This is a genomic window from Mesorhizobium sp. C264A (assembly GCF_040324515.1).
Lineage (GTDB): Bacteria > Pseudomonadota > Alphaproteobacteria > Rhizobiales > Rhizobiaceae > Mesorhizobium.
Genome location: NZ_JAMYVY010000001.1, coordinates 676262 through 790574, shown reverse-complemented (window position 1 = coordinate 790574; position 114313 = coordinate 676262). Strand labels below are relative to the sequence as shown.

At 63.4% G+C, this 114313-nt stretch carries 103 protein-coding genes and 1 pseudogene (1 of these 104 only partly in view); 47 read left to right on the top strand and 57 right to left on the bottom strand.

Annotated features, from left to right (window positions below; genetic code table 11):
* Positions 1-74: 74 nt before the first annotated feature.
* A complete protein-coding gene (locus NKL04_RS03810) occupies positions 75-806 on the top strand; it encodes an SDR family oxidoreductase (RefSeq protein ID WP_023682154.1) in 732 nt (243 codons plus the stop codon).
* Here the strand turns inward: NKL04_RS03810 and NKL04_RS03805 are convergent.
* Positions 803-2023, bottom strand: coding sequence for an alanine racemase (locus NKL04_RS03805; protein WP_023668250.1), 1221 nt, complete (start codon positions 2021-2023; stop codon positions 803-805). The genes NKL04_RS03810 and NKL04_RS03805 overlap by 4 nt on opposite strands.
* Before the next feature lie 210 nt (positions 2024-2233).
* Here NKL04_RS03805 and NKL04_RS03800 point away from each other — a divergent pair, with 210 nt between their 5' ends.
* The gene (locus tag NKL04_RS03800) at positions 2234-3151 is read left to right on the top strand and encodes a DMT family transporter (RefSeq protein ID WP_023699616.1); all 918 of its coding nucleotides are present in this window, start codon (positions 2234-2236) and stop codon (positions 3149-3151) included.
* 449 nt (positions 3152-3600) lie between these two features.
* Here NKL04_RS03800 and metF read toward each other — a convergent pair whose 3' ends face one another.
* Positions 3601-4518, bottom strand: coding sequence for a methylenetetrahydrofolate reductase [NAD(P)H] (gene metF, locus NKL04_RS03795; protein ID WP_023690856.1), 918 nt, complete (start codon positions 4516-4518; stop codon positions 3601-3603).
* Positions 4518-5540 (bottom strand): ArsR/SmtB family transcription factor, encoded by a 1023-nt coding sequence (locus tag NKL04_RS03790; protein WP_023699617.1) that lies wholly within the window; start codon positions 5538-5540, stop codon positions 4518-4520. The genes metF and NKL04_RS03790 overlap by 1 nt, the downstream gene beginning before the upstream one ends.
* A gap of 167 nt (positions 5541-5707) precedes the next feature.
* On the opposite strand from NKL04_RS03790, the gene tsaA reads away from it, so the two are divergent.
* Both tsaA and NKL04_RS03780 read left to right on the top strand, forming a co-directional pair.
* A complete protein-coding gene (gene tsaA / locus NKL04_RS03785) occupies positions 5708-6214 on the top strand; it encodes a tRNA (N6-threonylcarbamoyladenosine(37)-N6)-methyltransferase TrmO (protein ID WP_023699618.1) in 507 nt (168 codons plus the stop codon).
* Entirely contained in the window at positions 6211-6525 is a 315-nt protein-coding gene (locus NKL04_RS03780) for a DUF2293 domain-containing protein (protein ID WP_023668245.1), read from the top strand. Before tsaA ends, NKL04_RS03780 begins: the two co-directional genes overlap by 4 nt.
* A 6-nt stretch (positions 6526-6531) precedes the next feature.
* Here NKL04_RS03780 and NKL04_RS03775 read toward each other — a convergent pair whose 3' ends face one another.
* Positions 6532-7038 (bottom strand): hypothetical protein, encoded by a 507-nt coding sequence (locus tag NKL04_RS03775; RefSeq protein WP_023699619.1) that lies wholly within the window; start codon positions 7036-7038, stop codon positions 6532-6534.
* 151 nt (positions 7039-7189) lie between these two features.
* Between NKL04_RS03775 and NKL04_RS03770 the strand changes: the two genes are divergently transcribed.
* Positions 7190-8152: a D-amino acid aminotransferase gene (locus tag NKL04_RS03770; RefSeq protein WP_023699620.1), complete on the top strand. Its 963-nt coding sequence runs from the start codon at positions 7190-7192 to the stop codon at positions 8150-8152.
* A gap of 145 nt (positions 8153-8297) precedes the next feature.
* Positions 8298-9140: an SDR family oxidoreductase gene (locus NKL04_RS03765; RefSeq protein ID WP_023699621.1), complete on the top strand. Its 843-nt coding sequence runs from the start codon at positions 8298-8300 to the stop codon at positions 9138-9140.
* 59 nt (positions 9141-9199) lie between these two features.
* Here NKL04_RS03765 and NKL04_RS03760 read toward each other — a convergent pair whose 3' ends face one another.
* Complete coding sequence (locus NKL04_RS03760; RefSeq protein WP_023699622.1) at positions 9200-9817, bottom strand: MOSC domain-containing protein; 618 nt, start codon at positions 9815-9817, stop codon at positions 9200-9202.
* A gap of 68 nt (positions 9818-9885) precedes the next feature.
* On the opposite strand from NKL04_RS03760, the gene NKL04_RS03755 reads away from it, so the two are divergent.
* Entirely contained in the window at positions 9886-10035 is a 150-nt protein-coding gene (locus NKL04_RS03755) for a hypothetical protein (protein ID WP_245260485.1), read from the top strand.
* Here NKL04_RS03755 and NKL04_RS03750 read toward each other — a convergent pair whose 3' ends face one another.
* The 3 genes from NKL04_RS03750 to ettA all read right to left on the bottom strand — a co-directional run bounded on the left by NKL04_RS03750 (position 10036) and on the right by ettA (position 13758).
* Complete coding sequence (locus tag NKL04_RS03750) at positions 10036-11157, bottom strand: beta-ketoacyl-ACP synthase III (RefSeq protein WP_023668239.1); 1122 nt, start codon at positions 11155-11157, stop codon at positions 10036-10038.
* Positions 11158-11288: 131 nt separating this feature from the next.
* A complete protein-coding gene (gene tam, locus NKL04_RS03745; RefSeq protein WP_023682165.1) occupies positions 11289-12059 on the bottom strand; it encodes a trans-aconitate 2-methyltransferase in 771 nt (256 codons plus the stop codon).
* A 49-nt stretch (positions 12060-12108) separates the two neighbouring features.
* Positions 12109-13758: an energy-dependent translational throttle protein EttA gene (gene ettA / locus NKL04_RS03740; protein ID WP_023682166.1), complete on the bottom strand. Its 1650-nt coding sequence runs from the start codon at positions 13756-13758 to the stop codon at positions 12109-12111.
* Between the two features lie 234 nt (positions 13759-13992).
* On the opposite strand from ettA, the gene NKL04_RS03735 reads away from it, so the two are divergent.
* Positions 13993-15279, top strand: coding sequence for a GGDEF domain-containing protein (locus tag NKL04_RS03735; RefSeq protein WP_023699623.1), 1287 nt, complete (start codon positions 13993-13995; stop codon positions 15277-15279).
* A 5-nt stretch (positions 15280-15284) separates the two neighbouring features.
* Here the strand turns inward: NKL04_RS03735 and NKL04_RS03730 are convergent, their stop codons facing one another.
* From NKL04_RS03730 to NKL04_RS03715, 4 genes are all read right to left on the bottom strand, one after another.
* Positions 15285-15845: a hypothetical protein gene (locus NKL04_RS03730; protein ID WP_023699624.1), complete on the bottom strand. Its 561-nt coding sequence runs from the start codon at positions 15843-15845 to the stop codon at positions 15285-15287.
* 124 nt (positions 15846-15969) lie between these two features.
* Positions 15970-16977, bottom strand: a complete 1008-nt coding sequence (locus tag NKL04_RS03725; protein ID WP_023699625.1) for a ribonuclease T2 family protein — start codon at positions 16975-16977, stop codon at positions 15970-15972.
* Between the two features lie 98 nt (positions 16978-17075).
* Entirely contained in the window at positions 17076-17525 is a 450-nt protein-coding gene (locus NKL04_RS03720) for a MarR family winged helix-turn-helix transcriptional regulator (RefSeq protein ID WP_023697043.1), read from the bottom strand.
* Complete coding sequence (locus NKL04_RS03715; RefSeq protein WP_023699626.1) at positions 17522-18409, bottom strand: alpha/beta fold hydrolase; 888 nt, start codon at positions 18407-18409, stop codon at positions 17522-17524. Before NKL04_RS03715 ends, NKL04_RS03720 begins: the two co-directional genes overlap by 4 nt.
* 132 nt (positions 18410-18541) lie before the next feature.
* Here NKL04_RS03715 and NKL04_RS03710 point away from each other — a divergent pair, with 132 nt between their 5' ends.
* From NKL04_RS03710 to NKL04_RS03700, 3 genes are all read left to right on the top strand, one after another.
* Positions 18542-19474 (top strand): alpha/beta fold hydrolase, encoded by a 933-nt coding sequence (locus NKL04_RS03710; protein ID WP_023699627.1) that lies wholly within the window; start codon positions 18542-18544, stop codon positions 19472-19474.
* An 82-nt stretch (positions 19475-19556) separates the two neighbouring features.
* The gene (locus tag NKL04_RS03705) at positions 19557-20732 is read left to right on the top strand and encodes a CaiB/BaiF CoA transferase family protein (RefSeq protein WP_023699628.1); all 1176 of its coding nucleotides are present in this window, start codon (positions 19557-19559) and stop codon (positions 20730-20732) included.
* Complete coding sequence (locus tag NKL04_RS03700) at positions 20729-22378, top strand: thiamine pyrophosphate-binding protein (protein WP_023699629.1); 1650 nt, start codon at positions 20729-20731, stop codon at positions 22376-22378. The genes NKL04_RS03705 and NKL04_RS03700 overlap by 4 nt, the downstream gene beginning before the upstream one ends.
* 246 nt (positions 22379-22624) lie before the next feature.
* On the opposite strand, the gene NKL04_RS03695 is transcribed toward NKL04_RS03700, so the two are convergent.
* Positions 22625-23908 (bottom strand): cystathionine gamma-synthase family protein, encoded by a 1284-nt coding sequence (locus tag NKL04_RS03695; RefSeq protein ID WP_023668225.1) that lies wholly within the window; start codon positions 23906-23908, stop codon positions 22625-22627.
* Between the two features lie 122 nt (positions 23909-24030).
* On the opposite strand from NKL04_RS03695, the gene NKL04_RS03690 reads away from it, so the two are divergent.
* A complete protein-coding gene (locus tag NKL04_RS03690; protein WP_023690839.1) occupies positions 24031-24489 on the top strand; it encodes an Lrp/AsnC family transcriptional regulator in 459 nt (152 codons plus the stop codon).
* Positions 24490-24537: 48 nt separating this feature from the next.
* On the opposite strand, the gene NKL04_RS03685 is transcribed toward NKL04_RS03690, so the two are convergent.
* The 4 genes from NKL04_RS03685 to NKL04_RS03670 form a co-directional block, all read right to left on the bottom strand.
* Complete coding sequence (locus NKL04_RS03685; protein WP_023699630.1) at positions 24538-25509, bottom strand: ABC transporter substrate-binding protein; 972 nt, start codon at positions 25507-25509, stop codon at positions 24538-24540.
* Between the two features lie 38 nt (positions 25510-25547).
* Positions 25548-26702 (bottom strand): ABC transporter permease, encoded by a 1155-nt coding sequence (locus NKL04_RS03680; protein WP_023699631.1) that lies wholly within the window; start codon positions 26700-26702, stop codon positions 25548-25550.
* Positions 26699-27577, bottom strand: a complete 879-nt coding sequence (locus tag NKL04_RS03675) for an ABC transporter permease (RefSeq protein WP_023699632.1) — start codon at positions 27575-27577, stop codon at positions 26699-26701. Before NKL04_RS03675 ends, NKL04_RS03680 begins: the two co-directional genes overlap by 4 nt.
* Before the next feature lie 330 nt (positions 27578-27907).
* Positions 27908-28699 carry an ABC transporter ATP-binding protein gene (locus NKL04_RS03670; protein ID WP_023687997.1) on the bottom strand — a complete coding sequence of 264 codons (792 nt, stop codon included), beginning with the start codon at positions 28697-28699 and terminating at the stop codon, positions 27908-27910.
* A gap of 110 nt (positions 28700-28809) precedes the next feature.
* Between NKL04_RS03670 and NKL04_RS03665 the strand changes: the two genes are divergently transcribed.
* Complete coding sequence (locus NKL04_RS03665) at positions 28810-29214, top strand: cupin domain-containing protein (RefSeq protein ID WP_031193071.1); 405 nt, start codon at positions 28810-28812, stop codon at positions 29212-29214.
* Between the two features lie 17 nt (positions 29215-29231).
* On the opposite strand, the gene NKL04_RS03660 is transcribed toward NKL04_RS03665, so the two are convergent.
* The 5 genes from NKL04_RS03660 to aptA all read right to left on the bottom strand — a co-directional run bounded on the left by NKL04_RS03660 (position 29232) and on the right by aptA (position 34168).
* Positions 29232-29615 (bottom strand): hypothetical protein, encoded by a 384-nt coding sequence (locus tag NKL04_RS03660; RefSeq protein ID WP_031208955.1) that lies wholly within the window; start codon positions 29613-29615, stop codon positions 29232-29234.
* Positions 29616-29631: 16 nt separating this feature from the next.
* Complete coding sequence (locus NKL04_RS03655; RefSeq protein WP_245260000.1) at positions 29632-29925, bottom strand: hypothetical protein; 294 nt, start codon at positions 29923-29925, stop codon at positions 29632-29634.
* An 80-nt stretch (positions 29926-30005) separates the two neighbouring features.
* Positions 30006-31457 (bottom strand): dihydropyrimidinase, encoded by a 1452-nt coding sequence (gene hydA / locus NKL04_RS03650; protein WP_023699634.1) that lies wholly within the window; start codon positions 31455-31457, stop codon positions 30006-30008.
* A 62-nt stretch (positions 31458-31519) separates the two neighbouring features.
* Positions 31520-32770 (bottom strand): Zn-dependent hydrolase, encoded by a 1251-nt coding sequence (locus tag NKL04_RS03645; protein ID WP_023690832.1) that lies wholly within the window; start codon positions 32768-32770, stop codon positions 31520-31522.
* 69 nt (positions 32771-32839) lie between these two features.
* Positions 32840-34168, bottom strand: a complete 1329-nt coding sequence (aptA, locus tag NKL04_RS03640; protein WP_023687994.1) for an omega-aminotransferase AptA — start codon at positions 34166-34168, stop codon at positions 32840-32842.
* A gap of 255 nt (positions 34169-34423) precedes the next feature.
* Between aptA and NKL04_RS03635 the strand changes: the two genes are divergently transcribed.
* On the top strand, positions 34424-35053 hold the full coding sequence (locus tag NKL04_RS03635; protein ID WP_023697053.1) for a TetR family transcriptional regulator C-terminal domain-containing protein: 630 nt from the start codon (positions 34424-34426) through the stop codon (positions 35051-35053).
* A 9-nt stretch (positions 35054-35062) separates the two neighbouring features.
* On the opposite strand, the gene NKL04_RS03630 is transcribed toward NKL04_RS03635, so the two are convergent.
* The gene (locus NKL04_RS03630; RefSeq protein ID WP_023699636.1) at positions 35063-35935 is read right to left on the bottom strand and encodes a helix-turn-helix transcriptional regulator; all 873 of its coding nucleotides are present in this window, start codon (positions 35933-35935) and stop codon (positions 35063-35065) included.
* A gap of 99 nt (positions 35936-36034) precedes the next feature.
* Between NKL04_RS03630 and NKL04_RS03625 the strand changes: the two genes are divergently transcribed.
* Together NKL04_RS03625 and NKL04_RS03620 are read left to right on the top strand one after the other, a co-directional pair.
* Positions 36035-36874: an SDR family oxidoreductase gene (locus NKL04_RS03625; RefSeq protein WP_023699637.1), complete on the top strand. Its 840-nt coding sequence runs from the start codon at positions 36035-36037 to the stop codon at positions 36872-36874.
* Positions 36871-37593: an SDR family oxidoreductase gene (locus NKL04_RS03620; RefSeq protein WP_023699638.1), complete on the top strand. Its 723-nt coding sequence runs from the start codon at positions 36871-36873 to the stop codon at positions 37591-37593. The genes NKL04_RS03625 and NKL04_RS03620 overlap by 4 nt, the downstream gene beginning before the upstream one ends.
* 3 nt (positions 37594-37596) lie before the next feature.
* On the opposite strand, the gene NKL04_RS03615 is transcribed toward NKL04_RS03620, so the two are convergent.
* From NKL04_RS03615 to NKL04_RS03590, 7 genes are all read right to left on the bottom strand, one after another.
* On the bottom strand, positions 37597-37974 hold the full coding sequence (locus NKL04_RS03615) for a DoxX family protein (protein ID WP_023699639.1): 378 nt from the start codon (positions 37972-37974) through the stop codon (positions 37597-37599).
* An 83-nt stretch (positions 37975-38057) separates the two neighbouring features.
* Positions 38058-38516: a carboxymuconolactone decarboxylase family protein gene (locus NKL04_RS03610; RefSeq protein ID WP_023690827.1), complete on the bottom strand. Its 459-nt coding sequence runs from the start codon at positions 38514-38516 to the stop codon at positions 38058-38060.
* A 26-nt stretch (positions 38517-38542) separates the two neighbouring features.
* Positions 38543-39061, bottom strand: coding sequence for an RrF2 family transcriptional regulator (locus NKL04_RS03605; RefSeq protein ID WP_023690826.1), 519 nt, complete (start codon positions 39059-39061; stop codon positions 38543-38545).
* 108 nt (positions 39062-39169) lie between these two features.
* A complete protein-coding gene (gene preA, locus NKL04_RS03600) occupies positions 39170-40483 on the bottom strand; it encodes an NAD-dependent dihydropyrimidine dehydrogenase subunit PreA (protein WP_023690825.1) in 1314 nt (437 codons plus the stop codon).
* A 57-nt stretch (positions 40484-40540) separates the two neighbouring features.
* On the bottom strand, positions 40541-40894 hold the full coding sequence (locus tag NKL04_RS03595) for a hypothetical protein (protein ID WP_023699640.1): 354 nt from the start codon (positions 40892-40894) through the stop codon (positions 40541-40543).
* Between the two features lie 108 nt (positions 40895-41002).
* Positions 41003-41326 carry a hypothetical protein gene (locus tag NKL04_RS32040; protein ID WP_023729384.1) on the bottom strand — a complete coding sequence of 108 codons (324 nt, stop codon included), beginning with the start codon at positions 41324-41326 and terminating at the stop codon, positions 41003-41005.
* Positions 41319-42686: an NAD(P)-dependent oxidoreductase gene (locus NKL04_RS03590; protein WP_023699641.1), complete on the bottom strand. Its 1368-nt coding sequence runs from the start codon at positions 42684-42686 to the stop codon at positions 41319-41321. The genes NKL04_RS32040 and NKL04_RS03590 overlap by 8 nt, the downstream gene beginning before the upstream one ends.
* Before the next feature lie 212 nt (positions 42687-42898).
* On the opposite strand from NKL04_RS03590, the gene NKL04_RS03585 reads away from it, so the two are divergent.
* The gene (locus NKL04_RS03585; protein ID WP_156935986.1) at positions 42899-43342 is read left to right on the top strand and encodes a hypothetical protein; all 444 of its coding nucleotides are present in this window, start codon (positions 42899-42901) and stop codon (positions 43340-43342) included.
* Positions 43343-43410: 68 nt separating this feature from the next.
* Here the strand turns inward: NKL04_RS03585 and NKL04_RS03580 are convergent, their stop codons facing one another.
* A complete protein-coding gene (locus NKL04_RS03580) occupies positions 43411-44130 on the bottom strand; it encodes a gamma-glutamylcyclotransferase (RefSeq protein WP_023699643.1) in 720 nt (239 codons plus the stop codon).
* Between the two features lie 194 nt (positions 44131-44324).
* Between NKL04_RS03580 and NKL04_RS03575 the strand changes: the two genes are divergently transcribed.
* Positions 44325-45101 carry a VOC family protein gene (locus NKL04_RS03575; RefSeq protein ID WP_023699644.1) on the top strand — a complete coding sequence of 259 codons (777 nt, stop codon included), beginning with the start codon at positions 44325-44327 and terminating at the stop codon, positions 45099-45101.
* A gap of 75 nt (positions 45102-45176) precedes the next feature.
* Here NKL04_RS03575 and NKL04_RS03570 read toward each other — a convergent pair whose 3' ends face one another.
* The gene (locus tag NKL04_RS03570; protein ID WP_348529175.1) at positions 45177-45851 is read right to left on the bottom strand and encodes a hypothetical protein; all 675 of its coding nucleotides are present in this window, start codon (positions 45849-45851) and stop codon (positions 45177-45179) included.
* Positions 45852-45872: 21 nt separating this feature from the next.
* Here NKL04_RS03570 and NKL04_RS03565 point away from each other — a divergent pair, with 21 nt between their 5' ends.
* Positions 45873-46265, top strand: coding sequence for a DoxX family protein (locus NKL04_RS03565; RefSeq protein WP_023699646.1), 393 nt, complete (start codon positions 45873-45875; stop codon positions 46263-46265).
* Between the two features lie 113 nt (positions 46266-46378).
* Here NKL04_RS03565 and NKL04_RS03560 read toward each other — a convergent pair whose 3' ends face one another.
* Both NKL04_RS03560 and NKL04_RS03555 read right to left on the bottom strand, forming a co-directional pair.
* The gene (locus NKL04_RS03560; protein ID WP_023699647.1) at positions 46379-48820 is read right to left on the bottom strand and encodes a GcvT family protein; all 2442 of its coding nucleotides are present in this window, start codon (positions 48818-48820) and stop codon (positions 46379-46381) included.
* Between the two features lie 78 nt (positions 48821-48898).
* On the bottom strand, positions 48899-50437 hold the full coding sequence (locus NKL04_RS03555) for a trimethylamine methyltransferase family protein (protein WP_023699648.1): 1539 nt from the start codon (positions 50435-50437) through the stop codon (positions 48899-48901).
* A gap of 217 nt (positions 50438-50654) precedes the next feature.
* Here NKL04_RS03555 and NKL04_RS03550 point away from each other — a divergent pair, with 217 nt between their 5' ends.
* A complete protein-coding gene (locus NKL04_RS03550) occupies positions 50655-51245 on the top strand; it encodes a transglycosylase SLT domain-containing protein (RefSeq protein WP_023682203.1) in 591 nt (196 codons plus the stop codon).
* Between the two features lie 56 nt (positions 51246-51301).
* On the opposite strand, the gene NKL04_RS03545 is transcribed toward NKL04_RS03550, so the two are convergent.
* The 8 genes from NKL04_RS03545 to NKL04_RS03510 all read right to left on the bottom strand — a co-directional run bounded on the left by NKL04_RS03545 (position 51302) and on the right by NKL04_RS03510 (position 66682).
* Positions 51302-51739, bottom strand: coding sequence for a TA system VapC family ribonuclease toxin (locus NKL04_RS03545; RefSeq protein WP_023699649.1), 438 nt, complete (start codon positions 51737-51739; stop codon positions 51302-51304).
* Positions 51736-51963 carry a hypothetical protein gene (locus NKL04_RS03540; RefSeq protein ID WP_023668191.1) on the bottom strand — a complete coding sequence of 76 codons (228 nt, stop codon included), beginning with the start codon at positions 51961-51963 and terminating at the stop codon, positions 51736-51738. Before NKL04_RS03540 ends, NKL04_RS03545 begins: the two co-directional genes overlap by 4 nt.
* A 142-nt stretch (positions 51964-52105) precedes the next feature.
* Positions 52106-54322: a dipeptide ABC transporter ATP-binding protein gene (locus NKL04_RS03535; RefSeq protein WP_023668190.1), complete on the bottom strand. Its 2217-nt coding sequence runs from the start codon at positions 54320-54322 to the stop codon at positions 52106-52108.
* Between the two features lie 48 nt (positions 54323-54370).
* Positions 54371-55528, bottom strand: coding sequence for an ABC transporter permease (locus NKL04_RS03530; protein ID WP_023690814.1), 1158 nt, complete (start codon positions 55526-55528; stop codon positions 54371-54373).
* Positions 55529-55541: 13 nt separating this feature from the next.
* Positions 55542-56576, bottom strand: a complete 1035-nt coding sequence (locus NKL04_RS03525) for an ABC transporter permease (protein ID WP_023668188.1) — start codon at positions 56574-56576, stop codon at positions 55542-55544.
* 223 nt (positions 56577-56799) lie between these two features.
* A complete protein-coding gene (locus NKL04_RS03520; RefSeq protein WP_023668187.1) occupies positions 56800-58452 on the bottom strand; it encodes an ABC transporter substrate-binding protein in 1653 nt (550 codons plus the stop codon).
* A gap of 251 nt (positions 58453-58703) precedes the next feature.
* Positions 58704-64751, bottom strand: a complete 6048-nt coding sequence (locus NKL04_RS03515; RefSeq protein WP_023699650.1) for a translocation/assembly module TamB domain-containing protein — start codon at positions 64749-64751, stop codon at positions 58704-58706.
* A gap of 2 nt (positions 64752-64753) precedes the next feature.
* A complete protein-coding gene (locus NKL04_RS03510) occupies positions 64754-66682 on the bottom strand; it encodes an autotransporter assembly complex protein TamA (protein WP_023699651.1) in 1929 nt (642 codons plus the stop codon).
* 277 nt (positions 66683-66959) lie between these two features.
* On the opposite strand from NKL04_RS03510, the gene NKL04_RS03505 reads away from it, so the two are divergent.
* The 7 genes and pseudogenes from NKL04_RS03505 (at position 66960) to NKL04_RS03475 (ending at position 79654) form a co-directional block, all read left to right on the top strand.
* Positions 66960-72446, top strand: a complete 5487-nt coding sequence (locus NKL04_RS03505; protein WP_027050659.1) for an alpha-2-macroglobulin family protein — start codon at positions 66960-66962, stop codon at positions 72444-72446.
* Between the two features lie 173 nt (positions 72447-72619).
* Complete coding sequence (gene pbpC / locus NKL04_RS03500; protein ID WP_023699652.1) at positions 72620-74710, top strand: penicillin-binding protein 1C; 2091 nt, start codon at positions 72620-72622, stop codon at positions 74708-74710.
* Between the two features lie 145 nt (positions 74711-74855).
* Positions 74856-75539, top strand: coding sequence for a M15 family metallopeptidase (locus NKL04_RS03495; RefSeq protein ID WP_023699653.1), 684 nt, complete (start codon positions 74856-74858; stop codon positions 75537-75539).
* Between the two features lie 230 nt (positions 75540-75769).
* On the top strand, positions 75770-76798 hold the full coding sequence (locus NKL04_RS03490; RefSeq protein WP_023699654.1) for a sulfate ABC transporter substrate-binding protein: 1029 nt from the start codon (positions 75770-75772) through the stop codon (positions 76796-76798).
* 18 nt (positions 76799-76816) lie between these two features.
* Positions 76817-77668: a sulfate ABC transporter permease subunit CysT gene (gene cysT / locus NKL04_RS03485; protein WP_023687973.1), complete on the top strand. Its 852-nt coding sequence runs from the start codon at positions 76817-76819 to the stop codon at positions 77666-77668.
* A pseudogene (gene cysW / locus NKL04_RS03480) lies at positions 77661-78544 on the top strand (sulfate ABC transporter permease subunit CysW). Before cysT ends, cysW begins: the two are co-directional and overlap by 8 nt.
* A gap of 69 nt (positions 78545-78613) precedes the next feature.
* Positions 78614-79654: a sulfate/molybdate ABC transporter ATP-binding protein gene (locus tag NKL04_RS03475; RefSeq protein WP_023699655.1), complete on the top strand. Its 1041-nt coding sequence runs from the start codon at positions 78614-78616 to the stop codon at positions 79652-79654.
* Positions 79655-79668: 14 nt separating this feature from the next.
* On the opposite strand, the gene NKL04_RS03470 is transcribed toward NKL04_RS03475, so the two are convergent.
* A complete protein-coding gene (locus NKL04_RS03470; protein WP_023699656.1) occupies positions 79669-80067 on the bottom strand; it encodes a type II toxin-antitoxin system VapC family toxin in 399 nt (132 codons plus the stop codon).
* Positions 80067-80339 carry an AbrB/MazE/SpoVT family DNA-binding domain-containing protein gene (locus tag NKL04_RS03465; RefSeq protein WP_023699657.1) on the bottom strand — a complete coding sequence of 91 codons (273 nt, stop codon included), beginning with the start codon at positions 80337-80339 and terminating at the stop codon, positions 80067-80069. The genes NKL04_RS03470 and NKL04_RS03465 overlap by 1 nt, the downstream gene beginning before the upstream one ends.
* Positions 80340-80579: 240 nt before the next feature.
* Between NKL04_RS03465 and NKL04_RS03460 the strand changes: the two genes are divergently transcribed.
* Both NKL04_RS03460 and NKL04_RS03455 read left to right on the top strand, forming a co-directional pair.
* Positions 80580-81566, top strand: a complete 987-nt coding sequence (locus tag NKL04_RS03460) for a sulfate ABC transporter substrate-binding protein (protein ID WP_023699658.1) — start codon at positions 80580-80582, stop codon at positions 81564-81566.
* A 258-nt stretch (positions 81567-81824) separates the two neighbouring features.
* On the top strand, positions 81825-82274 hold the full coding sequence (locus tag NKL04_RS03455; RefSeq protein WP_023673075.1) for an RrF2 family transcriptional regulator: 450 nt from the start codon (positions 81825-81827) through the stop codon (positions 82272-82274).
* Between the two features lie 65 nt (positions 82275-82339).
* Here the strand turns inward: NKL04_RS03455 and NKL04_RS03450 are convergent, their stop codons facing one another.
* Positions 82340-83881, bottom strand: coding sequence for an acyl--CoA ligase (locus NKL04_RS03450; protein WP_050587033.1), 1542 nt, complete (start codon positions 83879-83881; stop codon positions 82340-82342).
* A gap of 128 nt (positions 83882-84009) precedes the next feature.
* On the opposite strand from NKL04_RS03450, the gene NKL04_RS03445 reads away from it, so the two are divergent.
* Positions 84010-85140 carry a hypothetical protein gene (locus NKL04_RS03445; RefSeq protein WP_348529176.1) on the top strand — a complete coding sequence of 377 codons (1131 nt, stop codon included), beginning with the start codon at positions 84010-84012 and terminating at the stop codon, positions 85138-85140.
* Here the strand turns inward: NKL04_RS03445 and NKL04_RS03440 are convergent.
* From NKL04_RS03440 to NKL04_RS03410, 7 genes are all read right to left on the bottom strand, one after another.
* The gene (locus tag NKL04_RS03440; RefSeq protein ID WP_023673072.1) at positions 85135-85689 is read right to left on the bottom strand and encodes a gluconokinase; all 555 of its coding nucleotides are present in this window, start codon (positions 85687-85689) and stop codon (positions 85135-85137) included. The genes NKL04_RS03445 and NKL04_RS03440 overlap by 6 nt on opposite strands.
* A 2-nt stretch (positions 85690-85691) precedes the next feature.
* Entirely contained in the window at positions 85692-86678 is a 987-nt protein-coding gene (locus NKL04_RS03435) for an ABC transporter permease (protein ID WP_023673071.1), read from the bottom strand.
* A complete protein-coding gene (locus tag NKL04_RS03430; protein ID WP_023699661.1) occupies positions 86675-87655 on the bottom strand; it encodes an ABC transporter permease in 981 nt (326 codons plus the stop codon). Before NKL04_RS03430 ends, NKL04_RS03435 begins: the two co-directional genes overlap by 4 nt.
* Entirely contained in the window at positions 87652-89217 is a 1566-nt protein-coding gene (locus NKL04_RS03425; RefSeq protein ID WP_023687963.1) for a sugar ABC transporter ATP-binding protein, read from the bottom strand. The genes NKL04_RS03430 and NKL04_RS03425 overlap by 4 nt, the downstream gene beginning before the upstream one ends.
* Positions 89218-89311: 94 nt before the next feature.
* The gene (locus tag NKL04_RS03420) at positions 89312-90436 is read right to left on the bottom strand and encodes a sugar ABC transporter substrate-binding protein (RefSeq protein WP_023682221.1); all 1125 of its coding nucleotides are present in this window, start codon (positions 90434-90436) and stop codon (positions 89312-89314) included.
* Positions 90437-90761: 325 nt separating this feature from the next.
* Positions 90762-91790, bottom strand: coding sequence for an HTH-type transcriptional regulator GntR (gntR, locus tag NKL04_RS03415; protein WP_023682222.1), 1029 nt, complete (start codon positions 91788-91790; stop codon positions 90762-90764).
* Positions 91791-91949: 159 nt separating this feature from the next.
* Positions 91950-93122, bottom strand: coding sequence for an MFS transporter (locus tag NKL04_RS03410; protein WP_050591957.1), 1173 nt, complete (start codon positions 93120-93122; stop codon positions 91950-91952).
* Between the two features lie 231 nt (positions 93123-93353).
* Here NKL04_RS03410 and NKL04_RS03405 point away from each other — a divergent pair, with 231 nt between their 5' ends.
* The 4 genes from NKL04_RS03405 to mocR all read left to right on the top strand — a co-directional run bounded on the left by NKL04_RS03405 (position 93354) and on the right by mocR (position 96649).
* The gene (locus NKL04_RS03405) at positions 93354-93641 is read left to right on the top strand and encodes a DUF3175 domain-containing protein (protein WP_023673065.1); all 288 of its coding nucleotides are present in this window, start codon (positions 93354-93356) and stop codon (positions 93639-93641) included.
* Positions 93642-93849: 208 nt separating this feature from the next.
* Positions 93850-94761 (top strand): myo-inosose-2 dehydratase, encoded by a 912-nt coding sequence (iolE, locus tag NKL04_RS03400; RefSeq protein ID WP_023699662.1) that lies wholly within the window; start codon positions 93850-93852, stop codon positions 94759-94761.
* 213 nt (positions 94762-94974) lie between these two features.
* Positions 94975-95181 carry a LacI family DNA-binding transcriptional regulator gene (locus NKL04_RS03395; RefSeq protein WP_023673063.1) on the top strand — a complete coding sequence of 69 codons (207 nt, stop codon included), beginning with the start codon at positions 94975-94977 and terminating at the stop codon, positions 95179-95181.
* A 1-nt stretch (position 95182) separates the two neighbouring features.
* Positions 95183-96649 carry a rhizopine catabolism transcriptional regulator MocR gene (gene mocR / locus NKL04_RS03390; RefSeq protein WP_023673062.1) on the top strand — a complete coding sequence of 489 codons (1467 nt, stop codon included), beginning with the start codon at positions 95183-95185 and terminating at the stop codon, positions 96647-96649.
* 19 nt (positions 96650-96668) lie between these two features.
* Here the strand turns inward: mocR and NKL04_RS03385 are convergent, their stop codons facing one another.
* Positions 96669-97913, bottom strand: coding sequence for a DegT/DnrJ/EryC1/StrS family aminotransferase (locus NKL04_RS03385; protein WP_023673061.1), 1245 nt, complete (start codon positions 97911-97913; stop codon positions 96669-96671).
* Positions 97914-98272: 359 nt separating this feature from the next.
* Between NKL04_RS03385 and NKL04_RS03380 the strand changes: the two genes are divergently transcribed.
* From NKL04_RS03380 to NKL04_RS03360, 5 genes are all read left to right on the top strand, one after another.
* Positions 98273-99184, top strand: a complete 912-nt coding sequence (locus NKL04_RS03380) for a polysaccharide deacetylase family protein (RefSeq protein ID WP_023673060.1) — start codon at positions 98273-98275, stop codon at positions 99182-99184.
* A gap of 63 nt (positions 99185-99247) precedes the next feature.
* On the top strand, positions 99248-100216 hold the full coding sequence (locus NKL04_RS03375) for a rhizopine catabolism ABC transporter substrate-binding protein (RefSeq protein ID WP_023687959.1): 969 nt from the start codon (positions 99248-99250) through the stop codon (positions 100214-100216).
* Positions 100217-100373: 157 nt separating this feature from the next.
* A complete protein-coding gene (locus NKL04_RS03370) occupies positions 100374-101489 on the top strand; it encodes an ABC transporter permease (RefSeq protein WP_031197030.1) in 1116 nt (371 codons plus the stop codon).
* Complete coding sequence (locus NKL04_RS03365; protein WP_023712088.1) at positions 101486-102322, top strand: ATP-binding cassette domain-containing protein; 837 nt, start codon at positions 101486-101488, stop codon at positions 102320-102322. The genes NKL04_RS03370 and NKL04_RS03365 overlap by 4 nt, the downstream gene beginning before the upstream one ends.
* A gap of 32 nt (positions 102323-102354) precedes the next feature.
* The gene (locus NKL04_RS03360) at positions 102355-103461 is read left to right on the top strand and encodes a Gfo/Idh/MocA family protein (protein ID WP_023687957.1); all 1107 of its coding nucleotides are present in this window, start codon (positions 102355-102357) and stop codon (positions 103459-103461) included.
* Positions 103462-103609: 148 nt separating this feature from the next.
* Here NKL04_RS03360 and NKL04_RS03355 read toward each other — a convergent pair whose 3' ends face one another.
* Entirely contained in the window at positions 103610-104386 is a 777-nt protein-coding gene (locus tag NKL04_RS03355) for a FadR/GntR family transcriptional regulator (RefSeq protein WP_023687956.1), read from the bottom strand.
* Positions 104387-104493: 107 nt separating this feature from the next.
* Positions 104494-105384 (bottom strand): NAD-dependent epimerase/dehydratase family protein, encoded by an 891-nt coding sequence (locus NKL04_RS03350; RefSeq protein WP_023699664.1) that lies wholly within the window; start codon positions 105382-105384, stop codon positions 104494-104496.
* Positions 105385-105501: 117 nt separating this feature from the next.
* On the opposite strand from NKL04_RS03350, the gene NKL04_RS03345 reads away from it, so the two are divergent.
* The gene (locus NKL04_RS03345; RefSeq protein WP_023699665.1) at positions 105502-106440 is read left to right on the top strand and encodes an NAD(P)-dependent oxidoreductase; all 939 of its coding nucleotides are present in this window, start codon (positions 105502-105504) and stop codon (positions 106438-106440) included.
* Between the two features lie 18 nt (positions 106441-106458).
* Here the strand turns inward: NKL04_RS03345 and NKL04_RS03340 are convergent, their stop codons facing one another.
* Both NKL04_RS03340 and NKL04_RS03335 read right to left on the bottom strand, forming a co-directional pair.
* Entirely contained in the window at positions 106459-107241 is a 783-nt protein-coding gene (locus tag NKL04_RS03340; protein WP_023699666.1) for a FadR/GntR family transcriptional regulator, read from the bottom strand.
* A gap of 179 nt (positions 107242-107420) precedes the next feature.
* Entirely contained in the window at positions 107421-108410 is a 990-nt protein-coding gene (locus tag NKL04_RS03335; RefSeq protein WP_023673050.1) for a sugar-binding protein, read from the bottom strand.
* Positions 108411-108876: 466 nt separating this feature from the next.
* Between NKL04_RS03335 and NKL04_RS03330 the strand changes: the two genes are divergently transcribed.
* The 7 genes from NKL04_RS03330 to NKL04_RS03300 all read left to right on the top strand — a co-directional run.
* The gene (locus NKL04_RS03330) at positions 108877-109617 is read left to right on the top strand and encodes an ATP-binding cassette domain-containing protein (RefSeq protein WP_023699667.1); all 741 of its coding nucleotides are present in this window, start codon (positions 108877-108879) and stop codon (positions 109615-109617) included.
* Between the two features lie 41 nt (positions 109618-109658).
* Positions 109659-110657: an ABC transporter permease gene (locus tag NKL04_RS03325; RefSeq protein ID WP_023673048.1), complete on the top strand. Its 999-nt coding sequence runs from the start codon at positions 109659-109661 to the stop codon at positions 110655-110657.
* A 38-nt stretch (positions 110658-110695) separates the two neighbouring features.
* Complete coding sequence (locus NKL04_RS03320; RefSeq protein ID WP_031208960.1) at positions 110696-111466, top strand: SDR family oxidoreductase; 771 nt, start codon at positions 110696-110698, stop codon at positions 111464-111466.
* Positions 111467-111616: 150 nt separating this feature from the next.
* Positions 111617-112444 (top strand): AraC family transcriptional regulator, encoded by an 828-nt coding sequence (locus NKL04_RS03315; RefSeq protein WP_023673046.1) that lies wholly within the window; start codon positions 111617-111619, stop codon positions 112442-112444.
* 113 nt (positions 112445-112557) lie between these two features.
* Positions 112558-113001, top strand: coding sequence for an SRPBCC family protein (locus NKL04_RS03310; protein WP_023699669.1), 444 nt, complete (start codon positions 112558-112560; stop codon positions 112999-113001).
* A 16-nt stretch (positions 113002-113017) separates the two neighbouring features.
* Positions 113018-113812: an FAD binding domain-containing protein gene (locus NKL04_RS03305; RefSeq protein WP_023699670.1), complete on the top strand. Its 795-nt coding sequence runs from the start codon at positions 113018-113020 to the stop codon at positions 113810-113812.
* A gap of 60 nt (positions 113813-113872) precedes the next feature.
* Positions 113873-114313: the 5' portion of a (2Fe-2S)-binding protein gene (locus NKL04_RS03300; RefSeq protein ID WP_023699671.1), read on the top strand. 42 nt of this gene lie beyond the right edge of the window; the window shows 441 of its 483 coding nt (coding positions 1-441); it begins with the start codon at positions 113873-113875; its stop codon lies beyond the right edge, outside the window.

Genomic DNA, 114313 nt, shown 5'->3' with positions numbered 1-114313 from the left:
ATGGCCCTATTTCTCGACTAGCGGACCCGTCAGATGAAACCGGCACGGGCCTGAATGATTGAAGGAAACGTATCATGCCCAAGTCCTTGCAAGGCAAAACCGCACTCGTCACCGGCAGTTCGCGCGGCATTGGGCGAGCCATCGCCGAAGGACTCGCCTCCAAGGGCGCTGCCGTCGTCGTCAACTATGTCGGCAACCACGAAGCCGCTGACGAGGTCGTGGCCGCCATCGCCGGCAGGAGAGGAAAGGCGATCGCCGTCCAGGCCGACATATCAAGCGTCTCGGATATTCATCGCCTGTTTGACGAGGCTGAGAGTGAGTTCGGCGCGATCGACATCGTGGTTGCCAATGTCGGCGTCGCCGTCATCAAGCCTCTGACGGAGGCAACCGAAGCCGATTTCGACCATGTCTTCGGCACCAATGCCAAGGGCACCTTCTTCGTGCTTCAGGAAGCAGCGCGCCGTGTGCGAAACGGTGGCCGCATCATCGCGGTCTCCACCGGCGGCACCAAGATGTTCTTCACGCAAACGGCGCTCTATCTCGGCAGCAAGGGCGCCGTCGAACAATTCGTCCGTGTGCTCTCGCGTGAACTCGGACCGCGCGGCATCACCGTGAATGCGCTGTCGCCTGGCTTCACCGACACGGACCTGCTTCCCGAGCGCGATCGCGCCGTGGCGGCCGGCATGTCTCCATTTGGCAGGATCGGCGCGCCCCGCGACGTTGCCGATGTCGCGGTCTTCCTGGCCAGCGACGAGGCCCGCTGGCTGACCGGCGAGAATATCCAGGCCGGTGGAGGCGTCGCCTAATCCGCCATTGTCTCCAGGCTGGCGAATCCCTGCGGCGCATCGCCTTCATCGAAGGGTGTCGTCACCTCGACGAAGGTATCGGGATAAAAGCCGTTGAAGCGGGTTCTCAGCGACAGCGAATAGGCACCGATATGGCCGATCTCGATCCAGTCGCCGGTGTCGACGGTTTCCGGCAGCCAGAACGGCCGCGACAGGATGTCGACGGAATCGCAGGTCGCGCCGCAGACCTTGAACGGCACGATGTTCTTCTCCTCGCCATTGCGCGAGCGGATCGCCGGATCGGGGATGAAGCGGGCCGGCAGTGTGATCTTGCCGGTCCAAGAATCCGACAGCGACGCCCAGATGCCGTCATTGATGTAGAGCCGCTTGCCCTTGCGCAGCAGCACCCGCACGATCAGCGAGAGGCAGCGCGCCACGATCACCCGGCCGGGCTCGGCCACCAACGGGATCTGGTCGAACTGGTATTCCCTGAGGTCGCCCGACAGCCGCGACATGATCTGGCCGAGCGACGGCATCTCGATCTGCTTGCGATTGGGGTCATGGCCGTACTCGGCGGGAAAGCCGCCGCCGACATCGAGCCCCGCAATGTCGAAGGTCAGCCGGTTGCGCACCCAATCGGCGGAGGCCAGCGCCCGTTCATAGGTGTCGGGATCCTCGATCTGGCTGCCGACATGGAAGCACAGGCCGACCTTGTAGCCGGTGCGGTTGAGCCGCTCGGCGAGTTCCACCGCATAGGCCGGCCCGGCGCCGAATTTCTTCGACAGTTCATAGGCCGCCGAACCCTTGGTCTGGATTCGCACGAACACGCTGATGGAGCCCGGATCGATGTCAAGCGCCCGCACCACCCGCGTCAGCTTGGTGATCTCGTCCTCATGGTCGAGCGAAATGACGCGGATGGCGTATTTTTCCAGCGCAAGCTTGATGTCCGACTGCGCCTTGACCGGATGCATGTAGAGCATCTCGGCGTCGGGTGAGACGGCGCGCACTGCCGCGAACTCGCCGGGCGAGGCCACATCGAAGGCGGTGACGCCGGCTTCGACCAGCGCCTTCAGCACGATCTGCTCGCCATTGGTCTTGACTGCGTAGGCTGTCTTGCCGGGAAACATGCCCATGAACTGTTTGGCATCCGCCTTCAGCACCTGCGGGCGAAAGCAGTAGACCGGATCGTCCGGCCGAAGCGCCAGCGCCGCCTCGCGGGCATTCTCGAATCGCTGCATGGACGAATCCCCTGACTTCTCGGCTGCGCACAATTAATCCAAGCTAGCGGCCAAAGAAAACAATTCTGTGTCTGGCGGGCACTGACCCAGCGGCGCACCCTCTGGCAGCACTGTTGCCAGCAATCAGGTTTCGGGTGGCTCTTGTCGCCGGACCCGATATGCCTTCTGCCTGAGTGGCTGGCATTGATGCCGCGGGGAAGGACGTTCACGATGGCAATAGCCACGACAGCCGTGCAGCGCGGACCGATGACGCTGAGGGACTGGGGACAGCTTCTGCTGCTCGGCGCCATCTGGGGCGGCTCGTTCTTCTTTGCCCGCATCGCCGTTGCCGAAATGCACCCGCTGGTGCTGGTGCTGTTTCGCGTTGCCATTGCGGCCATTGCACTGCAGCTCTATCTCGGCATTCGCGGTCCGTCCTTCCGCCTCGCCTTCCCGCATGCCGGCCTGTTTTTCCTTTTGGCGCTCGCCAACAATGTCGTCCCGTTCTCGCTGATCTTTGCCGGCCAGACCGCGCTTGGCGCCGGCGTCGCCTCGGTGCTCAATGCGACGACGCCGTTCTGGACGCTGATCCTCGCCAACGCGCTGACAGCGGACGAAAAGCTCTCCTGGAACAAGCTTGCCGGCATCGGGCTCGGCATCGCCGGCACCGCTGTCATGATCGGCCCCGGCCTGCTGGCCGGGCTCGGCGGCCCGGTCTGGGCGAAATTCGCGCTGATCGGCGCCTCGCTGTCGTACGCCGTCGCGCTGATGATTGCCCGCCGCTTCAAGGGCGTGCCCTCGCCGGTCATCGCCACCGGACAATTGACGGCGTCGACCATCATCATGATCCCGGTGGTGCTGCTCACCTATGGCCCGGCCGGCCTGTTCTCGGCCTCGCCGCCGGTCTGGACGGCGGTGCTGGCGCTGGCGCTGCTCTCCACCGCCTTCGCCTACATCCTCTATTTCAACCTCGTCGCCTCGGCCGGCGCCACCAACGCCTCGCTGGTCACGCTCATCGTCCCGGCCAGCGCCATCCTGCTCGGCCTCCTGTTCCTCGGCGAGCGGCTCGCTCTGTTCGAGTTCTGCGGCATGGCACTGATCGCGCTTGGCCTGTTGACGATCGACGGGCGGTTGTTTGGTCGGCGCTAATGCCTGTCGACCAAAAGTGCGCAGCGGTTTTGGGACAACGACGCGCTTTAGGTCTGGTAGCGCTGCCATGCCTCGCTTTCGCCACGGCCGCGTCACAATTTATTCACAGGCTGCCAGCGGCTTTTGCCGAAGAGTTTCAACGCTTAACGACAGGTGGCAGGTCGCAAATTCCACAATCGCGTCGCATTGCAGCATATTTTCCGCTTGCCTGTGGCACAAATGCCCCTAGACTCCACCCATAGCTCTTGAAGAGGAGACTATGACATGGGACTTACGAGGCCAATCAACGCATTGATGATCTGTGCTGCATTTGCCTTCATTGGCGCCCTTATCATAGGTGTTCTTCCGTAACCGCCGGAGCGGAAGAACAGCAGCAATAGCCCACAAATTCGAAAGGCCGGGCGAAACACCCGGCCTTTTGCATTTCAGATTTCATACCACGATGAAGCTCAGGCGGCGGCGGATCCAGCTGCCTCTGTTTCGTGGGAGCGGATGCCGATCATATGGCAGATGGCAAACACCAGGTCGGCCCGGTTCATGGTGTAGAAATGGAAGTCGCTGACGCCGCGCTCGACGAGATCGAGCACCTGCTCGGCCGCCACGGCAGACGCCACGAGCGCATGCGTCTGCGGATCGTTGTGCAGCCCTTCGAAACGCTCGGCCAGCCATGCCGGCACCAGCGCGCCGCAGCGTGCCGAGAAATTGGCGACCTGGGTGAAATTGTGCACCGGCAGGATGCCGGGCACGATCGGGATGTAGATGCCGGCGCGGCGCGCCTTCTCGACGTAACGCTCGTAGAGATCGTTGTCGAAGAAGAACTGGGTGATCGCCCGCGTCGCGCCATTGTCGGCCTTGCGCTTCAGCATGTCGAAGTCGGTGGCAAAGTCCGGGCTTTCCGGATGCTTTTCCGGGTAGGCCGAGACCGAGATGTCGAAATCGCCGGCGTCTTTCAATGCCCCAACCAGTTCGGCGCCATTGGCATAGCCATCGGGGTGGGGCCGGTAGGCGGTGCCGACACCGGCCGCCGGATCGCCGCGCAACGCAACGAAGCGCTTCACGCCCATATCGGCGAATTCGCGGACCACGGCATCGACCTCATGGCGGGCGGCGTCGACGCAGGTCATGTGCGCCGCCGGCGTCAGCGCCGTCTCGTTCAGGATGCGCTTGACCGTGCGCGCCGTGCGCTCCCGCGTCGAGCCGCCGGCGCCATAGGTCACCGAGACGAATCTCGGCTTCAGCGGCTCCAGCCTGGTGACGGTGTCCCAGAGCCTGGCTTCCATCTCGTCGGTCTTCGGCGGGAAGAACTCGAAGGAGACGCGGACCTTGTCGCCAATGTCGGGACGGCGGGAAAAGCGGAACTGGTTCATCAGGCGATTTCCCCCATAGGGTACGCTTTGGTGGGTTGGGTGTCATTTGAAGGCTCGGCGATCAGCATGCGGCGGTCGCGGCCGAGCCACAGCTTGACGGTGAGCCTGGCTTCGTTGCCGCCGCGCGGCTCGAATTCCTGGGCACCCTCGAGATCGAGCCCGGCATCGGCAAACCATTCGGAGATCTGGCGGTCGGAAAAGCCCAGCCTGACATGCGCATGCTGGTCGCGCAGGAATTCCAGTGCATGCGGCGCGAAATCGACGATCACCAGCCGGCCCGACGGGCGCAGCAGCCTTGCCGCCTCGCGGATGGCGCGGGCGGGATCGTCCAGATAGTGCAGCACCTGATGGATGGTGACGAGGTCGAAGGCGTCGCGCTCGACCGGCGGCGCGAAAATGTCGCCTTGGCGGACCTGGGCATTGGCGATGCCTGCCTTGTCGAGATTGGCCCGCGCCACCGTCAGCATTTCGCGCGACATGTCGATGCCGACACCGCGCCGGTAGAGCGGCGAAAATATCTCCAGCAGCCGCCCGGTACCGGTGCCGAGGTCTAGCATCGACTGGAATGGCCGCTTGCCGACCAGCTTGAGGAGTGCGGCTTCCACCGCGCGGTCCGGCACATGCAGCGAGCGGATGTGATCCCAACTGGCGGCGTTCTCGGAGAAATACTCGGCGGCACGGTCCTGGCGCTTGCGCTTGACCGATGCCAACCGCTCGAGATCGCGCTCGACCTGTGGATCGGCGCCGCGAATGCCAGAGACCAGCCCCATGACGAAGTCGCGCGCGGAATCCGTATCCGACAGCCGGAAGAAGGCCCACGAGCCCTCCTGGTAGCGGCCGATCAACCCGGCCTCCAGCAGCAACTTCAAATGCCGCGACACCCGCGGTTGCGACTGGCTGAGGATCTCGGTGAGGTCGGACACGGTGAGATCGCCGCGCGACAGCAGCGCCAGGATGCGGAGCCGGCTCGATTCGGCCGCAGCCTTCAACGTATCAACCATCGTATCGAGCGAAACATGCATCGGCGCGTTCTCGTTGAAAAAGATATAAACATATGTTTATGTCAGCTTTGACGACATGGCAAGGCCTATGTCGCTTCCTGACAAGAAAATGCCGCACACATGATCCCCGCCTGAGAGAACCGGTTTTCCCTGACGATCAGCTGGAAACTTGTGCTAGGGCGAAAGCCATGTTCGAGAAGCGCGACGGCGAAAAGCTCCTGCAGACTGACCCGGCTGACATGCCGGCGGATGGCCATATCGTGTTTATCGGCCGCATCGCCTCGCCATGGACCACGCGCGAAAGCTGCCCGAAGAACATGCGCGCCGCCCGCGAGACAGGACAGGCGGCCACCGTTCTCATCGACCCACCCTATCGCGACGGCCTGCTTGCGCTGGAGCGGGCCAGCCACATCGTCCTCCTGTCATGGCTGCATCACGCGCCGCGGGCACTGATTGTCCAGAGACCCCGCCATGCGGCTGAGCCGAAAGGCGTTTTCTCGCTGCGCTCCCCTGCCCGGCCGAACCCAGTCGGGCTGCATATCGCCAGGCTGATGGCCGTCGACATCGACAACGGCCGCATCGACATCGACGCCATCGATGTGTTCGACGGCACCCCGGTGATCGACATCAAGCCCTATTTCGCCTCGACCGACGCCTTTCCCGAGGCGACCATTGCCGGGCGTGACGAAAAATGAGCGCGCCCACCGGCCGCCGCCGCGCCATCGCCAAGGCGCTGACCGCACTGCTGCCCCTGGCGCCCTATGCCGATATGGAGAAAATCCGCACCGAGGCCGGCGCCGTGCACATGAAGACGCTGCCGCCGGGCATCGCGGTCTGGCTGGCGACGATCGCCCATATCAGGCACGGCCATACCGACTATGAAAAGCTGCTGGCCGAGGGCTATGACCGCGACTCGGCGCGGTTCTTCGTCATCGAGCAAACAAACATGGTGCTGACCCGTTGGCGCGCCACGCGCCTGCTCGATGCAGAGGACGAAGAGGAATAACTTCAGCTACCGTCGCTTCAATACGGCAACCGCATTGTAGGGCTGGCCGTCGGCCTGGCCAACCCAGGTCCAGGACAGGTTCCCTTTGAAAAATCGGACGGTGATGCCGCCACCGTCGATGCACTTGTCCTGGCCGTAGCTGATGTTTTCCCGGTATTCCGCCGAACTGTCGTCGCGAGAAATCTCGGTCAACGATCCGCCGCAGCCGAGCGACGGATAGTCGATCGACGCGGCGCCATCGCCGATTGTCATTGCGATCGCCCAATCGGCGCCGGCAGCACCGGCCGGACTTTGATGACCGCTGCCGGTCCAGACGCCGTTGAGCCCCGCCGCGTTGACCACGCAAGGCACGTTCTGAAAGATCGGCGTCAGCTCGCTGCCCGTCTTCTCGCAACGATAGGTCTGGCCGTTCTGGCACAGCGCCTCGCCCTCGCGAGCGCATTGCGCGAAGGCATGGCCAGTGACGAAGACGAGGAAAATTGCAAAGCTGATGGTCCGAAAAGATCTGCCCATTTTGCCCCTCCCGGCCGAATATTTTCAAGCCGGACCATAGGGCGTATCGAATGTGCTACCTAGGACAAACAGCGATAGTTGGGTGGCCCTATGCCGCCTGCAGGGGACCACTAGCTTGACTCTGCCGCATCAAGCCGAAGGACCAATCGCCATGAACCGAAGCGCAGCAGCCGGTAGCATTGTGCCATTGCCGGCTTTGTCGGATCGCCATATCGATCCGCATTCCTATCCCGACGGCATCGCCTTTCTCGATGGTCAGTATCTGCCGATGTCGCAGGCCAAAATCTCGGTGCTGGATTGGGGGTTTCTGCATTCCGACGCCACCTACGACACCGTGCATGTCTGGGACGGCAGCTTCTTCCGCCTCGACCTGCATCTCGACCGCTTCTTCGCCGGCTTGCAAGAACTGCGCATGACGATCCCATTCGACCGCGACGGGGTGAGTGAAATCCTGCACAATTGCGTGGCGCTGTCAGGCCATCGCGCCGCCTATGTCGAAATGCTGTGCACACGCGGCGCCTCGCCGACCTTCAGCCGCGATCCGCGCCAGGCGGTCAACCGCTTCATGGCCTTCGCAGTTCCCTTCGGCTCGGTCGCCAATGCCGAGCAGTTGCGGCGCGGCCTGCATGTCGCCATTAGCGACAAGGTGCGCATTCCGCCGGTCTCGATCGATCCGGCGATCAAGAACTACCACTGGCTCGACCTCGTGCGCGGCCTCTACGACGCTTATGACCGTGGGGCCGAAACCGCATTGATTCTCGACTTCAACGGCAATGTCGCCGAAGGCCCCGGCTTCAACGTGTTCTGCGTCAAGGACGGCAGGCTGTCGACGCCAGCCGCCGGCGTGCTGCCCGGCATCACCAGGCGCACCGTCTTCGACCTCTGCGCCGAGGCAGCGCTTCCCACCACGGCCGTCGACGTCAGCGTTGCCGCGCTGAAGGCTGCCGACGAAGTCTTCATCACTTCCACCGCCGGCGGCATCATGCCGGTGACAGTGATCGACGGCGCTGCTGTCGCCGACGGCAAGATAGGCGGGATCACAAAGCGCTTGATGGCGCTCTACTGGCAAAAGCATGACGACCCGGCCTGGTCGAGCCCGGTGCGCTATCCCTGACCGGCGAAGGTCCTGCTCCACACGATGACGTGACCAAAAAGATTCCCCCTCGCCTCTGGAAAATCGCTCGACGCACCGTATATCGCGGAAGCGGAGAAGCCTCCGCTTCCCAGTTCACGGCCCGCATGGGCAAGGATTCCACGTCATGACAAGCAAGGTTTGGTTCATCACCGGATCGTCGAAAGGTTTTGGCCGAGTCTGGGCCGAGGCCGCACTCGCTCGCGGCGACCGTGTCGCCGCAACCGCGCGCGATGCCGGCACGCTCGCCGACCTCGTCGCGAAATACGGCGATAATGTCGCCGCGATCAAGCTCGACGTCACCGACAAGGAGGCTGTCGATGCGGCCATCGCCGAGGCGCACAAGCGCTTTGGCCGGCTCGACGTCGTCATCAACAATGCCGGCTATGGCCATTTCGGCGCCATCGAGGAAGTCAGCGAACAGGAAGCTCGCGACCAGATCGAAACCAATGTGTTCGGCGCGCTCTGGGTCACACAGGCGGCTTTGCCGATCATGCGGGCGCAGGGCTCCGGCCATATCATGCAGATCTCGTCGATCGGCGGCGTCAACGCCTTTGCCTCGCTCGGCCTTTACCATGCCTCGAAATGGGCGCTCGAAGCCTTCAGCCAGTCGCTCAGCATCGAGGTCGCCGAATTCGGCATCCATGTGACGCTTGTCGAACCGGGCGGCTTCTCCACCGATTGGTCCGGCGCCTCGGCCAAGGTCTCCAAAGCGATCGAGGCTTACGCGCCGGCCCGTGCCAAGATGGCGGAACGCCGCGCCAACTCGGTCGCCGGCGACCCCAAGGCCACCGGACCGGCGATGCTTGAAATCGTCGACGCGGCCGAGCCGCCGCTGCGCGTCTTCTTCGGCGATGGCGGCCTACCGATGATCAAGCAGGAATACGCCAACCGCATCGCGCTGTGGGAAAAGTGGGACCACGTTTCCGTCGAGGCGCAGGGCGCCAAGAAGAACCGCAAGGCGGCCTGAGCGCGTCTTGAAATCCGGCTGCGTCGCCCCGGCGGCGCAGCCCGTGCCCTAGCCCGGTACTAGGATCGATAAATCCACTGCTCGGGCACGCGCACCGAGATCTCTTCCCCTGTTGTCATACGACCCGGTTTCTCGACCCAAGCAACGAGGCCGCGCAGCCGTTTCGCCGCCTTCGGGAAGGCCAGCGCGCCGGCCTCCCGATCGGCCATCTCGGCGTTTTCGGCGATCGAACGTCCAGCAAGCCGGCAAGGCCCGTTCTGCGCATCGACCTTGATCGTCACGCCACTTCTAAAGAACAGCAGCGTGCCTGACGGCAGCATCGAGAGATGCGGCACGCCTTCGATCAGCAGATTGGCGCCGATCCATTCCGGCTTGATCTCGGCCAGCCCCATCCGCTCGGCAACGACGGCGAGTTCATCCGCTGCTACGATTGATATCTGCCGCTCGTTGCGGATTTCGGTGCCGCGCGGATACCAGGGTTCGCGACCGCCGGAACGACGGGTGGCGCCGGCGTGGAAGTCGCCGTCGATGCCTTCGAAACCGAGTTGCAATGCTTCCACTGGGCGCGTCTGGAAGTGATCTGACGGTGCGACGTACAAAGCGGCCACTTTGGCGGACAGCTTCCTGGCGGGGATGATTTCGACCGGCTTCTCAGACTCCGGGAAGAGGTCCAGCATGGCTTCGTTCCTTCTGCAGGATGACGTCGCATTAGCCGTAGCCGTGGGCTCGGGTCCAGTCGAAAGCGATGATGATTCGATCAAACCGGCTGATGGCGTCCATCGGCATCGTCATGAAGGCAAGGCTGGAGGAACGCTTTCTGCGCGGAGAACTCGGCAACGCCTATGATGACTATGCCCGCAGCGTACCGATGCTGGTGCCGTTCATGCCGGCCTGATTACAGCATCCGCAAAAGCGCGCCACCGATCGAATAGCCGGCGCCGAAGGCGCACAGCACGCCGAAATCGCCGGGCTTCATGTCGGCGTGGTTTTCCGACAGCGCGATGATGGCGCCAGCGCCGGCGGTGTTGCCGAGCCGCTCCAGCACCATCGGCGCGCGGTCGTGGTCGACCTCGTGGCCGAAGGCCAGTTTCAGGATCATGGCGTTCATTCGCGCATTGGCCTGATGCAGCCAGAAGCGCCTGATGGCTTGCGGCGTCAGCCCGTGCTCGGCGAGGAATTCGACAATGAATTTGTGGCCGGCGACGGTGACTTCCTTGAACACCTTGTTGCCGACCTGTTTGATCAGATTGCCTTCGAGGTTGATCATGTAAGGATCGTCCTGGGCGGTGCGGGTGTGATAGCCCAGATTGGTGCGGATATTGTTCGACATCTGCGTCCAGGTGCGCGTGTCCAGCACCTCGAAACGCCCCGGCCGCCTCTCGCCCTCGCCCAGCCCCTCGACCACCATCGCCACCGATGCATCGCCGAAGATGAAATGCGTCTGCCGATCGCGGAAATTGAGATGGCCGGTGATGATCTCCGGCGTGACCACCAGCACGCGCTTGTGCGCACCCGCCCGCACGAGATTGGCCGCAATGTGCAAGGCGGCCGCGGCCGATGAACAACCAAGCCCCATGTCGAAGCCGGCGCCCTTGGTGCCCAGCGCCTCCTGCATTTCGATAGCGATCGCCGGATAGGGCCGTTGCTGGTGCGAGGCCGAGCAGATCACCAGGTCGATGTCGGACGGCTTCAGGCCGGCATGGTCGAGCGCCTTCCGGGCCGCGGCGACGCCGAACTCGGCCTGCAGCGACAGCGCATCGTCGGGCCGCGCCGGAATGCGCGGCGCCATGCGGGTCGGATCGAGAATGCCTTCGCGCTCGATCACATGCCGGGTCTGGACGCCCGAGGCATGGACGATGAAGGCGCTGTCGGATTTCTGCAGCAGCGTCTCATCCGTGCCTTGCCGGCGTGCATTCTCGGTGTCGACCCAGGCATTGAAGCTGGCGACCAGTTCTTCATTGGTGATCTTGGCTTCAGGGATTTCAACGCCAATGCCGCTGATGATGACGCGATGCATATCCAGTCCGTCCATGCGCAGGCGTTGTCGTTCTCATGTGAACGACGAAGGGGCGCGACACAACACTTTTCTCACCCCACCGGTTTACGCCGGCTTAAACCATAGGCTGTGGCCGGATGTCATCGGGAGTGCTAGCCGGCCCGCTTGGCGACGATGAAGATACGCGGAAAGCGCAGCAGCACCTTGCCGTTTGCGGTCTTCGGATAGGCCTCGGTGATCTTGGCCGTGTAGCTGTCGAGGAAGGTCTTGCGCTCGCCGGCGTCCAGCGGATCGAGGAAAGGCTTCAGCCCCGTCGACTTCACCCATTCGACGATCGCCTCGGCGTCGGTCAGCGGATGATTGTAGGCTGTATGCCAGATATCCACCCGGTCGGAGAGCGGCGACAAGAGATCATAATAGAACGACACCGCCGGCAGCGGTCCGCGCGCAGCACCTGCCATCTTGGCGGCGAACGGCATTTCGGCGGCCGTCTCGCGCATCACCTGATGCGACGGCTCAAGCAGATTGTCGGGCATCTGGACGGCGAGCGCGCCACCGGGGGCGAGAAAGCCCATCAGCCGCTGAAACACAGCCGGATGGGTGGGCAGCCACTGGAACACGGCATTGGCGAAGATGACATTGACCGGCTCGGCCGGCTGCCACGTCGAGGCATCGGCGAGGTCGAAATTGACGCTGGGCAGGCGCGCCCTCGCCTTCTCGATCATGTCGGGCGAGGTGTCGAAACCGCTCACCTCGGCATCCGGCCAGCGCTCGACCAGCAGCTCGGTCGAATTACCCGGCCCACAGCCGATGTCGACGACCCGGCGCGGGAAATCCACCGGCACCTGCGCAACAAGATCGCGCGCGGGCCGCGTGCGCTCATCCTCGAATTTCAGATATTGGGCGGCTGACCAGTCGGTCATTCAAGCTTTCCTCGTATCAGTTGAGAAATTCGCCGCCCCGGTTGCTCCCTTACCGCGTCAGCCTCTTGTAGGTCATCCTGTGCGGGTTGACGGCTTCGGGGCCGAGACGACGGATCTTGTCCTGCTCGTAGTCCTCGAAATTGCCCTCGAACCATTCGACATGGCTGTCGCCCTCGAAGGCGAGGATGTGGGTGGCCAGACGGTCGAGGAACATACGATCATGCGAGATGATGACCGCGCAGCCACCAAAATTTTCCAGCGCGTCTTCGAGCGCCGCCAGCGTTTCGGTGTCGAGATCGTTGGTCGGTTCGTCGAGCAGCAGCACATTGCCGCCGGTCTTCAGCATTTTTGCCAGATGCACGCGGTTGCGCTGGCCGCCGGAGAGGTTGCCGACCTTCTGCTGCTGGTCGCCGCCCCGGAAATTGAACGACGCGCAATAGGCGCGCGTGTTGGCCTCGAACTTGCCGAGCTTGACCACTTCTGCGCCGCCGGAAATCTCCTCCCACACCGTCTTTGACGGATCGAGCGCATCGCGGCTCTGATCGACATAGCCGAGCTTGACCGTCTCGCCGACGCGGACAGAGCCGGCATCCGGGGTTTCCTGGCCGGTGATCATGCGGAACAGCGTCGTCTTGCCGGCGCCGTTCGGCCCGATAACGCCAACGATGCCGCCCGGCGGCAGTTTGAATTCCAGACCCTCGATCAACAGCGTGTCGCCAAAGCCCTTCGACAAGCCTTCCGCCTCGATCACCACATTGCCGAGCCGCTCGCCATGCGGAATGACGATCTGCGTATCGCTCGGACGCCGCTTGTCGGCTGCATCCAGCAGCTCCTGGAACGCCTGGATACGCGCCTTGGACTTGGTCTGGCGGGCTTTCGGGCTGGACTGGATCCACTCGCGCTCGCGGCCGATAGCGCGCTGGCGGGCGTCGTCCTCGCGACCTTCCTGCTTGAGGCGCTTGGCCTTGGCTTCGAGGTATTTGGTGTAGTTGCCCTCATAGGGAATGCCGCGGCCGCGATCGAGCTCGAGGATCCATCCCGTGACATTGTCGAGGAAGTAGCGATCGTGGGTGATGATCATCACGGCGCCCGGATAGGCGCGCAGATGCTTTTCGAGCCACGCCGTGGTTTCGGCGTCGAGATGGTTGGTCGGTTCGTCGAGCAGCAAGAGGTCGGGCTGACGCAGCAGCAGCTGGCAGAGCGCGACGCGGCGGCGCTCACCGCCCGAAAGCTTGGTGACCTCGGAATCCTTGGGCGGGCAGCCCAGAGCTTCCATCGCCATTTCGACCTGCTGTTCGAGATCCCACAGGTTCAGCCGGTCCATCTCGTCCTGGAGCTTGGCCGACTCGTCAGCTGTCTCGTCGGAATAATTCATCATCAATTCGTTGTAGCGCTCGATGATGGCGGTCTTGGCGGCGACACCTTCCATGATGTTCTCGAACACCGTCTTGTTGGCATCGAGCGCCGGCTCCTGCGCGAGATAGCCGACGGTGGCGCCTTCGGCGAGCCAGGCTTCGCCGTTCCACTCCTTGTCGAGCCCGGCCATGATCTTGAGGATCGTCGACTTGCCCGAGCCGTTGGGGCCGAGGATGCCGATCTTGGCGTCGGGATAGAAGGAGAGATGAACATTCTCAAGCACCTTCTTGGTACCATAGGCCTTGTTGAGGCCGGCCATGTGATAGATGAACTGGCGTGCCACGCGCGCTTTCCTTGATGATTGACCGAAATGTCGGATTGAATGGAGGTTGGCCGCTATGTAGGCGATGCCGGGCCGAACGGCAATCGCTTTTGCCATTTCAAGCCGGGTGTACACCGCACGTTAAGTTTTCCGCCGGTTGTAGGGAGCGTTGAAATCCCCGGTTAACCCTTCAGCGTCAAAACAGGATTGATCGCTGGCCTGTCGCGATCGAAAGTAAAGATCGGACCGAAGGTAGTGCTGAACAGTTTCCTGCTCCTTGCCGAAGCGGTCGTCTACTTCAGCGTCATGGTCACGCTGTTCCGCTTCAGGGATCGCATCGGCCTCGGCGTCTTCGTCTGCGCGCTGGGCGCCATGCATTTCCTCGAAACCTATCTCGCCAGCGTCTTCTATGTCGCCCTGCCCTTCGGCATGGTCTCGCCAGGCTCGGCGGTGCTGTTCTCCGGCAAGCTGGTGATGCTGCTTCTGCTCTACATGAAGGAAGATGCGGCCACGGTGCGCCAGCCGATCTATGGCCTGCTGCTCGGCAACGCCTTGATGATCGGGCTGGTCCTGATCCTGCGCCTGCACGATATTTCAGCTCTTTCCGACGGCAAGCTTCCCGATATCGGCTTCATCGACCAGATGGGCTGGTTGATGGTATGGGGCACGACGCTGCTCTTCATCGACGCCATCCTGATCATCCTGCTTTACGAAAAGCTCGGGCGTTATCTGCGCAAGGCGCCGTTCTCCCGCATCCTGATTTGCGTCGCCTGCGTGCTCACCTTCGACCAGGCCGGATTTTTCACCGCCCTGCATTTCGTCGCCGGCGCACCGATCGCGGTCTTCTTCGGCGGCTGGTTCGCGAAGATGGGTGCCGCTTTTGCCTACAGCGCCATGCTTGTCGCCTACCTCAGATGGTTCGAAACGCGTCAGGTCGTGGCACCACGTGGGTTGTCCGACGTCTTCGACACCTTGACCTATCGCGAGCGCTACGAAGCCCTGGTCGAACATGTCGGCCGCGACGGCCTCACCGGCCTGTTGCACAGGGGACGCTTTGACAGCGACGGCGAACGTCTGGTTGCTGTCAGCCTGCGCACGGCCCAGCCGCTCAGCCTGCTGATCGTCGACGTCGACCATTTCAAGTCGATCAACGATCGCTTCGGCCATGCCGAGGGCGACAGGGTGCTGAGATCGATCGCCCAGGTACTGACCCAGGCGGCCGGCGCGCACGATCAGGTTTTCAGGATCGGCGGCGAGGAGTTCGCCATCCTTTGCTCGCAGCCGCATGCGGTCGCCAGGTTGCTCGGAGAAAACCTCCGCCAGGCCGTCAAGGCGTGCGTAAACCGGTTCGACATCAGCGTCAGCGCCGGCATCGCCACTGTCGACGAGACCGTAGCCTCGCTTGCCGATCTCTTCGCCCTTGCCGACGAGCGTCTCTACAGGGCCAAATCCACCGGGCGTGACCGCGTCGTCGGCGAAGCGCATGACGATGCCGAAGACCTCAGTGCCTGGACATTGTCCACACGTGGCGTCAGCGGATAAGGTTGTCAGCTCCGCTTGCGTTGATGCAATGCGCCGACCGCAACTGAAACGGCTATCAGCGCGATGGCCAGCCATTTCAGCGTGGTGATGATCGGACTGGCGTCGATGTCATAAGCGATGAACAACAGAATGCCGGGCACCAGCAGGCCGCACATGACCAGCATTATGCGGTTGATCTGCCAAGACACTTTTGCTGCCAGCGCTTCGTCACCGGCTTCGCCGACAAGACCGGCGCGCATCTCCCGGGAGATGGCCAACGCGCTCGACAGGCGCATGGAGATCGGCAAGCCGAGCCCGATTATGAGGAGGGCACACGCGGCCAGCAGAGCCGAGAATTTGAGCGCGCTGGTCTCGGCCGGCACCGGAAACAAAAGTGTCGCCAGCGGCAGGAAGACACAGACGATGCCGAGCGCGGCAATGGCGATGAAGATCGCGGCATTGACCCAAGTGAACAGCTGGTAGCGGCCTGCCCCGATCGGCGCGGCAAGCACGCGCATGCGCGCCCACTCGGCATCGGTATAGGAAAAGCCCGGCCATTCCATGCGGCCGTCTTTTATGGCTGTCATCCCCCTCGCCCAGAAAGCCAGCCGCGCCAGCCCGCCTGATGTCATGCCACTCATCGCCACCCCCGCCGAATGAATCACAGCCAGACCATATCACCGCGTCACTGCCAAGCGACAGACGGATATCCTATTGGAACCCGGCCGCATCGACCGAACCCTTCGGACAGCCCGCCTTGGTCGTCGGCGCCGAGGCGAGCATGAGAGTGCCCAGCGAACTGTCGGGGCCGATCGGGCCGGTCAGGCCGAGCGTCAGCTCGCCGATCAGCCGCCTGCCGCTCGACGGATCGACCAGGCAGGAGACACGCACCCGCGCGCCCGCCCCGGCTCCGAAGGCGCTGTCGAAGGTGCTGCGGATCTGGTCCGAAGTCAGTTGCTTGCCGACGTTCCTGGTGAAGAGCTCGCGCACAGGCGAGGCATTCACCGCCCGCATCAGATTCAGCGCCTCGGCAAAATACTCCTGCTGGCTCTTGCCGTAGCAGGTGCCGTGCTTGATCCATTCATGCCGTTCGAGCTTGGAGGCGGTGCCAGGCATCACCTGGTCGAGTTCGGCGCGCGTATTGGCATCGAGGTTGACCGGCGGCAGGTCGGCCCAATGGGCCGGATTATCATTGGCCTTGTCGCTCGCCGGCACCTGGCAATAGAAATTGCCGTTCGGTTGCGGCCACAGACCATGCAAGGTGAAATGCGACGCGTCGAAGCCGCCCGCCGTCAGCGCCTGGCATTCGGGCTTGCTCGACTTGGTTTCGCAGAAGGCCGGCTGCCAGCTCAGCGCGAAAACATATTCGGGTTTTCCCGAAGCCGCAGGCTTGCCCTGATCGGCGGGCGCGGCCGGCAGGGCGGCTGCGCTGCCGCCGGTGACATGACCGCAGCTGATCTTGACCCAGCGACGCTCAGGATCGGCGCCCGGCACGCGGATGAGGTAATGCGTCGGCGCATCCTTGTTGCCGGCCAGGAGGTCGTAGCTCTGTCCAGCCGTTGTCGCGATATTGCCGGGGTTCTTGCCGCTTTTGATTGCCTGCGTCGCCGGGCAAGCCGCATCGGCCACGAAGGAGCCGCTCATCTTCACATCGGCGCGCGCTAGGCCGACACCGGCCAGCGCCACCAACACCGCACCCCATATCGCCGATATCCGCATTCCAGCACTCCTAGCGTTTCATAGCGCAAGCTAGAAACGTGTGACATGTCAGAATTACGATTTCTTTCGTCCGCCGCAAAAAACAATCGCTCGGTCGATCAGACCCCGCCCTCCTCGACCCGCTTCGTCAACATACGCAGCAGATCAAGCGCGCTCTCAAGCACGCGAGGCTCGATGCCCTCGCTGATGCGGTTGGCCCAGACATGCTGGCGCGTGCCGGTATCCCTGATCGCGGCCCGGCCGGCATCGGTCATCGCCAGGAGCTTGGCTCGGCGGTGCGCCGGGTTGTCCGCATAGGCGGCAAGCCCTTCGGCGGCCAGAATGTCGGCAAGGCGCTGCACGCTCTGGCGCGCAAGCCCCATGTCGCGGGCAATGTCGGCCACCGATTTCGGCTCCTTCAGCACCGCGCCCAGAACCTGCCAGCGCGCCGCCGTCAGCCCGGCAGGCTCCGCCAGCCGGTCGGCCGCGTCGAGAAACCCGCCATTCAGCCGGAACACGGCAAGCACCAGTTCGGTGAGCACATCTCCGGCTTCGGTCCTGCTTGTCATTTCTGGCCGGCCTCGATGGTGGAAACGAAGGTGTTGACGGATTCAGCCACCGCCTCCGGCTTGTCAAGCATCACCCAATGGCCGGAACCGGCGACGGTTCTGTGGCCAATTCGGCTGCACAGCCGAAACAGGGCCGCCGCATTGTCATTGGCCTCCGTGGCCAGCACGAAGATCGGCCCGCGATAGGCGTCGAGCGTCGGTTCGGGATTCCATTCCGCCAGCGCCTTGCCGACGCCTGCCCGAGCCGCCGGATCGACCACCGCCGCATCGGCGAGGACCCGTTTGCGGACATCTGGATTGGATCCGGCGATCGAGGTGTTATAAGCGCTCAGGACGTCGCCGCCGTTTGGCCCCGCCAGATCGCGCACGAACCCGTCGCGAATCTCTTTGGGCAGGGCGCGCGGATCGGTCGCCGGATCGACCAGCAGGATGCCGGCAACACGGTCGGCATGGCCGGCGGCATAGGCGAGCGCGGCCCCACTGCCGCCGCTATGTGCAACGAGGACAAACCGCTTCAGGCCGAACGCATCGGCCACCGCACCAATATCGTCGGCACGGCCGTCATAGCCGTAGTCGGCATCAGCTGCAGGCGCCGATGCGCCATGGCCGCGAAAATCGAAGGCGACCGCCTCACGGCCACCTGCGGTGAGCTGCATCACCCGGTTCCACTGTGTGGCGCGGCTGCAGTCGCCATGCGCGAACAGGATCGGCAGGCCGTCGCCGGATTTGATGTCGTAGCCGGCAAGCTGGCCCTGCGGGCCGGCAATGGTTGAGGTCTTCATGGTCATCTCCCTGGTCTGGCTGGAAGCAATGCCGGGCAGGAGCATTGCGGATGAAAGGCTCGCCAGCAGAAACGCGCGGCGCGAAACGGTTTTCATGGTCATGCTCCGATCCAATTGACAGTATGCTGTCATATAACCAAATTGACAGCAAGCTGTCAATAGTAACCCCGGCTGATTTCGACCTCCCCTTGACGTCGGTCCCGCCGTCGCCCAACAGTCGCCGAGGAGCGAGACATGGCATTTGACAAGCAGACGACGCTGGCCTCTCCGACCGGGGCCACGCTCAACCTCTATGTGAAGCACGCGGGGGGCTCTCCACGCGCGGTAGTCCAGGTCAATCACGGCCTGGCCGAACATGCGGCGCGCTATGCCCGCTTCGCCGATTACCTCAGCACCCGCGGCTTTCATGTCTACGTCCACGACCATCGCGGCCATGGCGCGACCAAGGCGCCCGATGCCCCGCTCGGCAGGTTCGCCGGCACAGGCGGCCCGGCCAAGGTGATCGCCGATGTCGATGCCGTCCACGATTTGATCGCAAGGGAGCAGCCCGGCCTGCCGGTCATCCTGTTCGGCCATTCGATGGGTGCGTCGGTGGCGCTCAACTACCTGCTGGCGCACTCGCCGCGCGTCCACGCCGCGGCGATCTGGAACGGCAATTTCTCACAAGGCTTGCTCGGCCGGCTTGCGCTCGCCATCCTCGCTTATGAGCGCTTCAGGCTCGGCTCCGATGTCCCCTCACGCATCTTGCCCAGGCTGACCTTCCAGGCCTGGGGCAAGGCGGTGCCCAGCCACAAGACGCTCTTCGACTGGCTGTCGCGCGACGAGGCAGAAGTGGCGAAATACATTGCCGACCCGCTGTGCGGCTGGGATGCCTCGATCTCGATGTGGCGCGATGTCGTGGAGATGGCGCAGAAAGGCGGCAAGGATGCGGGCTTTGCCGGCATCAGGCGCGACCTGCCCGTCAGCATCGTCGGCGGCGAGAAGGATCCGGCCTCCGACTATGGCAAAGGCATCGATCATCTCGCCAAGCGGATGCGCGCGATGGGCTTTTCGAATCTGGTTTCAAAAATTTACGCCGACACCCGCCACGAAAGCCTGAACGAGGTGAACCGCGACACCGTTATGGACGATTTCGCTGCCTGGGCCGATAGCGTGCTCAAACAGTGACATCGCTGGCCTACCGCAAGGCCCGTGACAGCGGCATCCCGGGTTGATAGAGGCTGCGGTTCCGACCCGTTTTTGGTGATTTATGGCTGAACCTCCGCTGAAAGGCATCCGCGTCGTCGAACTCGCCCGCATCCTGGCCGGCCCGTGGGCAGGACAATTGCTGGCCGATCTCGGCGCCGATGTCATCAAGGTCGAGAGCCCCGATGGCGGCGACGATACCCGCAAATGGGGTCCGCCCTTCGTCATGAGCCATGATGGCGAGAACCTGTCGGCCGCCTATTACCACTCCTGCAATCGCGGCAAGCGCTCCATCGCGGTCGATTTCTCGACGCCCGAAGGGGCCGAGACGGTGCGCCGGCTGGTTGCCACGGCCGACATTCTGATCGAGAACTTCAAGCTCGGCGGCCTCAAGAAATACGGGCTCGATTACGAGAGCCTGAAGGCGATCAATCCAAAGCTCGTCTACTGCTCGATCACCGGCTTCGGCCAGGACGGGCCTTACGCCTCACGCGCCGGCTATGATTTCATCATCCAGGCCATGGCCGGCATGATGTCGATCACCGGCGAGGTCGGGCGCGAGCCGCAAAAGGCCGGGGTCGCTATTTCCGACATCTTCACCGGCCTCTATTCGGTGATCGCCATCCAGGCAGCGCTTCGCCATGCCGAAAAGACCGGCGAAGGCCAGCATATCGACATGGCCCTGTTCGACACGCAGATTTCCGCACTCGGCAACCAGAACCTCAACTATCTCGTCTCCGGCAAAGCGCCGGTGCAGATGGGCAATGCGCATATGAACATTGCGCCCTATGAGGTTGTCCCGGTCAGGGACGGCCACATCATCCTGGCGGTCGGCAATGACGGCCAGTTCGCCAAATTCTGCGCCGCCGTCGGGCTCGACCATCTCTCAGCGAATCCCGATTTCGCCACCAATCCGGCCCGCGTCGCCAACCGGGTGAAGTTGCGCGAGCACTTGATCGAGACGCTGAAGAATTGGGATCGCGACCCATTGCTGGCCAAGCTCGAAGCGGCAAGCGTGCCGGCGAGCCCGATCAACGACATCGGCCAGATGTTTGCCGACCCGCAGACGATCGCACGCGGCATGCGCCTCGACCTCGACGATGGCCATGGCAATCGTCTGCCCTCGGTACGCGCGCCGATGGTGATGTCCGGCACACCGCTGGTCTATGAACGCCCTTCGCCGCGCCTTGGCGAACACACGCAAGAAATCCTTGCCGAACTGGAGAAGTCTGGACGATGAAGACCGGTGGACAACTGATTGTCGACGCACTCGAGGCGAACGGCACCGACCGCATCTTCTGCGTGCCCGGCGAATCCTATCTCGCGGTGCTCGACGCATTGCATGACTCGCCCATCCGCACCATTGTCTGCCGACAGGAAGGCGGCGCCGCCATGATGGCCGACTGCCAGGGGCGGCTGACCGGCAAGCCCGGCATCTGCTTCGTCACCCGCGGCCCCGGCGCCACCAATGCATCGGCCGGCATTCACATTGCCATGCAGGATTCGATACCCGTCATCCTGTTCATCGGCCAGGTCGCCAGCCACGCCAAGGAGCGCGAGGCTTTCCAGGAGGTCGACTACAAGCGCTTCTTCGGCGACATCGCCAAATGGGTGGTGGAGATCGACGATGCCGCGCGCATCCCCGAACTCGTCACCCGCGCCTTCGCCGTCGCGACATCGGGCCGCCCCGGCCCCGTCGTCGTCTCGCTGCCGGAGGACATGCTGACCAGTCTTGTCGACGCGCCCGCGGCCTTGCCGCACACGCCGGTCGAAACCCGGCCCGGCGAAGCCGAACTCGATGCTTTGGAAAAGCTTCTGGCCAAGGCCAAGCGTCCCTTCGTCATCCTCGGCGGCACACGCTGGGACGAGGAAGCGGTGGCACGTATGCGCACCATTGCCGAGGCCTGGTCGCTGCCGGTCGGCTGCTCCTTTCGCCGCCAGATGCTGTTCGACCATCTGCACCCGAACTATGCCGGCGATGTCGGCATCGGCATCAACCCGAAGCTGGCCACCGCCATCAAGCAGGCCGACCTGGTGCTGCTGATCGGCGGCCGCATGGGCGAGATGCCGTCCTCCGACTATACGCTGCTGAAGAGCCCTTACCCCGACCAGACGCTGGTCCATGTCCATGCCGATGCCGGCGAACTCGGCCGTGTCTACCGGCCGACCCTGGCGATCAACGCTGCGCCGTCGGCCTTCGTCGAAGCCTTCGCCAAGCGCAAGCCAACGTCCACGCCAGCCTGGGCGGATGAGACAGCGAAAGCACACGCTGCCTACCTCGACTGGTCGACGCCTCCTGAGACCGGCCCCGGCACGGTCCAGATGGGGCCGATCATGAACTATCTGGAAAAGATTTTGCCCGATGACGCCATTTTCACCAACGGCGCCGGCAATTACGCCACCTGGGTGCACCGCTTCCACCGCTTCCGCCGCTTCGCCACCCAAGGCGCGCCGACCTCCGGTTCGATGGGTTACGGCACCCCGGCCGCGGTCGCCGCCAAGGCGCTCCATCCCGACCGCACCGTGATCGCCTTTGCCGGCGACGGCTGCTTCCTGATGAACGGACAGGAATTCGCTACCGCCGTGCAATACGACCTGCCGATCGTCGTAATCGTCGTGAACAACGGCATCTACGGCACCATCCGCATGCACCAGGAGCGCGACTATCCCGGCCGCGTCGTCGCCACCGATCTGAAGAACCCTGACTTTGCCGCTCTTGCCCGCGCCTATGGCGGCCACGGCGAGACGGTCGAGAACACGGCAGATTTTGCCCCTGCCTTCGAGCGTGCCCGCGCCAGCGGCAAGCCGGCGATCGTCGAAATCAGGCTCGACCCCGAGGCGATCACGCCGACGCGGACGATGACGCAGATCCGCGACAAGAGCTGAGAAGTTAGCAGCGAAAGCCGAGTTCCGTCACACCCCCCTCTGTCCTGCCGGACATCTCCCCCTCAAGGGGGGAGATTGGATGTCATGTCGCCCTTCGCCAATCTGCAGCGTTGCAGACAGGGCGCTATGGTCAGAGCTGCTGATCTCCCTCCTTGCGGGGGAGATGGCCGGCAGGCCAGAGGGGGGTGCTGTCCCGCCGACGCTGCCAAGGCGATCGCCCCTTTCCTGATATCTACAAGCGAGCTATCAGACCGCTGCCAGCGCCTGCGTCAGGTCGGCGATAAGATCGTCCGGATGCTCGACGCCGATCGACAGCCTGACCGTGGTCTCCAGCACGCCGATGCGCTGGCGCACGTCGAAGGGAATGCCGGAGTGCGTCATCGCCGCCGGGTGGCTGGCGAGTGACTCCGTGCCGCCGAGGCTCACCGCCAGCTTGAATATTTGCAGCCCGTTGAGAAATGCGAAGGCCGCCTTCTCTCCGCCTTTGATATCGAAAGAAAATGTCGACCCGGCGCCGCTGCATTGCGCCTTGTAGGCCCGTCCCGCTGCCGTATCCTCGCCCAGGAACGGCAGGTAATGCACCTTCTCGACCTTGGCGTGATCGCGCAGGAATTCGGCCACGAGCCGCGCATTGTCGTTGGCGCGCTCCATGCGGATGGACAGCGTCTCCAGCGAGCGGCCGAGCATCCAGCAGGAATGCGGGTCGAGTTGCGTGCCGATGGCGCCGCGCAGCGCCTTGATCGGCTTGGTCACCGCCTTGCTGCCCATCGCCGCACCGGCGATCAGGTCGGAATGGCCGCCGACATATTTGGTCAGCGAATAGACGGAGACATCCGCGCCATGTTCGATCGGTCGCTGGAACACCGGGCCGAGCAGCGTGTTGTCGCAGACGATGATCGGCGTTGATCCTTGGCTTGCGCCGATCTCGTCGGCAAACTTCCGGATCAGTGCGATGTCGACCAGGCTGTTGGTCGGATTCGACGGCGTTTCGATGAGAATGACCGAGACACGCCCCTTCGCCACCGCTGCATCAGCAGCGGCCCGCACCGCCTTGTCGTCGACGCCGTCGGCGAAGCCGACAGCGCCGATGCCGAAGCCGGACAGCGTGCGCGTCAAAAGCGTCTCGGTGCCGCCGTAAAGCGGCTGCGAATGCAGGATGACATCGCCCGGCCGGGCATAGGCGAGCAGCGTCGTGGCGATCGCCGACATGCCCGACGAGAACAGGATGCAGGCGTCCGTTCCCTCATAGACCGCCAGCCGGTCCTCGACGATCTCCGAGTTGGGATGATTGAAGCGCGAATAGACCAGGCCGGACGCCGTGCCGCTCGGCGGCTCCTTGCGGCCGGATGTGTAGTCGAAGAAGTCGCGTCCCTCCTCCGCCGATTTGAACACGAAGGTCGAGGTCAGGAACACCGGCGGCTTGACGGCGCCTTCCGACAGTTGCGGATCGAAGCCATAGCTCAACATCAACGTTTCCGGATGGAGCTTGTGGTTGCCGATGTGGGTTTTCGACGGGCGCGGCGCGGTCATGGCTTTTCCTGCATCTGGAGGAGTCTCGTGCAGCAATTTATGCGATCCCGTTCCACCAGTCCTTGCTATTTTCGGCCTCGCATGGCTGCATCCCGGCAACAAATTGCCGAGCGAGAGCAAAAGTGCAGCAGAAGATAGCCGACGATTTCGACCGCAAGATCCTGCGCGAGCTGCAGGCCGACGCCCGCATCACCAACAATGAGCTTGCGGAGCGCATCGGCCTGTCGCCGTCGCCATGTTTGAGGAGGGTACGCCGGCTGGAGGAGGCCGGCATCATCAGGGGCTATACCACGCTGGTTGATCCCTCAGCCTTCGGCTGGAACATGGTCGCCATCGCCACCGTTCGACTCAGCCGCCAGAACGAGGACGAGATCGTCATGTTCGAGGACGCCATCCGCGGGTGGGAGGAGGTGCTGGAATGCCACCTCGTCACCGGGTCGCGCGACTATGTGCTGAAGGTGGTGACCGGCAGCCTCGAACAGTACGAGCGCTTCATCAAGGAAAAGATCGCGCGGCTGAAATGCGTCGCCTCGATTGAGACCAGCTTCGTCATGAACACCATAAAGGAACGGCGCCTCTGACATTTGGTCAAAGGCGCCGCTCTCGAGGTCGAAATTGCCTGGCCAGGCTTATTTGATCGCCTTGTCGGTGATGGCCGTGGTGTAGGCGCCGGTCGGCGCCTTGGTGATGATCTTCTGGTCGAGCAGCGCCTTCGCGGTGCGCTCGTAGGTCGCCGGGTCGAGCTTGCCGTCGGCATTGTCGATCAGCTTGGCGACTTCGCTCATCATCCGCTTCTGGTGGTTTTCGTCCTGGCCACCGCTGTCCATGACAATGCCCGCGGCCTCGTCATTGTTGTCGATGGCATATTTCCAGCCCTTCATCGAGGCGCGCACGAAACGCACCATCTTGTCTTCGAAAGCCGGATCCTTGAGCTTGTCTTCCGAGGCGTAGAGCCCGTCCTCCAGCAGGTCGTTGCCCATCGCCGAGTAGTTGAACACGGTCAGCTGGTCCGGCTTGTAGCCAGCATCGATCAGCTGCCAGTACTCGTTGTAGGTCATGACCGAAATGCAATCCGCCTGCTTCTGGATCAGCGGCTGCACGTCGAAGCTCTGCTTCAAAACCGTGACGCCATCCGGGCCGCCTTCGGTCTTCAGGCCGAGCTTGTTCATCCAGGCGTAGAAAGGATATTCGTTGCCGAAGAACCAGACGCCGAGCGTGTGACCCTTGAAATCGGCTTCGGTCTTGATCGGGCCGTCCTTCGGGCAGACCAGCTCCATACCGGCCTTCTTGAACGGCTGGGCGATGTTGACCAGCGGCACGCCCTTTTCGCGCGCGGCGAGCGCCCCACCCATCCAGTCGACGATGACGTCGGCGCCACCGCCGGCGATCACCTGCTCGGGTGCGATATCGGGACCGCCCGGCTTGATGTCGACGTCGAGGCCTTCGGCTTCATAAAAACCCTTGGCCTTGGCGACATAGTAGCCGGCAAACTGCGCCTGCGTGACCCATTTCAGCTGCAAGGTCACCTTGTCGGCGGCCATTGCCTGGAACGCGGCCAGCGACATCGCGCCGGCCAGCATCGGAATGATCAGTCTTTTCATGTTTTTACCCTCTGAAGTTAACACCCGAACCCACCGCCCTATCCACCACGGACAGAGGGATGCCAAAACGTGACGGCTCTCTCGACGAGAGCGACCACGCCATAAAAGACCGAACCCGCCAGTGCTGCAACTGCGATTTCGGCCCAGACCATATCGATGTTCATCCGCCCGACCTCGGTCGAGATGCGAAAGCCCATGCCGACCACAGGCGTGCCGAAGAACTCGGCGACGATGGCGCCGATCAGCGCCAGCGTCGAGTTGATCTTCAGCGCGTTGAAGATGAAGGGCGCTGCCGCCGGCAGCCGGAGCTTCAAGAGTGTTGGCCAGTAGCCCGACGCATAGGTGCGCATCAGGTCGCGCTCCATATGGCCGGAGGCGGCAAGACCGGCAACCGTGTTCACCAGCATTGGGAAGAAGGTCATGATGATGACGACCGCGGCCTTGGACGGCCAGTCGAAGCCGAACCACATCACCATGATTGGCGCCACACCGATGATCGGCAGCGCCGAGACCATATTGCCGATCGGCAGCAGACCGCGGCGCAGGAACGGCACGCGGTCGGCCGCAATCGCCACCAGGAAGCCGGCGCCGCTGCCGATGACATAACCGAAGATCACCGCCTTGAAGATGGTCTGCCTGATATCGGCGCCGAGCACCGGCAGGGAACTGGCGATGCGCACACCGATGGCGCTCGGCGGCGGCAAAAGGATGAAGGGAATGCCGGCGCCACGCGTCATCGCTTCCCATATGATCAGGATCCAGGCGCCGAAGATCGCCGGTATGATGAGGCGCAGCGCCATCCGCGCCCCTTTTGCCATCGGGCGAAGCCCCGACAGCACGGCGACGCAGCGCCATGCCAGCAGCCAGGCAGCGGCGAGCAGCAGGAAATACGGCGCCAATGCCATGCCTTCGAACCCTGTAATGCCCGAGATCAGAATCCAGGCGACAAGGTGAGCGCCGATAAACAGCACCGCAGCCTCGGCCACCGCCGAAATCCTGAGCATCGAGATCAGCCCCGCCAGCACGGCCAGGCCGATCATCGGGGTCTTTATACCGAAATAGGGGTAGTCGAAGCTTGCCGTCGGGTCTGCAAGGGTGGCCGCTTCCGGCTTCGACATCGCGCCGAGCGACAGGGCTACAAGACACAGCGCAATGGCCAGCACGGCTTGCCAGGAGGGCTTCAGCCAGTTCATGCCGGCCTCCCGCCCATCGCGCGGTCAACCAGGCTCCCGGCTATGCCGACCACCATGACCAGAAGGGCCGCCACCACCGAGCCCGCCACAAGGGCGGACCAGATGTCGATGGACTGGCTGTAATAGGCGCCTGCCAAAAGCTTGGCGCCGATGCCGGCGACAGCACCGGTCGGCAGTTCGCCGACAATGGCGCCGACCAGGCTCGCCGCCACCGCCACCTTCATCGACGTGAACAGGAACGGCACCGAGGCCGGCACCCGCAGCTTCCAGAAGGTCTGCGAGACACTGGCATTGTAGGTGTGCATCAGGTCGAGATGCATGAGTTCGGGCGAGCGCAGGCCCTTCACCATGCCCACCGTCACCGGGAAGAACGACAGGTAGGTCGAGATCATCGCCTTTGGGATCAGACCGCTGATGCCGATCGCCCCCAGCACGACGATGATCATCGGCGCCACCGCCAGAATGGGAATCGTCTGGGAGGCGATGATCCACGGCATCAGGCTGCGGTCGAGCGTCGCCACATGCACGATGCCGACCGCGATGACGATGCCGAGCGCCGTGCCGAAGGCAAAGCCGAGCAACGTCGACGACAGGGTCACCCAGGCATTGTAGACGAGGCTGCGGCTCGATGTGATGGGCCGCAGGAAGGTGTTCTCGAAGAAGTTCACCGCCACCTGATGCGGCGCCGGCAGCGTCGGCTTGGGCTGCGACAGCGTCTTGCCGATGAATTCGACGGTGCCGTGGGTTTCCCCGGCGCGCCGGTCGAGGTCGCGCTGGAAGGGCGCGTTTAGGATGACGGCGAAGACATACCAGAGCACCACCACGCCCAGGAGGATGGAGGTCACGGGGATGAGTTTTTCGCGGAAGGTGTCCATCAGGCGCGCTCCCCTTCTCCTCTCCCCGCCGGGAAGAGGGTGGCCGGAGCGAAGCGGAGGCCGACCACCTCCGCGTTCGTCATCCTAGGGCGGAGCGACGCGAAGCGTCGTGCAGACCCTAGGATCCATTCCGTGACGTTGGCCGAGGGGTATAAGCGGTTGAGAATGTTCGCCTTCGCGGGCGCAGCGGCGTGTGCACCGTTTTGCACCGTTGCGGACCGTATAGGTAACGGTATGGATCCTAGGGTCTGCGCCGCGTCGCTTCGCTCCTTGCTTCGCCCTAGGATGACGAAGGCGTGGCGGCGACGTCCGCACTCATTCGCTACCCCCTCAATCATCATAGCTGTGCCCTGCCCTCAAGCCATCGCGCACGCGGGCCGCGATCGCCAAAAATTCCGGCGTCTCGCGGATGTCCAGTGGCCGCTCCTTTGGCAGCGTCGATTCGATGATGTCGGTAACCCGACCTGGGCGCGGCGACATGACGACGATGCGCGTCGACAGATACACCGCCTCGGGGATGGAATGGGTGACGAAGCAGATCGTCTTGTTGGTGCGCGCCCACAATTCCAGAAGCTGTTCATTGAGATGGTCGCGCACGATCTCGTCCAGCGCGCCGAAGGGCTCGTCCATCAGCAACAGGTCGGCGTCGAAGGCGAGCGCGCGGGCGATCGAAGCGCGCTGCTGCATGCCGCCGGAAAGCTGCCAGGGGTATTTCTTCTCGAAGCCGGAGAGGTTGACGAGCTCCATCGTTCGCTTGATGCGCTCGGCCTGCTCCGCTCTCGAAAGGCCGATGATCTCCAGCGGCAGCGCCACGTTACGCTCGATCGTGCGCCACGGGAAAAGGGCTGCCGCCTGGAAGACGTAGCCATAAGCGCGTTTCTCGCGCGCCTGTTCCGGCGTCATGCCGTTGACCGAGATCGTGCCCGATGTCGGTTTTTCCAGATCGGCGATGACGCGCAGCAAGGTGGTCTTGCCGCAGCCCGATGGGCCGATGAAGGAGACGAACTCGCCCTTGCCGATGGTCAGGTCGACATTGGAGAGCGCCTCTACCGGACCGTCATTGGTCTGAAAGGTAAGGCCAAGTCTGCTTGCCGAGACGACGGCTGGCGATTGTCCCGTCATCGCTTGCTGCCTGCCTCTCGCAGCCGCCCAGGATGAAATGCCGTTGCATTCGCGTTGATGTTGCTTTCCACTCGTCCAATCCCACCCAATCGACGCCCGGAGCCTTGCCGATGTCGCCCAAACCCACTTGTCACCTTATCCGTCCTGAAAGCACTTATGAAGGCAAGCAGGGATTGACCTATTTTGCCGGCATTGCAGCCGAGACGGTCGGCTCGTCCGGCATCTGCATGCATCTGCTCACCCTGCCGCCCGGCGCCCGCGCCAAGGCGCATCTGCATGAAAGCCATGAGACGGCGATCTATGTGCTCTCGGGCGAGGTCCACACATGGTATGGCGACAGGCTCGAGAACCACATCGTCGTCAAGGCCGGCGACCTCTTCTACATCCCGGCCGGCGTACCGCATCTGCCGGCCAATCTGAGCAACGCCCCGTCCTCGGCCGTCATCGCCCGCACCGATCCCAATGAACAGGAAAGCGTCGTCCTGTTGCCGGAACTGGATGCGCTGGTGGCCTGACGCTGACGGGACTGCCGTCATTTGCACCGCGCCACTTCGCCCATGACATTGCCGTCGTCGTCGGCGACTGTCAGCTTCTTGGCGTTCTTGGCGCTGCGCTTGATGGTGAATTTGGTCGGCTCCTGTCCTTCTTCGCCTTCCGCCTCGCATGTTGCCGTCACCACCAGCGACCCATCAGCCTGCGCTTGCTTGTCCGTGAAGGTGCAGGCGCTGGCGGCGGTGACCAATGCCTCGTCGGTCAAAAGCAGCATCCGATCGGCGGCGACTTCCTGGCCGTTGCGGTTGATGCAGCCATATTTGTCCCCATAGGGTTTCGTCAGGTCGATGCCTGCCGCAAGGGCCTGACCCGCAGCCAGAACGACTGCCATCGCAACAGACGGCCCCAAACCGCGCGCGCTCATTCCCCCAGCTCCAACGTCACGAACACGGTTGCAACGGCCCCATTTCTTCAAGACCGGGAATGGTCACGAAGAACCCACCCTCGCCCTTGTTGGTGACCACAACGGTTTCAGCCGTCGTCCCCGCCTCGCCTTCGGCGGAACAGGTCGCATCAAGTGATTGCGTGCCCGGCGCCCACGTCAATTGCTGCGCGAACCGGCAGCCGCTGCCATAGGTCTCGATGCCCTCGGCGGTCAGCACGATATAATCGTCGCGGCCCTGAAAGCCGGCCTTTGCAAAGACACAACCGGCATCGTTGCCCCAGAAGCCCACCAGCCTCTCGGCCCCTGTTGCCGGACCAGCGACCACCATCGCCACGACCAGTGAAATGAGCGCCCCCGGGCTCCGCAACGTCAAACGCCTGTCGCCGGAATGCCGGTGCGTTCCACCTTGCGCGGCGCGGTAATGTCCTTCCAGGTCGACAGAGCCCGGTTGACTGCCGCGTTCGGCTCGCGGGCGACGAATTCGCCATGGCCGGGCTTGGCCTTGACCTCCGCTTCCTCGACCGACAATTCGCCGCGCGAAAAGACGAAGCGCGGCAGGCCGGTCACCTCAAAACCTTCGAAGACGTTGTAGTCGATCACCGATTGCTGCTTCTTCGAGGTGATGGTCTTCTTGGCGCTGGGGTCCCACACCACGATGTCGGCGTCCGCGCCTTCGACGATGGCGCCCTTCCTAGGATACATGTTGAGGATCTTGGCGATGTTGGTCGAAGTCACCGCGACGAACTCGTTCATCGTCAGCCGCCCGGTGTTGACGCCCGTCGTCCACAGCACGGGCAAGCGGTCTTCAAGCCCGCCAGTGCCGTTCGGGATCTTGGTGAAATCGCCGACGCCGTTGCGCTTCTGCTTGGTGGTGAAGGCGCAGTGGTCGGTCGCCACCACCTGCAGCGATCCCGCCTGCAGGCCGGCCCACAGCGAATCCTGGTGCAGCTTGTTGCGGAAGGGCGGACTCATGACGCGGCGCGCCGCATGGTCCCAATCCTTGTCGAAATACTCGCTTTCATCCAGCGTCAGATGCTGGATCAGCGGCTCGCCGAAAACCCGAATGCCCTTCTGGCGGGCGCGGCGGATGGCTTCGTGGCTCTGCTCGCAGGACACATGCACGACATAGAGCGGCACGCCGGCCATGTCGGCGATCATGATGGCGCGGTTGGTCGCCTCGCCCTCCACTTCCGGCGGCCGCGAATAGGCGTGTCCCTCGGGGCCATTATTGCCGGCGGCGAGCAGCTTTTGCGACAGCGCCGCAACCACGTCGCCATTCTCGGCATGAACGAGCGGCAGCGCGCCGAGATCGGCGCAGCGCTGGAACGACGCGTACATCTCGTCGTCGTCCACCATCAGCGCGCCCTTGTAGGCCATGAAATGCTTGAACGAGGTAATGCCCCTGTCGACGACGGTGGCCATCTCGTCGAACACCTGCTTGCCCCACCAGGTGATCGCCATGTGGAAGGAGTAGTCGCAGGCAGCCTTCGAGGTCTTGTTGTCCCACATCTGCAACGCTTCCAGCAGCGATTGCTGCGGCGCCGGCAGGCAGAAATCGACCACCATCGTGGTGCCACCGGAAAGGGCCGCACGCGTCCCGGACTCGAAATCGTCGGCCGAATAGGTGCCCATGAACGGCATTTCGAGATGGGTGTGCGGATCGATGCCGCCCGGCATGACGTAACAGCCGCTGGCGTCGAACTCATGGTCGCCATGCAGGTTCGAGCCAATGGCGACGATCTTGCCGTGCTGCATCAGCACATCGGCCTTCCAGGTGCGGTCGGCGGTGACGATGGTGCCGTTTCGGATGACTTTGGTCATTGTCGTGTTCCCTTGTTCTCTTCGCGCTTCTTGTGAGCGTCGTTTTGAATACAGATCTTAGTTCACGCCACGATCCCCGCTGTCTCTACCACCGCATGGAACAGCACGTCGGCGCCGGCGCCGGCCCATTCCTTGGTGATTTCCTCAGCCTCGTTGTGTGACAACCCGTCAACGCAGGGGCACATCACCATGGCGGTCGGCGCAACGCGGTTGATCCAGCAGGCGTCGTGGCCGGCGCCGGAGACGATGTTGCGGTGGGAATAGCCGAGCCGATCGGCGGCGTCGCGGATCGCCTTGACGCAGCCGGCATCGAAGGTGACCGGATCGAAAGCGCCGACCTGCTCGACCTTGTACTGGATGTCGAGCGCCTCACAGATCGTGTCGATGCCTTCGCGTATGCGCCCATCCATCGCGTCCAGCACTTCCTTCTCGGGCGAGCGGATGTCGATGGTGAAGACGGTGCGCCCGGCGATGATGTTGCGCGAGTTCGGAAACACCTCCATGTGGCCGACCGCGCCGACGGCGTCGGGCTGGTAGTCCATGGCGATCTCGTGCACCAGTTCGATGACCCGAGCCATGCCGAGCCCGGCATTACGGCGCTTGGGCATCGGGGTCGAGCCGGTATGCGCCTCCTTGCCGGTCAGCGTTACCTGCAGCCATTTAAGGCCCTGGCCGTGGGTGACGACGCCAATGTCGATGCCTTCGTCCTCGAGGATCGGCCCCTGCTCAATATGCAGTTCGAAGAAGGCGTGGATCTTGCGATCACCGACTTTCTCGGTGCCTTTCCAGCCGATGCGCTCCAGCTCCTCGCCAAATTTCCTGCCCTGTTTATCAGTGTGCTGATACACGTCCGCCTGATCGAGCACACCGGCGAACACGCCGGACGCCATCATAGCCGGGGCAAAGCGCGAGCCTTCCTCATTGGTCCAGTTGGTAACGACGATCGGATGCCTGGTCTGGATGCCGAGATCGTTAAGTGAGCGGATGATCTCCAGCCCGCCGAGCACGCCGAGCACGCCGTCATACTTGCCGCCGGTCGGCTGCGTGTCGAGATGGCTGCCGACATAAACCGGCGGCAGGCTGGGATCAGCACCTTCCCGCCGGGCAAACATGGTGCCCATCTCGTCCAGGCCCATTTCGAGCCCGGCCGCCTCGCACCAGCGCTTGAACAGATGCCGTCCCTCGCCGTCCTCGTCGGTCACGGTCTGGCGATTGTTGCCGCCCGCAATACCGGGGCCGATCTTCGCCATCTCCATGATGGAATCCCACAAACGGTCTGAATTGATTCGCAGATTCTCGCCTGGGGCGGCCATTCAAAGTCCTCTCATTTCATATAACCAACCGGGCGGCGGTTCCCGCCGCCGCCCGACTGGCTGGATAGATTAGTCGATCGCCCTCAGCACTTCTCTGACATGGTCGATCAATTCGTTGATCTGGCCCTTGGTGATGATCAGTGGCGGCGACAGCGCGATGATGTCGCCGGTGGTGCGGATCAGCGCGCCGCGCTCGAACGCCTTTACGAAGGCCGAGAAGGCCCGCTTGGTCGGGCTGCCTGCGATCGGCGCCAGTTCGATCGCGCCGATCAGGCCGATGTTCCTGATGTCGATGACATGCGGCTCGCCCTTCAGCGAATGCAGCGCATCTTCCCAGTACGGCGCCAGTTCCTCGCCGCGGGTGAGCAGGCCCTCTTCCTTGTAGGTGTCGAGCGTGCCGAGTGCCGCGGCGCACGCAATCGGATTGCCCGAATAGGTGTAGCCGTGGAAGAACTCGATCATGTGCTCGGGGCCGGTCATGAAGGCGTCGTGGATTTCCTTCTTCACGAACACCGCGCCCATCGGGATGACGCCGTTGGAGACGCCCTTGGCGGTGGTCATGATGTCGGGCGTGACGCCGAAATAATCCGCTGCGAACGGCGCGCCGAGACGGCCGAAACCGGTGATGACCTCGTCGAAGATCAGCAAAATGCCGTGCTTGGTGCAGATCTCCCGCAGTTTCTGCAGATAGCCCTTCGGCGGCAGGATGACGCCGGTGGAGCCGGCGACCGGTTCGACGATGACGGCGGCGATGGTCGAGGCGTCATGCAGGGCAACGATGCGCTCCAACTCGTTGGCGAGTTCCGCGCCATACTCCGGCACGCCCTTGGAGAAGGCGTTCTTTTCCGGCAGATGCGTGTGCGGCATGTGGTCGACGCCGCCGAGCAGCGTGCCGAACATCTTGCGGTTGGTGACGATGCCGCCGACCGAGATACCGCCGAAATTGACGCCGTGATAGCCGCGTTCGCGGCCGATCAGGCGGGTGCGCGCGCCCTCGCCCTTCACACGGTGATAGGCGATCGCCATCTTCAGCGCCGTTTCGACCGATTCCGAACCGGAATTGGTAAAGAAGACATGGTCCATGCCCTTGGGCGCGAGATCGACCAGGCGGTTGGCCAGCTCGAACACGATGGGGTGGCCCATCTGGAAGGCCGGCGCATAGTCGAGTTCGGCCGCCTGGTGCTGGATCGCCTCGGTGATCTTGGGACGGCAATGGCCGGCATTGACGCACCAGAGGCCGGCGGTGCCATCGAGCACCTTGCGGCCGTCGCTGGTGGTGTAGTGCATGTCCTTGGCGGACACGAACATGCGCGGCGCCTGTTTGAACTGCCGGTTTGCCGTGAACGGCATCCAGAATGCGCTGAGATCGTTCGGCGTGACTTTCAGCCGGTTGGACATGACCAAGACTTCCCCTTGTAACCTGTTTCGGTGCGGCTAACGCTTGGTCTTTCCAAAGCTTGGTCTTTGCTGCGTTTTCATGCTACGCAAATTTTTGACCGATTGGACAAACGTTAGCACCGCCCTGTCGGCGGTCAAGGGATTACTAGCGGAAATGCGGCCTGCGAAGTGCGCTCCACGGGTAAGAGAAAAACTGGTCCAGAGAATTGGTCCAGATGAACCCTGCGGCCAAGGCTTGCAGGGGTGAGCGGCGCCATGGAAGGCTCAGCCCCTCGCCGCACCCGCATCCAGCAGGAAAAGCGCGAACTGATCCTGGAGGCAGCCCTCGAAGTCTTCTCCGCCAACGGCTTTCGCGGTTCGACCATCGACCAGATCGCCGAGGCCGCCGGGATGTCGAAGCCGAACCTGCTCTACTATTTCCGCCGCAAGGAAGACATCCACGAAACGCTGATGGAGCGGCTGCTGGCGACGTGGCTGGCGCCGCTACGTGAACTCGACGACATCGGCGACCCCCTGACCGAGCTCAGGAGCTACATCCGGCGCAAGCTCGAAATGGCGCGTGATTTTCCCAGGGAAAGCCGGCTGTTCGCCAACGAGATCCTGCAAGGCGCGCCGCGCATCATGCCGCTGCTGGCGGGTGAGCTGAAAACGCTGGTCGACGAGAAGGCCAACGTCATCAAGGGCTGGATGCGCGCGGGAAAAATCGCCCGCACCGATCCCTGGCACCTGATCTTTTCGATCTGGGCGACGACGCAGCACTATGCCGATTTCGATGTCCAGGTCCGTGCCGTGCTCGGCGCCGATCGCGGCGGCGACGGCCGCTTCGAGGATGCGGCGCGGTTTCTGGAGCAGTTGTTCATTGATGGGCTGAAGCCGAAGGGCTGACCTTGGGCGTCAGGCGCTGCGGCGCTCCGCCGGCATCGCCTCAAGCAAATTCTGCAGCTTCTCGATCGAATTCTGTTCGGCCAGCGGCGTGTAGACGATCAGCTTCATGTCCGAGCCGTCGTCGATCGACAGGCTCATATGCTCGAACGTCATGGCGCCGGCTCTCGGATGTCGGACATGTTTCACCCCCGACAATCGGCGTGCCACGTCGCGTTGCGGCCACCAGTCGCGAAACTCCGGACTTGAGCGCGTCATAAGCACGATCAGCCGCTCGAAATCCGCATCGCCCACATAGCGGGCGCTTTCCGCCCGGAACGAGGCCAGCACGGTGCGCGCCAATTGCTCCCAGTCAACCAGCAGGCGCCGGTGATGCGGATTGGTGAACACCATGTGGACGATGTTGCGGGCGTCGCCCTCTAGCAGGCCATAATCACCGAACACCGCTACCGCCGCCGGATTCCAGGCCAGCACGTCCCAGCGCCGCCCGACGACATAGGCCGGCTGCAGCACCAGGCTCTCCAGCATATGCATCAGCGGGCCATCGACCTTTTCCGGCGCAGCCACGCGGTTCTCCGGTTGCTGGCGGCCTGCCAGGATGAACAGATGCCGCCTTTCAACGGGGTCGAGGCGCAGCGCTTCGCTGAGCGCCGCTAGCACCTCCACCGAGGGTCTGACCTCGCGCCCCTGCTCTAGCCATGTGTACCAGGTGGTGCCGACGCCGGCGATCATCGCCACTTCCTCGCGACGCAAGCCTGGCGTGCGTCTCCGCAGGCCGGTCGCGATGCCGGTGGCGGACGGCGTCAATCTTTCGCGGCGCGAGCGCAGGAAGGCGCCAAGCTCGCGCCGGCGGCTGTCTTCAGCGGAGTGCGTGGGGGCATCCATGAGAGCTATTATAGCAGTATTGATACCAGGATAAAGTTTGAACTGTTTGGGCTGAGTCAGGCGCCCCATCTTCCATCCAGAGAGATGGAGGCTCTGAATATGGATCTGAAAGACAAGACAATCCTCATCACCGGTTCGACCGACGGCGTCGGCCGTGTCGTCGCGCAAAGGCTGGGCGCCGGCGGCGCGCGCGTGCTGGTGCATGGCCGTGACGCGGCTCGCGGCAAGGCAACCGTCGCAGAAATCGAATCCGCCGGCGGCAAAGCCGAGTTCCTCGCCGCCGACCTCGCCTCGCTAGCCGAGGTCCGCCGCCTTGCCGAGGCCGTACGCGCAAAAACCGACCGGCTCGACATCCTCATCAACAATGCCGGCATCGGCACGGCCGGCGCCAAGCGACAGCTCAGCGCCGACGGCTTCGAACTGCGCTTTGCGGTCAACTATCTCGCCGGTTTCCTGCTGACCTCGGAACTGCTGCCGCTGCTCAAGGCGAGTTCGCCGGCGCGCATCATCAACGTCGCTTCGGCCGGCCAGCAGGCGATCGATTTCGGCGATGTCATGCTGACACGTTCCTATGACGGCGTGCGCGCCTATTGCCAGAGCAAGCTGGCGCAGATCCTGTTCACCATCGACCTGGCCGGAGAGTTGAAAGGCAGCGGCGTCACCGTCAACGCTCTGCATCCAGCGAGCTACATGAACACCACCATGGTCCGCCAGGCCGGCGTGACGCCATGGAGCTCGGTCGAAACCGGCGCCGACGCCATTCTCAACCTCGCGACATCGCCCGCGCTGGAGGGCCGCAGCGGCCTCTATTTCGACGGCCAAAGGGAGGCCCGCGCCGACGCACAAGCCTATGACGCCAAGGCCAGACAGCAATTGCGAACCCTGAGCCTCGACTTCGTCGGCCAGGCTTCCCCAAAACCGAAGGAACAGCATTCATGACCGGCAAGATCGAACACACCGTCATCATCGGCGGCTCATCCGGCATCGGCCTGGCGACGGCGCGCAAACTGCTTGGCCCGGGCATGAAGGTGACGATCACCGGACGCAACCGGGACAAGCTGAACAGCGCCTGGAAGAGCCTCGGCGGTGCCGCCGACAAGGCGGCCTTCGATGCTTCGAAGCCGGACGAGGTCCGTCAGTTCTTCGAGCGCCTCGGACCCTTCGATCACCTTGTGCTGGCTGCTAGCGGCGGCAAGGGACTTGGGCCGTTCGCAAGCCTCGATCTTGCCGACATCGCCGGTGGTGTCGACGAGAAGGTCCGGCCGCAATTGTCCTGCCTGCAGGCAGCGTTGCCGACGCTCAACAAATCGGGATCGGTGACCTTCATCTCGGCTGTATCGGCGCAGCTGACCGCGCCCGGCGTTGCCGGCATCGCCGCCGTCAACGGCATGCTGTTGACCGTGGTGCCGATCCTGGCGGTGGAGCTGAAACCGCTGCGCGTCAACGTCGTTGCGCCCGGCGTCATCGACACGCCGTGGTGGGACTTTTTGCCTGACGAGCAGCGGCAGGCGGTCTTTGCCGACTATGCAGGTAAGACCCCTGTCGGCAGGATCGGCCACGCCGAAGACGTCGCCGGTGCAATCGCCTTCCTCGTCTCCAACGGTTTTATGACCGGCCAGGTGCTGACCTGCGATGGCGGTTTGCGCTACGCGGCGTAGTCGCTAAAGCGACTGCGCAATCAGCGTCAGGAATCCGCCGGCCAGCGCAACATTGCCGACAAAGCCATTGATGCGCGAGGCGCGGTCCGGGCCCTGATGGTCCCAGAAATTGTGGAACATCGGCGTGGCAACGATGAGGAACAGCACCAGCACAGCACTTGCGATCGCGGTCCACACACCTGCCATCACCAGCGCGCCGGCAATGGTCTGCAGGACGATGCCGGCCCACAGCGCCAGCTTGGCCTGCGGCACGCCGCGCGCAGTCATCAGCCCGGTCAGGAAGGCCTCGTTCTGGACATTGCGCAGGCCGGCGACGACGAAGGCGCCGCCGAGCAAAAGGCGGCCGACAAACAACAGGCAAGAAGGCAAATCGACAGGCATAAACGCTCCCCTTAAAAACATTAGGTCTTGAAACAGTTGGAGCGCCGCCGTTCTCGACGGCGCTCCATGGCCAAACCGGACGGTCAGGCTGCTTTGGCAGCCGGCATCGGGTGAATGGCGTGGAACGGGATGCAGAGCCGGTTCCAGGTGTTGATCATGCCGATCGCGACCGACAGCTTGACCAGTTCCTCTTCCGAGAAGTGCTCTAGCGTGCGGGCATAGAGTTCGTCCGAAACGCCATTGTTGGCGATCAGGGTCGTTGCCTCGGTCCAGGCAAGGGCCGCGCGTTCACGTTCGGAAAACAGCGGCGATTCCTGCCAGGCCGAAACCAGATAGAGCCGTGTCTCGGTTTCGCCGTCGCGCCTTGCCTCGCGGCTGTGCATCTCGACGCAGTAGGAGCAGCCATTGATCTGCGAGGCGCGGAGCTTGATCAAATGCAGCAGGCTCACTTCAAGCCCGCATTCGTCGACCGCCTTGTTGAGCGCTGACACCGCCTTCATGATTTCCGGCGCCTTGGCAAAGAATTGCAGTCTCTGTTTCATCGTCTTTCCTTTCTGTCTGGCGGGGGTTAACTTTGCTTGGCTGCAGCGGGTTTCTGCGGCCGCTGATGGCGCGCGACAAAGGCACAGCTGGCGGCAAACGATCGCGGATCGCCTTCGGCCTTGTAGTCAGCCAGGATGTCGGACAACCGGGTTTCCGCGAGGGCCGCGCGATAGGCGCGCTCGGCCTTCAGCATCGCGGCATTGATGCCGCACGGCTTCACATAGGCCGAAGCATCGATCTTGACCGGGCCGCGCTGGCGGATCTCGCCGCAGCGGAAGGCCGGCTCGCGACCCTCGACCGCAAGCACGATATCGAGCAGCGTGATGCGCTCGGCCGGACGCGCCAGCCGGTAGCCGCCCGCCGGTCCCGGCACCGATTCCAGGATGCGCGCAGCCGTCAGCTGGTTCAGATGTTTCAGCAGATAGCTCGGCGACAGGCCGAAGGACTCTGCCAAGGCAGCACCCGGCATCGTGCTGTTGCCCTCCACGCTGGCCAGTGTGGCCGCGCAATGGATGGCCGCTTCTACACCTTCGCCCAGCTTCATGATGTTGCGCTCCTATTCATGGATATTCTATATCGTGGATAAATTTTATCTGCAATAGTAAAATGAAAAACGGCGCTCGAAAGCGCCGCTTTTTTCTTCGACCCGTTCCTACTCTGCGGCCACCTTGGCCATCGGGTTGTTCGGGTGCGTCGTCCAGTTGGCATAGACCGGCGACACCGGCTTGCCGGTGCGCTGGTCCATGACGCCGGCGGCCAGCGGCTCCATGGTGATGCAGTTCTCGACCGGGCAGACATTGACGCACAGATTGCAGCCGACGCATTCGGCCTCGATCACCTCGAAATGCCTGACGCCGTCGACCATGTTGGTGATTGCCTGGTGCGAAGTGTCCTCGCAGGCGATGTGGCAGCGGCCGCATTTGATGCAGGCGTCCTGGTCGATATGCGCCTTGGCGATGTAATTGAGGTTGAGATACTGCCAGTCGGTAACGTTGGGCGTGGCGCGGCCGACAATGTCGTTGAGCGAGGCGTGGCCTTTCTCGTCCATCCAGTTTTCGAGACCGGCGATCATCTCCTGCACGATCTTGAAGCCGTAAGTCATCGCCGCCGTGCACACCTGCACATTGCCGGCGCCGAGCGCCATGAATTCAGCCGCATCGCGCCAGGTGGTGATGCCGCCAATGCCGGAGATCGGCAGGCCGTGCGTTTCCGGATCGCGGGCGATCTCGGCCACCATGTTCATGGCAATCGGCTTCACCGCCGGGCCGCAATAGCCGCCATGCGAGCCCTTGCCGTCGATGGTCGGCTGCGGCGCGAAGCTATCGAGGTCGACGCCGGTGATCGAGTTGATGGTGTTGATCAGCGACACCGCGTCGGTTCCGCCGGAGAGTGCGGCGCGCGCCGGCTTGCGCACATCGGTGATATTCGGCGTCAGCTTGGTGATGACAGGCATGCGGGTGTTGGCCTTGCACCAGCGCACCACCATTTCGATGTATTCCGGCACCTGGCCGACAGCCGCGCCCATGCCGCGTTCCGACATGCCGTGCGGGCAGCCGAAATTGAGCTCGATGCCGTCGGCTTCGGTCTCCTCGACCACCGGCAGGATCGCCTTCCAGCTTTCCTCGACGCATGGCACCATCAGTGAGACGACGATGGCGCGGTCGGGCCAGTCCTTCTTGACCTGCTTGATCTCGCGCAGATTGACCTGCAAATCGCGGTCGGTGATCAGCTCGATATTGTTGAGGCCGAGCAGGCGCCGGTCCGCCCCCCAGATCGCGCCATAACGCGGGCCGTTGACGTTGACCACCGGCGGACCTTCTTCGCCCAGCGTCTTCCACACGACGCCGCCCCAGCCCGCCTTGAAGGCGCGGATGACGTTGTAGGCCTTGTCGGTCGGCGGCGCCGAAGCCAGCCAGAACGGATTGGGCGATTTGATGCCGACGAAATTGTTGCGGATGTCTGCCATGGGTCTTTCTCCTCTGGCCGTGGCGGGCTTACCGCCACCTCAAAGCGTTGCCTGCGATCATTCCTCGCATCGAAGAAAAACCGATGGCGGTTCGCCTTCGACCGTTACCGTGATCTGGTCCGGATCGCCCTTGCGCGCCTCCAACCCGACCATTCTTTCGTCCATGCGCACGGTCTCGTCCCCGTTGAGATAGACGCTGGCGCATGAAATCTTTGTCTCAACATGATCGCCGCTTGGCGGCCCGGATGTCCATTGGCAGATCGTGTGCTCGCTGAAGCCGACATCGGATGCCTCGACGGACATCCGCTCTTCACCCTTCTGGTCACACCATTGCGCATAGAGCCAATAGTCCGGTGAAGCCGCCGGCATTGCCGCGGTGCCGATGACGGCAGCGAGGATCGGCGCGATCATCGCAGTGCCCGGTTGATCAAGCGGGTCGGCTTTACCGAGGCCAACCAGAACGGATTGGGCGATTTGATGCCGACGAAATTGTTGCGGATGTCGGTCATAACTCTCCCGCTAGCTACAGATCACAACAAGAGTCATCTGAACTGCTACAGGCTCACTCGAAACGTTTCGGACGACGACCTGCCACACATGGTCGCTAAACGGATAACTTGCCGATACAACCAACGCAGTAGGGTTGGCCGGCGGGATATCAAGCGCGTAACCTCCAGAGATGAGCTCCTCGTTCCCGCACCCAAGCATAGGAGAGAACGCCTCCCCTGCGCGAACGTCCGGTTGATCAAAATATCTGGTCACACGATGAGCCGCCGAGGCGTTGGCAGAAAACAGCAACAGGCTCGTGCTTAAAGCTCCAACGAACTTGACGACGTTAGGCATTCCAGCTTCCTCCAGCCAGTGCCCGGTTGATGCTCTCCGCCGCGTCGCGGCCTTGCGCGACGGCCGAGACCGTCAAATCGTCGCCGCCGAAGATGCAGTCGCCGCCGGCCCAGACATTGGCGAGCGAGGTGCGGCCTTCCGCATCGACCTTGATGCGGCCGGCTTCAAGATCGATCGAGGCGCCGCTTCCATTAAGCGCGGCCGGCACAAAGCTCTGGCCGATGGCCTTGAACACCTGGTCGGCAGTAAGCGTCAGCGTCTCGCCCGTGCCGGCAAGCCTGTCCCCGTTCATGGCGGTGTATTCGAGCTCGATGCCCGACACTTTGCCAGCCTCGGCGATGACCCGCTTCGGCTGCAGCCAGTGGCGGATGGTGACGCCGTTGGCCGCGGCCAGATCCTGCTCGAACTCGGAGGCGTTCATGTGCTCCTGGCCGCGCCGGTAGCAGATCGTCACCTGCTCGGCGCCGAGCAGCTTCGACTGCACCGCGGCATCGATCGCCGTCATGCCGCCGCCGATGACGACGACGCGCCGGCCGACCGGCAGGCTCGCGAGATCGCTGGCCTGGCGTAGCTCGGCGATGAACTCGACCGCATTGACAACGCCATCGGCGTCCTCGCCATCCGCGCGCAACGCATTCACGCCGCCTAGCCCCATGCCGAGGAAGACGGCATCGTAATTCAGGATCAGGTCCGACAGCTGGTAGTCGCGGCCGAGCGCCTTGCCGTTATGGATATCGATGCCGCCGATCCCCGTGACATAGTCGACCTCGGCCTGGGCGAAATTGTCGATGCTCTTGTAGGCGGCGATGCCATATTCATTGAGGCCGCCGGCCTTCGGGCGGGCTTCCAGAATGGTGACGTCATGGCCCTGGCGGGCGAGCCGGTGGGCCGCGGCAAGACCGGCCGGTCCGGCGCCCACGACGGCGACCGACTTGCCGGTCGATTCAGCGCGCGGATAAAACTGCTTGTGCTCGGCCATGGCGACATCGGTGGCGTAGCGTTGCAGGCGGCCGATCTGCACCGGCTTGCCTTCCGCCACCTCGCGCACGCAGACCTCTTCGCAAAGCGTCTCGGTCGGGCAGACGCGGGCGCACATGCCACCCAGTATGTTCTGGTCGAAAATCGTCTTGGCCGAACCGATCGGGTTGCCGGTCGATATCTGGCGGATGAACAGCGGAATGTCGATCGAGGTCGGGCATGCATTCATGCACGGCGCGTCGTAGCAGAAATAGCAGCGATCGGATTCGACCAGCGCTTCGTGGTGATCGAGCGGCGGATGCAGATCGGAAAAATTCTCGGCGTACTGGTCGGCGGCAAGCCGGCCGCCGGCAATGCCGTCCTTGAACTGGCCTTCTGGCATCGTCAGTTCCCCTGTTTTCGTTTTGGGGAAGGCTAGCACGTTTTATTTTTTTATCAATTGGTCAATTTTCGACCCAAGCCGCTGAAAAGATTAGCTGGTAATATGATTTAGTTGCTCATGTTATGAGTGACGGTTGCGTCCTCAAAGAGGGGAGCGCGATAAGCTCCAAGTCGCGGCAAGCTGTTCCAGGCCAGCGCGAAATGATAGGGCGCTTGAGCACGATGCGCGGCTTTCATTCAACGGAGAAGGCGATGACCGATGATAGGGAGACGGCTCACCGGTGGGAGCCCGTGGGAGATTTACCTCTGGCTGCCTGTCAGGTGTGGCGTCTAAAATCCGACAATAACTTTGAGCTGACCGTCGAAGGCGACTTCGGGACATCGGAACGAACTCTCAAGATCGATTTTCAAGGGGTAGTAGCCCTGGCTGCCCATGATGACATGCTGGGACTGACCAAAATCCGTGCGGACACCTCGATCCCATTGATTGGATCTGGCAGGCAAGCCTCCTACAGGTGGCCGATCCTGCGAGTGGAGAACTCGCACTGGTTGCGATCGACACTTGGCCCGACAGAAGACTGTACGCATTTTCTGCTGCTCAGTCTCGAATGCACGGTTGAGGTCATTGCTCGTGAAGCCACTCCTTCTTGGATCTGATCACCCGGGGAGCGAAACGCCTTGAAACCGCATACGCTCCGGCACAGGCCAAGATTGGTGGCTGTTCGCTACGAAGGTGCCAGCTGTAGGCTGGCATCTGAGCGGCCGCCATGGATCGACCTGATCTCGTCGGCAACCAGTTGCTGCAGCCGCCACAGATTGCGGTCGCGGATGCCGAATTCCTCGAGGTGGCTGACGGTGTTGTAGAGATATTCCGCGCCCGAGCCGACATGGCCGCAGGCTCTGGCAAGCACCCCCGCCACCGTGTCCAGCGGCTGCCCGAGCGACGTTCCCCTGCCAGTCACCCCGACCCAGAAGCCGAGCGCCCGTATCCGGCCCTGCTCCGTGCGCACGGGAACCCACCGGACCGAGCTGACACTCTCATGGTCGTCGATCTCGCGCCGCAGCAGTCTTTCGATCTGCTGCGGCTTGTCGCCGTCGGGCAGGCGGTAGATGACGCCGTCGCATCGGCCGCCGCGTTCGAGCGCCATCATCAGCCCCGGCTGCGCGACGCTGCCGCGCCAGCGCACCATGTCGAGGCAGAAGGAGCGATGCCAGCCAAACGCAGTGGCGCGCTGGCGTTCGACGGACTCGAAAGCCGGCTTCCAGATCAGCGAGCCATAGGCGAACACCCATAACGGCCCCGCATCGGCTTCGTCGGAGAGCTGTAAGGCAAGCGTGCGAAAATCCTCGTCGTTCAGCTGCGTCCAGCTGCCGTCCGGCCCGGGATCGACCTCTTCGCGATGACACAGTGACACAAGCTCAGGCGTGAGCGACATAAGGCGCATGAAACGACTACCCCTCGTTTGCCCAAGGAAAGTCGAAAACCGCCGCACGTGCAAGGCGTCGAGCGGGACGAAGTGCGGAACGATGTGTCAACGCAGCCGTTGAACTTTCTCCGCTTCGCTGTCGGATTCGCGTCGCTGAAACGTCCTTTGATGGATCGGACGACGATCTATGCATGAAGGTGAGGAGACCGAAAATGCCGAAATCCCCAATGCCCTTCTTCTGGTACGAGTTGATGACCAGCGACCTCGATGCGGCGCAAGCGTTCTACACCAGCGTGGTCGGCTGGCGGGCCGAGCCCTTCGACAAGGCGCCCGGCATGCCGCGCTATATCGTGGTGAACTCCGCCGAGCGTGGCGTCGGCGGGCTGATGACCCTGCCCGAGGAAGCAGCCAGGACGGGTCTGAAGCCGGCCTGGTTCGGCTATATCCACACCAGCGATACCGATGCCTCGACCGAGGCACTGAAAGCCGCCGGCGGGGCTGTTCACCGCGAACCCGACGACATTCCCGGCGTCGGCCGTTTCTCCGTCGTCGCCGACCCGCAAGGCGCCGCCTTCATGTTCCTGCAGCCCAATGGTCCCGACCAGCCCGTCCTTCCGGCAACGACGCCGGGCCATGTCGGCTGGCACGAGCTTTATGCGGCCGACCGCCAGAAGGCCTTCGATTTCTATTCAAGCCAGTTCGGCTGGACCGATGCCGGTAGCATGGACGTCGGCGAGATGGGCATCTATCAGACCTTCTCGGCCGGCCCTGAATCCGGCGGCGGCATCATGAACAAGCCACAACAGCTGCCGGTGCCGGTGTGGCTGTTCTACTTCAATGTCGATGCCATCGACGCAGCCGCCAAACGCGTCACCGACAATGGCGGCAAGATCGTCATGGGTCCGATGCCGGTGCCGACCGGCCAATGGATTGCCCAGTTCACCGATCCGCAAGGCGCTTATTTCGCGCTGATCGCGCCGGGCCGCTGATCCCCTCCGGTACTCGCCTGCACGGAACTGCTCTCATCGCGCCGCTGGTGCGATGAGAGGCGCGTCCGGGCGCGGTCACTCCGGCGCCAGCACCGCAACCTTGAGGTTCTCTTTCCTGGCGCCGCTGAGCTGGATCGTGGCTGCGCCAGGCGTCAGCTTGAAGCGCAGGCTCTTGCGGACGCCGAGGCAGGTCTTCACGCCGCTGAAACCGGCTGATTTCACGGCCTGGCCATCCTGAATGACGTCGACCCAGGCCTCATCGGACAGGCTGATCTGGAGCTCTCCTTGCGTTGGCACGGCCACATTTGCCGTCGCGCCGAACGTGCCGGCTGCCGGCGCGCGTTGCGGTGAGACCGTGAAGCTGACCGCATCGACCGGCTCCAGCGCCATATCCGCGGCTTCGCCAAAAGCAAGAGAGGCACCTGACTGCGCGGCGGGCGCTGCCGGAAACAGTTCCTGCTCGCGTGTTACCGGCCATTTGAAGGCATCGCAGCCAGCATCAGCGGCCACGGCGAAACTGGTGCTTGCGAGGATTGCGAACAGGCTGATGGCGACTTTTTTCATGGCGAAGGAACCCGTCTGGTTTGGAGTGTCTACTCGCAGATATACAACCTTAACGAGATTTATGCAACCATAACGAGAGCAAATTTCGAAGTCAGACTGGAAATAATTGCAATCACCGATTGTTGATGACAGGCCATGGGAAGTGAATGGTCCAGCGCCGGGTGATGATTTATGGCCGGGCCACATGGTTGGAAAAATGGAGTTTAGATGAAGCTTTTTGACGGTCTCGCCAGATTTCAGCCGCAGGCACTCGGCGTCCTGCGCATCATCACAGCCCTGCAGTTCATCGAGCATGGCTCGCAGAAACTGTTCAATTTTCCGGTCAGCGCCGAGCCTCACGCTCTTACCGGCCTGACGGCGACGGCAGGCATCCTGGAATTCGCCGGTGGCATCCTGCTGGCGCTCGGTCTGTTCACCCGCCCGGTCGCGTTCCTGCTGGCCGGCGAGATGGCCATCGCCTATTTCATGGCGCACTACCCGCGCGACTTCTTCCCGGTCAACAACAGCGGCGATGCCGCGATCTCCTTCTGCTTCATCTTCCTCTATCTGGTGTTTGCCGGCGCCGGCGCCTTCGCGCTCGACAACCGCCGCAGCACCTGACGCGCCTGATGCATGTCGCCCAAAAGTGCGCAGCGGTTTTGGGATAACGACTTGCACAAAAAACGACTTGCACAAAACAAGAATCTGAAGCGCCTCGGCGAAGCCGAAGCGCTTCAGGCGCGCATTCGCTCGAAGTTCGCGTCAAAGAGCGGCGCTGCCTGAACGCGCGCCGCGTGGCGCTTGCCCAAAAGTTCGATTTCGAAGCCGTCGCTCTTGTCTGCGATCTCCTTCGGCACATAGCCGATGGCGACGGATTTCTTCGAGTGATGCGCATAGCCGCCCGACGTCACCCAGCCGCGCACCGCGCCATCGTACCAGATCGGCTCGTCGCCGATGACATCGGCATCGTCGGCATCTAGGATAAATGTGCGCAGCCTGAGCTTGCCGCCCTGCTTGCGCTCGGCAAGAGCGCCGGCCTTGCCGACGAAATCGGCATCCTTGCCATAGGCGACGAAACGGTCGAGCCCGGCCTCCAGCGGCCCGTAGATCGGCCGGTATTCGCGCGCCCATGAGCCGTAGTTTTTCTCCAGCCGCAGCGCATTGAGCGCGCGCGAGCCGAACAGGCCGAGGCCGAATTCCTCGCCTGCCGCCATCAACGCCTGGAAGGCAGCGCGCTGATATTCCGGCGCCACCCAGATCTCGTAGCCGAGATCGCCGGTGTAGCTGACGCGGCCGACCAGGCATGGCGCCGTGCCGATGTCCATTTTCGCGACCGCCATGAAGGGGAATGCGGTGTTGGCGACATCCGCGCGGCTGACCTTCGCCAGCACCTCCCTCGCCTTGGGTCCGGCGATCGCCAGACCGGTCAGTTTCTGCCCCAGCGCCTCCATGCGCACTGAGCTATCCGCAGGTAAATGCGCCTCGAACCAGCGCATATGATACTGCTCGGCGATACCGGAGCCGGCGATGAACCACTCGGTCCCGTTGGAATTGGTGGCACCGATATTGGCCAGCGTGAAATCGCCGATGAGCTTGCCGTCATCCTTCAGCATCGGCGCCAGCGTCATGCGGCCTGGCTTGGGCAACTTGCAGGCAAAGACCCGGTCGAGCCAAGCGGCCGCCCCTCCTCCCGTCACCTTGTATTTGGCGAAGTTCGAAATCTCCGCCAGGCCGACGCTCTCACGAACAGTCGCGACCTCATTGGCGACATGGGTGAAATCGCTGGACCGCCGCCACGAGAACTCGTCCTTGACACCCTCGGGCGCAAACCAGAGCGGCACTTCCAGCCCATAGGACACGCCCCATTGCGCGCCCTTGGCCGACAGCAGATCATAGATCGGCGTCGTCTTCAGCTGCCGCCCGGCGGGCAGCTCCTCATTGGGGAAACGGATCGAGAAGCGGCGCGAATAGTTCTCGCGCACCTTGGCATTGGTGTAGGCCATCGTCGCCCAGTCGCCGTAGCGCGCGACATCCATCGCCCAGATGTCGGCGCCGGGATCGCCCTCGATCATCCAGTTGGACAGCGCCAGGCCGACGCCGCCGCCTTGTGAAAAGCCCGCCATGACGCCGCAGGCGACCCAGAAGCCGGGAAGGCCACGCACCGGCCCAACCAGCGGATTGCCGTCCGGCGCGAAGGTGAAGGGCCCGTTGATGATCTGCTTGATGCCGGTCCTCTCGAAGGCCGGGAAATGGCGGAAGCCGACTTCGAGCGACGGCGCGATGCGGTCGATGTCCGGCTCCAGCAATTCATGACCGAAATTCCACGGCGTCTGGAATTCGGACCAGACCTTATTGGCCTTCTCGTACGTGCCCATCAGCATGCCGCCGCGCTCCTGGCGCAGGTACAGCTCACCATCGAAATCGACGGCATGGATGATCTCGGTCCCCGTCTTGGCGTTCCACGCCGCCACCTCGGGCATATCCTCGGTGATCAGGTACATGTGCTCCATTGCCAGCACCGGCAGCTCCAGCCCGACCATGCGGCCGACCTCGCGCGCCCATAACCCGCCGGCATTGACGACATGCTCGGCCACCACTTCGCCCTTGTTGGTGATGACGCGCCACATGCCGTCGGGCCGGCGCACAATGTCCTCGACCTTGGTGAAGCGCTCGACCTCGGCGCCCAGTTTCCGCGCGGCCTTGGCATAGGCATGCGTCACGCCGGAGGGATCGAGATGGCCGTCCTCCTTGTTGCGGACGGCGCCGACGAATTGTTTCGGGTCGAGCAGCGGCATCAGCTCGGCCGCTTCATGGGCCGATATTTCTTCGAGCTCGATGCCGAGGTAACGCCCTTTGGCGACGACGCCGCGCAGCCAGTCGAGCCGCGCCTCGGTCGCCGCCAGAAGCACGCCGCCGGTCAGATGCACGCCGGTCGCCTGTCCCGACAGCTCCTCGATCTCCTTGTAGAGCGAGATCGTGTATTTCTGCAGCTTGGCGACGTTGGGGTCGCCATTGATCGTGTGCATGCCGCCGGCCGCATGCCAGGTCGAGCCGGAGGTCAGCTCGTCGCGCTCCAAAAGCACGACATCGGTCCAGCCATGACGCGCCAGATGGAACAGCACGGAGCACCCGACGACGCCACCGCCAATGACCACGACCTTTGCATGCGATTTCATGAGTTTTGCTCTGTTATCAACGAGTTGAGGAGATAAGGTGAATCAGAAAGGCAGCGCCGCGCGCCGATGTTGAAAAAGTCATGGCTCGCCCTGCCCGATCGCTTCCTTGCGCCTGGCCACATACGCCTCCAGCGCCTCGCGCACGGCGATGTCCATCACCGGCTCGACATAGTCTTCCAGCGCTTTCTTCCACAGCCGCGTCGCGCGCGCCGTGGTGTCGAGGCCGCCGGCTTCCTGCCAGGCCTCGTAATTCTGCCAGTTGGACAGCATCGGCTGGTAGAAGGCGGTGGCATAGCGTTCCAGCGTGTGCGGTTCGCCGAAGAAATGGCCGCCGGTCGGCACCGCGCCCAGCGCCTCGACCGCAAGCTCCGCCTCGTCGACGACGATCGGGCGCAGGAACTCCATCATGTGCTGGATCATCTCGACATCGATGATGAGCTTTTCGAACGATGCCGTCAGCCCGCCCTCCTGCCAGCCGGCGGCATGATAGACGAGGTTGCCGTGGCCGAGCACAGCGCCCCACAGCGCCATCAGCGTCTCGTAGGCGCCTTGCGCGTCCGCCGCATTCGATGCCGACCCCGGTGTCGTGCGGTAGGGCAGATTGTAGCGCCGCGCCAATTGCCCCGAGGCGATGTTGGCCTTGGTGTTCTCCGGCGTTCCGAAGGCCGGCGCGCCCGACTTCATGTCGACGTTGGAGGTGAAGGCGCCGTACATCACCGGCGCGCCGGGGCGCACCAGTTGCGTCAGCACCACGCCGAACAGCGCCTCGGCATTCTGCTGCGCCAGGGCGCCGGCGAGCGTCACCGGGCTCATCGCGCCCATCAGCGTGAACGGCGTCACCGCCACCGACTGGCCGAACTCAGCCATGGTCATCAGCCCTTCGGCCATCATCTCGTCGAAACGCCGCGGCGAGTTGACCGAGATGATGGTGGCAATGCCGGGATCATCGCGCATCTCGTCCAGCGTCAGCCCGCGCGCGATTGCCATCATCTCGATGCCGTCCAGCGCCCGGCCTCGTCCGATCGCCGAGACATGGAACGATTTGTCGGTCAGCGTCAGATTGGTGAAATAGGTATCCATGTGCCTGGTGTTGGCCGGCAGTTCCACTGGCGCGCAGACCTGGTTGCCGAGCATGTGGATGCAGTTGAAATGCTGCGCCAGCCGGGTCAGATCGGCATAGTCGTGCAAGTTTCCGGCGCGCCGGCCGCGCTCCATGTCGTGCACATTGGGCGGCCCGGCGACGAGGGTGAAATTGATCGTGTTGCCGCCGAGATGAATGGTGTTGGCGCGATTGCGCGGCGTCAGCCGATAGCTGGACTGCGTGGTCTTCAGCGCCTCGGCGACAAGGCCCCGGTCGATGCGGACGTTCGCCGTTGCATGGTCGACCTTTGCGCCCGCCTTCTCGAACAGCGCCAGCGCCCGCTGAGACATCACCTCGATGCCGAAATTTTCCAGAATATGCATCGACGCCTGGTGGATCGTTTCGACCTGGTCGACTGAGAGCATCGCCATCGGCGGATAGGGATTGGTCACCCGCCGCAGTGGAAGTTGCGGGATGGCGGCAGGCCCCCGGTTGCTGGTTCGCTCCGCGCCGCGCTTTCGTCTTGGTTCATTCATGCCTGGCATCAGAGCGCCGGCATCCGGATATCGCTGTCAGAAATCCGCCCTTCGCGGGCGTGATTTTAGCCAAGGCGGCATTTTTGAATTCGTATGGAGACAGAGGCGACGCAAAAGGTCGGAATAATGATACAGGTCCCACTCAGCGGAGCCGGGCCGGCAAGCCGTTAAGAAACGCCGCAAGATTCCCTTTATGATTTCGGCCTATCCGTCTTCCATGCGTAGTTCGAATTTGAGTAAAATTGTAGCGGTTGGCGTGCTGCTGGCTTTGCCGGCCTGCGCGACGCCGCCCAACCATATCAACAATGTCTGCGCCGTCTTCGACCAGAACGACGGCTGGTTCGACAACTGGCAGTCGGCCGCCGAGCGCGCCTCGCAGAAATACGGCGTCCCCGTCCCCGTGCTGATGGCGACGGTGCGCAAGGAATCCGGTTTCAAGAGCAATGCCAGGCCGCCGCGTACCAAACTGCTCGGCTTCATTCCGTGGAAACATGTCTCGTCAGCCACCGGTTTCTCGCAGGCGCTCGACGGCACCTGGTCGCAATATCAGAGCGAAACCGGCAGCTGGGCGGCGAGGCGGACCAAGTTTGCCGATGCCGTCGATTTCGTCGGCTGGTATCATTCCAAGACATCAGACACGTTCGGCGTCGCCCGCAACGACACCTACAATCTCTACCTCGCCTACTATCTCGGCTGGACCGCCTACGGCCGTGGCAACCGTGGTGACGCCGGCGTGCAGGGCTATGCCAGGGCGACCGAAAAGATGGCCCGCGACTATGCCGAACAGCTGCAGCAATGCGGCAGCTGACGTTGCCAAGCGGTCTTGCAGCCACGCAGTTTGCGATTGAAGCGGAACTCAGCCATTCATTCGCTTGGGATCAGGTGGAGGATCGACCTCCCTCCCTTTACCGCTGCCGTCGACAGCTTTCGGTCAAACGTCGCCAATTGGCCGTCACGCGCCTTGGCGAGTCCCAACAGATAGCTATCCGTTACCTGTGCCGGGGTGAGGATCCTGGCTGCATCGATGTCGTTGGAACCGACAAGGCTGATCTCGTCAGGCCAGAACTGATGTCCTGAAAGGGCATGCAGCTTGCCGACAATCTGCGCCACCATGGCGGGCGAACCCGGAGAATTGGGGTATTTCGGGTTGCTTACAATCCTGATGACGCCATTCTCGGTAATGGGACATGTTGCCCATGATAAATGCCCGGTGGATTGGAACCACCGATGGGCATCTTCATGCGCGACGTGAGCCGGATCGATCAACGCAATCAACACATTGACGTCGAGCAGGAAGGTCACGGCAATTCGTCGCGAAGCGCATTGACCATTTCGAGATCGACCATCGGGCCGTCGGGCCGCGATGCAAGCAAGGGGATGCCGTTGCGTTCACCGCCGGTCGGGGGCCTGCGCAGTGAGCGGCGAGCCAGATCGGAAATGACGTCGCCAACGCTGCGGTCCTGCTGTCGCGCCATGGCCTTGGCCGCAAGTAGGACATCGTCATCGATTGCAAGTGTGGTTCTCACAACATGCTCCCTACCGCGCATCAAACATCACGCATCACATAAAGCAATGGACAGCAATATTCAAGCGAACGTAGCTGTCGTTCCTTGAGCTATGGCGACGCTGCGGCAACGCGCCAACGAGCGGCATTGCCTCTATGGCTGGTCAGCTCGGCTTCTTGCCATGCGGGCGCTTCGGCGGTTCGCCGGCGAAACCGGGGCCGATCCCATCCGGTGCGTCTTCCGGCACGCCCTCATGCGCTGCGTGTTCCCTGTCGAACTTGATCACCGGCTCCATCGTCGCCAGCACATCGTCCGACAGCCAGCACAGGCTCATATGGCCATCGCCGAGATGCTTCACCGGCGGCACCTTGGTCTCGCACAGATTGTCCGGCACCAGCCTCTTGTAGCCGCAGCGCGTCTGGAACGGGCAGCCGCTCGGCGGGTTCATCGCCGACGGGATATCGCCTTCGAGCACGATGTGCCGTTTGACCACGCTGGTGTCGGCGATCGGGATCGCCGACAGAAGCGCCTCGGTGTAGGGGTGGTAGGGCGGCGCGAAGATCTGGTCGGTCGTACCCTGCTCGACGATGTAGCCGAGATACATGACGACGACCCGGTCGGCGATGTAGCGCACGACGGACAGATCGTGACTGATGAACAGCATCGTCGTCTTGTTCTTGCGCTGGATGTCCATCAGCAGCTCGGTCACCGCCGCCTGCACCGAGACGTCGAGTGCCGACACCGGCTCGTCGGCCACCACCACCTTGGCATCGCCGGCAAAGGCACGCGCCACGCCGATGCGCTGCTTCTGGCCGCCTGAGAGCTGACGCGGCTTGCGCGTCTCGAAGGCCCGCGGCAGCTTCACCAGGTCAAGCAGCTCCAGCATGCGCTTGCGCCGCTCGGCGACATTGTTGCCGACTTTGAATTTTTCCAGCGTGCGGATGATCTGCGAACCGACGGAGTGGCTGGGATTGAGCGTATCGAACGGGTTCTGGAACACCATCTGGATCGATGACACCGTTTCGACGCTGCGCTTCTCGATGCCGGTCGACTGGATCTCCTTGTTGCCCAGCGTCACTGTGCCGGCACTTGCCGTCTCCAGCCCGAGCAGGACCTTGGCCAGCGTCGACTTTCCGCAGCCGGACTCGCCGACGATGGCGACGGTCTCGGATTCGCGGGCCATAAACGAGATCGTCTCATTGGCCTTGACGACGCGGCCTTCGCTGGAGCCGAACACTTCGCTGCCGCCGACCTTGTAGTATTTTCTCAAATCCTCGATCTTGAGCACCGGCGCGCCGGGCACAACCTTCTCATTGACCTTCTTGGCGCCGGGAGGCAGCGCTTCCCAGTCGATCTCGTTGAAGCGCACGCAGCGCGAGAAATGCCCTTCGTGACCGGCGACCTCGATCATCGGGATTTCGGCGGCATTGCAGACGCCCTCAACGAAATGGTGGCAGCGCGGGCCGAAATTGCAGCCCTTGGGCCGCTCATGCGGCAGCGGCAACTGGCCGGGGATAGAGATCAGCGGCCGCGAATTCTTGTCGGCGCCCGGCAGCGGAATCGAACGGAACAGCCCTTGCGTATAAGGATGGCGCATCCGGTCGAAGACGTCCTTGATCTTGCCGGTCTCGACCGCTTCGCCCGAGTACATCACCGTGATGCGGTCGCAGGTCTCGAGGATGAGGCCCAGATTGTGCGACACGAAGATCATCGACGTGCCGAACTTCTCGCCGAGCCCCTTGACCAGTTCGACGATGCCGGCCTCCACCGTCACGTCGAGCGCGGTCGTCGGCTCGTCGAGCAGAAGCAGCGCGGGCTTCGACAGCAGCGCCATGGCAATGACGATGCGCTGCTGCTGGCCACCGGAGAGCTGGTGCGGATAGGAACGCATCATCCGTTCGGGATCGGGCAATCTCACCGAGCGCACCATTTCGAGCGCCCTTTTGTAAGCCTCTTCCTTCGACACCTTGTCGTGGATCAGCGGCACTTCCATCAATTGCTGGCCGACCTTCATCGCCGGATTGAGGCTCGCCATCGGCTCCTGGTAGATCATGGCGATCTTGTTGCCGCGGATGGAGCGCAACTCCTCGTCGGACAGCTCGCCCATGTCCTTGCCCTGGAACTTGATCTTGCCGCCAACGATCTTTCCGATGTTGGAGAGGTCGCGCATGATGCCGAGCGACACGGTCGACTTGCCGCAGCCGGACTCGCCGACGATGCCCATGGCTTCGCCCGGCATCACCGTGCAGGAAAAGTCCATGACGGCAGGGATCTCACCCTTGCGGGTGAAGAAGGAGATCGACAGGTTCTCGATCTCGATGATCGGCGCAGCGCTTGGCCCAAGGGTCGGGTTGCCGGGATTTCGAACTGCCTCATTCATGGGTCGCTCCAATCCTATTTTCATGCTCGCGGCGCCGAAACCCGCAGATCAGTCTTTCATCGATTGTTCGCGCAGCGAGTCGGCAAGCAGGTTCAAGCCCAGCACGAACGACATCAGCGCGATTGTCGGCGGCAGCGCCGGGTGGATGAAGGAGCGCAGCAGGCGGCTGGCGTCCTTGATCGCGGTGCCCCAATCCGGACTCTCCGGCGCCAGGCCCAGCCCGAAATAGCCGAGCGTGCCGAGCAGGATCGTGGTGTAGCCGATGCGCAGGCAGGCATCGACGATCAGCGGTCCGCGCGCATTGGGCAGGATCTCCCACAGCATGATGTACCAGGGCGATTCACCGCGCGTCTGCGCCGCCGCCACATAGTCGCGCGTCTTGATGTCCATCACCAGGCCGCGCACGATGCGGAATACGCCGGGGCTGGAGGCGAACACCACCGCCACGAAGATGTTGAGCTGGTTGGGATCGATGTGGATGATCTTGAACGGATCGGCGTCGAACACCAGGCCGGCATAGACCCAGCCGCCGATGATCAGCGTCAGCCCGAGCAATATATAGAGGCGGTCCGGCCGGTTCTTGTAGCGGGTCCAGAACAGCACCGAAAAGAAGATGATCGGGAACAGGAAGAACAGCCCGGCCATGGCGTAGGGGATCGGCGTATCCATGATGCCCGGCGTCACCAGCAGGTAAAACAGCAGGATCACCGGGAAGGCCAGCACCAGATTGGCTAGGAACGACAGCACGGTGTCGATCCGGCCGCCATAGTAACCGGCGGGCAGACCGAGCGTGATGCCGACCATCAGCGCGAAACCGGTCGCCGCCGGCGCGATGATCAGCACGATCTGGCTGCCATAGACCATGCGCGAAAAGACGTCGCGGGCGAGCTTGTCGCCGCCGAAATAGTAGATGAGTTTCGATACCGGCTCGAGCGCGCCCGGCAGCGCATCCTTCATGATCGGGACCTGGGCGAGCGGATCGAAGGGCGCGACGGTCGACGCGAAGATTGCCGTGAACAGCCAGAACAGGCAGATGCCGACACCGACTATGCCGACGCCGCTATCGAACAACTGGCCGTAGAGGCCGAGCCTTTTCTTGTAGGTGAAGCTCACCCCCATCACCAGGGCAAGCCCTAACCAGACCGGCCAGAAACGCCCAATCACGCCGAGCACGACATTGAAGGCACCGATATATTCGACCTGCATCTGCCCCAGCCCCCTATTGAACTCTGATACGCGGATTGAGGAACGCGTAGCCGACATCCGAGATGAGCTGCGTGATCAGCACGATGAACACCGAGACCAGTGAACAGCCAAGCAGCAGATCGATGTCGTTGTTGCCGGCGGCCTCGACCAGCGTGTAGCCAAAGCCCTGGTAGCGGAACATCACCTCGACGATGACGACGCCGGTAAGCAGCCAAGGAAATTGCAGCATGATGACGGTGAAGGGCGCGATCAGCGCATTGCGCAGCGCGTGCTTGACGACGACGCTGCCGAAGGAAAGCCCTTTCAGCCGGGCGGTGCGGATATATTGCTGCGTCATCACCTCGACCATCGAGGCGCGTGTCATGCGGGCGATGTAGCCGATGCCGTAGATCGCCAGCGTCATCACCGGCAGGGTGAAATTGTAGAAGGTGATGCCCTGGCTTGCCGAGGCGGCCGAACCGTTCAGCCAGCCGAGCCAGGAGGCGAAGATGACGGTGAAGATGACGCCGGACACATATTCGGGCGTCGCCGTCGACGCGATCGATGCGACGGACAGCGTTCGGTCCGTTCGCGAGCCCTCGCGCATGCCGGCCAGGATGCCGATCAGCAGCGAAATCGGCACCATCACCAACAGCACGCAGAGCATCAGGATACCGGTGGCGGCGAGTGCGGGGAAGAGCTTTGACGCAACGGAGGTTTTGAACTTGGTCGAGCAGCCGAAATCACCTTCCAGGATGCCGGAGAATTTCGGCTCCAGCGGATCGTTGCAGAAGGAGAAACGCTGCGTCGGCTTGCCGGTCGCCGGATCGGTCACCGGTTGCTTCGGGACGACGCCCAGCCATTGCCCGTAGCGCACGAAGAAGTTCTGCCGGTAGCCATGGTTGACCAGCCAGCTTTCGAGCTGTTCGGCCGATGTGTGCATTTCGGTCTGGCTGATCGCCAGCTTCTTCAAATTCGGCTCGAGGTTGATCAGGAAGAAGACGATCATCGTCAGGCACAGCATCGTCAATGCCATGGTGCCGAGACGCCGGATTACGAAAGAAAGCATGGCGGTCCCCTGCCGGTCTGGTTGGGGTTGGAGCCAGTTCGAAAAACCAGCTTTGCCGTTGCCGGCAGAGTTGGCCGTCAAATCGGCACTCGGATGCAATCAACCCAGTTTTATTGAACGGTCTTTCAGGAGAGTCCGCAACTTTTTGCTGCGGCGGCTTCCGGTTCTGGACGATGCAAGGCGTGACGGGAAGGAGCGAAGCGCCCCTTCCCTGACGTTCCGATCACGCCTGGTCGAGCCAGACCTTGCCGTAGTCGCGCTCGAAGGTCGGATGCATCTTGTAATTCTGCACCGCCTTGACCGAGTGGCTGTAGAGCTTGCGCCAGTATGGCTGGATCATGATGCCGGAATCCTGCAGGATCTGCTCGATGTCCTTCATCATCTCCTTGCGCTTGGCCGCATCGGCAACGGCCAATGCTGCATTGAGCTTGGCATCCCATTCGGGGTTGGAATAGGCCGACTCGTTCCAGGCCTCGCCGGTGCGATAGCCGATCGCCAGAACCTGAACGCCGAGCGGGCGCATGTTCCAGTTGGTCATCGACAGCGGGTACTTGGTCCAGTCGTTCCAGAACGTCGAGCCCGGCAGCACCGTGCGCTTTACCTTGAGGCCGGCGTCGCGCATCTGCGCGGCGATGGCGTCGCCGGTATTCTTGTGCCAGTCTTCGTCGACCGTGATCAGCTCATGCTCGAAGTCGGCCTGGCCGGCTTCCGCCATCAGCGCCTTGGCCTTGGCCGGATCGCGAGCGACTTTGGGCAGCTCGTAATATTCCGGGTGGATTTGGCAGACATGGTGGTTTTCAGCCACCGTGCCGGCATTTCCGTAGCCAAGCTGCAGAACGACATTGTTGTCGACCGCCAACTGCAGCGCGTTGCGCACTTTCTGATCGCCGTAAGGCTTGTTGTTGATGTTGGTGCGGCACACGATGGTCGACGCGGTGACGATTTCGGACTTGACCAGGTCCAGTCCGTCGAGGATCGACACATAGTCGGCCGAGGTCTCGAAATTGGTATGGACTTCGCCGGCCTCGAAGGCACTGACCATGGCTGCCGGATCGGTGCCGTAGTCGACGAATTCGATGCCGTCGAGGAACACCTCGCCGTCCCACCACTTGTTGTCCTCGCGGCGCTTGTAGACCACCTTCTGGCCGACATCGTAGGAGACGAGCTCGAACGGGCCGGTACCGATCGGGCAGGCTTTGAAGTCGCCGCCCTTCTCGTCGAAGCTCTTGTGCACGATGAGGCCGGGATAGTCGCACATGTTCGGAATGAGCGCGATGTCAGCCTTGCCGAGCTTCAGCTTGACGGTGTGGTCGTCAACCTTGGTCACGGCGCTTTCGTCGAGCTTGTCGTCCTTGACCAGCGTGCCGAGACGGCCAGGCATGGAATTGCCCTCGGCCTTCTTGTCGGCCCAGCGCTTGAGATTGAAGATGACGTCATCGGCGGTGAAGGCATCGCCATTCGACCAGGTCACACCCTTGCGCACATGCAACGTGTACTCGGTGGCGTCGTCGTTGACCTCCCAGCTCTCCAGAAGGTACGGGCGGAACGTGTATTCGCTGGTGTACTTGACCAGCGGCTCAAGCGCCTGACGCTCGGCATTGGCGATTTCCGACCAGTCGGCCTTGCGCGGATCCTTGGGATCCTTGACCCATTGCGCGACTTTAAGGATGCCGCCCTTCTTGCCCTGCACCTCTTCGGCCCTGGCTTGGGTCGGCACGGCTACGCCGAGCATGCCGTAGGCCATCGCAGTCGACGCGCCGAACACGCTCGCCATGGCGAGGAACTCGCGGCGATCGACTTTGCCTGCCTTGGCTTCTTCGGCCATGGCCAGGATGTGATCGGGAACGCGATCGCCATTACTCTTGTAATTTGTCATACCTTAACTCCCATTGTTGGCTTTCCGCCTTTTAACATTCCGCATCCCTGCCGTGATGTCAAAGACGGCATGGCTACGGAACCTGTTAGGGAATGTGCAACTTTGAAAAGGGAGCGGTTCGCGTGATAACGACAGACTTGGCGCAAAAGTGCTAGCGCGCCCAGATTCCGCCGGAATCTGCTTAGGCGAGTAATTGATACATTGGGCGGGTTGAGACAGCGCCAGTTCCGGTGGCGGTAAGGGCCAGGAACTCAATATTCCTTTTCGTAGAATATGCCGCCCTTGGCCTCACCGCCATCGTTGGCCTCGCCGCGCAGCTTGACGCCGCGTCCGACATTGAGGTCGATCGTCGCCTTGCCCGATCCTGGCCTGTCGCCTTTCTGGATCGTCACATAGGTGCGGTCATTGAGGTACTTGCCCGCCGACACGGCGGTGCCGCCCTGGTCATCGGTGGTCACATCCAGGTCATCGACGCCGATTGCACTGCGCAGGTTTTCGAGCAGCGAGGTCGAGCCGCCGACGCCGGCCAGTTGGCCGGCGGCCTCGGCCAGCTGCGCGATCTGAAGCGGCGACAGGTTCGACATAGAGCGGCCGAAAATCAGCTGCGCCAGCACCTCGTCCTCGGGCAGCGCCGGCACCGAGGAGAAGTCGAATTTCGGATTGGTCGCTTCGCCCGAGACGACGATGGTGACGGTGGCGCTGGTCGTGGTCGATGTCGCGGTCAAGTTGAGGTAGGGCACCAGCGAGCCCGAAAAGCCGACCGTGCCTTCGGTAAAGGTCAGCCGCTTGCCGAGAATCGACAGCCGCCCACGCTGCAAGGTGAAGGTGCCGACCGCCTGCGGCGAAGCCGCCGGGCCGGTCAGCCTTAGCGAACCGCCGAACTCGGCATCGACGCCCCTGCCCTGGATGAAGATCTGGTTCGGCGCATTGACCGTGACGTCGAGGACAAGCCCACTGCCGCCACCACCGCTGGCCGCCGCCGGTCGCAAGGCCTTGTCCTGCGCCCGCACGGAGGCGGGCGCGTTCTTGTGCTTGACACCGAGCGCTGCCAGCGAGCCCGGCAGCTTATCGGGAACGGTGATGACGGTCTTGGCCAGGTTGACGGTGCCCGAAATCACCGGCGCCGAGGTGAGCGGCCCCTTAATGGTCAGGTCGCCGCCGAGATTGGCTGTCACCACCCTGCCGTCGGTATAGCGGCCGTCGACCAGCTTGATCGACAAATCGGCTGGGAAACCTTGCGCCGGATTGATGCCGAGGGTGCCGGAGGCCGACAGGCTGCCGCGTGTCGACAGCGTGCCGGTCAGCCGGTTGATCCGGGCAACGCCGTTGCCGATCGAAATGTCGGCGGCAATGTCATTGACGGCAAGACCGGAACGCGCGTCGACCAGGCGGGCGCCCGACGTGCTGACCGTGCCGCCGATCACCGGCGACGCCGCCGGGCCGCGCATCTGGATATTGACGTTGGCGGTGCCGCTGAGCGACAGCCCTTGCGCCGCAAGCTTGGCGGCCAGGAAGGAAAATGGCACCTTGCCGTTGAAGTCGAGCACCAGCGCTGGTGTGCCGGCCGTCGTCACCGTACCGCCGCCCTTGAGGCCAAGCCCGGCGCCGTCGCTGATGTCGGCGTTGAAGGTGAGCTTCTTGCCGGCGAATGTTCCCGACGAAGAGATATTCATGCCGCCAAGACCGGCGCTGCGCGTCTGCGAGGTCTGCACCCCACCAGCATCGATATCGAAAGCGACAGTCGGATTGCCCGGCGCGCCGGTTACCTTGACTGTTCCCGAAATCGAACCGGCGGCCTGGAGGCCCGGCGAAAAACTGTTGGCCAGCGAAGCCGGCACCTTCGACAGCGCGGCACTGATGTCGAGTGCCTGCCCGACCTTGCCGGTCACCGTCGCCGTGCCGCCACCGAGATTGAGCACCAGCTTGTCCAGCGTCGTGGTGCCGTTGGCGATGCTGACGGTCGAGGCCTGGGCGATGGCCGCCTTGATGCCCTGCACCGTGGCCTGGCCGGAAGCGAGTTCGATGGTGGTGGTGCCGCCAGCCACCTTTACCCTGCCCGCAGCCCTCGCCGGAATGCCCTTGACGGTGGCGCCGCCGGAAAACCCGGTCCAGTCGCCGTCGCGCTTCAAATCGACATCGATGCCGCTGATGGCGGTGCCGCCGGAAATGACGCTGTCGGCGCGAATCTTGCCCGAGATGACCGGCGCGGCGAGATAGTTGGCGACCAGCGCATCGATCGACACCGTCTTCGCCTGCAGGTCGCCGCGCGTGATTGAAGCGGTCGCAGCCTTGACGGCGACGTTCGGGCCATCCGCGGTCTTGGAGAATGCAATAGTGCCGCGCACATCGCCTTCGGCCTTTTCCAGCGCCAGCGCCGCCAGCGGTCCGATATCGGGCAGGTCGAGCGCGATGGTGCCGACCGGCACGAAAGCCTCGTCGAGCGCAAGGTCGCCGGAAATCCTGTTCTTGCCGAGTGACAGCAGCAGGCCGTTGATGGCGCTCTTGCCGTCGGCAGTCGCCAGCACCGCGCTGCCTTGCAGTGCCTGCCCCGCGACATTGCCGGTCAGTTGCACATTGGCTGCCGGGTTCGCGGCATCGGCCTTGCCGGTCGCAATCAGCTTAAGTCCGGTGATTTCGCGTTCCGCCACCAGCAGGCGGTCGCTGTTGACCGTCAGCGACAGGTCCGGCGCCAGGCTGGGCCCCTGCGCGTTGAGTGCAAAGCTGATCGCGCCTTTGGCATCTTTCGACAACAGCGAGATGTCGGCCAGTGCACCCTTGATATGTGCGCTAAGCTTGTTGTCGGCGAGGCTGGCCTGACCGTCCGCGGTCAGTGCGCCCGACGCCAGCGTGACCGGATTGGCGCTGACATTGCCATTGGCATCCCGCTTCAGCGTGGCGCTGAGCTGCGTGCGCTCTGCCAGCACGCTGCGCGCCGCAGCCGGCAATGCCGCCGACAGCACGTCGGCGTTGAGGTTGAGGTCGATTGCTCCATCGGCAATGCCGACACGGCCATTGAAGGCACTGCCCAGCGCATCGCCCTGCACCGAGCCGCTGTCGATGGTAATCGCATCGGCCGCCAGGCTGCCCGCGACCTTGGCGGTGATTTTGCCGACGATCAGCGGCGCGATGGTCGGATTGTCTAGACCGATCTTGTCCGCCGTCACCGTGCCCGAGATCGGACCGGTTCGGCTTTTCATATCAAATGCATCGGAATGCAGCGCAAGCGCAATGCCCTCGACCTTGGCGTCATCCGTCGCCACCGAAGGCAGTACCGCCGAGATGTCGAGCTTGGCTTGCGCAGCCTGCCCGGCCGCCTTCACCAACAGCGCCTGCAATTCGAGCTTGATCGGGCTTTCCGCGCTGCCCAGCGTCAACGGCAGGCTCGGACCGGACGATGTCAGATCGAGCGCGAAATCGCTGGCGCCGTTCGGGTTGACGGTGCCGGCGGCCTTGCCGGAGATTTTTTGGCCCGACAGCGTCGCCTTATCCAGCACGACGCCGCCGGCCGTCGAATAGCTGCCGGCCGCATCGACATCGAGCGGTCCGAGCCCGGCCTGACGGGTCTGGCTGGTCTCGGCGCCGGCCAGTTTTGCATTAAAGCGAATGTCGGGATTTGCTGACGGCCCGGTGATTTGCGCCGTGCCGTCGAGCGTGCCCGCGGCATCGAGGCCGGGCGAAAAGCCATTGGCAAGCGCAGCCGGCAGCGCCGAGAAGGTCGCCGCCAGATCGAGCGTCTGGCCCGCCGTGCCCGACAGCGTCACCGAGCCGCCGCCGAGATCGACTACCAGCCTTTGAATGTTGGTTATGCCATCGGCAATGGTCAGGCTCGACGGCTCGGCGATCGCCACCTTGATGCCGCGCACCGTCGCCTCGCCGGACGCGACCTCGACGCTGGTCGCGCCCCCGGCAATCTTCGCCCGCCCGGCAGCTGTCGCCGGAATGCCTGATATGGTTGCGCCGCCGGTGAAATTCGTCCAGTCGCCGTCACGCTTGAGGTCGACGCCGATGCCACTGACGACGGTCGTTCCCGAGGTCACGCTCTCGGCCTTGATCGTGCCGGAGATCGCAGGGCTGTTGAGATAGTTGGCGATCAGTGCGCTGACGGTGACTGCCTTGGCTGCCACATCACCGCGCGCGATCGACACGCTGGCTGCATTGATGGTGACAGTGGGAGCCTCGCCGTCTTTGGCGAACACCACGGTGCCGCCGATATCGCCGGCCGCCGTCTGCCCGGCCAGCGACGCCAGCGGCGCGATATCGGGGGCGGAGATCGTCAGCGTCCCCAGCGGCAGGAATTTTTCATCGAGCGCGAGGTCGCCCGACACCTTGTTGTCGCCCAGCGCTACGCTGAGCCCCTTGATGGAGCGCTTGCCATCGCTCGTCACCAGCGCCGCCTTGATGGCGAGCGGCTGTTCGTCGACCGCGCCGGTCAGCGAGACATCTGCGGCCGGGCTCACAATGTCGGCCTTGCCCGATGCGGTCAGCTTGATGTCCTTGACGGTGCGGCCGGAGGCCGTCAGGCTGGCACTGTCGGCCGAAACCGAGAAATCCGGTGCGTTGCGCGCGCCGCTTGCCGTCAGCGCGAAATCGACCCCGCCGGCGATCGGCACGCCGACCAGCGAAGACAGCACCGAGACGTCGCCGAGCTTGCCCTTGATGTCGGCCTGGATATCGCTGCCTTGCGCGCTGGCGGTGCCGCTGGCGCTCAGCGAACCGGAAGTGAGTTCGATCGAGTTGGCGGCGAAAGAGCCCTGCGGATCGCGCGTCGCGGTCGCCGAGAATTTGACCCGTTCGCCAAGCAGCGAACTGATCTGCGGCGGCAGCGCCGTCGACACAGCATCCGCATTCATCTTCAGCGTCATGGCGAGATCGGCCAGCGTCACCTTAGCCGTCAGCCCGGCATTGAGAGCATCGCTGCGCAGCGTGCCTTCGTCGAGCGAAATCTCGTCCCTGCTGATCGAACCGGCAAGAGAGGCCGTCAGCTTGCCGGTGATCAGCGGCGCCAGCGTCGCCACGTCGGTCTTCAGCCCGGCGGCCGCCAGACTTACACTGACCGGGCCGCTGCGGCTCTCGATGTCGAAACCGTCGGAATGGATCTTCGCATCCAGATTGTTCACCTGAGAGCCGCCCGCCACCACCGAGACCAGTGAAGCGCTGGCGTCAATCATCGGCGCCTTGCCGTCACCGAAGGCGCGCGCGGTCACAATGTTGATGGCCACCATGATCGGCTGCGCCTGGGTACCGACATTGACCGTGACCGGCTTGGCTTTGGCCACGAGTTCGACCGAAAGGTCGCTGGCGCCGTTGGGGTCGACCATGCCGGCAGCGGTACCATGAACTGCGTCGCTCTCGATTGCAGCGCGCTCGATGTCGACGCCGCCGGCTGCGGTCGCGGTGCCGGCGAGGTCGAAACTGGTCTTGCCGGCAAACAGCGACTTGAACTGTTGCGGCAGGAACCCTTCGAACGAACCGTCGCCCTTGGCCTCGATCCGGTTGCCCTTGTCGGTCAGCTGGTGCCGGCCGGTGAGCTGGGTAACGATCTGCCCATCGACCATGAAGGTGCCGACGCCGCTCCAGTTGGCCAGCGGCCCGGTGCCCGAGACGACGATGGTGACCGGCGGCGCGCCGGGTAGCTTGAGCAGGTTGGCGATGATGCCGCCGGCCGGCTCGGAAGCCTTGAGATCGAGGTCAAGCTTGTTTTCATCCGGCGCGAAGTGGATGTTGGCGTCGACATTGCCTTGCTTGCCGTCATGGCGGGTAACGTTGAGCACCGTCTGGATCGCCAGCGGCGACGCATCGACCTTGGCCGATCCCTTGGCCGCAAGTTCGGCAATGCCGCTGCCGGCAAGTTGCTGGCCGAGCGCGATCTCCGGCAAATCGATCGCTCTGATATCAAGCGAAACCGGCAGGCCGGTCGACCCGCTCTTGCTCGGCTCGGTGCTCGCCACAGGCAGCCGTGCCAGTTCTATCCGTTCGGCCGCTATGCGGTCGGCGCTGAAAATCTTCGACAGCAGCGCCAGCGGCGACCAGTCGACGGCCACCTTGCGGGCCACCAGCCACGCGCCCTCGCGGTCTTCCAGCACGACATGGTCGACCGTCAGCGCTCCGGACCAGATACCGTTAATGCCGCTGACCGTGACTTTGCTGTCCCCTGACGAGGCCATGTCAGAGATGATGCCGGCGAGATTTTCGCGGCCGCGCTCGGTCTTGGTCAGCACGACCAGCGCGCCGATGCCCGCCGCCGCCACGATCAGCAGCGTGTAGAAAAACAGGCGAAGGATGCGTTTCAAAATCTTCATCGTCAGAACGCCTGTCCGATCCCGGCATAGATGCCGAAACGCGGGTCGCCACGGTCGCGGTTGAGCGGCACGGCGGCGTCGATGCGCAGCGGCCCGAACGGCGTGATGTAGCGCAGGCCAACGCCCGCGCCGACCTTCACGTCGGAAAAGTCCGGCGTCGCTGTGGTCGAGACAGTGCCGGCGTCGACGAACGGCACGATGCCGATCGTGTCGGTCAGCGCAATGCGCATTTCGACCGATGTTTCGAAGAAGGAAAGCCCGCCGATCGGCTGATTGTCGATGTCCTTCGGTCCGATGCCCTGATAGGCATAGCCCCGCACCGAGCCGCCACCGCCGGAATAGAAGCGCCTGTCGGCTGGAACGTTCTGAAGGCCGGTGCCGACGATCGAACCCAGCGCGACGCGTTCGGCAAGCACGAATTTCGAGGCCGTGTCGAGCGACTGATAGGCCGACCCCTCGCCCCTGAGCTTGAGGAAGGCGGCGCCGCTCAGAATGTCATAGCTCGGTTCGGCATAGGCCAGAACCCTGAAGCCGCTGGTCGGATTGAGCCGGTTGTCCCTGTTGTCATAGACATATTGCAGCGGAATGCTGGCGATCAGGTATTTGTGCTTGCCGAAGGCGTCGGTGATCCTGGAATAGTCGAGCGCGATTTCAGCCGAAACCGTCTGCTTCTTGTCGATCTCATAGGACAGGCCGGTGCTGCCCTTGACCGAGAAATGGTCGTAGGCATCGGGATGTTCGAGCACGGTCTTGACGCTGGCGATGAATTTCGAAGCCGGCCCGACCACGCCCGGCTTCTCGAACATGATGCCGGCATTGTAGTTGAGCTCGCTGAGATCGTTGCTGCCGATGCCGCTGATCTTGCCCTCGATGCGCAGCTTTTCGGCCCGGCCGAACAGATTTCGGTGGCCCCAATAGCCTTCCAGGCCTAGCCCTTCGGTGTTGGAGAAAGTGCCTCCGACGCCGAAATAGCGTGGTTTGCGCTCGCTGACCTGAACGCCGATCGGAATGTTGCCGTCGGCGTCGAGACTGTCGGCTTCCTTCAGCGTCACGCTGTTGAACACTTCGAGCCTCAGCAGCCGGTCGCGGGCATCGTCGATCTCGTCAGGCGAATATTGCCGGCCGCGTTTCAGCCCGGTCATATATTCGGTGAACTCGCGATCGACCTTCTCGGTGTCATCGACGGTGGTGTCGCCATAACCGGCAACCGGCCCGGCGGCCACCGTCAGCGTCACGTCTAGCGTCGAGGTGGTGTGCTCGGCCACGACTTGCCGGTCAGTGATCCGGGCCAGCGGCCGGCCCTCCTGCTTCAGCGCCCGCACGATCAGCGCCTCCGCCTTGAGCACGGCGCCCGAGCCGGCATCGCCGCCGGCTATCAGGCCGAAATCGGCGCTCGCAAGCCCGGCGGCATCGCCCTCCAGCCTGATATTGCCGAGCGTGAATTTGGGCCCGCTGGCGATGCTGACCACCACGGGGATCGGCTGCGGACCAGTGAATTCGGCATCGGGCGGCAAATCGTCGAGCGCCTTGCCCTGGATGGTGATGGTGACGACGCCTTCATAGCGGGCGTCGGCATAAAGCGCGGCGACCAGCTGTTCGCGGTCGCTACGCGCCTTGGCCAATAGGCCGAGCGAGCCGGAAACCGGGCGGTCCTCGTCGGATTTCAGCGACGAGGCGTTTTCGAGCTTCTTGACCAGGTCCTTGTCGGCATCGGGCGCTTCGATGGTCACCGCATAGCGCAGCGGGTCGACGATATCGGCGTCCTCGTCATTCGAAGAGCCCCACAATTTGATGCCGAAGAGCTCGAAGGCGGCTGCCGACCCTGATTCGGCAACGAGCACGCTCGAGCACGCCAACGCCACAATCAGCGCACGCGAAAGCGTGCGCCGTGGCGCACTTACCTTCGACATCTGCGCTTCATACGCCGGCATCAGGACAACCTAGGTTACAAAACTAAAATTGGAATGAAGTTTTGAAGCGCTCGTAAAGGGGCCACAATCCAATTGTCTGAAATAGGCAGGGCTTGGAATTCACACCTTCTGCGTTTTCGCAAGAATGCGTGATCCCTTTCCCGTGGATGAACTATCGGCATACCGGTCATTGGCCGGTTTGGGAACCGTTGGCGGGCGGAAACCTGCCCGTCCTCGTGTTGACAAGCTTGACTGAAGCTTGAACATGCCGCGGACGTAGCAGTGTCTGGAGGGTGTTATGGCGATGCGCGCGGCGGCTCGTGGTCTGTCGATCTTGATTCTTCTCATTTTCGCCTGGGGGTCTGTAGCGCAAGCGGCCGAAGCCCGCCGGGTGGTGACCTCAAATAATTCCGACTATTTCGGGTTCGATCTCAGATCGGACCAGAATGTCAGCCTCGATCAGTGCAAGACGACATGCCTCGGCGACCCCGCCTGCCGCGCCTTTACTTACAACAACAAGGCCAAATGGTGCTTCCTAAAATCCGACTATAACCAGTTGAAACCCTTCAGCGGCGCGGTCGCGGGCAAGGTCGTCAATGTCGATGGCGACCCCGATATCGGCGCCCCGCCGGAACTCGCCTTCTTCCCCAACTGGATGGCCGACCAGGCCCAGCAATACCGCAACAAGCTGACCGATCCGGCCTATGACAAGCCGACCGACGGGCTGGAATCACTCCGCGCCGCCGCCGAACAGGCTGCACTGACCGGCGACCATGGCCAAGCCATGAACAAATACGAGGCCGCGGTCTCGGTCCTGCCTGACGACGGCCAGCTTTGGCTCGGTCTGGCGCGTGAAACGCTTGCCATACAGCCGGCCAGCGGCACCTCCGAATCCTACAATCTGCCGGTCAAAGGCACCTCCGCCGCCATCAACGCCTACAAGTTGCTGCGCACCACCAAGACCCGCGCCGAAGTGCTGGCGCTGCTCGGCAACGGCCTCGACCGCCGCGATCTCTACCGTCCAGCCCTGCAGGCCTATGAAGCCAGCCTCGCGCTGGTCAGTTCGCCGGCGGTCAAGGCCGAATATGAGGATCTCAAGGCCCGCAAGGGCTTCCGCGTCATCGATCACTCGATCGACGCCGACACCAGCGCGCCGCGCATTTGCGCGCAGTTTTCCGAGGAGCTGGTGAAGACCGGCGTCGACTACGCCCAGTTCGTCACCGTCGACAACCAGCCGCCCAAGGGCGTCGAGGCCAAGGACAAGCAGATCTGCGTCGAAGGCCTGGAACACGGCCAGCATTACGAAGTGACCTTCCGCGCCGGCCTGCCGGCCGCAATTGGCGAGGTCACCGCCGCTCCGGTCGTGCTGTCGATCTATGTGCAGGACCGCGCGCCGTCCGCCCGTTTCACCGGCGACAGCTTCGTGCTGCCCGCCGGCGCCCGCCGCGGCATCCCGGTCGTCACCGTCAACATGAACGCCGCGCAGATGAAGCTCTACCGCATCGGCGATCGTTCGCTCGCGCAGCTTCTGTCCGGCTATCAGTTCCTGAAGCAGCTCGACGGCTATGATATCTCCAGCATTTCCGACCAGATGGGTGAGCCGGTCTGGCAGGGGCAGCTCGATATCGCCAACGACCTCAACAACGACGTCACGACTTCGTTCCCGGTCGACGAAGCCTTGCCGCAGCGCAAGCCCGGCGTCTACGTGCTGACCGCGCAAGCGGTAAATGAAAATGACGAGGACAATTACAATTCGCTTGCCACGCAGTGGTTCGTCGTCTCGGACATCGGCCTGTCGACCTATACCGGCCAGGATGGCCTCAATGTCTTTGCCCGCTCGCTCGGAACCGCCAAGCCGATCGCCGGCGCCGAACTGACGCTGCTGGCCAGGAACAATGAAATCCTCGGCACAGCCACGTCGGACGCCGAAGGCCATGCTGTCTTCAACCCCGGCCTGACGCGCGGCGACGGCGGCATGGTGCCGGCCGTTCTGATGGCCAAGCAGGGCGACAACGATTTCGTCTTCCTCGACATGGGCCGCGCTGGCTTCGATCTGTCCGATCGCGGCGTCGCCGGACGCGCCGCACCGGGCGCGCTCGATGTCTATGCCTGGACCGAACGCGGCATCTACCGCGCCGGCGAGGATGTGCATGTCGCAGCCCTTGCCCGCGACGGCGCCTCCAAAGCGGTGGAAAACCTGCCGCTGACCTTCATCTTCACCCGTCCCGACGGCGTCGAGAACCGCCGCATCGTTGCCGATGGCGTCTCGGCCGGCGGCTATGCCGTCGACCTGCCGCTGGAAGCCAACGCCATGCGCGGCACCTGGACGGTGTCGATCTATACCGATCCCAAGCAGGCGGCCGTTTCCAGCCAGATGTTCCTGGTCGAAGACTTCGTGCCGGATCGCATCGAGTTCGATATGAAGTCCGACAAGCAGGAGATCGCCCAGGGCGAAACCGCCAACATCGACATTGACGGCCGCTTCCTCTATGGCGCGCCGGCCGCCGGCCTCGCGCTCGAAGGCGAGCTGACGCTGTCGACGGCGCGCGACTGGGACCGTTTCGCCGGCTATTCGTTCGGCCTTGCCGACGAGCAGTCGGCCGAGCCTTCGGTCACCCCGTTCACCGGTCTGCCGGTGGTCGGCGACGACGGCAAGGCGACCTTCCCGGTCACGGTCGACCAATTGCCCGCGACCACCAAGCTGGTCGACGCCAAGGTCACGGTTCGCATGCGCGAAACCGGCGGCCGCGCCATCGAGCGCTCGATCAACATCGGCATCCGCCCGCAAGGCCACATGATCGGCATTCGTCCGGATTTCGCCGACAATGAGGTGCCGCAGGGCGGCACCGCCAAATTCAGCCTCATCGCGGTCGATCCCGACGGCAAGCGCGAGACGCTGAAGGGCGCGCAGTGGTCGCTGGTCAAGGTCGAACGCAATTACCAGTGGTATCGCAACAACAACTCGTGGAACTACGAACCGGTCACCTTCACCAAGTCGATCGCCAACGGCCAGGTCGATCTCAGCGCCGATGCCGAGGCGACCGTGACGATGCCGGTCGACTGGGGCCAGTACCGGCTCGAGATCGAGACTGCCGATCCCGAGGGCCCGGCGACCAGCTATGAGTTCGACGCCGGCTGGTATGTCTCCTCGACCTCCACCGAAACGCCTGATGGGCTCGAGATCGCTCTCGACAAGGACAGCTATGCCGCCGGCGACGTGGCCAAGCTGAAAGTGTCGCCGCATTTTGCCGGCGAACTGCTGGTTACCATCGGCGCCGACAAGCTGCTCAAGACCGTCACGGCAACCGTGCCGGCCGGCGGCAGCACGGTCGACATCCCGGTCGGTGACAACTGGGGCGCCGGCGCCTACATCACCGCAACCCTGTTCCGGCCCGGCGATGCGCAGGAAACCCGCATGCCGGCGCGCGCCATCGGCGTAAAATGGCTGACGGTCGACCCAGGTTCGAAAAAGCTCGCCGTCACCCTGACGCCGCCGGACAAGACGATGCCGCGCCAGCAGCTGTCGATCCCGGTTTCGGTCGCCGGCGTAGCACCGGGCAGCAATGCCTATGTCACGGTCGCTGCCGTCGATGTCGGCATTTTGAACCTCACCAACTACAAGGCGCCGGATCCGGAGGGCTGGTATTTCGGCCAGCGCATGCTCGGGCTTGAAGTCCGCGACATCTATGGCCGTCTCATCGACGGCTCGCTCGGCACCACCGGCAAGCTCAGGACCGGCGGCGACGGCGCCTCCATGCAGCCGCAAGGCAGTCCGCCGACCGAAAAGCTGGTCGCCTTCTTCTCCGGCCCGGTCCAGCTCGACGCCGACGGCAAGGCAAGGATCGACTTCGACATCCCGCAGTTCAACGGCACCGTGCGCGTCATGGCCGTCGCCTGGACCAAGGAGGCCGTTGGCCATGCCACGACCGATGTCATCGTGCGCGATCCGGTGGTGATCACCGCCGGCCTGCCCCGCTTCCTGGCGCCTGGAGATGCAGCGATCATGCGGCTCGACGTCGCCGACACCGACGGTCCGGAGGGCGACTATGCCCTGTCGATCGCCACGACCGGCGACCTCTCGACCGGCGACAAGCCGTTGCCCGAAAAGCTGACTCTCGCCAAGGGCAAGCGCCAGACGCTGACCGTGCCGCTGGTTGCACAGACGGCGGGTAATGCCTCGATCACCATCAAGCTCGCCCATGGCGACGGCACCTCCGTCGAGCAGACGCTGTATGTCCCGGTGCGTCCGGCGCAATTGCCGGTCACCACCCGTCTGGTCGTCGACCTCAAGGGTAATGGCGGCTCTCTGCGCGTCGACAAGGAGCTGCTCGCGGCAAGCCTGCTCGACGGCGCCTCGATCAGCGTCGGCGTTTCGCAGGCTGCCGCCTTCGACGTGCCGTCACTGCTGATGACGCTCGACCGCTACCCCTATGGTTGCGCCGAGCAGACCACCAGCCGCGCCATGCCGCTTCTCTACGTCAACGATCTGGCGTCCGGCGTTGGCATGCAAAGCGATCCCGAACTGCACGGCCGCGTGCAGGCCGCCATCTACAAGGTGCTGAGCTACCAGGCTTCGGCCGGCAGCTTCGGCCTGTGGGGTCCGGGCTCCGGCGACCTGTGGCTTGACTCTTACGTCACCGACTTCCTGACCCGGGCGCGCGAGCAGAACTACGACGTGCCGGCGCTGGCGATGAGCCAGGCGCTGAGCAATCTGCAAAACTCGGTCGGTTACGACCAGGACGTCCAGGATCGCGGCAGCGAAATCGCCTACGCGCTCTATGTTCTGGCCCGCAACAAGAAGGCCTCGGTCGGCGATCTGCGCTACTACGCCGACACCAAGCTCGAAGCCTTCTCGAGCCCGATGGCCGTCGCCCAGTTGGCGGCGAGCCTGGCGCTCTACGGCGACGCGCAGCGTTCGGAAGCAACCTTCCAGACGGCGCTGCAGCTGGCCAAGTCGACCACCGAATACGACTACTACCGGTCCGACTATGGCTCGCGGCTGCGTGATGGCGCCGCGATCCTGGCGCTCGCCGCCGAATCGAAGCCGGTGCCGACCATCGTGCCGGAGCTGATCCGGCTGGTGGCAAGGGAACGCGCCGATGCCCGCTGGACCAGCACGCAGGACGAGTCCTGGATGCTTCTGGCGGCCCGCGCGCTGAAGTCGGGCAACGACTCGATCACGCTGTCGGTCAACGGCGCGCCGCATGCAGGTGGATATTCCAACCACCTCAGCGGCACCGACATTGCCGACAGCCCGCTGACCATCGCCAACACCGGCGCCACGCCGCTGCAGGCGGTCGTCACCACGGTCGCCTCGCCGGTAGAGCCCTTGCCGGCCGGCGGCGACGGCTTCACCATCGACCGCACCTACTACAAGCTCGATGGCACCGAAGCCAACGTCACCGAGGCGACGCAGAACGAACGCTACGTGGTCGTGCTCAAGGTTTACGAGCAGAACCGCTGGCCTTCGCGCCTGCTGATCACCGACCTGTTGCCGGCCGGCTTCGAGATCGACAATCCGGGCCTTGTCTCCAGCGCCCAATTGTCGAACTTCACCTGGCTGGCGCAAACGGACGCAGCCCATCTCGAATTCCGCGACGACCGTTTCGTCGCGGCATTCAATCCCAATGACGGCGATGGCGACCGCAACATCATGCTGGCCTATGTCGTGCGTGCGGTGACGCCGGGCACCTACGCCCATCCGGCGGCCACGGTGGAGGACATGTACCGGCCGCAATATTCGGCCCGCACCGCCACCGGTATGATGGAGATCAAGGCGCCGTAAGGCGCCTTGATTGACGTAGCGATGGCGCTGCCCCTCATCCGCCTGCCGGCACCTTGTCCCCGTATAGTGACGGGGAGAAGGGCGCTGTGGCGTTCGCCGGCACCCCTTCTGCGACGTTGGAAATTGCCGAAAACCTCTGCGCAGGCCCCGGCAGGGCAATGAGGGGCGGCGCCATGCTTTCCAGGAAATTACTTCGCCTCACTGCCATAACCGCGGCCACCTGTGCCGGAGTTCTGGCGGCAGGAGCCGTTACCCTGTGGGAACTCGACCGCGCTTTTCCGCCGCCACTGCCCGGAAGGCTCACCGTCTCCACCGAGGTCCAGGACCGCGACGGCCAGCTGTTGCGCGCCTTCGCCACGCCGGACGGTTACTGGCGGCTCGACACTCATCTCGACCAGGTCGACAAGCAGTTCGTCGACATGCTGGTCACCTATGAAGACAAGCGCTTCTGGGACCATGATGGCGTCGATGTGCTGGCGCTGGCGCGCGCCGCCGGCCAGTTCGCCACCAGCGGCCATATCGTCTCCGGCGGCTCGACCCTGTCGATGCAGCTTGCCCGGCTGATCGAGCCACGCGAAAACCGCAGCCTCGGCTCGAAGATCAAGCAGATGCTGCGTGCCATCCAGATCGAGCGGCGGCTGTCCAAGCAGGAGATCCTCGAACGCTACCTGACCTTGGCGCCCTATGGCGGCAATCTTGAAGGTGTGCGCGCCGCCTCGCTCGCCTATTTCGGCAAAGAGCCGAAGCGGCTGACGGTCTCGGAAGCAGCACTGCTCGTCGCCTTGCCGCAATTGCCGGAAAAGCGCCGGCCCGACCGCAATCTCACCATCGCTCATGCCGCCCGCGACCGCGTGCTGACCCGCATGGTTTCGGCAGGCCTGCTTGGCGAGCGCGAGGCCGCGCGCGCCGCCCTCGACGATGTCTCGGGCCTGCGCCGCAAATTGCCGGCGCTGGCGCCGCACGCCGCCTACGCCATGCTGCCCAAGGCTGTGCCCGGCAAGCCACTGCAGCTTACGATCCGCAAAAGCGTCCAGCAAGGGCTGGAACAGGTGGCGCGCGATGCCGCGATCAAGCTTGGCCCGCGCCTGTCGGTCGCCATGGTGATGGCGGACGCACGCACCGGCGACATTCTTGGCGAAGTCGGCTCGGCCGATTTCTTCGATGCCAGCCGCTCCGGCTGGATCGACATGACCAGGATCGTGCGTTCGCCCGGTTCGACGCTGAAGCCGTTCATCTATGGCCTCGCCTTCGAGCAAGGGCTGGTGGCGCAGGAAATGCTGATCGAGGACAGTCCGGTCGATTTCGGCGGCTACCGGCCAAAGAATTTCGACATGGGCTATCAGGGGGATGTCTCGATCCGCCAGGCGCTGCAGCTGTCGCTCAACGTTCCGGCGATCCGCGTGCTCGACTCGGTCGGCCCGGCACGGCTGATGGCGCGCTTCCGCCAGGCCGGCGTCAGCCCGGTGCTACCGGTCAACGAGGCGCCGGGCCTCGCCATCGGCCTCGGAGGCGTCGGCGTAACGCTGCGCGATCTCGTCCAGCTCTATACCGGCCTCGCCAATGGCGGCAAGGCAAACACGCTGCATGACGGCACCGAGCCGGCCAACCACGAGCGCGCCACCGCCACCATCCTCGACGCCCAGGCGAACTGGCAGATCACCGACATATTGTCGGGCGTAAAGCCGCCTGAGGGCGCCTTGCAGCGCGGCATCGCCTACAAGACCGGCACGTCCTACGGCTATCGCGATGCCTGGTCGGTCGGCTTCGACGGCCGCTACGTGCTGGGTGTGTGGGTCGGCCGCGCCGATGCCGGTGCGGTGCCCGGCCTGTCCGGCTATGTCTCGGCCGCCCCCATCCTGTTCGAGGGCTTCGTCCGTTCAGGCCTCACCGCCGTCCCGTTGCCCAGCCAGCCGGCCGGCGTCGTCAAGGCCAGGCGCGAAGACCTGCCGGTGACATTGGCGCGCTTCGGCGCCGGCGCCGACGGACTGGTGCAGGCAGGCCCGACGGAACCGGCGCCAACGATCATTTTCCCGCCCAACGGCGCCCGCGTCGATCTCGCCACCAATTCCGCCGAGGCCTCGCCGCTGGTGCTGAAACTGCAAGGCGGCCGCGCGCCGTTCCGCTGGCTGGCCAATGGCAAGCCGCTCGTCGGCATCGACCGCCGCCGCACCGCGACCTGGCTGCCCGACGGCGCCGGCTATTCGACGCTCACCGTCATCGACGCCGTGGGACGCGCGGCAAGCGTGAAGGTGTTCGTTGAATAGATGGCGCCAAGCGATTCAGGGGATTGGGCTTCTTCGCCCGAGGCCCGGCGCGAGGCACCCCCCTCTGGCCTGCCGGCCAATGGCCGGCAGGCCAGAGGGGGGTGTGCCGAAGCGCTTGCATCGAGGATTGGCCTTAGCCCTATCCATGTTCGTTTCGACTTGCTCCCCCGCCGACGCCGATCCCCTGCCCGCCGGCTTCGTCCGCCTGGCCGATGTCGATCCCTCGATCCGCCAGGACATCCGCTATGCCGGCCTGGAAAATTTCCTGCATAGCAAGGCCGATGGCTACGACGCCCCAATCTGCATCCTCACGAAGCAAGCTGCGCAAGCGCTGTCCGGCGTGCAGAAAGCGCTCGCCGCCGACGGCCTGACGCTGGTCGTCTTCGACTGCTACCGCCCGGCCCGCGCCGTTGCCGACATGGGCAAATGGACCAGAGAGGGCGGCCCGCCCGATCCGCAATGGTACCCTCAGGTGCAGCGCGGCGACCTCATCGCCAAGGGCTATATCGGCGAATTGTCCACCCATTCGCGCGGCTCGACCGTCGATGTCGCCATCGCCCGCAGCGACGGCAAGAACAAGTCATCCGCCGCTTGCGGCGCGGCCGGCGCCGGCACGCTCGGTTTCGGCACCAGCTTCGACTGTTTCGACCCGGCAAGCGAAACCGCACATCGCCCATTGGCGGCAGAAGCGGCGGCAAACCGCAAAAGGCTGCTCGACGCCATGCGCGCCGGCGGCTTCAAGAATTATGCGCGCGAGTGGTGGCACTACACGCTGAGGGATGAGCCGTATCCAAAGCTGCGCTTCGATTTTCCCATCACTGCGGGCTGAACCGCCCGGTGCTACACCGAGCCTTCCCTCGCTCGGCCTTGCTTCTGCGGTGTCAGCTCCTAGATAGGGTCAAACCGGCCGGATTTGGGTTAGACCAATATGAGGAAAATATTTCCTCGCGAACCCCAATATCGGCGAAAATTTCCTTCGTGGGGGCAAAAAAGGCAACGTTGAATGCATCTAATTTCTATCAATTCGATAGAGTTCAGCCGTCATCAACGGAGGCGGGAATGACCAAACCTCATTTCAAGAAACTGCTCGGCGCACTGGTCGCCACATCGATCCAGTTCGGCACGCTCGGTTTCGCGTTTGCCGATACCACCATTCTGAACGTGTCCTACGACCCGACACGCGAACTCTACAAAGCTTATGACGAAGCCTTCGTCGCGCACTGGAAGGCCGAGACCGGCGAAACCGTCACGATCCAGCAATCGCATGGCGGATCTGGCGCCCAGGCCCGCGCCGTGATCGACGGCCTCGATGCCGATGTGGTGACGCTGGCGCTCGAAGGCGACATCAACGCCATCGTCACCAAATCGAAGAAGATCAACCCGGACTGGCGCAAGAAATTCGAGAACAATTCGGCGCCGTACACCTCGACCATCATCTTCCTGGTCCGCAAAGGCAACCCGAAGGGCATCCACGACTGGAGCGATCTGGTCAAGGACGGCGTCCAGGTGATCACGCCGAACCCCAAGACCTCCGGCGGTGCGCGCTGGAACTACCTTGCCGCCTGGGCCTATGCCAACGCCAATGATGGCGGCGACGAAGCCAAGAACAAGGAATTCGTCGGCAAGCTCTACGCCAATGCTCCGGTACTCGACACCGGTGCACGCGGCTCGACGGTCACCTTCGCGCAAAAGGGCATCGGCGACGTGCTGATCGGCTGGGAAAACGACGCCTATCTGGCGCTCAATGAATTCGGAGCCGACAATTTCGAGATCGTCTATCCCCCGACCTCGATCCTGGCCGAGCCGCCGGTGGCGATCGTCGACGCCAATGTCGATGCCAAGGGCACCCGCAAGGTCGCCGAAGCCTATCTCGGCTGGCTCTATTCCAAGGAAGCCCAGACGATCATCGCCAAGAACCACTATCGTCCGGCCAAGCCCGAGCTGGTGGATGCGGCTGACATTCCGACGACGCCCGAAATCAAGCTGATCTCCATCGACGATCCGCTTTTTGGCGGATGGAAGAAGGCACAGCCTTATCATTTCGGCGATGGTGGTATATTCGACCAGATCTACAAGCCGGCCCAGTAGGATTTAGATCAGGACGACATGACCATAGCACCCGCCAAGGCGGGGTGGCGATTCAGACAGCCGAGTGTCATTCCGGGTTTCGGATTGACGCTCGGCTTCTCGCTTGCCTACCTCACGCTCATCATCCTCATCCCCCTGTCGGGCCTGATCTGGCGCTCGGCAGCCCTCGGCTGGACCGATTTTTGGGCGATCGCCACCGACCGCCGGACCATCAACGCACTCGAAATCAGCTTCGGCACAGCCTTCATCGCAGCCGCCGTCAACGTCGTCTTCGGCACGCTCGTCGCCTGGGTGCTGGTGCGCTACCGCTTCCCCGGCCGCCGCGTCGTCGACGCGATGGTCGACCTGCCCTTCGCGCTGCCGACCGCGGTCGCGGGCATTGCGCTGACCACTCTTTATGCGCCCAATGGCTGGATCGGCCATCTCCTGGCGCCGCTCGGCATCAAGGTCGCCTACACGCCGCTCGGCATTGTCGTGGCGCTCGTCTTCATCGGCCTGCCGTTTGTCGTGCGCACGGTGCAGCCGATCATGGAGGAGATCGACAAGGAAGTGGAGGAAGCCGCCGCGACGCTCGGCGCCAACCGCTTCCAGATCATCACCCGCATCCTGTTTCCCGGCCTGGCGCCGGCCATCATCACCGGCTTCTCACTCGCCTTCGCGCGCGGCGTCGGCGAATACGGCTCGGTCATCTTCATCGCCGGCAACCTTCCCTACAAGTCGGAGATCGCACCGCTTCTGATCGTCATCCGGCTCGAGGAGTACAATTATCCGGCGGCCACCGCGATCGCGGCGATCATGCTTTTGCTGTCGTTCGTGATGCTGCTGGTCATCAACCTGGCGCAGTCATGGAGTCGCAAGCGCTATGGCTGACCCCGAGATCAAATCCTACGAACCGCATCACGAGAGCCGGTCGGCGGCGGTGACCGAAAGCCGGCCGGTGCGGCTGCTGCTGATGGCGGTGGCCTTCGCCTTCCTCGCCATCTTCCTGCTGCTGCCGCTGATCATCGTCTTCCACGAGGCGCTGGCGAAAGGCATTGGCGCCTACACGGAATCGCTCTCCAATCCCGATACGCGCTCGGCGATCCGGCTGACGCTGCTGGTGGCGGTGATCGCCGTGCCGCTCAACGTCGTCTTCGGCATTTCGGCTGCCTGGGCGATCGCCAAGTTCGAGTTCAAGGGCAAGGCTTTTCTGACCACGCTGATCGACCTGCCCTTCTCGGTCTCGCCGGTCATTTCCGGCCTGGTCTATGTGCTTTTGTTTGGCGCTCAGGGACTGTTCGGTGAATGGCTGAAGGCGCACGGCATCCAGATCTTGTTCGCCGTGCCCGGCATCGTGCTCGCGACCATCTTCGTCACCTTCCCCTTCGTTGCCCGCGAACTGATCCCGCTGATGCAGGAACAGGGCAACGGCGACGAGGAAGCCGCGCTCTCTCTGGGCGCCAATGGCTGGCAGACCTTTGGTACGTGACGCTGCCCAACGTCAAATGGGGATTGCTCTACGGCGTGCTTCTGTGCAACGCCCGCTCGATGGGCGAATTCGGCGCGGTCTCGGTCGTGTCGGGCCACATACGCGGGCTGACCAACACCATGCCGTTGCATGTCGAAATCCTCTACAACGAGTACAACGCCGTCGGCGCTTTTGCCGTCGCTTCGCTGCTTGCCGGCCTGGCGCTGGTCACGCTGGTCTTGAAAACACTTCTCGAGATGCGCTACGGCGCCGAGATCGCCGCGACGCGCGGACATTAGATGCATGTCGCCCAAAAGTGTGAAGCGGTTTTGGGATAACGACATGCATCCACTAAAAAGGGACATTTGATGGAAGTTCGCGTTGCCAACGTACGCAAGGAGTTTGACCGGTTTCCGGCCCTCCATGACGTATCGCTTGACATCAAATCGGGTGAGCTGATCGCGCTGCTTGGGCCATCCGGCTCCGGCAAGACGACGCTGCTGAGGCTTATCGCCGGCCTGGAGCGGCCGACGCGCGGAAAGATCTTCTTCGGCGACGAGGACGCCTCGCACCGCTCGATCCAGGAGCGCAATGTCGGCTTCGTCTTCCAGCACTATGCGCTGTTCCGGCACATGACGGTCGCCGACAATATCGGCTTCGGCCTCAAGGTGCGGCATGGACCGTCGCGACCACCGGCGGCCGAAATCCGCCGACGCGCCTCCGAACTGCTCGATCTCGTTCAGCTTTCCGGCCTGGAAAAGCGCTATCCGGCGCAACTTTCGGGTGGCCAGCGCCAGCGCGTGGCGCTCGCCCGGGCCATGGCCATCGAGCCCAAGGTGCTGTTGCTCGACGAGCCGTTCGGCGCGCTCGATGCGCAGGTGCGCCGGGAACTGCGCCGCTGGCTGCGCGAGATCCATGACCGTACCGGCCACACCACCGTCTTCGTCACCCACGACCAGGAAGAGGCGCTCGAGCTTGCCGACCGCGTCGTGGTGATGAGCCAGGGCCGCATCGAGCAGGTCGGCTCCGCCGACGAGATCTACGACACGCCGAACTCGCCCTTCGTCTACTCCTTCATCGGCGAATCGAGCATGCTGCCTGTCAAGGTTGAGAATGGCGAGATCTGGCTCGCCGACCGTCCGATCGGCGTGTCGGCGCCGCACGCACCCGAGGGCGATGCGACGCTGTACTTCCGCCCGCACGATATCGAACTGCTCGACGGCTGCAGCGGCTGCATCGCCGGCACGGTCGCCGCCAGCCGCCGCGTCGCCGGCACAAGACGCGTCGAACTGGAAATCGCCGGCGAGCGCCAGCGCGTCGAGATCGAACTGCCTGTGGACCATCCTGCGGCGCAGAAGAGCCGGGTGGCGTTCAGGCCGAGGCGCTGGAAGCTTTTCCCGGCGGCATAGACATCGATCCGGCGCTACTCCAGCCAGTTCTCGACCGTCAGGCCCTTGATCCGACGGAACTCAGCGGTGTTGGCCGTCACCAGTGTCGTCCCCAACACACAGGCATGGGCAGCAATGAAAAGATCATTGTGGCCGATGACCTGGCCCCTTGCTTCCAGTTCGGCACGAAGTGCGCCGTATTCGGCATCCACCGGCACGTCGAGCGGCAGCACAGGTAACTCGGCGAGCAATTCCTCCACCTTGGCGAGCAGCTTGGCCGATCCCTTGCGGGCGCAGCCATAGCGCAGCTCCGAGGCGACAACGATGCTGGTGCACAGGGCACCGTCTCCCGCGCGAACCGCCGCACTGGCAGCCTTGCCGGCAGGGTTTCGGATCATGTCGCTGAGAATGTTGGTGTCCAGCATGAACCGCATCAAAAGATATCCTCAGGCCCCACGGGCGCATCATGGATCTCGGGAAAGTCGTCTTCAGGACCAAGCGGCGGCTCTTTCGCCCATTGGGTGAGCAAGGCGGTGAGGCCTGGTTGACGGACCGGCTCGATGATCAGCCGGTTGCCATCGCGGCTGATCAGGACCTTCTCGCCAGGCAGCTCGAATTCGACAGGGATGCGAACCGCCTGACTGCGGTTGTTGCGAAACAACTTCGCCTCCCTGGGCGGTGGTATTGAGTGACGGTGCTGCGGCATGGCAGCCTCCCCTGTCTGTTCCACTTGTATATGCCATTTGTATATGCCACTCGGCCTCGAGTTGCAAACCACAGAAAACCCCAACGCATCGGCATTTCGACTGGAATGAAATTTCGCCGATAACCTGCTTCAGCGATTTCTTTTTCGCTGTAACGCCATACGTCTGCCCCGTGTGCCTCGCAGTACACCCTCCGGCCCGGCTATGTTCTGGCAACGCATTGCACATCGGAGCCTGTTTTCATGAAGCGATTTTTCCTCAGCGTCGCCACTGTCGCCGGCCTGATCCTCGCCTGTTCGCAGGCCTGGTCGGCCGACAAATTGCTCAACGCTTCCTATGATGTCGGCCGCGAACTGTTCGTCCAGATCAACAAGGCTTTCACCGCCGGCCATCCGGGCGTCACCGTCGACCAGTCGCACGCCGGCACCTCGGCGCAGGCGCGCGCCATTGCCGAAGGCCTCGGCGCCGATGTCGTCACCTTCAACCAGGTCACCGACATCGACTTTCTGGTCAAGAAAGGCCTCGTCTCCGCCGACTGGCAGAAGGATTTCCCCGACAACGCCTCGCCCTTCTATTCGCTCCCATCCTTTCTCGTCCGCGCGGGCAACCCCAAGCACATCAAGGACTGGAACGACCTCGTGCGCGACGACGTGCAGGTGATCTTCCCCAACCCCAAGACCTCGGGCAATGCGCGCTACACCTATCTGGCCGCAACCGCCTACGCCAAGGAAGCCTTCAAGGGCGACGACGCCAAGGTGAAGGAGTTCGTCACCAAGCTGTTCAACAACGTGCCGATCTTCGACACCGGCGGGCGCGCCGCCACCACCACCTTCGTGCAACGCGAGATCGGCGACGTGCTGATCACCTTCGAGTCGGAAACGCGCGGCATCCGCAAGGAGTATGGCAACGACAAGTTCGAACAGGTCACGCCAACGGTCAGCCTGCTCGCCGAATTCCCGGTGGCGATCGTCGACAAGGTCGCCGACGAGCACGGCAGCCGTGACCTCGCCAAGACCTATCTCGATTTCCTCTACACGCCCGAGGGCCAGACCATCGCGGCTGAAAATGGCCTGCGCGCCCGCAACGCTGAAGTCGCGGCAAAATACAAGGCCGACTTCCCCGATGTCCGCCTGCTGACTGTGGAAGACGTCTTTGGCGGCTGGGACAAGGTACAGAAGGAGCACTTCGCCGCCGGCGGTCTGCTCGACCAGACCTATGGCAGCCGCTGATATCAGCAGCGTTCGACCTCACCTCACAAGAAAGCCGGCGCTTTGCCGCTTCTTCGTTTTCGCGCGCCGACAAACGGCTTCAGGCGGAATCTGTCGCGATCGGTGAAAAACGTTACAAAGAATCAACGCCTTTGTGCCCAACGTGCAATCGGGCGGCTTGTTCTACGCGAAACCGGGTTGTTCAGGCGAAACGTCATGATTTGCACACAAACAACCGCCAGATGCGGGTGGTTGGGGTTTTCATGAACTGAAGCGGGCATGCTTACCAAAAAAGGCAAATACGGCCTCAAGGCCCTCGTGCATCTTTCCGGCCTGCCGGTCGGCCAGCTTGCATTCGTCAACGACATCGCGATCGCCAACAACATCCCGAAGAAATTCCTGGATGCCATTCTGGGCGAGCTGCGCAATGCCGGTTTCGTCCTCAGTCGCAAGGGCAAGGAAGGCGGTTATCGCCTCGCCCGGCCGGCTTCCGAAATCAAGATCGGCCACGTCGTGCGCGTGCTGGACGGCCCGCTCGCTCCCATACCCTGCGCCAGCCGCACGCAATACCAGCGCTGCGAGGATTGCGACGAGGCGACCTGCCAAGTCCGGCACATGATGCTGGAAGTGCGCCAGGCGATCGCCGAAGTGCTGGACAATCGCAGCCTCGCCGCCATGCGCGACGCCGACAATGATGATTTTCCGGTCGAGCTGACATCGCAGATCTAAATTAGAGCATGGTCCCGAAAAGTGCGAACCGGTTTTCGGACAAGATCATGCTGAAATGAGAGTCCTCAGACCAGGCCGAGCTTGCCGGCCAGGCCGACGCGCTGGATTTTGCCGGTGGGACCCTTGGGTATCTCCTGGAGAAACAGGATGTGGCGCGGCACCTTGAACTCGACGATCCGGCTGCGCGCGAAATCGCGTATCTGCTCGGCATCGGCGGTGGCGCCCTCGGCCAGCACGATGGCCGCACCCACCTCTTCGCCGAGCATGGCGTGCGGCACGGCGAAGGTCACCGCCTGCGCCACCAGCGGATGATCGAGCAGCACATTGTCGACCTCGAGCGGCGAGATCTTTTCGCCGCCGCGATTGATGATCTCCTTCAGCCGCCCGGTGATCTTCAGATCGCCATCCTCGTCGATGAGGCCCTGGTCGCCGGTGCGGAACCAGCCATCGCTGAAGGCAGCTTCATTGGCCACCGGATTGTCGAGATAGCCATCATGGATGTTGGCGCCGCGCACCGCGATCTCGCCCTTTTCACCCGCCGGCAGGATCGTCCCCTTGTCGTCCAGGATCGTCACCTGCGGACCCGCAGGCAGGCCGACCGAGCCTGGCTTGCGGCGTGCCGGCGGCAGGCCGTTGGATGTCATCTGGTGCGCCGCCTCGGTCATGCCATAGGCCTCGACCACCGGACAGCCGAAGACGCGCTCGAGGTCGCGGAACACGGTGTCGGGAAGCGCTGCCGAAGACGAGCGGATGAAGCGCAGCCGCGCAGCCGCGATGGTTTCGCCATTGCGGGCGGCGCGCGCCAGGATCGCCTGATGCATGGTCGGCACCGCGCTGTACCAGCTCGGCCGGAAATCGCCCAGCCAGCCGTAGAATTTGAGCGGGTTGAAGCCCGGCGTGCAGACAACAGCGCCGCCGACTGCCAGCTGTGCGCTGAGCGCCGCCATCAGCCCGTGAATGTGGAACAGCGGCATCACGTTGAGACACATATCGTTTGCCGACAGCGCCAGGGTGCTGGCGATGTTGGCCATCGATGCCTGCAGATTGCGCTGCCGCAAGCCGACGATCTTCGGTCGCGCCGTGGTTCCCGATGTGTGCAGGACAAGCGCGAAATCGTCGGGTCCGTTGAACTGCATATCGTCGAGGCGAGCCTCGCTGGCAGCCTCCACCTCGGCGTCGCCCGCCAGCAGAAACTCGCCGGCCTTGGCGCCGTCGGTCACGACGACGTCGAGCACCGCAATGCCGAGCCCCTTTGCGGCGTTGCGCGCGGCATCGCCCATGCCTTGTCCGCACAGCAGCAGCTTCACATCGAGATCGCCGAGATAGAAGCGGAATTCGTCTTCGCCGTAAGCCGGATTGAGCGGCGCCGCCGTCGCCAACGCCGAGACCGCCAGGAAACAGGCCGCCATTTCCGGGCCGTTGGGCAAGACGATGCCGACGGCCGTGCCGCGGGCAACGCCACGCCTGGCGAGATCGCCGCAGAGCTTGTCGACAAGATTGGCGAGGCCGGCAAAGCTCAGGGACGGCCGGTCCGGCGCCATCAGCGCCACCGCAGCCGGCCGCCAGGGCGCCAGTTGGGGAAGTGCTACCGATAGGGCCTGTTTCAAGTTCGAACCCTGAATGGCGTTCACCATGGCCTTGCCGGCGCCGATTGCGCGCCCGTGGCAGACGCAGTAAAGCGATTTCCGGACGCACGCAAGAACAGGTGGACACCGATCGGATGAGGCTGCCGTGGTTGGGAAAATCCCGGAAAGCCGACCGGACACCATCTTCCGCCGTCATTTATCATACGGAAATCATCGCCGACATCCTGGTGCCCGAACGCGCCGAGCATGTCCGCTTCTTCAGCCGCAAGCAGGTCCGCGCCGGCAAGTTGCGCACCTTCAACAACAGGGATCTCCGCGAGCTGCTGCTGGCCGCCTTCTACATCGGCGTCGCGGCATCGCTGCCGGTCGATTGGTGGGCCGCGGTCTGCAGCCGCGTATCGGGGCTGCGCCTCAAGCGCCATATCCGCAAGGATTTCGTGCGCTACGCCGCCGCGACGCGCGCCGTGCTCGGCAATGGCATCGATGCGCAAAGGCAGTTCAGGGCCTTGCTCTGCGCCAACCACCGCCGGCGTTTGCTGCTTGCCGCGCATCTCATCGGCCGCCGCTGGTCACCTGATATCCGGCTGGAGGGCCTGGAAGGCCTGCAAGCGGCGCTGAAGCGCGGCCACGGCGCTATCATCTGGTGCGATCAGTTCACGGCACAGACCATCATCGGCAAACGCGCTCTCCATGAGGCCGGCATCGAGACACACCAGCTCAGCGTCAGGGCTCACGGCATATCCGATTCGACCTTCGGCTTGCGCTTCCTGAACCCGCCGATGGTTCGGGTCGAGAACCGTTTCCTGAAAAGCCGGATCGTGTTCGACCGCAGCGACGCCTACCAGGTCACCGGCCGGATCCAGAAGATCCTTGGCAACAAAGGCGTCGTATTGGTGACCAACACCGTGCATGCCGGCTCGACATTCACCGAAGTCGGCCTTGGCGAGAGCGGCTGGACTCACCTCGCCTCGGCGCCGACGAATTTCGCTGCCAGAGGCAAGGCGGCGCTGTTTTCCATGTCGACCTTCGAGACCGATCCGTTCCGCCAATACCGCGCCGTCCTAAGTCCCGAACTGGTGCCGGCCCCGGCAGAGGCCGGCGAGCGCGCGGCCAGAGCCGGCGCCAAGAACATGGCGCTGCAGGCCGAGTACATATTGCTCAAGCGCGACCGCTTGCTGGAGGCGCTGAAACTCTATCCCGAGCAAATGATGGTCTGGTCCGGCGCCGACCGGTTCACCGAACGGCCGGAAACCGCCTTGCCCGACGAGGGTGGTTCATGATTTTGCGCCGGCCAGCAGGCTGGCAACGGCGGTGACGATCTCAGCCACTGGAAGTGTGGCGTCGGCCGTCAGCGCCCGCTCGTCGGCGCCAGGCGGCTCAAGGATGGCGAACTGGCTTTCGACCAGGCTTGCCGGCATGAAATGGCCCTTGCGGTTGGCGACACGCTGCTTGGCGGTTGCGGGATCGATCTTCAGATAGATGAAATCGATATCCCGGCGGAAGCCACGCAGACGATCGCGGTAGCTGCGCTTCAGCGCCGAGCAGGCGGCAACCACGCTTTGGCCGCTGCCGGTCAGGTCGGCGATCCGCTCGCCGATGGCATCGAGCCAGCCCTCACGCAGTTGATCTGTGAGCGGCTCGCCGCTCGCCATGCGGGCGACGTTTTCGGGCGGGTGCAGCCTGTCGCCTTCGACAAAGACGGCCCCTTCCTCTGCTGCCAATGCCTTGCCGACAGCCGATTTTCCGCAGCCGGCGACGCCCATCACCACAATGGCCCGAGGCACTGAGCCGGTAGCGCCCATTGGCGCCTTTGCGGTCTTTTCGTCCACGGTCAGCGGCTTGCCGGCGCGCGGCCGTAGAGCAGGAGCATGGCAACGATGACCAGGCCATAGACGATCTGCCGCCCCGCCTCCGGCATCTGCATGACCGAAAGGATGGACTGCAGGAGCGTGATCAGGATGACACCGGCGACGGTGCCGAGATAGGAGCCGCGGCCACCCAGGATCGAGGTGCCGCCCAGAACCACGGCGGCGATCGACGGCAAGAGATAGGCATCGCCCATCGATTGCGCCGCCTTGGAGGCATAGCCGGCGAGAAGCACCCCGCCAAAGGCGGACAGCCCGCCTGAGATAGCGAAGGCGATCATCACCACGCGCCTTGTATCGATGCCGGAGAGATAGGCGGCACGCTCGCGGTTGCCGATGCCGTAGACGGTGCGGCCGAAGCTGGTGCGGGACAGCACGAACACCATCGCAGCGCCAATCAGCGCCCAGATGATGACGGCGTTAGGCACGCCAGGAATGGTAAAACCTGTCGCAAGATAGCGCATGGCGCCGGTGGCCGAATCCTGTGGCGAGTAGCCGCCGGTATAAACGACCATGAGCCCTTGCGCGACAGCGTTGGTGGCGAGCGTGATGATCATCGAGGGTATGCGCAGATAGGCGACGCCAAAGCCGTTGACGATGCCGATCAGCACCCCGCAGAAGATGCCGAACGGGATGGCCAGCGCCACACCGATCGGGCCATAGGCCGCAGCCGCACACGCCATCATCGCGCCCGCCGCCACCGCCCACGGCACCGACAGGTCGATCTGGCCTAGCAGGATGACCAGCATCATGCCTGTGGCGATGACGCCGAGGAACGAGGCCACCTTGAGCTGCTGCAAGAGATATTCAGGCGACAGAAAGCTCCTGGAATAGAGGCTGCCTAGGAACAGCAACAGCACGATGCAGGCGAAGGCCGTCAGCACCGCCGGATCGGCGCGGCGGATGAATTTCGGCATGCGGCCGGCTATGCCGCCCAACGTCGTTTCGCTCACAGGAACCACTCCAGCCGGTTGCGGACCCGAAACAGTGCGAAGGCGCCGAGGCTGACCGCAACCAGCAGGATAACGCCCTGGAACAGTGGCTGCCATAGCGGGTCGAAATCGAACACGAACAACAGGTCGCCGATGGTGCGGAAGGCCAAGGCGCCGAAGATGGCGCCGATGGCGCTGCCTTTGCCGCCGAACAGCGAGACGCCGCCCAGCACCACCGCGGCAATCGAAAACAGCGTATAGGCGTTGCCGCTGGCATAGGCTGCATCGCCGGTATAGGTGAAGAAGGTCAGGAACAGTCCGCCGATCGCGGCCAACAGGCCTGCGAGCGCGTAGGCAGCGAACTTGCCGCGCCTTATCGGCACACCGGACATGTAGGCCGCCGTCTCCGAGGACCCGGCCGCATAGGCCGCGCGCCCGAGCACCGAGCGGCTGAACGGCACCCAGACCACGAGCACGACGGCGAGCAGCACGACCAGGCTCGCCGGCACCACGCCGAACAGGCGTCCGGTCAGCGCGTCGGCGAGACCTTCGTTGACCGAACCACCGGGAAACGGCCTGAGCAGCAGCGCGATGCCGAAATAGACCGCACCCGTGGCGATCGTGGCGACGATCGGCTGCAGGCGGCCGTAGATGACGATGGCGCCGTTGATCGCTCCGCAAAGGAGCCCGGTGCCGAGCACGGCGATGACGCCGAAAGCGGTCTCGAGGCCGGTGCCGATGACCAGCCAGGAGGCGAGGCAATTGGTCAGCGTGAAGATCATGCCGACGGAGAGGTCGATGCCGGCGGTGATCACGACCAGTGTCTGCGCCATGGCGACGAAGGCGAGCAGCACGCCCTTGTTGGACGCCGTCTGCACGACATTGGCGGTGAAGCCCGCCGGATGGTTCGAGGTGTAGATGACGAACATGACAATGAATATACCAAGCGCCATCAGTGTTCCGCGCTGCTCGGCCAGCCAGTAGCGCCACTCCTTCACGCGTCCGCTCCCTGTCTTGCGCCGGCATCGTCTCTCGCGCCGGCGTCATCGCCGTGGATGTTGAGCGCGCTTGCAATGAGTGCCCGCTCGGTGATCTCGGCCCCGACCAGCTCGCGCTTCACCGCGCCGTCATAGAGCACCAGCACGCGGTCGCAGCAGCCGATCAGTTCGTCATAGTCGGTCGAATAGAACAGGATCGCCGCCCCCGCATCCGCCAGCTTGCGCATCAGTTGATAGAGTTCCTGCTTGGTGCCGACATCGATGCCGCGCGTCGGATCGTTGAGCAGGATGATACGCGGCTGGCGCATCAGCCATTTGGCGATGACCACCTTCTGCTGGTTGCCCCCCGACAGCGCACCGACCGGAATGTCGAGGCCGGCCGTCTTGATCGCCAGCAGCCCGACCATGTCGTCGATCAGCCGCTGTTCGGCCGCGCGGTCGATGATGCCGGCCTTGGACAGCCGGTCTAGGGCGGCAAAGGAGAGGTTCTCGCGCACCGTCATCGGCAGCATCAGGCCTTCGGTCTTGCGGTCCTCCGGGATCAGCGCCATGCCGATGCGGTCGTCGCGCGCCGCTTGGGGGCTGGCGATCGAAACAGGCTTGCCGTCGATAAGGATCTGGCCGCCGAGGCCGCGCAGCACACCGAAAAAGGCAAGCAGCAATTCGCGCTGGCCCTGGCCGTCCAGGCCGCCAAGGCCGACGACCTCGCCTGCCCCGACCGTCAGCGAGACATTGTCCAGCCGGTCCGTCCAGGACAGCTTGCGCGCCTCCAGCACGGGAACGGCGGCGGCTGCGGTGCGCGCGGGTTTCGGCGGGAAAATATGGCTGTATTCGCGCCCGATCATCAGTTCGACGACTTCGTTGTCGCTCTTTGTGCCTGCCTTGTAGCTGGCGACATTGCGGCCGTTGCGAAACACCGTGCAGTGGTCGGCAAGCTCGGCGATCTCGTTCATGCGGTGCGAAATGTAAAGCAGCGCCAGCCCTTCCGAGCGCAATCGCTTGAGCACGCTGAATATCCTGGCGACGTCCGTCGCGGTCAGGGCCGAGGTCGCCTCGTCGAGGATCAGGATGCGCGGCTTCCTGGCCAATGCCTTGGCGATCTCGACCATCTGTCTTCTTGAAAGCGGAAGATCCTTGACCAGCGCCAATGGATGGATGTCGGCCGCACCTGCGCGTGCCAGCGCATCCTCGGCAATGCGGCGCTGCGCCTTGCGGTCGATCATGCCGAAACGCTTCGGCGGATCGGAGATGACGATGTTGTCGGCAACGCTGAGTTCGGGAACCAGCGACAGCTCCTGGAAGATGCAGACGATGCCGGACTTGTTTGCAGCAGCAGGCGAAGCGAACGTCACCTCGCTGCCGTTCAGCATCATGCGGCCTTCGTCGGGCGCGACGACGCCCGCCATGACCTTGATCAGCGTCGATTTGCCGGCGCCGTTTTCGCCGAGAATGGCGTGGATGCTACCGGACGAGACCGAAAGCTCGGCCTTTTCCAGCGCCCGCACACCACCATAGCGCTTGGATATGCCTTCCATCCGGAAGAGCGGAACCGCACCGTCCATCGGCCCTCCCGAGGCAGTTTGACTTCAAGGGATATCGAGTGGCCGGCGCCGCGGAGATCCCGCGGCGCCGGATATGCCGCCTATTGGTCAGCCCCTATTGGTCAGCTTTGGTCTGGCCCATAATTTCCTGCGCGGTGAAATTGATGCCGCAGGTCGGGAAGGAATTGCCGACGAAGAAATTGTCGGACTGGTCGGGGAAGAAATCCTGACCGGCCTTGAAGTTCGGATCCTCGACGATCGCCAGTGGCAGTTTCACTGCTTGCGGAACGACGTTGCCTTCGAGCGCGGCAATCGCCGTCTTGATGGCGACCGCGACCTGCGCCGGACCGGTGCCGGCCGATGAGCATTTCAGCCCGTCGCCGGCATGTGCCGCGCAGAACTTGCGGAAACCGTTCTCGGTCTCCCCGCCGAACGGCACGAAAGCATGCTTGGCATCGATCATCGCCTGCACGATGCCGGTGTCGCCGCCTTGCCCGGTGATTCCGTCGAACGGACCGTTGGTGGCAATGGCGTCGGCCGTAGCCTTCTGTGCCACGCCGTCGTCCCATTTGCCGACCACCTCGGTGACGTCCCATTTCTTGCCGGAGGCATCGAGCGCTTCATGGATTCCGTTGTGACGGTCGGTGTCGACGGAAGTCCCGGCAACGCCGCGCACTTCGAGCACCTTGCCGCCATTCGGCACATGGCCGACCAGCCATTTGCCCCACAATTCGCCAAGGCCCTTCTGGTCGACATTGACGTTGATGGCGTCCTTGGTATCGAGAATATTGTCGAAGGCGACGAGGATGACGCCAGCTTCCTTGGCGCGCTTGATGACCGGCCCGAAAGCGGTCGGGTTCTGGGCGTTGACGACGATCGCGTCATAGCCGGAATCGATGAAGTTGTTGATCGCCGAAATCTGAGCCGGCACGTCCTCGCCGGTCGAGACGACCTTGAATTCCTTCAGTTTCGCGGCGACCTCCGGCTGGGCCGCATAGGCCTTGGCGGTCTGCACCATCTGGATGCGCCAGGTGTTGGCGATATAGCCATTGGCGAGCGCGATGCGGTATGGGCCGTCTTTCTTGGGGAACTTGAAGAACTGCGTATCGGCCGCCCAGGGCGCAAAGCAATCCGGCTCAGCCGACGGGCCCTTGACAACTTCCGGGTCGGCCATGGCCGACGAACTCAGCATGACGAATGCAGTGGCGGCAACGATGCCACCAACAAGTGACTTGATCATCGATATTCCTCCCAGTTGTAGTTTTATTTGCTGCTGCTTGTTAATTTGATGCTGTTTGTCGTGGTGTGTTTTCCACGCCTGCCGAAGGCCCTCCAGCCTGGCCGGCGCCACGTCTCAAGGGCCGAAGCCGGCCCGATCCCCTCCCCCTCGCCGCTTCACAGGCGAGAAACGAAACTAGCATATTATACATAATAAACAAGCATGAGCTGTTGCTTATGTATAATAAACAGGGGCGGCCTTTCATCAAAACGTCTGCCCGACGAAAATGGTAGCGCTACCATGACGTTGTGTAAAGCACCATTTGCTGAGGCCGGCCAAAGCGTGTTCAGCGTGCGGTGCTCTCGCGGGGCTTGAGTTCGAAACCAAGATCGACGACCCGCTGCTCAGGCCTTCGTCCTGCGATCGCCGCCAGCGCCATGGCGACAGACCGACGGCCGATTTCATAGCGAGGGGTGCGGATACTGGTGAGCGGCGGGAACGCCGCCTGCATCATTTCGAGGTCGTTGAAGCCGACAATGCCGATTGTTTTCGGCACGTTGAGCGCGGCGCTATGGCATTCGAACAAAACGCCGAGCGCGATGTCGTCATTGTTGCAGAAGACGCCGTCGAGCGCCGGCATCTTGGCCAGCGCATCGCGAAGCAGCTCGCGGCCGAGCGTCACGCTGGACAGTAGCGGCGTGGTGGTGACCAGCCGCGGGTCGAACAGGCCGGCCTTCTCCATTGCCGCGCGATAGCCGGCAAGCCGCCGCTGCGAGCGCGGGTCCATGCGTGCGCCGATGAAGCCGATCCGCCGGTAGCCCGCCTCGATCAGATGCTCGGTCGCGGTGCGGCCGCCGTCGAAATGCGAGAAGCCGACCAGCATGTCGACCGGATCGGGCCCGGTCTCCATCACCTGCACCACCGGGCAGCCCGCGCTCTCCAGCAGCTTTCGCGAGGTCGGCGTCTGGTCGATGCCGGCCACGATCAGCGCCGCCGGGCGCTGCGGTGCGAACACCTGCAGCAGGCGCTCCTCCTCGAGGCCGGAATAATGGGTGTTGCCGAGCTGGACGCGGAACGGGCCGTCCGACAGGCTGTCATAGATGCCGCGCACCACTTCTGCGAAGACGTTGTTGGTCAGCGACGGCACCAGCACGCCGAACACATCGGCGCGCGCCGAGGCCAGCGCCCGTGCATTGGGATCCGGGACATAACCGAGTTCGTCGACGGCGGCCTGGATCTGGCGCCGCAGATCTTGGCTGACGCGTTCCGGTTCGCGCAGCGCCCGCGACACGGTGATGGCGCCGACGCCGGCCTTGCGCGCCACATCTGATAGGGTCGGGCGGCCGCCCCCACGACGCGAGCGCGGCTTGGTCATGGACATCCTCCACGTGCCGGGCCCCGGCCGCTGCGCCCTTGCGAAACCATGTCCAGCTTTTCCACCGCCACCATGCCAACCGGCTGCTGCCGCACCCACTCGCCTGCTGGCGTCGCGCAGCCAATCGCCCTTGTCAAGCAACAGGGCAATCCTGCCTTCCTAAGCCATCAGGGCAGCACTGCGTTTTGCTTTCCACAGCAGCAGCCCGATGGCCACTATGTTCAGCAAGTTCCACGCGATCCCGTTGAGGAACGCGGCGGCGTAGGAGCCGGTCAGGTCGTAGATCCAGCCCGACATCCAGCCACCGATCGCCATGCCGAAGATGGTCGCCATCATGACGATGCCGATACGCTGGCCGGCCTCCCTGGCGGGCAGGTATTCGCGCACGATGATGGCATAGCAAGGCACGATGCCGCCTTGCGACAGGCCGAACACCAGCGACACGACGTAGAGCGAGGCAAGCCCGTCGAACGGGATGTAAAACAAAAGCGACAGGCATTGCAGCACGGAACCGATAAGCAGGGTTTTCACGCCGCCGATGCGGTCGGCGACAAAGCCGGAGGCAAGCCGGCTGACGACGCCCGCCGCCATCATGATCGACAGCATGTCGGCGCCATGCGCAATGCCGTAGCCAAGATCCATGCAATAGGCGACGATGTGCACCTGCGGCATCGACATCGCCACGCAGCAGCCGAGACCGGCAACGATCAGCAGCACCTGTAACGCCGCCGGCGACAGCGAAATCGACTGCACTGGCCGGCTTCCGGGCGAACCGGCGGCAGCCGCCGTCGGAGCAGCGCGCCGCAACAACAGCACCAGTGGCACCATGGTGACCAGGCAGAATACACCGATGCCGGCATAGGTGAAGCGCCAGCCTTCCGCCTTGATCAGTGTCGGCATGATGGTTGGCCAGAGCGCTCCGGCGAGATAGTTGCCAGCAGCCGCCGCCGTGACGGCGACGCCGCGCCGATGGTTGAACCAGTGCGAGATGTCGGCGATCAGCGGCCCGAAGATCACCGATGTGCCGACACCAATCAGCACGCCCTGGGCAAGGGTGAATTGCAGGATAGAGGTCGACAGCGCGGCGAGCAGCAGGCCGGCGGCGAGAGCCACCGAGGATAGCAGTGCCGGGATCCAATACCCCATGCGATCGACCGCGCGGCCAACCAGCACATTGCCGGCGGCGAAGCCGACCATGGTTGCGGTGTAGGGCATCGATGCCGCGGCGCGGTCAACGCCGAACTCGGCCTGCACGGCCGGCAGCACGACGACGACGGCCCACATGCCGACCGCACCGATCGTCGCCAGCAGCATGGAGATGGCAAGCCGCATCCAGGCGTAGCTGCTGTCGATGCCGGGGCTATCCGCCTGATTGGCGACGATCGGGGTCAAGGCGTTTCCTGTCTACGGTCCTGGGAAGTCGACCGTTGTGTCGCCACTATCGGCGCATTCACCGCGACGGGCAGCGCCACAGGGCCATGATCCGTGGCTCCAGCGGCCCGGCGACTTTCTCGGGAACCGGCGGCGGCCTGCCCGAGTTTTTGCGACAGGAAGGAGTTTGTCATGACCGCGAAAAAGAAATGGTCGGCCGAGGTGACCGAGCACAGCGATGCGATGGACCTCGAGGACCACATCTTCGAAGCCGACGACGCCAGGAAGATCGCGGCCTCGCTCAAGCGCTCGGCCGAGCACAGCGACCGCCGCAAGGCCGAGCCGTTTCAGTCGGCCATGTCGATGCTGAATTTCTACATCAACCGCGCCGGCAAGAACCTGCCGCAGGCGCGCCGGAAAGTGCTCGAGGACGCCAAGGACGAACTGCGCGCGGCCTTCGGAAGGCCGCAGCAGGATTAATGCATGTCGCTCAAAAGTGGCGCCGGTTTTGAGACAACGACATGCAAAGACCTAAGCGCGTCGACTTAGTCCGTTCAAACGGGACGCGCTTTAGCGCTCCCGATTGGCTCTACCAAATTCACCTCAACTGGACCTAGTGACAGGTCCTCTTTCCCCTCAGTTTGCCGGCCTCGGCTTTGTGTTTCCCCGAGCCCTTTGAAGTAGCGGCATGACGGTCAAGATCGGCATCAATCCCATCACCTGGAGCAATGACGATGTTCCCGCACTCGGCGGCGATACGCCGCTCGCGACATGCCTGTCGGAAACCAGGCAGGCCGGCTATCGCGGCACCGAACTCGGCGGCAAATTCCCCAGGCGAAGCGACGAGCTTGGACCGATCCTGTCTTCTTACGGACTGGAGCTCGTCTCCGGCTGGTATGACGGCCGCATTCTGGACCGCACGGTCGACGAGGAATTCGCCGCCATCACCTCACATCTGACCCTGCTGCGCGACCTCGGCGCCAAGGTCGTCGTCTATGCCGACACCTCGCGCGGCCGTCATGACGGCATTTTCGCGCCGATCTCACAGCGTCCGCGCCTCGCTGACGGCGAATGGACCGCCTATGGCGAGAAGCTGACCGAACTCGCCGACCGCATGGCTGCCTTCGGCGTCGGCATGGCTTTCCATCACCATATGGGCACGATCGTCGAGAGCGATGACGAGGTCGACAGGCTGATGGCCGCAACCGGCAAGAGCGTCGGCCTGCTGTTCGATACCGGCCATTGTCTGTTCTCAGGCGGCGACCCGGCCTCCCTCCTGAACCGGCATCTCGACCGCATCGTGCATTTCCATTGCAAGGACGTCCGCGCGGCCGTGCTGGAGAAGGCACGGCGCGAGGACATGAGTTTCATGGCGGCAGTGATGGAAGGAATCTTCACCGTGCCCGGCGATGGCTCCGTCGATTTCCTGTCGCTGCTGCAGCCTCTGGCCAGCCATGGCTTCGAAGGCTGGATCGTCGTCGAGGCCGAGCAGGATCCGGCCAAGGCACACCCCTTGACCTATGCCACGAAAGGTTACGCTTCGCTTCTCAAAACGGCCTGCGCGGCCGGGTTCGACGTGGCAATACGAGACATGGCCTAACCACCGCCGGGGGCTGGTGGTTGGGCCGGTTGGGCGCGCGCCTCGGTAGGGGTAGCGACGCGAAAGCGCCCGGCGATCCGCGCCGCCGCCCTCCCTTGGCGGCGCGGATCGCACAGTTCTTGGCATCGAAATTTTTGCCCCCGAGTTGCCGGCCCGGCGTTTCCAGCTTGAGGCTGGGGACGAGGCATGCCTTGATGCAGATGGAGGAGCGACATGGCATTCGAGGCGGCACTCGGCATGGAACGGCTTTGCACCATCCGTGAGATCGCCGAGAAGGCGGAACTCGGCGCGGCAACCGTTCACCGCGCGCTGAAGAACAGCCGCGAGGTCCGTCCCGAAACCAGACGGCTGGTGCTGGAGACTGTCTGCCTGCTTAACGAAGAGAAGATCGCCCGCGCCGCCAGGTTGGTCGGAGACTAGCTTGGCCGACCATATGCGCCTTTCCCTCGACATCATGTCGGTCGACCGCGGCTCGGACGAACCGATGCACCGGCAGATCTACGGCGCCTTGCGGCGCTTCATCCTCGACGGCCAGATCCAGCAGAACACGCTGCTTCCTTCGACACGCTCGCTGGCCGAGGATCTCAAGGTCGGCCGCAACACGGTGATCGCCGCCTACGACCAGCTGCTCGCCGAAGGGTTTATAGAGGCGCGCGCCGGGTCCGGCACCTGGGTGGCGCCGATCCAGCAGAAACGCCCGCCGGCCGCGCTGCGCGCCGGCCTCGCCGCCCCGCAAAAACTCTCGCGGCGCGGTCAGACCATCGTCAACGGCCCGCAGCCGCCACGCAATGCCGGCGTCATCAACTTCCATCCGGGCGTGCCGGAATCGGCATCCTTTCCCTTCACCATCTGGTCGAGCCTTCTGGTGCGCAATGCGCGCAGCCGCGATGAGAATTTGCTCGGCTATATCTCCTTTGCCGGCCATCCCGGCCTGCGCCAGGCCATCGCCTCGACCATAAGCCTGTCGCGCGGCATCAATTGCACCGCCGACCAGGTCATCATCGTCACCGGCGCGCAGGCAGCACTCGACCTCGCTTCGCGCGTGCTGATGGACGAAGGCGACCATGTCTGGATGGAGGAGCCCGGCTATCTCGGCGCCAAGAGCGCCTTTCTCGCCAGCGGCGCGCAGCTTGCGCCCTTGAAGGTCGATCGCCTTGGATGGCATCTCGCAGACCCAGAGCTGCCGCCGCCGCGCCTGATCTATGTGACGCCATCCTGCCAGTGGCCGTTCGGCACCATCATGCGCATCGAGGAACGGCTGCAGCTGCTCGACATCGCCGAGCGCCACGGCGCCTGGATCGTCGAGGATGATTATGACGGCGAGTACCGGTACCGTGGCCGGCCGGTACCGGCGCTGCGCGGCCTCGATCACGCCGACCGGGTCGTCTATATCGGCTCCTTCGGCAAGACGCTGATCCCGGCGCTCCGCATCGGCTATCTCATCGTGCCGCGCGAACTGTCGGTCCCCTTCGACCGCGCCGTCTCGATCACCGGCCAGTTCGCGCCGCTGATCCTGCAGGCGACGGTCAACGACTTCATCACGCAAGGCTATTTCGCCACGCATCTGAAGCGTATGCGCCGGCTCTATGCGCGCCGGCAGGCCAATTTCGTAAAACTGTGCCAGGAGCATCTGGCCGAATGGCTGACTGTGACCGAGAACGATTCCGGCATGCAGCTGCTGGCCAGTTTTATCCGACCCTACAAGGACAGCGACGTCGTCGCCGCTGCCGTCAAGGAGGGCCTCGACGTGCAGGGCATCTCGATCAACTACCATTCGAGCGAGCCGGAACACGGCCTGCTGCTCGGCTATGCCGCGATGGACGAACGCCAGATCCTGCGCGCAGTGCTGGCGCTGCGCGCCGCCTTTATGCGACTGGACCGGCAATAAGCCGGTCCAACGCGGCTCTTCAATTCACGCTGTCGAATTTCTGCAGGTCCACCGGTGCTGCCTTGCGCACCTCGACATCGTCCAGCGAGGCATTCTCCAGCGCCACACGGGCCGCCGCATCGATGTTATGGATCATGTCGTCGATGTCGGCGTCGCCATGCGCCGGATTCATCGCGATCATCACCGTGCGGTTGAGGATGTCGAGAGAACCCTTGCCGAGGTCGTCGGCATAGGTCAGCCGCAGGCCCTTGTTTTCCGGCAGCGTGTACGGATTGAGCGCCGGATGATGCGCGCCCTCATGCATCAGCACCTGGTCCCACTGGGTGAAATTGTGGCGGCCGGTCTTGCCGGCAATGACGCTCGGAATGGTCTTCGAAAAAGTCTGCGCCGCCTGTTCGCTGGGCAGCAGATACATTACCTGTGCCGCGCAATCGTCGTCGGGGCTGTTCATCGGCGACGGCGTCAGGCCGAGATTGCCGAGATGGCGCGTGCCGGCCAGCACCTTCTTCTTCTCCGCCCGCATCGCCTCGATGATGCCGTCCAGACGGTCGAGCTGGACATTGAGCATTGCACCCATCAGTTCCGAGGCGCGCGCCCCGATGCCGGCGAACGGCTTGATGCTGTCGCTGCGGCCCTGCCAGTAGAAGTGGCAGGGGTCGATGGCGCAGCGAGCGCGCTCGGCCACTTTCGGATCGCTGGTGGCGATGCCGCCGCCCTCGCCCGACGTGATGTTCTTGAAGTAGTTGAAGGAGTAGGCGCCGGCATGGCCGATGGAGCCGAGCTTCTTGCCCTCATAGCCGCCGCCAATGCCCTGGCAGACATCTTCCAGCACGAGCAGACCGCGTTTTTTAGCGATATCCATGATCGCGTTCATGTTGCAGGCCGCACCCCACATATGCACCGGGATGACCGCCTTGGTGCGCGGGCCGATGGCGTCGCGCAGAGCGGCCGGGTCAATGGTCAGGCTCTCGTCGATGTCGACAATGACCGGAATGGCGCCGACCGACAGCACTGCCGTTGCGGTCGCCATATAGGTGTGCGCCGGCACCAGCACCTCATCGCCCGGGCCGATGCCGAGGCCGATCAGGCCGGCGGCGAGCCCATAGGTGCCGCTGGCGGCCAGCGCAAAATGCTCGACGCCGAGATGCCTGGCATAGCGGGCCTCGAAGCGGTTGCACTCGCTGTTCTCGCCATAGCGAAACAGCGCACCCGAGCGGATCACCCTGGCAATGGCTTCGATCTCTTCTTCGCCGGCAGTGTACATGGCAAGTCTCCACATCGCTGATGGTATGAAAGCAGTACGCCTGCGGCCGCTGTTTGAAAGAACCACTCCGCTGCGATCTGACCAAGCCATCCCGGTTGCTTGATGGCCGGGTTTGACGCCGAATGTGGGCATATCGAATGAAATCGACATTCCAGAATGCAGGCCCGCGGAAAAATCGTACCCATCCGAATTCGTCGAAGTGGCCCTGTCGGAAAGCCGGCATTGGGCGTTCCATCGCGTCCAGTTGGGCAAACGGTCGGTTCCATGCAGCACGGGACACACTTTGGAAGACCCTCGAAACCGGCGTGCCGGCAAGATGGTGGCCGGCAAGATGGTGGCCGGCAAGACGGTGGCCGTCCATGACGCGACAGCTCGTCCTGCATGAAGACGATGTCGGCATGTGCCATGGCGCCAACAGCGCCTTCCTCGAACTGACCGCACACGGCGCCTGCAGCTCCGGCGCCGTGATGGTGCCGTGCCCATGGTTCCCTGAGATGGCCGAAGCGGCAGCCGCCGATCCCCGGCTCGATCTCGGCGTCCACCTGACGCTGAACAGCGAAAAGCAGCACTACAAATGGCGGCCGCTGACGTCGCCGTCGCGCGCGGCCGGCCTGACGGACGAGTTCGGCTATTTCTGGCCCGATGTAGCGACCACCCGCCGCAAGGCAGCACCGCAAGCGGTGGAAACCGAGCTTCGCGCGCAGATCGACACCGCCTACCGCGCCGGCATCGACGTCACTCATCTTGACGCCCATATGGGGGCAGCGCTGTCGCCGGAGTTTTGCGACGTCTACATCAAGCTCGGCCTGGAATATCGGCTGCCAGTGCTGTTGACCAAAACGCTGTCGGCCTATTCGCCCAACGACAATCTGGTCGGCGTCACCGAAGCGGCGTTCCAGCGCGGCGTCACTGGAGCCCGCGCCAAAGGCTTTGTCATCTTCGACGCCGCCATTCAGACGACCTGGGGCCGTCCACGCTCCAAGCCGATAGAGCCAGCCTACAAGGCATTGGTCGAAGGGGTCCGTGAAGGCCTGACCTTCTTTTGCCTGCACTTCAACGCGCCGGGCGAGCTCGAACTGATCGAGCCGCGCTCCGCCTATATCCGCACCGAGGAATATGAACTCTTCCGCGACCAGGCTTTTCGCGACTGGCTCGGCGCGCAGGACATCGACATCATCGGCATGAAGCCGTTGCGCGAGGAACTGCGTGCACGGCTCGGGGCATCGACACCGGCAAAGGCCCGCAAAGCGGCCACCCGGTCAGCGCCGTAAGCCGATCCGTCGGCCAACAGCGCAAAGAGGGATTTGGAACTGCAACGACAATGGGAGAATGACATGAAGACTGTTCTGAAACTGGCGCTCGGCGCGCTTGTCTCGATGAGTATGCTGGCGGGCGTCGTGCAGGCCGCGGGCCTGAAGGACCCTAAGGATGTCCGCATCACCTTCGTGGTGCATGGCTCGGCCTCCGATCCCTACTGGTCGGTGGTCAAGCGCGGCGTCGACGATGCGGCGGCGCTCACCGGCGCCAAGGTCGAATATTATGCGCCGCAAGTGTTCGACGTGGTCGAACAGGCCCGCCTGCTCGACGCGGCCATCGCCACCAATCCCGACGGCATCGCCGTCTCCATTGCCGACGCCAATGCGCTTGGTAAATCGGTCAAGGCCGGCCTTGCCGCCAACATTCCGATGGTCGTCCTGGATTCCGGCGAGAAGGAAGGCGCCGAACTCGGCACCTCTCTCTACGTCGGCACAGTCTCCGAATATGATTCCGGCAAGAAGGCGGGCGAGCGGCTGGCCAAGGAAGGCACGCTCAAGGTCGTCTGCATCAACCACGAGGTCGGCAATGTCAGCCTCGACCAGCGCTGCCAGGGGTTGAATGACGGGCTGAAGCCGTCAGGCGGCGGCACCGAGGTGCTTACCGTGTCGCCCGATCCGGCCGACATCCAGCGCCGCACCGAGGCCTATCTGTCGGCGCATCCCGACACCCAGGCGGTGTTTGCGCTCGGCGCCACCGCCGCCAATCCGCTGATCCCGTTCTTCCGGCAGAAGGAACTGTTCGGCAAGATCAAGCTCTACACCTTCGACATCAGCCCCGAAGTCCTGGATTCCGTCGTCGCCGGCGAAATGGGCTTCGGCATGGACGCACAGCAATATCTGATGGGATACCTGCCGGTGATCTATCTGGTCGAGCATGCCACACATGGCTTCTGGCCGCAGAACAACGCCTACACCGGCCCGCTGTTCATCGACTCGCCCGACAAGGCCAAGGCGATCCTAGCGCTCGCCAAGGACGGCATCCGCTAAGGCAAGACCAAAACGGATCGGGGAGCCGCCATGCGCTCCCCGTCTCTGGTCGAGATTGCGAAGTGAGCGATTGGGGAGCCTAATGGCTGTTGTGGAAGACAAGGCGATACCTCCAGAAGCGCCGGCGCCCGGGGTACTGGGCAAGGACCGTTTCGGCATGATGTCGAAACGGGCGGCCGGTGCTGACGAGCGGCTGGCCAGCACCGGCCGGCTGACTCAATGGCTTCGCCGGCCCGAAGCCGGTGCCGCCGGCGGCCTCATCGCCACCATTATCATCTTCGCCCTGCTGCCGGGTGCATCGAACCTCTATTCGCTGCAGGGGTCGATGACCTTCCTGACGCTGGCAGCCGAACTCGGCATCATCGCCACGGCCGCAGCCCTTCTCATCATCGCCGGCGAGTTCGATCTCTCCGTCGGCTCGATGGTCGGCTTCGCCGGCGTCGTCATCGGACTGACGGTGAAATATTGGGGCCTGCCGCTGTGGGGCGGCATCGCCTGCGCCTTCGCTGTCGCCATCCTCACCGGCTACGTCAACGGCCTGATCGTTGTGAAGACCCGCCTGCCCTCCTTCATCGTGACGCTGGCGTCGCTCTACATCCTGCGCGGCCTGTCGATCGGCATTACCCGCGCCGTCACCGGCCGCACGCAGATCCCCTACATCCTCGACGGCGCACCGGACCCGGCAACCGCGGGCCTGTTCAACGGCCATCTCCTGACCGGCTTCTTCCAATGGATGGGCACGCAAGGCTGGATCGCCACCCGCACCGACGGCATTCCCTTCGTCGTCGGCATTCCGATGTCGATCGTCTGGTGGCTCGGCCTGACAGCGCTTGCCGGCTATGTCTTGACCCAGACCAAATACGGCAACTGGATATTCGCCACCGGCGGCGACCTCAATGCCGCCCGCAATGTCGGCGTGCCGGTCGACCGGGTTAAGATCGCACTCTTCATCTACACCGCCTGTGCCGCGACCTTGCTTGCCACCATCCAGGTGATGGAGGCCGGCTCCGCCGACACCACGCGCGGCCTGCTCAAGGAATTCGAGGCAATTATCGCCGCGGTCATCGGCGGCGTGCTGCTCACCGGCGGCTATGGCACCGTCTATGGCGTGCTATTCGGCGCGCTGATCTTCGGCCTGGTGCAGATGGGCATCTTCTACACCGGCATCGACACCGACTGGTTCAAGGTCTTCCTCGGCATCGTCATTTTGATGGCCGTGCTGGTCAACAACTACATCCGCCTCAAGGCGCTCGGACGCGGAGGCGGCAAATGACCTACCCAAACCCGTCCCCGGCCATCCAGCCAGCCATGGAATTGCGTGGTGTGTCGGTCAATTTCGGCTCGGTACGCGCGCTCCAGGATATCGACATCAAGGTCTATCCCGGCGAGGTGCACTGCTTGCTGGGCGACAACGGCGCCGGCAAGTCGACGCTGATCAAGGTTCTGTCGGGCGTGCACCGGCCGACCAAGGGCGAGATTTTCGTCGACGGCAAGCCCGTCACGTTCCGCAGCCCGCGCGACGCGCAGGACCTCGGCGTCGCGACGGTCTTCCAGGACCTCGGCATGATCTCGCTGATGTCGATCACGCGCAACTTCTTCCTCGGCCGCGAGCCGACCAGAAGCCGCCTGCCCTTCTCGCGCTTCGACAAGGAGCGCGCCAACACAATTGCCCGCCAGGCGATGGCCGATATCGGCATCGACGTGCGCGACCCGACGCAGGCCGTCGGCACGCTGTCGGGCGGCGAGCGCCAATCGGTGGCAATCGCGCGCGCAGTCCACTTCGGCGCAAAGGTGCTGATCCTTGACGAGCCGACCTCGGCGCTCGGCGTGCATCAGGCGGCCATGGTGCTGAAATTCATCATCGAGGCGCGCATGCGCGGGCTGGCGGTGATCTTCATCAGCCACAACATCCACCACGCCTACCCTGTCGGTGACACTTTCACGCTGCTCAACCGCGGCCGCAATCGCGGCACATACGCAAAGTCCGAGATCTCGCGCGACGAGGTGATTTCCATCATGTCGGGCGGCGAGGATCTGAAGGCGGTGGAAGCTGAGATTGCCGGGCTGTTGGCGCAGATCGGCAATCGGCCGGCCGCCGCACCCTGAGCCTGGAACACTTTGCAGAGAGTTTTAGCAGCATGAGCAGGATACGGGTTGGCGTTATCGGCGCCGGCATGATCTCGCAGGTCGAGCATATTCCGAATCTGTTGCGGCTCGGCGACCTGTTCGAACTGGTCGGCGTCGCCGACCCGTCAAGGATTTCGCGGGAATATGTCAGCGAAGTTCACGGCATCGCCAATTTCGAAACGCCGGAGCAACTGTTCGACCATAAGCTCGACGCCGTCGTGATCGGCTCGCCCGACCCGCTGCATCAAGAGCAGGTGCTGGCCGCACTGGGGCGCGGCCTGCATGTCTTCTGCGAAAAGCCGCTCTGCTATTCCCCCGCGGAAATCGCCGAGATCATCGCCGCGCGCGATAAGGCCGGCAAGGTCATGCAGGTCGGCTATATGAAGCGCTTCGATCCGAGCTACCGGCTGGCGCTGGCCTCGCTGCCCGGCACGGCAAAGACGTTGCGGTCCGTCTCGGTCGAGGTTAACGATCCCGATGCCTGGCCGTTCATCGCCCACCAGCGCTACAAGCGCGGCAACGACATTCCCGAGGAGCTGATTGCCGCCGCGCAAGCCAGGCAGAAACAACAGGTCGAACGCGCTATCGGCCAGCCTTTGAACGATCTGGCTTTCCGTGGATTTACCGCCGCTTACAGCTCCGCCTTGATTCACGATGTGAATGCCGTACACGGCCTGCTCGACGCGCTCAGCGTGCCGGATGGCGAGGTCGTTGGCGCGCAGATCTTCGCCAATGGCGATGGCGGCCAGGGCGCAGTAAAACTGCTCGACGGCCAGGCGCTGTGGACGATGACGCATCTCACCGTGCCGAAGCTCGCCGACTACAAGGAACGCATCACGCTGTTCTTCGACGCTGCCAGCCTCGAGCTCGAATTCCCCTCGCCCTGGCTCAACCATCACCCGACCCGGCTGACTGTGAAGACCTCGGACGGCCACACACTGTCGACGAAGGATCTGCGCGCCGGCTACGGCGAAGCCTTCGTCGAGGAACTGCGCGGCTTCTGGGGTGCGATCGTCAATGGCGACGAGGTGGTCAACCGCCCCGAGCACGCCGCGCGCGACCAGGCGCTGCTGATCGCGCTGACCAGGCAGCATTTGGCCACTTCGCAGGCCGGCTGAGCGCTCGCAGGATGTGTTGAGATTCAGGTCAGGCCGCGCCGAAAACATTGGGTTCGAGAACCGGAGCGGAGCGTACTTAAGTACGTGAGCACCGGAAGCGCAGAAAGCCGGCGTTTGCAGGCCCGCCTCACCTGAATTTCAGCACATCCTACCGGGTGTTGATGACGCCGTCTGTATTGGCGAGCAGCTTGCGCACCGCGTTGCGGGCCGCCTCCGGCCGCTGCAGGCGGATGGCCTTCTCGATCGCCTCGTGCAGTTGCTGTGCATGCTGCAGATCGTCGAGTTCGCGCGTCGTATAGGTGAACAGATGATCGAAGGCGGATTCGATCAGCACGCCGAGCGGCACCAGCAGGTCATTGCCGGAGGCACGCAGGATGGCCAGATGGAAACGTGTGTCGGCGCGCGTGCGCTCCTGCAGGCTCGACGCCTCGCCCATCTCGCGGCAGGCCTGGCTGATCTCGGCCATCTGCTCCTCGGTGCGTCGCATGGCTGCGAAGGCAGTCGCTTCCGGCTCGATGATGTGGCGGAATTCCTGCACCGTCTTCAGGAACACCTCACGGTCGGGCGCGGTCGCGTACCAGGCGAGCACATCGCGATCGAGCAGGTTCCAGCGCTCCCTGGGCTCCACCCAACTGCCGATCTTGGGGCGCGACGCCAAAAGGCTTTTGGCCATCAGCATCTTGATCGCTTCGCGCACCGCAGAGCGACTGACGTTGAAGGTTTCGGACCATTTGGCTTCATTGGGCAGGATGGTGCCTGGCGGATAGTCGCCGCGCACGATCCGAAGCCCGATTTCGCTGGCCAGCGAGGCATGCACGCTGGTGCCGGGCATCCGGGTGGCGTCAGCCCGGCGAAGGGTCGCCGGGCGCTCGCCGGATGCCGCCTTTTCAGGCTTCTTTCCCTTATTCGGCTTTCCGTCCCTCATGCGTCCACAAAGTCCGGATTTCGAAAGCTGTCAAGCAAAGGACAGGACGTTGACGGCAAAGCCTGCGGCTGTGCACAGATCAGGTCGCAACCTTGCCCCCGGCCGTCCTATTTGACGTATTTGCGCCAGCTGTGCTCGGGACGGAAGCCGAGCATGTCCCTGGCCTTGCGGTTCGAGAGCAGCGTTTCATATTCGCCGAGATCCGCCTTGACCGGCACGTCGGGGTAAAACCGCTTCAAAAGTTCGGCCGTCGGCAGGTCGGACGAGGTGTCGTCATTGGCGGCGTTGAACACCTGGAAGCCGAGCCCGTCCGTTTCAACGGCGCGCAGCGTGATCTGGCCGAGATCGCGCGCGTCGACATAGCTCCAGGCGATGCGCTTGCGAAAGCCCGGATCGGCAAACCACTTCGGAAACAGCGAATATTCGTGCGGTTCGATGACGTTGCCGATGCGCAAGGCATAGATATCGGTGCCGTTGCGCTGCGCAAAGGCGCGCGCCGTGTGCTCGTTGACGACCTTGGACAGAGCATAGCTGTCCATCGGATCGACGTCGTATTCTTCGTCGAGTGGGAAATATTTGGGATCGCGCGGCTCGTTGGCGAACACCACGCCGTAGGTGGTCTCGCTGGACGCGATCACCACCTTCGGGATGCCGAGCTTCACCGCCGCCTCGATGACGTTGTAGGTGCCCATCGCATTGATGCGGAACGCCTCATTGTCGGTCGTGATCATGATGCGCGGTATGGCGGCGAAATGCACCACGGCATCGACCGGCTGCGGGCGCAGCGACGGATCGAATTCATGCAGGCCCATATAGCTCGACAGCGCGTTGAACACCTGGCCGCTGTCGGTGATGTCGGTGATCAGCGTGCGCACCTTGGGATTGTCGAGCGGCCTGGTGTCGATGTTGAGCACCTGGCAGCCCTGTTCGACCAGATATTGCACGACATGGCGACCGGCCTTGCCGCTGCCGCCGGTGAACATGATCCGCTTCGTCATTTTCGTCTCCAATGCCTAGGATTTCCGTGTATTGTCAGACAATATGGCATTCCGCAACCACCCTCGCCCGCCACACGGCGGCGCCCACTATCAATCATCGCAACAGGACTTCAAGACATGACCACGACCGCCGCGAGCGAAAAGATCGGCTTTATCGGCCTTGGCCTGATGGGGCACGGCATTGCCAAGAACATCGTCGACAAGGGCTATGGCCTGACCTTCCTCGGCCGCAAGAACCGCAAGCCGGCGGAGGACCTGATTGGCCGGGGCGCCAAGGAGGCGGCGACTTCGCGCGACGTGGCGGCGGCGTCCGACATCGTCTTCATCTGCGTCACCGGCTCGCGCGAAGTGGAAGCCATCATCCGCGGCCCCGGCGGCCTCAAGGAGGGCTTGAAGAAGGGTTCGGTCGTCGTCGACTGCTCGACCGCCGATCCGGTCTCGACGGTGGCGGTGGCGGCGGAACTGAAGGAGATCGGCGTCGACTTCGTCGATGCACCGCTCAGCCGCACCCCGAAGGAAGCCTGGGAAGGCACGCTCGACGCCATGGTCGGCGCGCCCGACGCGCTGTTTGCCCGTGTGAAGCCGGTCATCGAAACCTGGGCCGGCCGCATCGTTCATATTGGCGATACAGGTGACGGCCACCGCATGAAGCTGCTCAACAACTTCATCTCGCTGGGCTATGCCGCGATCTATTCCGAGGCGCTGGCGCTGGCCAAGAAGGTCGGCATCTCGCCACCGCGTTTCGACAGCGTCATCCGCAACGGCCGCATGGATTGCGGCTTCTACCAGACCTTCATGCGCTGGACGCTGGAGGGCGACCGCGACGCGCATAAATTCACCATCGCCAACGCCTTCAAGGACCTGACCTATCTGGAATCGATGGCGGGTGCGGCCGGCATCGCCAACCCCCTCGGCAACGCCACCAAGAACTCCTTCGCCGGTGCCCATGCCACTGGCCCGGCCGAGCAATTCGTGCCGATGCTGGCGACATATATCGGCAAGGTCAACGGCGTCGACCTGATGCCCAGCAAGGATGGCAAGAAGCAGACGATTTGAGGTGGCGAAAAGCCTGTGTCAGCGCCTCGACCGGCCGATAACATCGTCGGTGTTGGCGAGCAGTCTGTGCACCGCATTGCGCGCGGCCGCAGGACGCTGCAGGCGGATGTTCTTCTCGATCGCCTCATGCAGCGCCTGCGCCCGCCGCTGATCGCTGGTCTCGCGTGTGACGAAGACAAAGAGATGATCGAGCGCCGACTCGATCAGAACGCCAAGCGGCACCAGCAGATCGTTGCCCGAGGCGCGCAATATGGCGAGGTGAAAACGCGTGTCGGCGTGGATACGCTCCTGCAGGTTCAAAGCCTCGCCCATCTCACGACAGGCTTGGCTGATCTCGTCCATCTGCTCGTCGCTGCGCCGCGTGGCGGCAAAGGCCGACGCTTCCGGCTCGATGATGTGACGGAACTCCTGCACCGTGCGCAGGAAGGCCTCCCGGTCCGGCCCGGTCGCGTACCAGGCCAGCACATCGCGGTCGAGCAGGTTCCAGCGTTCCCTGGGCTCGACCCAGCTGCCGATCTTGGGCCGTGAAGCCAGCAGGCTTTTGGCCATCAGCATCTTGATGGCTTCGCGCACCGCCGAACGACTGACATCGAAGGTCTCGGCCCATTTGGCCTCGTTGGGCAGAATGGTGCCGGGCGGATAATCGCCTCGCACGATTCTGAGGCCGATCTCGCCGGCCAGCGAGACATGGACGCTCGCTCCCGGAAAATGCGCGGCACCGGCCCTGCGCATGACAGCCGGACCGCGGCTGGCTTGTGCCTTGGCCCGCTCGGCTCGCTTCTTTGATTTCTCGTCCGGCATTCACGTTCCAATGCGTCGGCCGTCTGCGTCCGGACTGGTCCGAACCTGCACGGCGCGCCGATCTCGTTGCCGAAAATCCAAACTACAGACGCGTCAAAGCCGGAGCCTGCTGCCCCAACCGTTGCGTCCGTCCGGGAAGAGACGGGGCGCCCGTCAAAGGGCGCCCCGAAATCGAGAACCTACTTCTGGATGCAGGTGTCGACCGTGTCCTTGGTGCATTCGTCGAGGCCGGTGAACACCGGATCGGCGACGGCCTTGCCTTCGACCAGATCGATCATCACCGATGGTGCCTTGTAGCCCATTTCGAACGGCCGCTGACCGACCAGAGCGGTCACAAGGCCGTCACGGGCGATCGCCACTTCATCGCCGATCGTGTCGGCGGCGCCGATGACGAAGTCGTTGCTGGCGATGCGGTCCTTGAGCGGCCCGAACAGGTCGCGATAAGGCTGCGGTGCGCCAAACAGCGGCCAGCCGCCCATGATGCCGAAGGCGTCGAGCTTGGGGTTGGCGGCGAGGATGTCGGTCATCGCCTGCACGCCCTTGGCGCCGTCGTCATTGGTGAACACCGGGCAACCGGCAACTTCGGTCCAGCCGCCTTCGCCGGCAAGTGCCGCCAGGCCTTCCTTGCCCGACAGCGCGTCACGCATGCCCTGCGCCCGGCGCAGGATGTTGTCGGCCGCGGGATTGCCTTCGATGGTACAGATCGTGCCGCCGTTCGGCTTGCCCTTCTTGATGTACTCGCCGATCTTGTGACCCATCAAATAGTTGTCGGTGCCGAGATAGGTCTTGCGCAGCGCGGCATCTTCCTTGCTGAGATCGGCGTCGAGCGTCATGATCGGGATCGTCGGATTGGCGGTCTTGATCGTCTGCGCGATCAGCGGCGCGTTGGATGGCGAAATCGCCATTGCCACCGTGTCGGCCTTGCTCAGCATGTCCTGGACGATCTGCGCCTCGCCGGCCTCGTCGGAGGTCGACGCCGGGCCGGTGTAGAAGCATTCATATTCCGAGCTGGCATTTTCCTTGTTCCATTTCTCGCAACCCTGGTGGATGGCTTCGAAGAATGGATTGTCGAGACCCTTCACCACGATGACGAGCTGTTTCTTGGCCAAAGCCGGCCCGGCGCCCAGCGCCATGGCGGCGACGGCGGCGAGCAAAAGTGTTTTCCTCATGTCAGTCCTCCCTTGAAACAGACGGACACGGCGTGCCCGCCACACAGATCGACCGGATGCTTAATGACCGAGGTTCGTTTCACGAGCACTCGTGTCGCCAAGACAGATCGATAAGCATTTCCAGATGCGGCATTGGCCCGGCTCAACACATGGGTGGCGCCGCAACCTCGACCGATAAACCTCCGCCGATTCCGCCCGGCTAACCGCCAGCGGCATCGGCATGATCTCCTCCGACGCTTAGCTAATATCGGCTTGCGGCCAACGTCAATGCTATTTGTCCTACAAAACGGATTTTTGGATAACCAAGGCTTCAATTCGTCCGACAATTGATTGACGAGCGCCGGCTTTTGCGTAAAAGAACGCTGGCGCTGTTTCCGGGAGGAGATGGGGAGAGCGGGGCCAAAGCAGCGCCGGCATTCACGCCGGGAACAGCAGCGGGTCGCAAAACACGGGGAGGCAAAGACTGGTGGCGGTTCTCGAACTCACCAATATCTCGAGGCATTTCGGCGCCATCCAGGCGGTCAACGACGTATCGCTGTCGATCGAGCCCGGACAGGTGGTCGGCCTGATGGGCGACAACGGCGCCGGCAAGTCGACGCTGGTCAAGATGATCGCCGGCAATTTCCGCCCCAGCCATGGCATCATGCGCATGGACGGCAAGGAGTTGATCCTGCACAAGCCGGCGGAAGCTCGCCAGCACGGCATCGAGATCGTCCACCAGGACCTGGCGCTGTGCAACAATCTGACCGCCGCCGCCAATGTCTATCTCGGCCGTGAATTGCGCCGCGGCCTCGGCCCTTTACGCATCCTCGACTATGCCGCCATGTACAAGCGCGCCGGCCAGCTATTCGCCGAGTTGAAGTCCGAGACCCGTCCGCGCGACCTCGTCAAGCAGATGTCGGGCGGCCAGCGTCAGGCGGTGGCGATCGCGCGCACGATGCTGTCGCAGGCCAAGATCGTGTTGATGGACGAACCGACGGCCGCGATCTCGGTGCGCCAGGTCGCCGAAGTGCTGAACCTGATCCGCCATTTGCGCGACCAGGGCATCGCAGTGGTGCTGATCAGCCACCGCATGCCTGACGTGTTCACCGTTGCAGACCGCGTCATCGTCATGCGGCGCGGCCGCAAGGTCGCCGACAAGACGATTGCGTCAAGTTCGCCCGAGGAAGTCACCGGGCTGATCACCGGCGCCATCGAACAGGTTTGATCTCAGCGAATTTCACCACGCACAGCAGATGAAGGTCGACGATGGCACTGACAATTGACCAGCCGATCGAACAAAAACAGCAATCCTTGCCGGCAAGACTGTTTGCCAGCCAGACCTTCTGGGTGGTGATCGCGGTCATCCTGGCCTGCCTGTTCCTGTCTTTTGCCACCGACGCCTTCGCCACGTCGAAGAACCTTTATAACATCACCCGCAACATCACCTTCGTCGCCATCATCGCGCTCGGCATGACCTTCGTCATCATCACCGGTGGCATCGACCTGTCGGTCGGTTCGGTGCTCTGCCTGTCGTCGATGGTGCTGGCCGTCACCATGCATGCCGGCTACTCCATCGAGGTCGGCATCCTCGCCTCGATCGCCACCGCGCTCGCCATAGGCGCCTTCAACGGCATCATGATCGCCTATCTCGGCTTTCCACCCTTCGTGGTGACGCTCGGCATGCTGTCGATTGCGCGCAGCCTCGCCATGGTCGCCTCCAACAACACCGTCGTCTTCCAGTTCGGCCCCGATCACGACAAGCTTCTGGCGCTGGGCGGCGGCGCCTGGGTGTTCGGCATCGCCAATCCGGTGCTCTACATGATCCTTTTGGCGCTGATCACCGGCTTCACGCTGCGCTGGACCAAGTTTGGCCGCCACATCTTCGCCATTGGCGGCAATGAGCACGCGGCGACGCTGACCGGCGTTCCCGTCAAGCAGATCAAGGTCGCGGTCTATATGATCTCGGCGCTGGCGGCGGGCATTGCCGGCATCATCCAGACCGGATGGCTTGGCGCCGTCACCACCAATCTCGGCACCGGCATGGAACTGCAGGTCATCGCTGCCACGGTCATTGGCGGCGCCAATCTCGCCGGCGGCGTCGGCACCGCCTTCGGCGCCATTGTCGGTGCCGCGCTCATCGAAGTGATCCGCAACAGCCTTGGTCTGCTCGGCATCAATGCTTTCTGGCAAGGCGTGTTCATCGGCGGCGCCATCCTGCTCGCGGTGCTGTTCGACCGGATCCGCAACTTCAGGCGCAATGACTGAATGTTTTTGGACTGAACCTTTCGGCTGGAACCGTTGCCTTGACATCGAAATCCCTGTTCGAGCTCAACGGCCGGCTGGCGCTGATCACCGGCTCCGGCCAAGGCATCGGCCTGGCGCTGGCGCGCGGCCTTGCCGAGCATGGCGCAAGTGTCGTGCTCAACGGCCGCGATGCCGGCAAGGTTGCCGGTGCCGTCGCCGGCTTGCGCGACGCCGGCTTCAAAGCGCACCCCTCGACCTTCGACGTGACGGATTTTCGCGCGGTCGATGCCGATGTCGCCCGCATCGAGGCCGAGATCGGCGCCATCGACATCCTGATCAACAATGCCGGCGTGCAGTTCCGCGCTCCGCTTGAGGACTTTCCCGAGGAGCAGTGGGAGCGGCTGTTCAAGACCAATGTCTCCGGCGCCTTCCATGCCGGCAAGGCGGTCGCCCGCAATATGATCGCGCGAGGCAAGGGCAAGATCATCAACATCGGCTCGGTGCAGAGCGAACTCGCCCGGCCCAACATCGCGCCCTATACGGCGACCAAGGGCGCGATCCGCAATTTGACCCGTGGCATGTGTACCGACTGGGCGAAACACGGGCTGCAGATCAATGCCATCGCCCCCGGCTATTTCCGCACCGAGATGAACCAGGCGCTGGTCGACAACCAGGAATTCTCCGCCTGGCTGGAAAAGCGCACGCCGGCCGGCCGCTGGGGGTATGTCGACGAACTGATCGGCGCCGCCGTGTTCCTCGCCTCCGACGCCTCATCCTTCGTCAACGGCCATACGCTTTATGTCGACGGCGGCATGACGGCTTCGGTTTGACGGGAAACCCTATCGCTCAGTCTGAAAATCCACCACTGCCGCCGGCAGCACACAGCGGCTTTCGCCCCGCGCCTTGACGCGACCCCGAACTCAGCCGCACAATCCCGTTGCAGGCGAAGGGAGGCCAGTCGTCTGCGGGAGGTATAACCCATGACGGACGCGATCAGGCTCTATTGGGGCCGGTTCGGACATGTTTCTGTCCTGAATGTCGCCAGCGACTTCGTCACCCATGCGCATGTCGAGGCCCACATCATCATCTGGCTGGAGGGCACGGCCGGCGAGATGACCGTCGGCCGCGAGACGGTGCCGCTGGGTCCCGGCACCGCCGCCGGCATCAATTCCTACCAGCCGCACAGCCACATTCTGTCGCAGAACGGCAGGCCCGGCCTGTTCCTCGCTTTCTACATCGATCCGGATTGGGCGCGCCGGCGCCGCGACCTGCCTTCGTCGGCGCCGTTGTTTGCACAGGCTGCGATCACGCTCGAACCCTGGCTGCACCAGGCCGCCGCCAACCTGCTCGACCATTTGAGCGATAATGAAAGCATCGACGACGTCGCCAATTACGAGATCGAGCGCTTCATCGATAGCCTGCTCGACGCCGCCGACGCCTCGGCGCCGCAGGAGGCGCGCATCCGCGTCAACACAATGCAGGATTTCCGCGTCCGCAAGGCAATCCAGCTGATGAAGGCCAATGTCTGCGAACGCATCTCGTTCGACGACGTCGCCCGCAGCGTCGGCCTGTCGCGGCCGCACTTCTTTGCTTTATTCAAGGAACAGACCAATCTGACGCCCAATGTCTACTGGAACACGCTGCGCATGGAGGAAGCCGTGCGGCAGCTGCAGTGGTCGCAGGAACCGCTGATCTCGGTCGCCTGCAATCTCGGCTTCACCACCCAGGGCAATTTCTCGCGCTTCTTCCGCGACCATGTCGGCGTGCCGCCGACGCTTTACCGCGAGGCGGCGCGGGCCATGGCCTGAGCCAAGCCGCTCGTTTTTCAGACTCCTTGATAGGGCCGCAAGACCCATTGATAAGCGCAGCGCCGGCCGCCGCCCTACCCTGCAGCGTATCGAATTCGTAGGGGAATGATCATATGGCTGAAGTCACCGTCTCCAGCGTCATCGACGCGCCGGTCGAAAAGGTCTGGGCGCGCATACGCGACTTCAACGGCCTGCCGGGCTGGCATCCGCGCATGGTCAAGAGCCATATCGAAGACGGCAAGAGCGCCGAAACCATCGGCTGCGTGCGTAATTTCGAGCTCGCCAGCGGCGCGCGTATCCGCGAAAAACTGCTCGACTTCTCCGATGCGGATTTCCGCGTCAGCTATTCTATCCTCGAAACGCCGCAGCCGCTGACCAATCACAAAGCGACGCTGCAATTGCGCCGCGTGACCGACTGCGACCGCACCTATGCCGAATGGACCGCGAGCTTCGACGCGGCGCCCGAAGAGGCCGACAAGATCGCCGCCGGCATGGCCGCCAATGTCTTCCAGGGTGGCTTCAATGCATTGAAGAGCCATTTTTCTGGCCAGAGCTGAGTCAGGGGAGACTGCCATGGCGCTTGCCCTCCAGACCTTTTCGGCCGTCAGGGATGCCAACGCTGCGCTGAAGGCGCCCGGCACCCGCTATCTCGGCGGCGGCACGCTGGTCGTGCGCGCCGCCAATGAAGGCGATGTCTCCGTCACCGGCCTCGTCCGCTCGACCGATCCGACCCTCTCCGGGATCACCGTTGCCGGCGGCAAGGTCCGCATCGGCGCTTCGGTGACAATGGCGGCCATCGCCCGCCATCCCGAGCTTGCGGCGCTGTCCAAGGCTGCGCGCGCCGTCGGCGGCCCGGCGATCCGCAATATGGCGACTGTCGGCGGCAATCTGTTCGCACCCGCGCCCTACGGTGATTTCGCTGTCGCCCTGCTGGCGTTGGATGCGACGGTCGGCACCGATGATGGGGAATTGCCTATCGAGGATTTTCTGGCCAGGCGGGACGACAGCCGCGCCATCGTCACGTCAGTCGCCTTCGCGTTGCCGAAGACCGAGAATTTCCGCTTCCTGAAAGTGTCGCGGGTCAAGCCGAAGGGCGTCTCGGTACTCAGCATCGCCGCCGTTCTCGAACAGGCCGGCGACGGCACTGTCTCCTCGGCGCGGATCGCGCTCGGCTGCATGGCAGACCGGCCGATGCGCGCCCGTGCTGCGGAAAAGGCACTGATCGGCAGCAGGCTCGAGCAGGAGGGCGTCGCAGCGGCGCTGGCTGCAGCTGGTGAAGGCGCTTCGCCAATCACCGACCCGATCGCCAGCGCCTGGTATCGCGCCGAGGTTCTGCCGGTCCATCTCGGCCGGCTGCTGCTTACTTAACCACCGCTTGGGGGGCGCGCGTCTGTCCGATCAATCGGGCAGGCGCGCTGGGAGGAAAACATGGCAAAGGTTCCGGTTCAGTTCACGCTCAACGGCTCGGAGAAGGCCGAATTTGTCGACAGCGGCACGACGCTGCTGCACGCGCTGCGCGACAAGATCGGCGACACCTCGCCCAAGGGCGGCTGCCACCAGGGCACCTGCGGCGCCTGTTCGGTCGTCATCGACGGCGAACTCCGGCTCTCTTGCCTGACCCTGGCCGAGACCTGCAGCGGCGCCGACATCCGCACCACATCGGGCCTCGCTGAGGCCGGCGTGCTGCACCCGCTGCAGCGTGCCTTCCTCGATGCCTTCGCCACGCAATGCGGCTTCTGCACGCCGGGCATGATCATGGCCGCCAAGGTGCTGCTCGACCACACGCCCAATCCGAGCCGCGAGGACGTGATCGAGGCGCTGTCCGGCAACATCTGCCGCTGCACCGGCTACGAGCCGATCATCGAGGCG

Bases quoted from the DNA above. Each gene is read 5' to 3' on its own strand.
- NKL04_RS03700 (WP_023699629.1), top strand. From the start codon at position 20,729: ATGAAGACCGGTGGACAACTGATTGTCGACGCACTCGAGGCGAACGGC.
- NKL04_RS03335 (WP_023673050.1), bottom strand. From the start codon at position 108,410: ATGAGGAAAACACTTTTGCTCGCCGCCGTCGCCGCCATGGCGCTGGGC.
- NKL04_RS03410 (WP_050591957.1), bottom strand. From the start codon at position 93,122: ATGCGGCTTGCCATCTCCATGCTGCTGGCGACGATCGGTGCGGTCGGC.
- NKL04_RS03505 (WP_027050659.1), top strand. From the start codon at position 66,960: ATGGCGATGCGCGCGGCGGCTCGTGGTCTGTCGATCTTGATTCTTCTC.
- NKL04_RS03725 (WP_023699625.1), bottom strand. From the start codon at position 16,977: ATGCGGATATCGGCGATATGGGGTGCGGTGTTGGTGGCGCTGGCCGGT.
- NKL04_RS03800 (WP_023699616.1), top strand. From the start codon at position 2,234: ATGGCAATAGCCACGACAGCCGTGCAGCGCGGACCGATGACGCTGAGG.
- NKL04_RS03685 (WP_023699630.1), bottom strand. From the start codon at position 25,509: ATGAAAAGACTGATCATTCCGATGCTGGCCGGCGCGATGTCGCTGGCC.
- NKL04_RS03755 (WP_245260485.1), top strand. From the start codon at position 9,886: ATGATGATTCGATCAAACCGGCTGATGGCGTCCATCGGCATCGTCATG.
- metF (WP_023690856.1), bottom strand. From the start codon at position 4,518: ATGAACCAGTTCCGCTTTTCCCGCCGTCCCGACATTGGCGACAAGGTC.
- NKL04_RS03665 (WP_031193071.1), top strand. From the start codon at position 28,810: ATGTCGCCCAAACCCACTTGTCACCTTATCCGTCCTGAAAGCACTTAT.
- NKL04_RS03625 (WP_023699637.1), top strand. From the start codon at position 36,035: ATGGATCTGAAAGACAAGACAATCCTCATCACCGGTTCGACCGACGGC.
- NKL04_RS03365 (WP_023712088.1), top strand. From the start codon at position 101,486: ATGACCTACCCAAACCCGTCCCCGGCCATCCAGCCAGCCATGGAATTG.
- NKL04_RS03355 (WP_023687956.1), bottom strand. From the start codon at position 104,386: ATGAGGGACGGAAAGCCGAATAAGGGAAAGAAGCCTGAAAAGGCGGCA.
- NKL04_RS03460 (WP_023699658.1), top strand. From the start codon at position 80,580: ATGAAGCGATTTTTCCTCAGCGTCGCCACTGTCGCCGGCCTGATCCTC.
- NKL04_RS03675 (WP_023699632.1), bottom strand. From the start codon at position 27,577: ATGGACACCTTCCGCGAAAAACTCATCCCCGTGACCTCCATCCTCCTG.
- NKL04_RS03555 (WP_023699648.1), bottom strand. From the start codon at position 50,437: ATGAATGAACCAAGACGAAAGCGCGGCGCGGAGCGAACCAGCAACCGG.
- NKL04_RS03550 (WP_023682203.1), top strand. From the start codon at position 50,655: ATGCGTAGTTCGAATTTGAGTAAAATTGTAGCGGTTGGCGTGCTGCTG.
- NKL04_RS03525 (WP_023668188.1), bottom strand. From the start codon at position 56,576: ATGCTTTCTTTCGTAATCCGGCGTCTCGGCACCATGGCATTGACGATG.
- NKL04_RS03315 (WP_023673046.1), top strand. From the start codon at position 111,617: ATGACGGACGCGATCAGGCTCTATTGGGGCCGGTTCGGACATGTTTCT.
- NKL04_RS03310 (WP_023699669.1), top strand. From the start codon at position 112,558: ATGGCTGAAGTCACCGTCTCCAGCGTCATCGACGCGCCGGTCGAAAAG.
- cysT (WP_023687973.1), top strand. From the start codon at position 76,817: ATGACCATAGCACCCGCCAAGGCGGGGTGGCGATTCAGACAGCCGAGT.
- tsaA (WP_023699618.1), top strand. From the start codon at position 5,708: ATGTTCGAGAAGCGCGACGGCGAAAAGCTCCTGCAGACTGACCCGGCT.
- NKL04_RS03680 (WP_023699631.1), bottom strand. From the start codon at position 26,702: ATGAACTGGCTGAAGCCCTCCTGGCAAGCCGTGCTGGCCATTGCGCTG.
- NKL04_RS03660 (WP_031208955.1), bottom strand. From the start codon at position 29,615: ATGAGCGCGCGCGGTTTGGGGCCGTCTGTTGCGATGGCAGTCGTTCTG.
- NKL04_RS03620 (WP_023699638.1), top strand. From the start codon at position 36,871: ATGACCGGCAAGATCGAACACACCGTCATCATCGGCGGCTCATCCGGC.
- NKL04_RS03630 (WP_023699636.1), bottom strand. From the start codon at position 35,935: ATGGATGCCCCCACGCACTCCGCTGAAGACAGCCGCCGGCGCGAGCTT.
- NKL04_RS03765 (WP_023699621.1), top strand. From the start codon at position 8,298: ATGACAAGCAAGGTTTGGTTCATCACCGGATCGTCGAAAGGTTTTGGC.
- NKL04_RS03605 (WP_023690826.1), bottom strand. From the start codon at position 39,061: ATGAAGCTGGGCGAAGGTGTAGAAGCGGCCATCCATTGCGCGGCCACA.
- NKL04_RS03775 (WP_023699619.1), bottom strand. From the start codon at position 7,038: ATGGGCAGATCTTTTCGGACCATCAGCTTTGCAATTTTCCTCGTCTTC.
- NKL04_RS03530 (WP_023690814.1), bottom strand. From the start codon at position 55,528: ATGCAGGTCGAATATATCGGTGCCTTCAATGTCGTGCTCGGCGTGATT.
- NKL04_RS03370 (WP_031197030.1), top strand. From the start codon at position 100,374: ATGATGTCGAAACGGGCGGCCGGTGCTGACGAGCGGCTGGCCAGCACC.
- NKL04_RS03325 (WP_023673048.1), top strand. From the start codon at position 109,659: ATGGCACTGACAATTGACCAGCCGATCGAACAAAAACAGCAATCCTTG.
- NKL04_RS03780 (WP_023668245.1), top strand. From the start codon at position 6,211: ATGAGCGCGCCCACCGGCCGCCGCCGCGCCATCGCCAAGGCGCTGACC.
- NKL04_RS03420 (WP_023682221.1), bottom strand. From the start codon at position 90,436: ATGATCAAGTCACTTGTTGGTGGCATCGTTGCCGCCACTGCATTCGTC.
- NKL04_RS03575 (WP_023699644.1), top strand. From the start codon at position 44,325: ATGCCGAAATCCCCAATGCCCTTCTTCTGGTACGAGTTGATGACCAGC.
- NKL04_RS03510 (WP_023699651.1), bottom strand. From the start codon at position 66,682: ATGCCGGCGTATGAAGCGCAGATGTCGAAGGTAAGTGCGCCACGGCGC.
- NKL04_RS03595 (WP_023699640.1), bottom strand. From the start codon at position 40,894: ATGATCGCGCCGATCCTCGCTGCCGTCATCGGCACCGCGGCAATGCCG.
- iolE (WP_023699662.1), top strand. From the start codon at position 93,850: ATGACGGTCAAGATCGGCATCAATCCCATCACCTGGAGCAATGACGAT.
- tam (WP_023682165.1), bottom strand. From the start codon at position 12,059: ATGACCGACTGGTCAGCCGCCCAATATCTGAAATTCGAGGATGAGCGC.
- NKL04_RS03345 (WP_023699665.1), top strand. From the start codon at position 105,502: ATGACCACGACCGCCGCGAGCGAAAAGATCGGCTTTATCGGCCTTGGC.
- pbpC (WP_023699652.1), top strand. From the start codon at position 72,620: ATGCTTTCCAGGAAATTACTTCGCCTCACTGCCATAACCGCGGCCACC.
- NKL04_RS03615 (WP_023699639.1), bottom strand. From the start codon at position 37,974: ATGCCTGTCGATTTGCCTTCTTGCCTGTTGTTTGTCGGCCGCCTTTTG.
- NKL04_RS03670 (WP_023687997.1), bottom strand. From the start codon at position 28,699: ATGACGGGACAATCGCCAGCCGTCGTCTCGGCAAGCAGACTTGGCCTT.
- NKL04_RS03565 (WP_023699646.1), top strand. From the start codon at position 45,873: ATGAAGCTTTTTGACGGTCTCGCCAGATTTCAGCCGCAGGCACTCGGC.
- NKL04_RS03465 (WP_023699657.1), bottom strand. From the start codon at position 80,339: ATGCCGCAGCACCGTCACTCAATACCACCGCCCAGGGAGGCGAAGTTG.
- gntR (WP_023682222.1), bottom strand. From the start codon at position 91,790: ATGACCAAGCCGCGCTCGCGTCGTGGGGGCGGCCGCCCGACCCTATCA.
- NKL04_RS03750 (WP_023668239.1), bottom strand. From the start codon at position 11,157: ATGCATCGCGTCATCATCAGCGGCATTGGCGTTGAAATCCCTGAAGCC.
- NKL04_RS03395 (WP_023673063.1), top strand. From the start codon at position 94,975: ATGGCATTCGAGGCGGCACTCGGCATGGAACGGCTTTGCACCATCCGT.
- NKL04_RS03470 (WP_023699656.1), bottom strand. From the start codon at position 80,067: ATGCGGTTCATGCTGGACACCAACATTCTCAGCGACATGATCCGAAAC.
- NKL04_RS03645 (WP_023690832.1), bottom strand. From the start codon at position 32,770: ATGGCCGCCCCAGGCGAGAATCTGCGAATCAATTCAGACCGTTTGTGG.
- NKL04_RS03710 (WP_023699627.1), top strand. From the start codon at position 18,542: ATGGCATTTGACAAGCAGACGACGCTGGCCTCTCCGACCGGGGCCACG.
- NKL04_RS03635 (WP_023697053.1), top strand. From the start codon at position 34,424: ATGGAAGGCTCAGCCCCTCGCCGCACCCGCATCCAGCAGGAAAAGCGC.
- NKL04_RS03760 (WP_023699622.1), bottom strand. From the start codon at position 9,817: ATGCTGGACCTCTTCCCGGAGTCTGAGAAGCCGGTCGAAATCATCCCC.
- NKL04_RS03560 (WP_023699647.1), bottom strand. From the start codon at position 48,820: ATGAAATCGCATGCAAAGGTCGTGGTCATTGGCGGTGGCGTCGTCGGG.
- NKL04_RS03375 (WP_023687959.1), top strand. From the start codon at position 99,248: ATGAAGACTGTTCTGAAACTGGCGCTCGGCGCGCTTGTCTCGATGAGT.
- NKL04_RS03810 (WP_023682154.1), top strand. From the start codon at position 75: ATGCCCAAGTCCTTGCAAGGCAAAACCGCACTCGTCACCGGCAGTTCG.
- NKL04_RS03580 (WP_023699643.1), bottom strand. From the start codon at position 44,130: ATGCGCCTTATGTCGCTCACGCCTGAGCTTGTGTCACTGTGTCATCGC.
- NKL04_RS03770 (WP_023699620.1), top strand. From the start codon at position 7,190: ATGAACCGAAGCGCAGCAGCCGGTAGCATTGTGCCATTGCCGGCTTTG.
- NKL04_RS03350 (WP_023699664.1), bottom strand. From the start codon at position 105,384: ATGACGAAGCGGATCATGTTCACCGGCGGCAGCGGCAAGGCCGGTCGC.
- NKL04_RS03590 (WP_023699641.1), bottom strand. From the start codon at position 42,686: ATGCCAGAAGGCCAGTTCAAGGACGGCATTGCCGGCGGCCGGCTTGCC.
- NKL04_RS03495 (WP_023699653.1), top strand. From the start codon at position 74,856: ATGTTCGTTTCGACTTGCTCCCCCGCCGACGCCGATCCCCTGCCCGCC.
- NKL04_RS03535 (WP_023668190.1), bottom strand. From the start codon at position 54,322: ATGAATGAGGCAGTTCGAAATCCCGGCAACCCGACCCTTGGGCCAAGC.
- NKL04_RS03360 (WP_023687957.1), top strand. From the start codon at position 102,355: ATGAGCAGGATACGGGTTGGCGTTATCGGCGCCGGCATGATCTCGCAG.
- NKL04_RS03730 (WP_023699624.1), bottom strand. From the start codon at position 15,845: ATGACAGCCATAAAAGACGGCCGCATGGAATGGCCGGGCTTTTCCTAT.
- NKL04_RS03475 (WP_023699655.1), top strand. From the start codon at position 78,614: ATGGAAGTTCGCGTTGCCAACGTACGCAAGGAGTTTGACCGGTTTCCG.
- NKL04_RS03305 (WP_023699670.1), top strand. From the start codon at position 113,018: ATGGCGCTTGCCCTCCAGACCTTTTCGGCCGTCAGGGATGCCAACGCT.
- NKL04_RS03455 (WP_023673075.1), top strand. From the start codon at position 81,825: ATGCTTACCAAAAAAGGCAAATACGGCCTCAAGGCCCTCGTGCATCTT.
- preA (WP_023690825.1), bottom strand. From the start codon at position 40,483: ATGGCAGACATCCGCAACAATTTCGTCGGCATCAAATCGCCCAATCCG.
- NKL04_RS03705 (WP_023699628.1), top strand. From the start codon at position 19,557: ATGGCTGAACCTCCGCTGAAAGGCATCCGCGTCGTCGAACTCGCCCGC.
- aptA (WP_023687994.1), bottom strand. From the start codon at position 34,168: ATGTCCAACCGGCTGAAAGTCACGCCGAACGATCTCAGCGCATTCTGG.
- NKL04_RS03340 (WP_023699666.1), bottom strand. From the start codon at position 107,241: ATGCCGGACGAGAAATCAAAGAAGCGAGCCGAGCGGGCCAAGGCACAA.
- hydA (WP_023699634.1), bottom strand. From the start codon at position 31,457: ATGACCAAAGTCATCCGAAACGGCACCATCGTCACCGCCGACCGCACC.
- NKL04_RS03570 (WP_348529175.1), bottom strand. From the start codon at position 45,851: ATGTGGCCCGGCCATAAATCATCACCCGGCGCTGGACCATTCACTTCC.
- NKL04_RS03405 (WP_023673065.1), top strand. From the start codon at position 93,354: ATGACCGCGAAAAAGAAATGGTCGGCCGAGGTGACCGAGCACAGCGAT.
- NKL04_RS03790 (WP_023699617.1), bottom strand. From the start codon at position 5,540: ATGCATGTTTCGCTCGATACGATGGTTGATACGTTGAAGGCTGCGGCC.
- NKL04_RS03720 (WP_023697043.1), bottom strand. From the start codon at position 17,525: ATGACAAGCAGGACCGAAGCCGGAGATGTGCTCACCGAACTGGTGCTT.
- NKL04_RS03515 (WP_023699650.1), bottom strand. From the start codon at position 64,751: ATGAAGATTTTGAAACGCATCCTTCGCCTGTTTTTCTACACGCTGCTG.
- NKL04_RS03425 (WP_023687963.1), bottom strand. From the start codon at position 89,217: ATGGACGGTGCGGTTCCGCTCTTCCGGATGGAAGGCATATCCAAGCGC.
- NKL04_RS03805 (WP_023668250.1), bottom strand. From the start codon at position 2,023: ATGCAGCGATTCGAGAATGCCCGCGAGGCGGCGCTGGCGCTTCGGCCG.
- NKL04_RS03380 (WP_023673060.1), top strand. From the start codon at position 98,273: ATGACGCGACAGCTCGTCCTGCATGAAGACGATGTCGGCATGTGCCAT.
- NKL04_RS32040 (WP_023729384.1), bottom strand. From the start codon at position 41,326: ATGCCTAACGTCGTCAAGTTCGTTGGAGCTTTAAGCACGAGCCTGTTG.
- NKL04_RS03520 (WP_023668187.1), bottom strand. From the start codon at position 58,452: ATGACAAATTACAAGAGTAATGGCGATCGCGTTCCCGATCACATCCTG.
- NKL04_RS03385 (WP_023673061.1), bottom strand. From the start codon at position 97,913: ATGTACACTGCCGGCGAAGAAGAGATCGAAGCCATTGCCAGGGTGATC.
- NKL04_RS03715 (WP_023699626.1), bottom strand. From the start codon at position 18,409: ATGACCATGAAAACCGTTTCGCGCCGCGCGTTTCTGCTGGCGAGCCTT.
- NKL04_RS03695 (WP_023668225.1), bottom strand. From the start codon at position 23,908: ATGACCGCGCCGCGCCCGTCGAAAACCCACATCGGCAACCACAAGCTC.
- NKL04_RS03610 (WP_023690827.1), bottom strand. From the start codon at position 38,516: ATGAAACAGAGACTGCAATTCTTTGCCAAGGCGCCGGAAATCATGAAG.
- NKL04_RS03490 (WP_023699654.1), top strand. From the start codon at position 75,770: ATGACCAAACCTCATTTCAAGAAACTGCTCGGCGCACTGGTCGCCACA.